Here is a 105865-nt window from a genome sequence, read left to right as displayed (position 1 = left end):
CCGAACCCGGAAGTTAAGCCTGTCAGCGCCGATGGTACTGCACCGGGGACGGTGTGGGAGAGTAGGACACCGCCGGACAATCTTTGTGGAGGGCCACCCCTATGGGGTGGCCCTTCCGCATTTCCGGAGGGGGTTTCCCCCGTGCCCCGCGCCGGCTCGTCGTGGGGGTGTCCCGGACGGCGCGTGTGCGGGTGCGGGTGTGTTGGTGGTGTGGGGGTGCCCCGGCTGTGGTTGGCCGGGGCTTTCGCATGTCCAGGGATCGTTTCAGGGGGTCATCACGGCGGGGGAGCGGGGGGTGTTCCTCGGGCGTGGCGTGGCGTGCCTGGCGCCCTGGCCTGCGTGGCCTGCCGGCCTGAGTGGGGTGCGGTTGGTGCTGTTCCCCAGGGGGTGCGACCGCGCGCTGCCAGCGGGCTGGGCCCGATACGGGTAGCCAGCCGGCCCAAAGGCCGAGGAAGGGTGCGGGGCAAGCAGGGGTGGGGGCGAGCAGGGGCGATGGGCCGCCCAGGGGTGGGCGCGAGCAGCGGCCCGGGAGGAGCGGAGCGGGCGGGAGGGAGGACCGCAGCGAAGGCCCAGCGGAGCGGGCTTCGCGAGGACCGGACCTTCCGACCGGCGCAGTGACGTCCCAACCCCACCTACCCCAACCCCACCGACGCCAACTTCACCGACACCCAACCCATCCGACCACCACGCCCCACCACCAGTCCTCCCGCCCCGAGCGCGGGACGTCCCAACCCAACCGACCCGACCCAACCGAACACCCCCACCACGAGAGGCCGCGCCCCGGGTGCAGCGACCTTCCACCAAACCATGATCGCGCCCTCACCGCGACGCCTTCACACTGACGCCGTGGCGCCACAACCCACGCCTGTCCCTCGCAGCGGGGCCCCAGCATGCGATCAACACGCTCTAAGGTGTGCGCCTGCACAGACCGAGGGGCGGCCTCTATCAAGACCCACAGGCGGTCCTCAACGGCGGCCGGCGAGGCGCTGAAACCGGTAGCCGAGTGCACGCTCGCGTTCGGCAAGCGGAGGCCGACCTTCCTACGCCCGTAAGCAACCTGTCCGGTATCCCGATCCAGGCGTCTGAGTGCCTTTCTGCCTTTCTACGCCCACAAGACGCCGTGAGCCGACGCGCCGTTTTCGTGCTCTGAAATTCAGGGGCGGGGGCCATCGACCGGGCCAGTGCACGCGCGAGAGAATCGGCGGGTGCTTCTGGAGAGATCACGGCTGTGGGTACGCCGCTCCCGGCCTGAGAACATGCGGGTGACTGTCGCCTGCCGCTCTCGACCGCAGCGACCGCACCGGGTCGGACGGCGCCCCGTATGGTCTGCTCGCCGAGAGCCTGCACCTGCCACCAGCCCGCCGCGTCGCCGGTGTCTCCCATCGGCCGCGAGCTCGGAGATGCGGCCCGGCTTCTCCGTTTCCGCCGGCCTCACAACCTTCTCCGGCATCTCCCTGCTGCCTTCGTGGAAGGTGAGCAGGATGCGGGTCTGCGTCGCTTCGAAAGCCGGAGGCTGGTCGAAATGGTGGTCGATATCGATCTCGCGGGAGGCGCTGCGAGGAAAGAGTTTCCCCTGGCCGTTCCCCCAATTGCGGCCACTGCCGTTCGCGGAGCGGCCTTCTGAGAGGGATGATCAAGCGCGTCCGCCGCTATCGAAAATACTTTCGAAATATGAATTCGGGGCGCCTCTGCCGATAATTCGATCTTCATTGCCGTCGCCTCGATTCGCGCCTCTCGATGGCGGCATACCTGGCCCTACCAGCAAGATCGTATTTCGGGAACCCGGCATCGGTGGCGTCCGTTGTGATCTACTGAAGGCGTGCCGTCGTTCGAGGTGACTGTGAGAAATGTTTGCGAAGGGTTCCATGGGGTAGACGGGTTCGCGAGTTACCCTGGAAGGGCTGACGGAATTGACGATGAAGACACACTTACCCGGCCTCCACATTATCCAGCCAACAACACTTAAACGGCCGGGCGTGTCGGCGGGGGTTCGCTGAATCGTCGATTACGGTCCCGTGTGTCGGGACGAGCCCGGAAAAGGACAAGCCGGAAAAGGACGAACCGATGGGGGCTGTGCGCAAGGTGGCGAGCTACCTTGGCCTGGGTGGGGCAGAGCAGTACGACGACGAGACCTACGCCGAGGACGAGTACGAGGACGACTGGATGCCGGCGGCCGAGCGTGCCGCCAAGCGCTGGCAGCCCAACGCCGACCCGGCCCGTATCGTCATGGTCCGCCCGCAGAAGTATGACGACGCCCTGACGATCGGCCGGCACTTCCGCGAGGGCCACACGGTGGTCATGGACGTGGCGAGCATGTCGACGGCGGAGGCCACGCGGATGGTGGACTTCGCCGCGGGCTTGGCCTACGGCTGTGAGGGACGTATCGAGCGGATCGCGGACAAGGTCTTTCTGATCACTCCGGCGACGGTGGAGGTCTCCACCGCCTGAACCGGCTGGTCCGACTTCGATCCTGTGCCCGCTGCCCACTCGGTCGGCGGGCACAGTCGTGCTCGGAGCCGGCAATTACGCATCCTGCCGGCAATTACGCAATCAGCCGGCTCTCACGTAACCAGCAGGACCCGGGCGCAAGCGTCGACGTCCTTCATGGCTCGCGGGCACGGCGCAAGGCGCTGAGCGTCCCACGCGGGCCACGTGCAAGGCGCTGAGCGTCCCACGCGGGCCACGTGCAAGGTGCCGAGCGTCCCACGCGGTCCGCAGGCATGGCGCAGGCGTTCCTATGCGGCCCGCGGGCCCCGGCGGAGGAGCGTGGACACCTCGGCCAGGTCCCGGGCGGCGTCAGAGGCGCGCTCCTCCGACTCCCTGGCGTACTCGTGCAGGGCCCAGACGGCCTTGTCTGCGAGATCGGAGAGCTTGCCCGCCCGTGTCTGGACGTAGCGCACGTCGGAGTGTTCCCGGACGCGGTGCCGCCACAGCAGATGCCCGCCCACGGCGGCGACCAACAGGCCGACGAGGGCGAGCGGCGGCGAGACCACGAACCCCGCGGCCAGGACGACGACGGCGAGGACCAGGAGGACGTATCCGGGCCAGGGCCGGGTGCGCTTCGGCACGCACTCGGTGACGAGCCGCTGCTCGGCGGCCGCCATCGACTCCTGCTCCGGGCCCTCGGGTCTGAGCGTGATCGGGTAACCGAGGATCGGCACGTCCAGGGTGTCGGGCGGCGGCTCGCGCACCACCTCGACGAGGGATTCCGCGGCCGCCCTGACCGCCGGCGCGGCCACGTGCAGGGCGAGCGCGGCCATGTGAGGATCGGCGTCGGGAGCCAGGTCCTGCAGCAGATGCCCGGTGAGCGAGCTCAGCGGCCCTTCCTGGCCGCCCTGGCCGGCCAGGGCTCGGAGCACGGCCAGCGGCTCGTCCTCGGCCCACACGGTGCCGCGTACGACCTTGGTGACCTCACCGGCCTGCCGGGTGGAGGTGATCTCGGTGCAGCGCTCGCGCAGACGGCGCAGGGTGACCGACGCCCGCAGCGACCGCTCGATCTCGGCGACCTTCGCCAGTTCCGGGAACGCCTCAAGAGAGGCGGGCACGGACGTCTCCGGCAGAGTGGGCACCAGGGTCTTCAACCACCGGTCGTCGGTGGCCGGCACGTTCACCGCGTCGAGCTTGCGCAATACGAAGATCTTGCCGACCGGTCCGTACGCCCCGCGGGCGGCGGCGAGCCACAGCGCCCGCTGGCCGGACGTCACCGGACGGTCCTCGGACAGGTCGCCGAAGGCGGTGCCCAGCCAGGAGGCGTGGATTCGGTCGCCGTGACCGCAGACGGCGAGGGCCAGGCACAGGAACAGGGCGGTGCGCCGCTCGTCCAACTGGTTGGCCAGGGCCAGCGGCTCCAGGGCGTCCTTGCCGGACCTGATGAGGACGAGGGCCTCGACGGCGGGCCCCAGCCAGTAGCCCGGCACGTCGGTGATCCCCGGCGGCAGGTCGGGCGCGGTGCCGTCGGCCGCCAGGCTGACGATCAGCGCCTCGGCGTAGCGGTGCAGCTCCGTGGCCTCGGCCAGGTTTCCAGGGTCCGGACTCGTGGTCAGGTCCATGCTCACGCGGAACGCTCCCCGAGGGGTCGGCTGGCACTCCCTTGACCGCGCCAGACTAGACGCTTGGTGCGACAGTCACGGGCGAGGCGCGCCGTGGACGCGCCTGACCCGCGGAAACCGAAAGCCCGGGCCGCCCTGGATCGGAGAGCGACGGTATGGGCGGCCCGCCGCGCTCGGACGGGGGAGCCGCCCCCGCCCTCGGAGACGCCGCCTCCGGCCTCAGGGACGCCGTCTCCCGTGTCCGCCGAAGCGGAATCCGGCACCTCGCTCACATTCGCTCGGGGACTTCGATGCCGAGCAGGTCGAGCCCGCGCAGCAGCACACGCAGGGTGAGCGCCGACAGAGTCAGACGCGACTGCCGTACGGACTCCTCCTCGGCCTTGAGGACCGGGCAGCTCTCGTAGAACGAGGTGAACGCCTGGGCCAGGTCGAACAGGTAGTTGCACAGCCGGTGGGGCTCGGACAGCTGGGCGACGGCGGCGACGACCGAGCCGAAACCGAGCAGCTGCAGCGCGAGCGCCCGCTCGGCCGGATGGCCCAGCGTGATCGGGCCGGTGACCGACTGCGGGTCGATCGCGCCGTTGCGGAAGATCGACCGGATGCGGGCGGTGGCGTACTGGAGGTACGGCCCGGTGTTGCCGGTCAGGGCGAGCATGCGGTCGAAGTCGAACACGTACTCGCTGTCGTGGCTGACCGACAGGTCCGCGTACTTCACGGCGCCCATGCCGACCTGGCGCGCGATCTGCCGGCGGGCCTCCGTGTCGTACCCGCGGTCGGCGATGACGGCCTCGGCCCGCACGACGGCCTCGTCCAGCAGCTCGGTGAGCTTGATCGAGGCGCCGCTGCGGGTCTTGAACATCTTGCCGTCGCTGCCGAGCACACTGCCGATCTGGACGTGCTCCGCCTTGACGTCGTCGTGCAGCCAGCCGGCCGTCCGCGCCGCGGCGAAGACCATCTGGAAGTGGAGCGACTGGGTGGCGCCCACGACGTACAGGATGCGGTCGGCCTTCAGGTCGCGCACCCGGTAGCGGATCGCGGCGAGGTCGGTCGTGGCGTAGCCGTACCCGCCGTCGCTCTTGCGGACGATGAGCGGCAGCGGCTGGTCGTCGCGGCCCTTGAAGCCGGGCGGGAACACGCACAGCGCGCCCTCGCTGATCTCGGCCACGCCCGTGCGCTCCAGCTCGTCGCATACGTCCGGGAGCATGGGGTTGTACATGCTCTCGCCCGCGATGTCCTCGTCGGTGAGCGTGACGCCCAGCGTCCGGTACACCTTCCGGAAGTAGCGGTTGCTGTACTCGATGAACTCGCGCCACAGGCGCAGGGTCTCCGGGTCGCCGCCCTGCAGCAGCGGCACCCGGCGGCGGGACCGCTGCTGGAACTCGGGGTCGTTGTCGAACTTGTGCCGCGCCGCCTGGTAGAAGGCGTTGCCGTCGCCGGCGGCCAGCATGCCGAGCGCCTCCTCCTCGCCGATGTCGAGGAGGTGCTCGATGAGCATGCCGAACTGCGTGCCCCAGTCGCCGAGGTGGTTCTGCCGGATCACCTGGTTGCCCAGGTGTTCGTGGGTGCGCGCGAGGGTGTCGCCGACGATCGTGGTGCGCAGGTGGCCGACGTGCATCTCCTTCGCGGCGTTCGGCGCCGAGTAGTCGACGATCACGGTCTGCGGGGCCGGCTGCGGCACGCCGATGCGCTCGTCGAGCAGCCGCTCCGCGGCCCGCTCGGCGATCCAGCCGTCGCGCAGCGTCAGGTTGAGGAACCCGGGCCCGCTGACCTCCACGCTCACGTCGGCCGTGTCGAGATGGCCGGCGATGGCCTGGGCGACCTCCCGCGGGGCACGTCGGAGCCGCTTGGCCAGGCTGAGCGCGACGTTCGCCTGGTAGTCGGCGAACTGGGAGGGCCTGATCAGCGGGTCTTCAGTGGCGTACTCCGGACCGAAGGCGGAACCCAGCGCCTGCTGGACCCGCTCGGTGAGCACGAGCTGCGGGTCGGTCATGCACCAAGCTTATCGGCGTGTGCCTTCTGCCCGCCGTTCCATATCCGGCGGTCACCAGCGGCGGTGCGACTTGTTGGTGGAGGCGATCCGCTCGCCGATCCTGGCGATGATGCCCTGGGCCGACAGGTGGGCCGCGAGCTCGCAGGCGGCGGCCACGCCGCGCGCCCGCGACGAGCCGTGGGCGATCACCACCGTGCCGTTGAGGCCGAGCAGCACGGCCCCGCCGTGCGCCTCAGGATCGAGCCGGCCGGCCAGCTCCCGGAGCCGGGCCCGCTGCAGCATCCCGCCGAGCCTGGCCACCCGGCTCTCCGCGATCGTCTCCCTGAGCTGCTCGAAGGCGTACCGTACGGTGCCCTCGACGGTCTTGAGTGCCACGTTGCCGGTGAACCCGTCGGTGACGACCACGTCGACCTTCCGGGTGAGCAGGTCGTGCCCCTCGATGTTGCCGGTGAAGTCGATGCCGGGCGTGGCGGCGAGCAGTTCGTGGGCCCGTTTGGCGAGCTTGTTGCCCTTCTCGACCTCGGCGCCGATCGTGAGCAGGCCGACACGGGGACGACGCATGCCGAGTGCCGTCTCGGCGTACGCCACGCCGAGGTGGGCGAACTGCACCAGCATCTCCGGCTTGGCGTCGGCCGTGGCGCCCGCGTCGAGCAGCACGGTCGGCTGGGGCAGGGTCGGCAGGCCGACCGCGATCGCGGGGCGTACGACTCCCTGCTGGGCCCGCAGCCGCAGCCGGCCGGTCGCGACGACGCCCGCCGTCGAGCCTGCGGACACCACCGCGCAGGCGTCGCCGCGCCGTACGAGATGACAGGCGATGGCGATGCTGGAACGGGGCCGTCTCAGGCTCGCCAGCGCGCCCTCGTCCATCGCCAGCGCCTCCTCGGCGCGCACGATGGGGATCTCGGTGACCGCGTCGTGCCGGGCGAGCTCCTGGTAGAGCACGCGGGGATGGCCGACGAGCACGACGGGAACGCCCCGCTCCCGCACGGCCTGTACGGCTCCCGCGACGATCTCCCCGGGCGCGTTGTCACCGCCCATGGCGTCGAGGGCCACGGGCAGCGCACGGCCGGTGGGCTGCATGGCCGCATCGTAGGCCGTCAGCGACGGGTCCCGCGGTAGACCACGATCTTGCCGAAGCGCGCGTTGCCGGTGACGCGGATCAGCGGGCCGTCGCCGTCGCCGTTTCCTCCGGTCACGGAGCGCTTCGAGAAGACCGCGCTGCCCTCGTCGACCACCCTGGCGTTGGCCGGCACAGTGACGATGAGCTTGCCGCAGAAGGAGTTCAGCTCCAGCGTCACCTCACGGCCGGGCAGGACCGCGTCGCTGAGATCCACGATCAGCGCGCCGAAGACCGAGCTGAGTTCGGTGTGCCGCCCGGCGACCCAGCGCCCGCGACGTATGATCTTGCTGAACACCGCGGAGACCCGGTGCCTCTCGGTGGAGAGCGCGGCCGGGGGGTGGGCCGCGTCGGGCAGGTCCCTGGTCAGGGGCGCGAGGTCGCCGATGGTCACGGCGCTGTAGGTGGCGTCGAGCCGGTCGGCGTGTTCGACGCTCGTCAGTCGGCCGGTGGCCAGCGCCTCGCCGAGGACGGCCGCGACCCGGTCGCGGTCGGCGTCCGAAGCGCGCTGTGCGGGATCGTCGCCCGCGTACGGTGTGAGGGAGGTCACCTCGCCAGCGTAGCTCTTATCGAGATATGTCGCGATACTGCGGGTTGGTGGGCGGCCCCGGCCCGGCCGAGTCGCGACGTCCGTCGGCGCGTCGCTAAAAGTGAGCGGAAAGATCTGCCGCCGGGCCTGGGCGCCGTGTTTACCGTCGCTTTCTCCGGAGGCGGGATTGGGGTGACCGCGAAGTGGTCGTCCGGTGCTCGATATACCGACTTTCCCGGCGGGGTGCCCGCCGGGCATCCCCTGGTCAGCAGGGCTTTCCGCCGTGATCGGCAGTGATAGAAATGCCGACGTCTTTGTCGGCGTGCTCGCCGACGCACGGGGGTTCTTGGGTTCGTCATTCCCACTCTCGTGAAAAGGAATATGAACCGGGGGCAAGTCAATGAAACGAGTGGTTAGGACAGCCGTCGTCGCCGTCACGATCGGCATCGCCGGCATGCTGGCCGCGCCCGCGCAGGCCGACGTGTGCGCGCAGAAGTGCACGGAGCACCGGGTCACGACGCTGGCGAGGCTTCTGGCCGATCTGCAGGGCACGGCCGTCGGCGGGGCGACGGCCGGCGTCGTCGCGCAGGCCGACGCGGCCGCCGAGGTGGCGGTGAACCTGACCGCTGACATCAGGGCCGACCTCGTCGCGGTCGCGCGGCTCAGCGGCACCGTGACAGCCGGCCTGTCCGCCGAGGCGAACGCGCAGATCAGCGCGGCCGCCGACATCGCGGCCGACATCGTCGCCGACGCCGCCGTCACCGTCGAGGCCAACGTCGTCGCCCGACTGGAGGCCCACCTGTCGGCCGCCCTGGTCGCGGTCGCGGACGTCAACGCGGCTCTCGTCGCCAAGGCGAACGTCGCCGCGGACGTCGTCGCCCAGGTCGGCAAGCCGGTCGTCGCCGTCTCCGGCCAGACCGCCGCCGCCGTGGACGCCTCGGCGTCGGCCGTCGCCACCGCGGGCGCCGCGGTCCGCGCCGGGCTCAACGTCACCGCCAGGCTCAACGCGCTGCTCAGCCTCAAGGGCGCCGTCGCGGCGACCGCCGGCAGTGCGGGCGGCCTGCTGGCGCTGGTGCCGTGCGACACTCCGGCGGACCGCGCCATGAGCAGCACCCAGACGACGGCCGCCGATGCCGCCGCCCAGGCCGACGCCAACGCCCACGCGGCCACCAGCACCGTCCGGAACACCACGGACGCACCGGCGCAGGGAGCCGCCGCGACGACGGGGGCCGCGGCCGAGCTCGCCACCTCCGCGTCGGCCACGGCCGACGCCGCGGCGTCGAGCGCGGTCTCGTTCGCCCCGGGCGCGGCGACCGGCCTCGCGCCGACCGGGCGCCAGGGCGGGTACGGCAGGTGAGCCACGCCTGAGGGCCTCCGTCGCCGTCGCGACGACCTGCCGAGCGGCCTCAGTTCACGTGTACGGCAGGACCATCGGAAAGACGTCGATGACGAAAACGGCCGGCGCCCCCGAGGGGAGCCGGCCGTCCGGCGTCGCACGAAGGTGCGCGCCGCAGAGCGTACGCGCCAGGGCGGCAGGCGCCCGGGCACATGCGGCAGGGCTCAGCCGACCCCTAGTTGGGCGAGGCCGGCGAGTCGAACCGGGTGCGCAGGTGGGTGCGCCTGGCGATCTGGGCCTGCAGGCGGGCCATCTGCCAGTGCAGCTCGATGAGCTGCTCGGCGATCAGCCCGACGGGAAGCTCCGAGGGATCTTCGGCGGCCAGATTGTCGATCGCCGTCGCCAGGTCGCTCATCCGCCCCTCCCCTATGTCGAATCTCCGTTCGAATCATAGTGGAACGAGCGGCCCTCCCGCATCAGGTTTCGTACACAGGTGCGATATAACCGCGGGCGAGGCTGTTGGCGGTGATGTTGAAGCCGACCACCGCCGGCGGCGTGTCGGTGTCCACGCCCAGGGACTCCACGCCCAGCGCGTGCACGGCGAACAGGTAGCGGTGGGGGTGGCCGGGGGGCGGCGCCGCCCCGCCGTACTCCTTCGTGCTGAAGTCGTTGCGCGCGTGCTTGGCGCCCTCCGGCAGCCCCTTGAAGTCGGGGCCGTTGCCCGCGCCGGCCGGCAGCTCGGTGACGGTGGCCGGGATGTCGTACAGCACCCAGTGCCAGAAGCCGCTGCCCGTGGGCGCGTCGGGGTCGAAGCAGGTGACGGCGTAGCTCTTGGTGCCCTCGGGGGCGCCCGACCAGCGCAGATGCGGGGAGACGTTCTGCCCGCCCATGCCCCAGTCGTTGAACACGTGGGCCTCGGGGAGCCGCTCGCCGTCGCGTACGTCGTCGCTCTCGACGGTCAGCGCGGGCACCTCGGGCAGATGGTCGTACGGGATCGGTGGCGGCGTCGGCACGGTCACCCCTCCGTTTCTCTCAGGCCTTGTTGTACGCCTCCAGGACCTCCTGGGGGTCGCCTTCCATTCTGATCTTCCCCTTGTGCAACCAGATCACCCGGTTGCACGTCTCCTCGATCACGTCGAGGTTGTGGGCGACCAGGAAGACCGTGCCGGCGGAGTCGCGCATCTGCTTGATGCGCTGCTGGCTCTTCTTCTTGAACTCGCGGTCGCCGGTCGCGAGGGCCTCGTCGATGAGCAGCACATCGTGCGTCTTGGCGGAGGAGATGGCGAAGCGCAGCCGGGCGCCCATGCCGGACGAGTACGTCGACATGGGGAACTGGACGAAGTCTCCGATGCCGGAGAAGTCCACGATCTCGTCGTACTTCTCGCGCACCTCGGCCGGGTTCATGCCCATGGCGTAGCAGCCGAGGATGATGTTGCGCTCGCCCGTCAGCTCCTTCATGAGGGCCGCGTTGACGCCGAGGAGCGACGGCTGGCCGTTGGTGTAGACGGCGCCCTTGTGCGGGGGCAGGAGGCCGGCGATCGCGCGCAGCAGCGTCGACTTGCCCGAGCCGTTGCGGCCGATGATGCCGATGGCGTCGCCGTGGTGGGCGACGAAGCTCACGCCCTTGACGGCGTGGACCTCCTTCATCTGCGGCCGTCCCTGCCGCCGCAGGATGCGCATCAGCGCGCTGGCCGCGTTGCCCTTCTCGGAGTCGCTGGCCGAGCCGTACACCTTGTAGACGATGTGGAGGTCGTCGACGATGACGGTCGGGCTTCCGGCCTCGGGATTCTGCGGGTTCTGCGTCTCTGGGGTTTGCGTCTCTGGGGTTTGGGGCGCCACCTGCGACAGCTCCTTGGTCAGCTCAGCCACGGCCGTACCTCTCCTCGGCTCGCCAGAAGTACCAGAAGCCGACGATCAGTGCGAACACTGCCCAGAATAGACAGGTGACCCACGCCCAGCGCTCGGGGAACCGCTGGTAGATCAGCAGGTCGCGCATGAACTCGATGTAGGCGGCGGCCGGGTTGAACTCCAGCGCCCACCTGAGGAAGTCCGGCAGATCCTTGGTGCGGTCGTCGATCGCGTAGAAGACGCCGGAGGCGTACAGCCAGGTGCGGGTGATGAACGGAAGCAACTGGTTCATGTCCCGCATGAACGCGCCGAGGCGGGCCATGAACATGCCGGTGCCGATGTTGAAGACGAGCTGCATGAGCAGCACGACGGGGATCAGCAGCCAGAGCCAGCTCACCGGCTCTCCGGTGACGAGCACCAGGAGGACGAGCACGGCCATGGAGTAGCCGAGCTGCTGGAGCTCCTGGATCGTGTACGCCAGCGGGAGGGCGGCCCGGGGGAAGTGGAGCGCCCGGATGAGGGACAGGTTCGACGAGATGGACTTCGCCCCGCTGATCACCGTGCGCTGGGTGAAGGTGAACACCATGACCCCGGTGATGAGGAACGCCGGGTAGTTGTCGATCTTCTTGCTCTGCCCGAGGATGACGCCGAACATCAGCCAGTACACCGCGGCGTTGAGCAGCGGGGTCAGCACCTGCCAGAGCTGCCCGAGCATCGACTCGGAATACTTGGAGACGTTGCGCGAGGTGGCGTACGTGAGGATGAAGTGCCGCCGGTCCCACAGTTGGCGCAGGTAGGCGGGCATGCTGGGGCGTGCGATGGCGCGTCGTAGTCCGTGACGCTCGGCGAGCGCGGCCAGCGACTCCGGGGCTCGGCCGCCACCCTGGGCCTCCGCGAGCGCGGATTCCGGCTGGCTCATGGCATGGACTCTATTGGATGGAGGTCGGTGGGACGGCTGTCGCACCGAACGTGGCTGCGACTGGTCAAAGGTAGCCCAGGACATCCTGATCCGGGGACCGGGGCACGGGTGTCGCCTCCATCCTCGGCCAAAGGACTGACCGTCTGTCGGTATATGTACTCTAAAGGGGAGTTTGATGCCGTACTGGGCATTTAAGGTTGGGCTCACAGGAATGTGTGTGACGCCCGACTGACGCACGTGTGACCGAACTGCAACGTGCCGGAGACTCCTCTGGTGCGTCCGGTGAGGGATGCTCCGGACGACTGGCAGGACGTCAGCTGGTTTGACGATGCCCGGCAAACCGGGTGCTAACCAGCGCGAACGCCCATCCTTAGAGGGAGGACCAATCCACTATGCGCGTGACTAAGGGCGCGAAGATCGCCACCGGCACCGCGCTGCTTGCGCTCGGCGTCGCCGCGTGCGGCGGGGGCGGCGGATCCAGTAGCGGTGGCGGGGACAACCCCCGGGCCGCCACGGGAACCGTCTACATCCGTGGTTGTGAGCCGCAGACCGGCTTCGTCCCCGGAAACATCAACGAGACCTGCGGTGGCACGATCAACGAGTTCGTGTACAGCCGGCTCGTCAAGTACAACTCGGACACGGCCGCTCCCGAGCTCGACCAGGCGGAGTCGATCGAGACCACCGACAACAAGGTGTGGACGATCAAGCTCAAGCCCGGTTTGAAGTGGACCGACGGCACGCCGGTCACCGCGAAGAACTACGTCGACGCCTGGAACTACACCGCCTACTCGCCGAACGCCCAGCTCGGCAGCTTCTGGTTCGGTGACATCGTGGGCTTCGACAAGGTCAACACCGCCGACCCCGACGGCCCCGACGGGCCGAAGGAGGCGCCCAAGCCGGAGACCGACAAGCTTGAGGGCCTGGAGGTCGTCGACGACCTCACCTTCAAGGTCACGCTGTCCGCGCCCGTCGCCGTGTTCCGCACCAAGCTCGGCTACACGACTTTCGCGGCGCTGCCCGAGGCCTTCTTCAAGGACCCGAAGGGCTTCGCGCAGAAGCCGGTCACCAACGGTCCCTTCAAGTTCGTGCAGTGGGACCACAACTCGCAGATCATCGTCGAGGCGAACCCCGACTACCCCGGGCCGGAGAAGCCCAAGGTCAAGAAGATCGTCTACAAGATGTACAAGGACGACAACGCGGCGTACGCGGACCTGGTCTCCAACAACCTCGACTTCACCGAGCTGATCCCGCCGTCGGCCCTCGCCGGCGACAAGTGGAAGACCGACCTCGGCGACCGCGCGATCGACGGCCAGCAGGGCGTCATCCAGACGGTCACCTTCCCGCTGTACGACAAGGAGTTCGGCGGCAACGCGGACTTCCGCAAGGCCGTGTCGTACGCGATCGACCGGAAGACGATCACCGACAAGATCTTCAACAAGGGCCGTGTGCCCATCAACGGCTGGGTCTCCCCGATCGTCGAGGGCTTCAAGGACGGGGCCTGCGGCGACCTGTGCACCTACAACCCCGCCAAGGCCAAGGAGTACCTCGCCAAGGCCAAGGCCGAGGGCTACACCCCGCCGGCCGAGTTCCCGATCTGGTCCAACGCCGACGGCACTCACAAGGAGTGGATCGAGGCCACGGTCAACAGCATCAACCAGGCCTTCGGTGCCGACGCCGGCGTGAAGTTCGTGCACAAGGACATGCCCACCTTCGCCGAGCTGCGTGACACCATCACCCAGCACAAGATCAAGGGCGCGTTCCGCACCGGCTGGCAGATGGACTACCCGCACATCGAGAACTTCCTCAACCCGCTGTACAAGACCGGCGCCTCCTCCAACGACGGTCTCTACAGCAACAAGGACCTCGACAAGAAGCTCCACGAGGCCGACACCGCCACCGACCCCGCGCAGGCCAACGCCCTCTACCAGGAGGCCGAGGCTATGCTGCAGCAGGACATGCCCGCGATTCCGCTGTGGTCGTACGGTCTGCAGGCCGGCACCTCCAAGTGGGTGACCGGCGTGAAGGTCACCCCCTTCGGCGTGCTCGACCCGCTGTCGATCGCGATCAAGGAAGCGTAGGGACAGCTCGTAGGTGAACCCCCCGAGGCCGGTACCCCACCGGGGCCGGCCTCGTGGGCTGTCCATTCGCGACTCCCCGTGTTGACCCACGGGGGGCGCATGTACGACCTTTAGCGTCAGATCGGAGGTGCGCATGGGCCGATACGCGATCCGGCGCCTGCTGCAACTCGTGCCTGTCGTGCTGGGCACGACCTTCATCATCAACTACATGGTCTGGCAGCTCCCGGGTGATCCGTTCGCCGGGAGATGCGGCCAGCGGCCCTGTCCGGACAGCTATGTCACGGCCATGCGCGAGCAGTTCGGCCTGGACCAGCCGCTGCTGCTGCAGTACTGGAACTTCCTGAAGAACCTGCTCACGGGCAACCTCGGCGTCAACTTCAACAACGTGTCGGTGGCGAGCGAGCTCGGCGACGCCTGGCCGATCACCATCAGGCTCGCGCTGATGGCGGTGCTGTTCGAGGCCGTCATCGGGATCGGCGCCGGCGTGCTGTCGGGCCTCAAGCGCGGCGGCTTCATCGACAACGTGGTGACGCTCTCCACGCTGTTCCTGCTGTCGCTGCCCATCTTCGTCACGGGCTACCTGCTGCAGTGGCTCCTCGGCGTGCAGCTCGGTGTCATCACCCCGACGGTGACGGACGAGGCGACGGTCCCCGAGCTGATCGTCCCGGCGCTCGTGCTGGCCAGCCTCAACATGGCGTTCACCGCCAGGCTGACGCGCACGAGCATCGTCGAGAACCTGCGGTCCGACTACGTGCGCACCGCCGTCGCCAAGGGACTGAGCAACCGCCGGGTGGTCGCGATCCACCTGCTGCGCAACTCGCTCATCCCGGTGCTGACGTTCCTCGGCACCGAGGTCGGCTCGCTGATGTCCGGCGCCATCATCACCGAGGGCATCTTCAACATCCACGGCATCGGCGGGCTGCTGTGGCGGGCGATCCTGGACCAGGACTACACGGTCGTGGTCCCGGTGGCCACGCTGCTCGTGCTCGTCTACCTGCTCGCCAACCTGCTCGTCGACCTCCTCTACGGCGTGCTCGACCCGAGGATCCGCTATGAGTGACCCGACCGCGACGCAAGATCTGATCAAGGGAGCGGACGATGCGAGCCCGGTCGCGGTACGGAACGGCCAGCGCGGCCTCTGGCGCGACACCTGGGACATCCTGAAGCGGCGCAAGATCTTCTGGGTCTCGCTCGTGATGCTGGTGGTGTTCCTCCTGATGGCGGCCTTCCCGTCGCTGTTCACGCACAAGGACCCGGAGTACGCCACGCTCGCCAAGAGCATGGAGCTGCCGAGCGCGGACGCCTGGTTCGGCTACGACCTGCAGGGGCGCGACGTCTACGCCCGCGCCGTGTACGGCGCGCGCACCTCGATCATCGTGGGTGTGCTGGCCACGCTGGCCACCGTGCTGCTCGGCGGCGTGACGGGCGTGCTCGCGGCCTACTTCGGGCGCTGGCTCGACGCGGTCATCTCCCGCGTCGGCGAGATGTTCCTCGGCCTGCCGTACGTGCTGGGCGCGATCATCATCCTCGGCACCGTCGCGCCGGCCCAGTCGAACCCCGGCAAGGCGACGATCATGGCGGTCGTCATCATCGTGCTCGCCCTGCTGGGCTGGCCGATCCTGATGCGCATCGCCCGCTCGGCCGTCATCCAGGCCAAGCACCAGGACTACGTGCAGGCCGCCAGGGCGCTCGGAGCCGGACCCCTCCGGATCATCTTCAAGCACCTCCTGCCGAACTCGCTGGCGCCGATCCTCGTGTACTCGACGATCACGATCGGCAGCTACATCGGCGCCGAGGCCACGCTGTCGCTGCTCGGCATCGGCCTGCGCTCGCCGGTCATCTCCTGGGGCATCGCGATCGCCGACCACGCCTCGTACATCAGGACCGCGCCGCACGCCATGTTCTTCCCGGCCGGGTTCCTGTCCCTGTGCGTGCTGACCTTCGTCATGCTCGGCGAAGCCGTACGCGACGCCCTCGACCCGAAGCTTCGATGAGGAGGCACAGCGAGTGACGGAAGTGCTTTCCGAGCAGATGGGCAGAGGCTCCCACAGCGGCGCCCTGCTGGAGGTGGACAACCTCCACGTCGAGTTCCGCACCCGGGCGGGCGTGGCCAAGGCCGTCAACGGCGTGACCTACAGCGTGGACGCGGGAGAGACGCTCGCCGTGCTGGGCGAGTCGGGCTCGGGCAAGAGCGTCACCGCCCAGACCATCATGGGCATCCTCGACATGCCCCCGGGGAAGATCACCGGGGGCGAGATCCGCTTCCGGGGCGTCGACCTGCTCAAGCTCCCGGAGGACCAGCGCAGGAGGATCCGCGGGGAGGGCATCTCCATGGTCTTCCAGGACGCGCTGTCCGCGCTGAACCCGGTCTTCCCGGTCGGCTGGCAGATCGCCGAGATGTTCCGCATGCACCGCGGCACGTCGCGGGCGGAGGCCAAGAAGAAGGCCATCGAGCTGATGGACCGGGTCAGGATCCCGGCCGCCAAGGACCGGGTCAACGACTTTCCGCACCAGTTCTCCGGCGGTATGCGACAGCGCATCATGATCGCCATGGCGATCGCGCTCGACCCGGAGATCCTGATCGCGGACGAGCCGACCACCGCGCTCGACGTGACCGTCCAGGCCCAGATCATGGGCCTGCTCGCGGAGCTGCAGCGCGACAGCAACATGGGCCTGATCCTGATCACCCACGACCTCGGCGTCGTCGCCGACGTCGCGGACAAGATCGCGGTCATGTACGGCGGACGCATCGTCGAGAACGCCCCGGTGCACGACCTGTACAAGAACCCGGCCCACCCCTACTCGAAGGGGTTGCTGGAGTCCATCCCCAGGGTGGACCAGAAGGGCCAGGAGCTCTACGCGATCAAGGGCCTGCCGCCCAACCTGCTGGAGATGCCGACGGGCTGCGCCTTCCACCCGCGGTGCCCGTACCGGCGGGACAACTGCGTGACCGACGTTCCCCCGCTGTACACGATCAGTGGCACCCGCGGCAGCGCCTGCCACTACTGGAGGGAGGTCATCGATGAAGCCGAACGCTGAGTCGATCCTCGAAGTCCGCGACCTGGTCAAGCACTTCCCGCTCACTCAGGGCATCGTCGTCAGGCGGCAGATCGGCGCGATCAAGGCCGTCGACGGGGTCTCCTTCGACCTGCACCGCGGTGAGACGCTCGGGATCGTCGGCGAGTCGGGCTGCGGCAAGTCCACCCTGGCCAAGCTGCTGATGGCGCTGGAGCGGCCCACGTCGGGCTCCGTGCGCGTCCGCGGCAGGGACATCGCCACGGCCAGGGGCGCCGAGCTCAAGCGGATGCGGCGCAACATCCAGATGGTCATGCAGGACCCCTACACCTCGCTGAACCCGCGGATGACCGTCGGCGACATCGTGGGGGAGCCGTTCGAGATCCACACGGACGTCGTGCCGAAGGGCGGCAGGCGGCGCCGGGTGCAGGAGCTTCTCGAGGTGGTCGGCCTCAACCCCGACCACATCAACCGCTACCCGCACCAGTTCTCCGGCGGCCAGCGCCAGCGCATCGGCATCGCCCGCGGTCTGGCGCTCCAGCCTGAGATCATCATCTGCGACGAGCCGGTCTCCGCGCTCGACGTGTCGATCCAGGCCCAGGTCATGAACCTGCTGGAGCGGCTGCAGAACGAGTTCGACCTCGCCTACATCTTCATCGCGCACGACCTGTCGGTGGTCCGCCACATCTCCGACCGGGTCGCGGTGATGTACCTCGGCAAGATCGTCGAGCTGGGCAGCGACGCCCAGATCTACGAGAGCCCGACGCACCCGTACACCCAGGCGCTGCTGTCGGCCGTGCCGGTGCCCGATCCCGAGGGCCGGGAGACCCGCCAGCGGATCATCCTGCAGGGCGACCCGCCCTCGCCGGCCAACCCGCCCTCGGGCTGCCACTTCCGCACGCGGTGCTGGAAGGCGCAGGACATCTGCGCAGAGCAGACGCCCGCGCTCGAGGCGCGTCCGGGCAGCGACCACCCCAGCGCCTGCCACTTCGCGGAGGCCCGCGACGTGGTGAACGCCCAGTAGACCGGCCGGGTCAGCGCCCGGGCGACAGCCGTACGTGCGCGCCAGGGGGCAGACCCAGGCGGTCGGCGGCGTCCCCGGCGTTGATCGCCATCGCGACCAGGCCGGCGGAGTCGGCGAACGCCACCAGATCGCCGGGCGGCACGGCGGTGAACGTCTCCCGGAACGGCACGGCGACCTGGCGGCGCCCGAGCCACACGGCGATGGTGTCGCCGAGCCGTACGCCGAGCTCGGCCAGGTCGGAGGCGGTGATCGACAACTGGACGTTGCCGTGCCTGTCCACCGACAGCACCTCGCCCTCGGCCGCGCCGTCCCGCAACCGGCAGGTCGGCGCGGGCAGGGTCACCAGGCGGTCCACCGGCATCGGCGGCCCCACGTCGGCGACCGCGCGTCCGGTGCACAGGTGGGCGGCCACCGGCGCGAACAGGTCCCGGCCCTGGAACGTCGGCGAGACGTTCGCCAGGAACAGGTCCTTGTTCGTTATCTCGTACGCGGCCTCGGCGCCCCCGGCGGCGCGGACCGCCCACGACAGGACGCCGTTGTCCGGGCCGAGGAACACCCGTCCCCCCGCCTCCACGGCGACCGGGCGCCGGTTTCCGCCCACGGCGGGATCGACCACCGCGAGGTGGACGCCGGCCGGTAGGTAGGGCAGGGCCTGCGCCAGGATGGCCGCACCGCGCCGTACGTCCCCGGCGGGGACGAGATGACCCACGTCGATGATCCGAGCCTGCGGAGCGATGCCCGCGATCACGCCGTGGCACGCGGCGACGAACCCGTCCTCCAGCCCGTAGTCGGTCAGAAGCGTGATTACAGAGCTCACACCACGTGACATTACGTCCGTCCTGCCCGGCCTGAACACCCCGGGTTCGTCTCCCGGGCTTGGCATTACCATGGGACAGGCCCGCGAGCCGATCGAGGAGGAGCCGATGGACACCGAACCGGCCGGCGGCGACGGGCTCGACCTCTCGGACCGCGACCGCGAGATGCTCGCGTTCGAGCGCCAGTGGTGGCGTTACGCGGGCGCCAAGGAGCAGGCGATCAGGGAGGCCTTCGGCATCTCGGCGACCCGGTACTACCAGTTACTCGGGGAGCTGATCGACCGGCCTGAGGCGCTGGAGCACGACCCCATGCTCGTCAAGCGGCTGCGCCGGATGAGGGCCGGCCGGCGGCGCGACCGCTCGGCCCGGCGCTTCGGACTGAACTCCTGACCCCCTCGCTTTCCCCATCGCATGCATGAGCCCCGTTCCTGGGGCATGAGGCCGTCGAGGCGTACGCACGTGACCCCCTTCGGAGTGAGGCCATGGCCATGACCCTGCCCGCGCACGCAGGACTCGACGCGATCGTCGCCGATCCGGCCGGCGCCGTGATCGGGCTCGACTACGACGGCACGCTCTCCCCGATCGTGCCCGACCCGGCCGCCGCCCGCGTGCATCCCGGCGTGCCCGGCGTGCTGGCCGCCCTCGCCCCGCTGGTGCGCGCCGTCGTGATCGTCACCGGCCGTCCGCCGCGTACGGCTCTCGCCCTCGGAGAGGTCGCCGGCGGGCCGTCCCTCGCCGACGTGCCCGGCCTGGTGATCCTCGGCCACTACGGACTGGAACGCTGGGAGGACGGCCGCCTGACGGCCCCGCCACCGCCGCCGGGGCTGGACCTCGTCCGCGCCCGGCTGCCCGAGCTCGCGGCAGGGCTGGAAGGCGCTGGGTTCGGCGGCGTGTGGATCGAGGACAAGGACCGGGCCGTCGCCGTGCACACCCGGCGGTGCGCCGACCCCGCGGGGGCGCTGGAGGCGCTGGGCGGGCCGGTCGCGGCGCTGGCCGAGGAGGCCGGGCTGGCGGTCGAGCCGGGCCGCATGGTGCTGGAGCTGCGGCCGGCCGGAATGGACAAGGGCAGGGCTCTGTCGGCCTTCCTCGCCGAGCGGGACGCCCGCTCGGTCATGTTCGTCGGCGACGACCTGGGGGATCTCGCCGCCTTCGACGCGGTCGAGTCGGCCGGGATCCCCGGCGTACGGGTGTGCAGCGGGTCCACGGAGGTGACCGCCCTGGCGGAGCGCGCCGACGTGGTGGTGGACGGGCCCGACGGCGTCGTGGCCTTCCTCGGCGACCTCGTGGCAACACTCGGCAAGCCGTCTGCAAGCGGCCGGGCGTAACGTTCCGGGCATGAGGAAGACGATCTCGGCCGCGGCGGCCGGCCTGGCCGTGCTCGCGGCGTCCCTGGCGGCTCCGGCTGCGGCGTTCGCGAACGACAGCGGGGCCACCAAGCCGCTGCACCTGCGCAAGGGCCTGACTCTCAGGATCCCGTCGTCCTGGAAGGTCGACGACAGCCGCAAGGACTGGCTGCGCGTCATCACCGGCTCGTGCCCGACCAAGGGCACGGACATGTACGGCTTCCGCGACTCGGGCTGCCACAGCTTCTGGGTCATGGGGCCCAAGGCCATCAAGATCGGCCATGAGCTGTTCCAGAAGTACACGCCGGACGGCCCGTTCTATCCGGCCACCGACGTCGGGCCCTGCCCGGTGAAGAAGAACCTCTGGATCCACCGGACCACGCTCGCCGAGAAGGGGCTGCGGCAGGTCGGGCCGGGACACAAGGCGTACTACCGCGACTGGGCGGGCACCTGCGGGACCATGAGCTCGGGCAAGGTCAAGGCCCGCTTCGACCAGCGCGAGTGGTATCTGCCGACGTCGAAGATCCTGGTGATCGACCAGTGGGGGACGCCGGGCCTGAGCACGATGCTCAAGAACGCCACGTGGAACTGACACGGCGTTTGGTGACAATTTGTCCATCGGGCCGCAAGTCGTCCGCAAGCGACCGCGCCTAGTGTGCCGGACATGTTCAGAAAGACGATCTCGGCCGCGGCGGCCGGCCTGGCCGTGCTGGCGGCGACCCTGACGGCTCCGGCTGCGGCGTTCGCGAGCGAAAGCGGCGGCACCAAGCAGGTCCGTCTGCGGAGCGGCCTGACCCTCACGATCCCCACGTCGTGGAAGGTGGCCAAGGACGACAAGGACTGGGTGCGGGTCATCACCGGCTCGTGCCCCACCTACGGCACCGAGGACTTCGGGTTCCGCGACTGGGGATGCCACAGCTTCTGGGTGCTGGGCCCGAAGGCGCTCAAGATCGGGCTCCGCACGTTCCAGGCGTACAAGTCGAAGTACGGCTTCGACCCCGCGACCGACGTCAGCATCTGTCCCAAGAGCTACAAGCTGTACAAGGGCGAGTGGAAGCTCGCGGACAAGGGGCTGCGGCAGGTCGGGCCCGGCCACAAGGCGGACTACCACAAGTGGGCGGCGACCTGCGTCGACAAGAAGTGGCGGGTGAAGCTGCACTACAACCAGCGCGAGTGGTATCTGCCCACGTCGAAGATCCTGGTCCTCGACCAGTGGGACCACCCGCAGCTGAGCGCGATCCTCAAGAACGCGACCTGGAACTGACCGGCCTTCCGAACGGTCTTCCGAGCGGCCTCCTGAGTGGCCCGGACATTCAGGAACGCGTCCTGGACGCGGCCGCTCCTCCCGCGGCCATCACGATCAGGGCGGGCGCGAGCAGGAACGCCGTGTGCGTCCCGAAGCCGTCGCCCAGCGCGCCGAGCACGAACGGCCCGCTGCCCGAGCCCACGCCCGCCCAGATCGAGGCCGTGCCCGACGCCTGGTCCGGCCGGCCTCCCGACACATCGATCATGCGCGTGAGGCCCATGGGGAACTGCACCGAGATGCCGAGCCCGCTGAGCGCGAGCCCGGCGTAGCAGACCGGTGCCGAGGTCCCGGTCCAGAACAGCGCCCAGCCCGCCAGGGTCACCCCGAGCGAACCCAGCAGCACCGACCCCGGCGCGAAGCGCAGGGCCAGCCGGGCGCCGCCGAACCGGCCCGCCGCCATACCGGCCAGCATCGCGGTCAGCCCGGTCGCCGCCACACCGGGCGACAGCCCGGTCCGCTGGGAGAGCAACTCGGCGGCCCACAGGTTGAAGGCGAACTCGAGGGCCACGCAGCACAGCAGGACCACCCCGGCGACGTGGAAGCGCCAGCCGTACGGCACCCTGCCGCCTGATCCTCCCGCCCCGGCCGCAGACGACGGCGGCGGCGGGGCGGGCACCGGCGGCACCCAGACCCGGCCCATGAGCAGGGCCAGCAGGAGGGTGGAGGCCACCGGCACGAACAGCGCGGGCCGCCAGCCGGCCGACGACTCGGCCACCACGCTGAAGGCGTAGGTGGTGGCGATTCCGGCGGTCACGGCGACCGCGTTGGCCTCGCTGATGACGGCCGCTCCCGCCGGGCCGTGGTGGTCGCTGAGCACCGCCATCATCACGTACAGCGCCGTCGAGCCGCAGCAGCCGGCGAGGGTGAAACCGGTCAGCGTGAACGGGAGCGCGTGCCCGAACGCGACGAGGAGCACCCCGGCGTTCATCCCGATCAAACCGGCCCAGATGACGACACGGCGCCCGAACCGCCTGGTCAGCGCGGGCAGGGCCAGCCCGCCTGCGATGCCGCCGAGTGCCATCCCGGTGCCGTGCAACCCGGCGACGGCCTGGGACACGCCGAGTTCGGCGCGCAGGAGGGGCAGGGCGGCCGACAGGCCGTAGAGGTAGGTGGCGAAGGTGGCGAGCTGGAGATAGATCAACCAGGTGGGGCTGTCCCTGGTGACCTTTATGTTGCGGTCCAAAACCAGGCAAGGGTAGCGCAGCAGATCATCGACAACGAGAGCGGGCCACCCGCCATGGCGCTCAGCACGTGCGCAGGCACCGGGTCAGCACCTGCGCAGGCACCTGGTCAGCACCTGCGCAGGCACCTGGTCAGCGCAGCGCGGCGAGCTGGTCCTCGAACCAGCGCTGGGGCGGCAGGGCGGTGGCGGCCTCCCGCAGCCGCAGGCCCCGCGTGAGCCGCTCCTGCTCCGGCAGCGTCAGCGCCGCGTACAGCGCCGCCGCCGTGCCGGACACGTCGTAGGGGTTGACGAGCAGGGAGTCGGCCCCCAGTTCGGCCGCCGCGCCCGCCTCGCGGGACAGCACCAGCGCGCACCGGGGCGACAGGATCGGGCCCTCCTTGGCCACCAGGTTCATGCCGTCCCTGATCGGATTGACGAGCAGGACGTCGGCCATCCGGTAGGCGGCCAGCGAGCGCGGGTAGTCGTCGTTCACGTTGAGGATCAGCGGGTCCCAGTCCTCGGTCGCGTACTCGTCCTCGATCTCCTTGGCGCAGCGCTGCACGGCCGCCGTGTACTCGCGGTACTCCGGCAGGTCGTGGCGGGAGGGGTAGGCGAACGCGAGGTGGACGACCCGGCCGTGCCATTCGGGATGGGCGGCCAGGAACTCCTGGTAGGCCCGCAGGCCGCGCACGATGTTCTTGGACAGCTCGGTGCGGTCGATGCGCACGATCAGCTTGCGGTCGCCCACGAGGTCCCTGATCACGGTCATGTGCGACTCGACGTCCTGTTCGGCCGCCCGGGCCAGCAGCGCCTCGCCGTTCACACCGAGCGGGTGGACGCCGATCCTGGTGGTCCGCCCGTCGTGCGTCACCGTACGGGCGGCATGGTCCACTTGGGCCCCGAGCAGCGTCTCGCAGCAGTCCATGAAGGCGCGGGCCCAGCGCGCGGTGAGGAATCCGGCGTGGTCGGCGCCGAGGATGCCGGTCAGCACCTCCGCCACGACGTCCTCGGGCAGCAGCGCGAAGTATTCGGGCGGCGCCCAGGGCGTGTGCGAGAAGTGGGCGATGCGCAGGTCGGGCCGCTCGACCCGGAGCATCGCCGGTGTCAGCGTCAGGTGGTAGTCCTGCACCATGACGCGCGCCCGGTGGGCCGCCTCCTCCGCCAGAGCCAGGGCGAAGGCCCCGTTGTACGTGCGGTACGACTCCCACTCGCGGCGGAACCGCGTGCCGAACTCGGGGGCGAAGGGCGTGTTGTAAAGCAGGTGGTTGACGAACCAGAGGGTCGAGTTGGCCACGGCGTTGTAGGCCCGGTGGAAGACCGCGGGCGGGATGTCCAGCATGCGGATCGGTCCCGTGTCGAAGGCCCGGTCGAGCCGCCCGCCGGGCGCCTGGCGCACCGCGCCCCGGTCGCCGTCCGACAGCGCCGCGCAGACCCACAGGACGTCGGTGTCCCTGACCACCTCGGACAGGCCGGAGACGAGCCCGCCCCCGCCCCTGCGCATGGTCAGGCCGCCGTCGTCCGACAGCGTGAAGGACACCGGGCCCCGGTTGGACGCGATCAGAACGGTGCTGCTCATCTTGGGGTTCCCTCGATCAGAGCGGGCGCGCATGCCGGAAGATTAATAAAAGCCGACCTCCGTCAATAGGATGTCAACCGATCGCGGAAGGGCTGGATACGGCATGGCACTGGACGACACGACCGAGGACCTGGCCCGATCGGCTGCCCAGGGGGACCATCGCGCGCTCGGTGAACTGCTGCGGCGCATCGAGCCCGACGTGCTGCGGCACTGTGAGCGGCTTCTACCGTATCGGCAGGACGCCGAGGAGGCCGCGCAGGACACGCTGCTCGCCGTGGCGCGCAACATCGCGAGGTTCGAGGGGCGGGCCAAGTTCAGCACCTGGCTGCACATCGTGACCGTGAACTGCGCCAGGACCACCTACCGCTCGCTCAAGCGGCGCTCGTCGGAGCAGGCGGAGGAGCTGCCCGAGCAGCGGCCCGATCCCCGGCGGGTGAGCGTCATCGCGGGGTCGCGGCTCGACCTGCTCGACGCGATGGAGGCGCTTGAGGCCGAGCGGCCCGACCTCGCCCAGGCGCTCGTGCTGCGCGACATCTGCCAGCTCGACTACGCGGAGGTCGCCGACCAGCTGAAGATCCCCCTCGGGACGGTCAAGTCCCGTATCCACCAGGCGCGCAAGTACGTGCAGAGTGCCCTCGGCGAGGCGTACGGCTGATACAGATCGTCTCGCGATGTGAGACGCGGGAACGGACACCGGGGACGCCGGGGTACAGTGCTAGGGACCTTTCTCGGAAGGTCCTACAACTGAACATGCTCATCCAGAGGGGTGGAGGGACCGGCCCTGCGAAGCCCCGGCAACCTCCCCGGTGTCGAACTCGTGCCCACGAGGCCCGGCCGGGACAGGTGCCAATTCCGGCTCGCGGCCAGGGTGGTCGCGAGCGAAGATGAGGGAAAGGCCTCGCTTCATGGCGCACACCAACACTGCCGCGAACACCGTCGAGTTCGGCCCCGCCACCGGTCTTTCGTGTCGCGAATGCGGCGCTCTTTACGACCTCGGCCCGATCTTCGCCTGTACGGAGTGTTTCGGCCCCCTTGAGGTGGCGTACGACTTCGGCGAGGTTCGCCGGGAGGACATCGAGTCCGGCCCGGCGAACATCTGGCGGTACCGCTCCCTGCTCCCGGTTCCCGCCGGCGTGGCGGCCAAGCCCAACCTCCAGCCCGGCTGGACCAAACTCGTGAAGGCCGACCGGCTGGCGGCCGAGCTGGGCCTTCGGTCGCTGCACGTCAAGGACGACTCCGGCAACCCGACCCACTCCTTCAAGGACCGGGTCGTCGCGATCGCGCTGGAGGCCGCGCGCAACTTCGGCTTCCACACCCTGTCGTGCTCCTCCACCGGCAACCTCGCCGGCGCGGTGGGCGCGGCCGCCGCCCGGGCCGGGCTGGACTCCTGCGTGTTCATCCCCGCCGACCTGGAGCCGGCCAAGGTCACGATGGCCGCCGTGTACGGCGGCCGCCTGGTCGCCATCGACGGCAACTACGACGAGGTCAACCGCTTCTGCTCCGAGCTCATCGGCGACGAACTGGGCGAGAAGTGGGGCTTCGTCAACGTCAACCTCCGGCCCTTCTACGCCGAGGGCTCCAAGACGCTGGCGTACGAGATCGCCGAGCAGCTCGGCTGGCGGCTGCCCGACCAGATCGTCATCCCGGTGGCCTCCGGCTCGCAGCTCACAAAGATCGACAAGGGCTTCCGTGAGCTGATCAAGCTGGGGCTGGTCGAGGAGCGGCCCTACCGGATCTTCGGAGCGCAGGCCGAGGGCTGCTCGCCGGTCTCCCAGGCGTTCAAGGCCGGGCAGGACGTCGTGCAGCCGGTGCGGCCCGACACCATCGCCAAGTCCCTCGCCATCGGCAACCCGGCCGACGGGCCGTATGTGCTCGACATCGCGCGGCGGACGGGCGGCGCGGTGGAGGACGTGAACGACCGGGAAGTGGTCGAGGCGATCCGTCTGCTGGCCAGGACCGAGGGCGTCTTCGCCGAGACCGCGGGCGGCGTCACGGTCGGTGTGCTGCGCAAGCTGGTGCGCGAGGGCCGCCTCGACCCCGACGCCGAGACCGTGGTGCTGAACACCGGCGACGGGCTCAAGACGCTCGACGCGGTGGCAGAGCACGCCCGTCCCGCCGCCGTCATCCGTCCCTCTCTCGACGCCTTCCGTGCGGCATTCGCCAACTGAAAGCGTTTCAAAAGGTCCATCGGCAGTAACGAAAGCGAGTGAACAATGAGCGTTTCCGTGCGGATTCCGACGATTCTCCGGACGTACACCAACGGCGCCGCGGAGGTGAGCGGGGAGGGGGGAACGCTCCGCGAGGTCCTGCAGAAGCTGGACGCGGACTACCCCGGCATCGGCGGGCGCATCCTGGACGAGACGGGTAAGATCCGGCGTTTTGTCAACGTCTACGTCGGGGAAGAGGATGTCCGATTCGCCGATGGTCTGGACACCGCCACGCCGGACGGGGTGCAGATTTCGGTCATCCCCGCCGTCGCCGGAGGCTGAGTCGCCGCGCCGGGGCCGAGCACCTGACATGCGCTTCTATCGATGAAGAAGTCATGCGAAGCCATGGCAAACGGTGTAGCTCTCAACTATTCAACAGCAAAGTGAATATTCTTCGATCCCGCTTTGAGCGAACGCCAAGTAGTAGTTTGCGGATTGACTCTGTTGTCCTACGCCTTGACACGGGTATGGTCGAGGACGATCGACAAAACCGGGGGCTTCTTGGGTGTGGTCCCCAGCCCAGCAAGAGGAGTCGGAAGTGGCGCAGGGCACCGTCAAATGGTTTAACGCGGACAAGGGCTACGGCTTCATCGCGGTAGACGGTGGTAAGGACGTGTTCGTCCATTACTCGGCAATCCTGATGGACGGCTACAAGGCCCTCGAGCAGGGTCAGCGGGTTGAGTTCGACATCACGCAGGGTCAGAAGGGCCCGCAGGCGGAGGCCGTACGGGCCGTCTGATCCCGTCATCGACCTTGGAAGGCCCGGCCGCGGATCCCGCGTGCCGGGCCTTCCGCTTGCCGTGTCGCCCGCTTCGCCATCGGGGTGCCCACACCCGCCGGGTCGTGCCGGAGGCGCGCCATGAACGCCGCCCTCGCCGTGCTTGGTCGCTGTGCTTCTTTGCCTCGCGTCGCTCGGCTGCTTCGGGCGCGTTCGGGCCGGAGGCGCGCCCCCTGGGCTCGCCTGGTGTCTCCCGCTTGCCATCGGCTCGCTGATCTGGACATAACGTCCAAGCTGGTCAGCGAGGCTTCCGCTTGCACTCGCAGGGGTAGAGTGCTAAATACTTGTTTGGCACTCTGAGGTCGAGAGTGACAACAACCGGGATCGGGGCGATGGGGCCCGCGCAGGGATAGCGGGTCCGCGCCGTCGCGGGCGTCGGCTCGGTCCGTTGAAGACACCCTGCTACTGGGAGGTCTAGCCTAATGGCAGCCAAGATGATCGCGTTTGACGAGGACGCCCGGCGCGGTCTCGAGCGCGGTATGAACCAGCTCGCCGACGCCGTGAAGGTGACCCTCGGCCCCAAGGGCCGCAACGTCGTGCTGGAGAAGAAGTGGGGCGCCCCCACGATCACCAACGACGGTGTCTCCATCGCCAAGGAGATCGAGCTCGAGGACCCGTGGGAGAAGATCGGCGCCGAGCTCGTCAAGGAAGTCGCGAAGAAGACCGACGACGTCGCCGGTGACGGCACCACGACGGCTACCGTGCTCGCCCAGGCGCTGGTCCGCGAGGGTCTGCGCAACGTGGCCGCCGGCGCCAACCCGATGGCGCTGAAGAAGGGCATCGAGGCCGCCGTCGAGCGCGTCAGCGAGGAGCTGTCGAAGCTCGCCAAGGACGTGGAGACCAAGGAGCAGATCGCCTCCACCGCCTCCATCTCCGCCGCCGACACCGAGATCGGCGCCCTCATCGCCGAGGCGATGGACAAGGTGGGCAAGGAAGGCGTCATCACCGTCGAGGAGAGCAACACCTTCGGCCTGGAGCTGGAGCTCACCGAGGGCATGCGCTTCGACAAGGGCTACGTGTCCGGCTACTTCGTGACCGACCCCGAGCGCATGGAGGCGGTCTTCGAGGACCCGTACATCCTGATCGTCAACTCCAAGGTCTCGGCGAACAAGGACCTGCTGCCGCTGCTCGACAAGGTCGTGCAGTCCGGCAAGCCGCTGGTCATCATCGCCGAGGACGTCGAGGGCGAGGCCCTGGCCACCCTGGTCGTCAACAAGATCCGCGGCCTGTTCAAGTCCGTGGCCGTCAAGGCTCCGGGCTTCGGCGACCGCCGCAAGGCCATGCTGGGCGACATCGCCATCCTCACCGGTGGCCAGGTCATCTCCGAGGAGGTCGGCCTCAAGCTCGAGAACGCCACCCTCGACCTGCTCGGCCGCGCCCGCAAGGTCGTCATCACCAAGGACGAGACCACGATCGTCGACGGCGCCGGTGACGCCGAGCAGATCGCCGGCCGGGTCAACGAGATCCGCGCCGAGATCGAGCGCACCGACTCCGACTACGACCGCGAGAAGCTCCAGGAGCGCCTCGCCAAGCTGGCCGGCGGCGTCGCCGTCATCAAGGCCGGCGCGGCCACCGAGGTCGAGCTCAAGGAGCGCAAGCACCGCATCGAGGACGCCGTCCGCAACGCGAAGGCCGCGGTCGAGGAGGGCATCGTCCCCGGCGGTGGCGTGGCCCTGCTGCAGGCCGGCGCCAACGCGTTCGACAAGCTCGAGGTCAACGGCGACGAGGCCACCGGTGCCGCGATCGTCCGCAAGGCCCTCGAGGAGCCGCTGAAGCAGATCGCCGTCAACGCCGGCCTCGAGGGCGGCGTCGTGGTGGAGAAGGTCCGCAACCTCCCGGCTGGTGAGGGCCTCAACGCCGCGACCGGCGAGTACGTCAACATGTTCGAGTCCGGCATCATCGACCCGGCCAAGGTCACCCGCTCGGCGCTGCAGAACGCGGCGTCCATCGCGGCGCTGTTCCTGACCACCGAGGCCGTCATCGCCGAGAAGCCCGAGAAGGAGAAGGCCCCCGCCATGCCCGGCGGCGGCGACATGGACTTCTGATCCATCTGCCTGCTTCGTCTCAACGGAAGGGCGGTTCCCCCTCGGGGGAGCCGCCCTTTCCCGTTGTGCGCCTCAGGTGAGGCGCCTGACCCAGCGGGCGCAGTCGGTCTGCATCGTGTAGCCCGCCGATGTCCAGGCGTGGTGCGCCAGGGCGTTGTCGTGCAGGACCATCGCGTCGGCACGGAACGCGCCGAACTTCCGGAACCGCTCCTCGGCGGCCTGGATCAGCAGCGATCCGATGCCCATGCGCCGGTGGGCGGGGTCCACGGCGAGCCGGTAGAGGTGGGCGCGCCAGCCGTCCCACCCGGCGATGAGCGTGCCGACCATGCGGCCGTCGATCTCGGCGATGAGCAGCGCCTCGGGATCGCGCTCGATCAGGGCCACGACCTTGCCGGAGTCGTCGTGCCTGTCGGTGTTCTCCGCGGCCTCCAGCCAGAACCGCAGCAGGGCCGGGACGTCGTCGAGCGCTCCGTGGCGGACGCGTACGCCGGGGGAGGTCATCGCAGCTCCTCGGGAAGGTCGCGGTTGTGCAGGACGGTCAGTGACGTTACCGCCCGGGTGAGGACCACGTAGAGGCGGGCGAGGCCGCGCTCCTCGGCCTCCGCGATCGCGGCCGGCTCGGCCACGATCACGTGGTCGTACTCCAGGCCCTTGGCGAGCGTCGCCGGCACCAGCAGCACCCGGTCGTCGCCCGTCGAGTCGGGGCCGAGCACCGTGTGCGGCACCGCGGCGGCCTCCAGGGCCGCGGAGAGCGCGGGAAGGCCGGGGTCCGCCGCGATGACCCCGATGGAGCCCTCCTGCGCGAGGGCCTGCCGTACGGCCTCGGGGAGGGCGGCGGCGACGTCGCTCTCTCGGCGTACGGACAGGGAGCCGGCGCCGGGACGCAGTGAGCGCGGCGGGGCGAGCTCCGGCGCGACGGAGGGCAGCAGCCGCGCGGCGAAGTCGAGGACCTCGCGGGGCACGCGGAAGCCCAGCGTGAGCTCGGTGACCTCGCCCGAGGGCTGGCCGAGGTGGTCGAGCACGGTCTTCCACGAACGCGCCGACCAGGGCGTGGTGCCCTGGGCGAGGTCGCCGAGCACGGTCGCCGAGCCGGTGCGGCAGCGGCGTCCGAGCGCGCGCAACTGCATCGCCGACAGGTCCTGCGCCTCGTCCACCACGAGGTGTCCCTGCGACGGCGTCCGCTCGATCAGGTCGCCGAGTTCGTCCAGCAGCGCCGCGTCGGCGGCCGTCCACTTGGCCGACCGGTGCGACTTGTACGGCTTGCGCCACACGATGAGCTGCTGCTCCTCCGGCGAGAGGTCCGACCGGGCCGCCTGGGCCAGGAACTCGGGGTCCGACAGCAACCGGAACAGCACCTGCTCGGGGGTGAGCTTCGGCCAGACGGCGTCCAGCACGGCCTTGACCGGCTTCGACCGGGCCACCGCGTCCTGCACCCGGTCGTCGGGCGACTCGCCGCGCCGTTCCATCTGCACGAGCACGGCGTGGGCGAGCCGCTGGGCCAGGGTGGCGCGGCCCGGGCCGTACCTCGTCGTGCCGCGCAGCGAGGCGACGATCTCGCGGACCTCGTGATCGGGCACCCGGTAGCGGTTGATGCCCTTGGTGAACAGCACCCCTTCGGCCGGCTTGGTGACGTGCAGCCACAGCGCGCGCTTGACGACCTCGGCCATGCGGGCGTCGCCCTTCACGGCCGCCGCCGCGGGGTCCTCGGGATGGGCGTGGTCGCCCAGGACGCCGGCCACCGTCGTCTGGTCGACCTTGACCTCGCCGAGCGCGGGCAGCACCGAGGAGATGTAGGAGAGGAAGGCCCGGTTGGGCCCGACGATCGTCACGCCCGAGCGCGACAGCTTCTCGCGGTGGGTGAACAGCAGGTAGGCCGCGCGGTGCAGGCCCACGGCCGTCTTGCCGGTGCCCGGCGCGCCCTGCACGCAGACGGTCACGCCGAGGTCGGCGCGGACGATCTCGTCCTGGTCGGGCTGGATGGTCGCCACGATGTCCCGCATCGGGCCGGTGCGGGGCCGCTCGATCTCCTCGGTCAGCAGCCTGCTCTGCCCGAGCGCCCTGCCGTCGAGAGGTTCGTCCTCGTACGCGGTGAGGTCGCCGCCCTGGTAGCCGAACCTGCGGCGCAGCGCCACCCCCATGGGGTCGGCGGGACTGGCCTGGTAGAAGGCGCGCGAGATCGGGGCGCGCCAGTCGATCACGAGGGGCCGGCTGCTCTCGTCGTGGACGTGCCTGCGGCCGACGTAGACCATGCTCGGCAGGTCGTCGTCGGCCGCGCGGTCCAACCGGCCGAAGAACAGCGGCGCGTCGGGGTGGTCGGCCAGTGCGGCCACTCGCTGGTCGAGCAGGCCCTGCAGAACCTGCTGGGACACCCAGTCGCCGGCGGCGTCCGCCGACAGCGACTGCGCGTGCTCGCGCATCGCTCGCAGTGCGGCGCGGGAGGCCGCGAGATGGGCGCGCTCGGCTTCGAGCACATTTCCGGGCATGCGGAAGCTCCTCCGGGCATGACGGGGACAGGACTGGTGGAAGCGGGAAGCACAAGAGCTTAGCGATGGGCACCGCGATGCCGAAACGGTATTTCTCTCGCGTGTCGCCGTTTCCCGGAGCGGGTATCTGAACCCGGGTGACGCGCACCGTGGTTCCTCCGGCGATCCCGGCGGCGGCGAGCCTGCTGCTCGCCACGCTATGGGGGTTCGCGGTCTTCGGCGACTGGAGCAGACAGGCCTTCTGCACGACGAGCCTGGGAGCGTCGCCGGACTGCGCGGACCGGATCGCCTCGGTGATCGCGCTGTCCGTGATGGTCGGGGTGGTCGCGGCGTGCGCCACCGGGGTCGCCTGGCTCGCCAGGCGCGAGTCCCTGTACGGCGTCGCGGTGGCGGTCTGGGTCATCGCGCTGGCGGTGCTGTTCGTCGGCGGCCTGGCCGCCCAGTGACCGCCTCCCGATGACCGGCACGTGAAGCTTTGCGGCGGCGACGATGGAGCGCTCCATCGTCAGGCCGCCGGGGAAACAGTATGCAGTGGGGTGATTTGTCCTGATGTGCCGCGTTATGTGAGCCGTGAGCGCTCACCGGCGGGCGAGGTAACAGGCAGCGAGAAACCAGGAGTAAGACGAAAAATGCGTATATTGCGTGATTCGTCTTGTCTGCTGGGTATTGCCGCCATCACGACTGCATCATGTGAGGGTAAGGCGCGAGGGGGTGATGTGGTGACAAGGCCCAAGGGCATCTCCTGGACCTAGGTCATGTCCACGCACGTTCACCGGGCTCGGGGAGCGGAGCGGGCTTCGCCGAGGACCGGAGCTTTCTTCCGGCGCGGTGACCGGCCCGGCCGACGTCGCGGACACCCCGCGCTGAGCGCCGGCCGTGTGGGTGGCCGGCCGCCCCTTACTCGGGAGCCTGGATCTTGCCGATGCCGAGCGTGGTGACGGCGGGCAGCAGGCCCGACTCGAACACGGCCCCGAGCAACGGCCGGTTGAGCTCGGCCAGCCGCTCGGCCCCCGCCTCGCCGAGCGCCCGCCACGGGCCTGCCGCCAGCTCGTCGGTCATGCGCTCGACCTGGTCGCGCAGCGCCCGCCCCGCCGGGGTGGCCGTCCCCTCGTCGTCGATCAGCCCGCGTGCGGCGAGCCGGTCGCGCGCGGCGGACCATTCCTCGTCGCCCCAGCCGCGCCCGGCGAAGTTCTCCGCCGGAGCCGCCCCGACCGCGGCGAAGGAGACCAGGGCCTCGCAGGCGTCCAGACCGGCGGCGTGCAGGGCCGTCAGGTGCCCGTCGCCGCGGTGCTCGCGCAGCACCGTGTACGCCTGCCACAGCGCGAGGTGCGGTTCCTCCGGCCAGGGGAGGTCGAGGTTGGCCGCGGCGAGCGGCCGGTGGGCGACGTCCACGCTCTCCGCCGCCCTGATCGCCAGCTCGGCCGCCTCCTTGAGACCTTCGTCGATCCGGTCGCCGAGGAGCCCTCGTAACGTCCGGTCCATCGCCCGCAGCCGCGCGTCGAGCACCTGTGCGGGCGTCGCGGTCTCCCAGGCGCCCGGCACATACTGCGCGATCATGCTCGGGCTGAAGCTGTAGTAGGTCGCGGCGACCAGCGCGGGTCCCGCCGCGCCCAGCGGCGCCGTGCGCCAGGCGAAGTAGCTCGGCCAGCGCGTCGTGACGTCGTAGCCGAGCGCGGCGGCCTCCTCGAATGCCTCCGGGCTGTAGTAGAGCGTGGCGTGGACCGGCTCGATCTGGTGCCACATGGTGCGGGCCAGGCGTACGGACATGCCTCAAACCTCACTGTCTAGGTAAGCTACGACAGTGACGATAGAGCCGTGGCGCATCACTGGTCAACCAGAGATAGACAGTTATGTCGGGAGTAGGGCGGAGCTCGCCGTCCTCCTGGTGAACGTCCTGGCCGTCGACGCGTCGCACGGGCGTCATGTCACACCGCCGCAAACGGGCGGCGAACGGCTGGCCGCGATCGAGGCCGGCCTCGCCGCCGCCGGTCGCCCTCCGAGCGCTCTCACGGCGGCCGACGCCGACCGGCTCGCGGAGGTCGCCGCCGAGCTTCACCCGCTGTACGGCGCGGGGGACCGCCTGCCCGAGGCCGCCGCGCGGCTCAACGACCTCCTGGCGCGGCACGGCGCCGTGCCCACCCTGCACGGCGACCCAGGAAAGCCGCTCCAGCTCGCCTTTCACCGGCCGGAGGCGACGCTCGTGGACGCCTGGGCCGCCGACATGGGCACCGCGCTGGCCATGGTCATCGGGGTCGGCCAGGGGGCGCGGCTCGGCGCGTGCCAGGCCGCGACGTGCTCCCTGGTCTTCTTCGACACCACGCGCAACGCCTCGCGCCGCTTCTGCGACCTGTCGTGCCAGAACCGGGCCAAGGCCAGCGCCTACCGCGCCCGGCGGCGTACGTGACCCGGGGAGGTCAGCGCGCCGGGTCCTCCTCGCCCACGTCGTCGGCGTCGATGATGTTGTAGGCGTACCCCTGCTCGGCCAGGAACCGCTGCCGGTGCGCGGCGAACTCCTGATCGACCGTGTCGCGGCTGACCACCGAGTAGAACCGCGCGCCGCCGCCGTCCGCCTTGGGGCGCAGCACCCGGCCGAGCCGCTGGGCCTCCTCCTGGCGCGAGCCGAACGTGCCGGAGACCTGGATCGCCACGGCCGCCTCGGGCAGGTCGATGGAGAAGTTGGCGACCTTCGAGACCACCAGCACCCGGATCTCCTTGTCGCGGAACGCCTGGAACAGGCGCTCGCGCTCCTTGACCTTGGTCTCGCCCTTGATGACCGGCGCGTTCAGGTGCTCGCCCAGCTCGTCGAGCTGGTCGATGTACTGCCCGATGACCAGCACCTGCTCGTCCGCGTGCCGCCGCACCAGCGCCTCGGTCACCCTCGTCTTGGCCGGCGTGGTCGAGCAGAACCGGTAGCGCTCGTCGCTCTCGGCCATGGCGTAGGCCAGCCGCTCGTCGTCGCCGAGCGTCACCCGCACCTCGACGCACTCGGCGGGGGCGATGTAGCCCTGGTTCTCCATCTCCTTCCAGGGCGCGTCGTAGCGCTTCGGCCCGATGAGCGAGAAGACGTCGCCCTCCCGGCCGTCCTCGCGCACGAGCGTGGCGGTGAGGCCGATGCGCCGGCGGGCCTGCAGGTCGGCGGTCATCCGGAAGATCGGCGCGGGCAGCAGGTGGACCTCGTCGTAGACGACGAGGCCCCAGTCGCGGGCGTCGAACAGCTCAAGGTGCCGGTAGGTGCCCTGCCGCCGGGTCGTCATGACCTGGTAGGTGGCGATCGTGACCGGGCGGATCTCCTTCTTGGTGCCGGTGTACTCGCCGATCTCGTCCTCGGTCAGCGAGGTGCGCTTGAGCAGCTCCTGCTTCCACTGGTGGGCCGAGACCGTGTTGGTGACCAGGATCAGCGTGGTCGCGCGGGCGTGCGCCATGGCCGCCGCGCCCACGATCGTCTTGCCCGCGCCGCACGGCAGCACCACGACGCCGGAGCCGCCGTGCCAGAACGCGTCGGCCGCCTCCTTCTGGTAAGGCCGCAGCGACCAGCCGTCCTCGCGCAGGTCGATGGGGTGGTGCTCGCCGTCGACGTATCCGGCCAGGTCCTCGGCCGGCCAGCCGAGCTTGAGCAGCGTCTGCTTGATGTTGCCGCGCTCCGAGGGGTGCACGGCCACGATGTCGGCGCCGTGGCGCTCCCCGACCAGCGGCTGGATCTTTTTGGAACGCAGCACCTCCTCCAGCACGGCGCGGTCGGTGCTGGTGAGCACCAGGCCGTGGATGGGGTGCTTCTCCAGCCGCAGCCTGCCGTACCGCGCCATGGTCTCGGCGACGTCCACGAGCAGCGCGTGCGGCACGGGATAGCGGCTGAAGCCGATCAGCGCGTCGACCACCTGCTCGGCGTCGTGCCCGGCGGCCCGGGCGTTCCACAGCGCGAGCGGGGTGATCCGGTAGGTGTGGACGTGCTCGGGCGCGCGTTCGAGTTCGGCGAACGGGGCGATGGCCTTGCGGCACTCGCCCGCCCTCGGGTGGTCGACCTCCAGCAGCAGCGTCTTGTCCGACTGGACGATCAGAGGCCCGTCACTCAATGCCTGCTCCCCCTCGTACGGCTACCGCATATCAAACACGAGGCCGGGCCGAATCAGTCCCAGTCGCGGGAATCAGTCGTCGAGGTAGCCGTTGACCCCGGCCCAGATGACCGCGCCGATCCCGATCACGAACAGGACGACGTTGATGCCGATGGCGATCCACGTCCACTTAAGCAGCCTGCGGGACTGGTCCGGCGCGATGTCCACCTTGCTCAGCGCGATCCCGGACAGGATCGCCCCGGCGATGCCGCCCAGGGAGATGTAGCAGCTCAAGGCCAGCACGAGGCTGATGACGAGGGCCACGATCGCGTGCGTGCGCGGGCCCTCCTGCCTCGGCGGGTAACCGCCGGGCGGGTAGTAGCCGTACTGCTGCTGATAGGGATTCGGTCCCGGCTGACCGTACTGGCCAGGCTGCCCGTACTGCCCCGGCTGGCCGTACTGGCCGTATTGCCCGTACTGCTGGTTGGGGTCGGGTCCCGGCGGCGGGCCGTACGGCCCGTACTGCTGCTGTCCGTAGGGGTTGGAGCCGGACGGCGGTCCATAGGGATTGGACGGGGTCTGCCAATCCTGGGGTCCCTGCCCCGGCTGCTCTGGAGTCGTCACCCTGAAATCCTTTACTACGGGAGACCTCAAGATTTACCACGGATATGTCATCGGCCGATCTCGGCGATGCCGGTGATGCGGTGCAAGGCGAAGCGGTGGACCGTCGCCCGGGTCTCGTCGTACGCGGTGAGGTAGCCGCCCTCCATCCGGGCCGGTTCGAGGATGCGGCTGGTGGCGTGTCCCTGCGAGTCGAGGTAGCCGATCCACACCCGCGACCCCTGCCGGATGGCCTCCTGCAGTGCGCTGATCGTGGCGGTCGCGGGGGAGCGGGGCACCTGGCCCTCCGGCGCCTCCACGGGCCGCCGCCGCGAGTCCCCCGCCCGCATCGCCCGCACGGCCGCGGCGAGCACCTCCGGGTCGGGCGTGGCGCTCGCGGTCACGCGGGCGGCGAGCTGTCCCTCGGTCCGCCGGGCGTCGGCCCGCGCGACGACCACGTCGCCCTCCAGCGACTCGGCCACCGGCGCGTACCCCATCGCCCGCAGCGAGTCGACCAGCGCGGCCCTGGACGTCTTGGAAGCCAGCACGGTCGGCGCGAGCCGCCGCAGCCGCAGCAGGTGGGCCCGCTTGTCCGCGAGCACCTCGTCGAGCAGGGCCGGGTCGTCGCACCGGATGTACGCCGACGCCGTGCCGACCCGGATACGGCCGTGACGGCGGGCGACATCGGTGACCAGATACCTCAGCGGCTGCGGGACCGGGGTGGCCGAGTGTCGTTCCAGTACGGCGAGCAGGTCGTCGGCGGAATGACCGGCGTCGAGCGCCCGGCGGACCGACTGCTCGGAGAAGCGGTACACCGTCGCCCCGCCCTTGCTCTCCACGTCCGCCGTCAGCGCGAGCCTGCGGCCGAGGTCGGTGGTCAGCGGGCCCGGCGCCACGGCCGTGAGGTCGGCCTGCAGCAGCACGTGGTCGACCGGCTCAGGCAGCAGCGGCGCCAGCAGGCCTGCCGCCGTGCCGTCGCCCCGGGCCACGGCTCGGCCGTGCGTGGCCGGCACGCCGAGCCCGGTCACGCCGATGTGCTCCGCCTCGCGCAGCGCGAAGCGTACGAGCCGGTCGCGCAGCGCGGGGCGGCGGCGGGGCTGCTCCCAGGCGAGCCGGGCCAGCACGGACTCGGGCGTCGGCGCGAGGCCGGGCGGGGCCGACTCCAGCACGGCGAGCGTGCGCGCCCGCGTCTGTGCGGCCCCCGGCCTGCGCAGGTCGGGGTGGAGGGCGTTCAGCGGCCGGTCGCGGTCGTCCCGTTCGCCGATCAGCCCGGGCGCGCGTTCCATCGCGGCCCACGCGTCGGCGAGCACGGCCCAGCGGTCCTCGGTGGCCTTGATCCGCCAGCCGTCGTAGCCGCCCGTGGGCAGCCATTCCCCCTCGCCCGCCGCGACCAGCCCGGCCGCGTGGGCGACCTCGACCACCAGCCCCGCCGCCCACTCCGGCAGGTCGAGGAGCTGGGCCGTCCGCCTGAGGTCCCGTACGGCGAGGCCGCCCGCGCGCAGCACGCCCGGCGGGTCCACGCTCCACACCTCGCACAGCTCCTCGACCGTGCGCACGAACGTGAACGCCTGCCCGGCGGCCGTGCGGTCGGCCAGGTGCTGGTCGCGTACGGGCCCCTCCAAAGCGGGCGGGCCGGGGGACAGGTCGCGGTGCACCCGGCCGTCGCGCAGCACGAGGGCGACCTCACGGGGGAGCGCGACGGTCTCCTCCCCGGTCGCGCCGAGCAGCCCGCGGGCCAGCAGTTGCTCGATGGGCGACTGGGCGCTCGCGGCGTCCACCTCCCGGCGGGCGTTCGGCAGCCGTCCGCTCGCCGGGCCCCAGACGAGCTCGTCCAGGGCCGCCCGCGCCTGGGGGGAGACCTCGCCGACGAGGCGCGCGACCGTCGCGGAGTCGGCCAGCAGCGCCGCGAGCCGCTCCCCGGCCGGTCGCCCCCCATCCGCTTGGCCGCCGCCCTCGTACGCCGGGTCGATGTCCCGCAGGAGCACGTCGAGCCGTTCCGGCGGGTGGTGGCGGAACACCTCGGCGACCGGCGGCCCCAGGGCGGCCGGGGGCTCGAGCGCGTCGGCCACGCCCGGCGCGGGCAGCAGCGCGTCGTCGGGCCCGTAGACGAGGGCGCGCGTGGTCAGCACGTCGAGCGCGGCGTCGAGGGCGGACCCGAGGGCCTCGTCGTCCCGATCAGCGGGAACGGCGCGGCGGAGCAGGGACAGCACCGTCTCACGATCGGCGGGGCCGGGCCGCAGGGCCAGCGTCTCCAGCACGGCGAGCGAGAACCGGTCGAGCCGGTCGAGCGCCCGGCCGATGGCCGAGGGGCTGCAGGCGCGCGCGGCCAGCCCGTCGATGTGCGCGGGGACGGGCGTCACGAGTTCGGGCCGCGCCGCCACGAGCGCCCGCAGCCGCTCGTCGGAACGGCCGCGCAGCCACTCGCTGAAGTCCGTGCCCGTCATTCTCTCCATGGTAGGGCGGGGCCTTCATCCGGCCGCCGGAGCGCCCGTACGGCAGGGGTTTCGCGCGTTCGCGCGGCGCCGCGACGGAAGATCCACACCAATCTGGTCATGGGACGCTTCAATCGCCTCTGGGTGGGTCCACGGGGCCTGTCTGTGGGCATAACCTACATCCATCACCTTCACGACAGTCTGAACGAGGTCACCCCTGTGCCGAGTGGCAAGGTCAAGTGGTACGACGCCGACAAGGGTTTCGGCTTCCTCACCCGCGACGACGGCGGTGAGGTCTTCGTGCATTCCTCCGCCCTGCCCAAGGGAGTCGAGGCGCTCAAGCCCGGGCAGAAGGTCGAGTTCGGTGTCGCCGAGAGCCGCCGCGGACAGCAGGCGCTCTCGGTGCGGGTGATCGACCAGCCGCCGACGCTGGCCAAGGCCACCAAGGGCAAGGCGAAGCGGAAGAAGCCCGACGAGATGGTCGTGATCGTCGAGGATCTGATCAAGCTGCTCGACGACATCTCGAACTCCTACCAGCGGGGCAAGCACCCGGACGCCGCGCACGCCAAGAAGATCGCAACCGTGCTGCGCGCCGTCGCGGACGACCTCGACGCCTGATCGCCTGGCGGATCCCGTACGTCCCCCGCCGCCCGGCCAGGTCCGGGCGGCGGGCCCGGGAGTTCAGGTGGCCGTGGCGGCGCGGGCGGCGAGCCTGCGGCGGCGGAGCATGACGAGGCGGCCGAAGGAGAGCGCGAGGGCGGCGGACATCACGCCGAACCCGGCGGGGCCGGCCACGAACAGCGACATCACCAGGCCCAGCAGGCCGCCGAGGACCCAGGCGATCTGGAGCAGCGTCTCGGCGACGCCGAACGCCGAGGAGCGCACCTCCTCGCCGATCTCGCGCTGCACGATGGCGTCGAACGCGAGCTTGCCGAGGCCCTGGGCGAACGCGCCCACGAGGGCCACGGCGGCGGCGGTCCACACGGTGAAGAAGAACGCCGCCGAGACGGTCGCGACCGTGGCCAGCGCGAGCGTGGCCATGACGGTCAGGTGTGGCGACCGGGAGCGGGACCAGGAGCCGGCGGCGGCCCCGGCCAGGCCGCCCGCGCCCGCGGCGGCGGCCAGCAGCGCCAGCGCGACCTTCGGGTCCACGCCGCGCAGGTGGCCGTCCTGGACGAGGAACAGCAGGAAGAACACGAGGAAGCCCGACTGCACCCGGATCGCGGCGTTGGCGCCCATGGCCTCGCCCACCACAGGGCCCAGGTTGAGCACGGTGCGCCATCGGGGGCGTGGCTCGGTCTCCTCCAGGTCGGGCGCGTCCACGTGCCGCGGCAGCCGTACGGCGAACACCCCGGACAGCAGGAACAGCGGCACGGCGCCGCGCAGCACCCAGTCGGCCCCGGCGGCGGCCGACAGGCCGGCGGCCACGCCGGCACCCACGCCGGCCGACACCAGCGCGAACAACGCGACCCTGGCGTTGGCCGTCACCAGCGGGATGTCGGCGGGCAGCACGCTCGGCATGATCGCCGCCCGGGACACGTTGTAGGCCTTCGACAGGACCAGCACGGCGAGCGCCGAAGGGAACAGCGTGACCGCGTCGGAGGTGTGGACGGCGCCGGCCATCCCCCAGCACAGCAGGCCCCGCGCGAGCAGGGTGCCGGCCATGATGTAGCGGCGGCCCGAGCGGAGCCGGTCGAGCACCGGCCCGACGAAGGGTGCCACCACCGCGAACGGCAGCATGGTGATCAGCAGGTAGGCCGCGACCTGACCGCGGGCCTGGCCGACCGGCAGCGCGAACAGCAGCGCCCCGGCGAGGGCCACGGTGACCAGCGCGTCCCCGGCGGAATGGGCGGCCGTCAGCTCGATGAGGTGGCCGAGGCCGGTGCGGCCCGCTCCCTGGGCGTGCGTGAGCCGGCGCGTCGCCCGCGCCGGTGCTCTCACAACACGCGTAACTTTCGCCCAAATCTTCACCATAGGCACCGAGGGTCCTTCCAAGATTTGCCCATCGAGCCGGTGCGGTCCGCTCGCGGCGTGGGTGAAAATGGAGTGTGAGTCGTACCCGAATCCGTAGCACTCCAGTCGACCAGGCCTGTGCGGCGGCGGTCGACCTCGCCCGCCGGGCCGCGGAGAACATCGCGCGCCCCGGGGAGGTGGGAGAGCACCTGGGCTTCGACAACGAGGGCGACCGGGTCGTCACCCATTACTTCGAGTGCCTCGACCGCGCCTACCGCGGCTGGCGCTGGGCGGTCACCGTCACCCGGGCCTCCCGCGCCCGCATTGTGACCGTGAGCGAGACCGTGCTGCTGCCCGGCTCGGGCGCGCTGCTCGCTCCCGCTTGGGTGCCGTGGAACGAGCGGCTGCGCCCGGGTGACCTCGGCGTGGGCGACCTGCTGCCGGCCGAGGCCGACGACGACCGGCTCGTGCCGGGGTTCGCCTCCGCCGACGAGGACATCGACAAGCAGGCGATCTTCGAGCTGGGCCTGGGACGCGCCCGCGTCCTGTCGGTGCTCGGCCGCGACCTCGCCGCGCGGCGCTGGGCCGCCGGTGAGGCAGGACCGCACACCCCGATCGCGCACGCCGCCCCCGCGCAATGCTCCACCTGCGGCTTCTACTGGCCGCTCGCCGGAGCGCTGGGCCTCGGCTTCGGCGTCTGCGCCAACGAGTACGCGCCGGACGACGGCCGCGTGGTGTCCGCCGACCACGGCTGCGGGGCGCACTCCGAGGCGACCACCGTGCCCTCGATGGTCATGGACCCGGCGCCCCCGATCCTGGACGACATGGGATACGACATCATCGAGTCGGGCTCCGTGGACGAGGCCGGCTCCGAACCCTTGGGTCACGCCTGATCATGTTCGATACCGCGCGCCTGCGTGACACCGTTCTCGCGGCCTGGACGGCCTCGCCTGCCCGCTTCCGTGAGGACGCCAACGCCGAGGAGGACTTCGCCCTCGGCGGCTACCGCGACCGGCTGGTCGTGGAGCTCGCCCAGAACGCCGCCGACGCCGCGCTACGGGCCGGCGTGCCGGGCCGCCTGCGGCTGACGCTCGCCGACGGCGTGCTGCTGGCCGCCAACGTCGGGGCGCCGCTCGACCAGAGCGGCGTGGAGGGCCTGTGCACCCTGCGTGTCTCGGGCAAGAAGGACGAGGTGGGAGCGGCCGGCCGGTTCGGCGTCGGCTTCGCCGCCGTGGTGTCGGTCACCGACACCCCCTCGGTCTCCTCTCGCGCCACAGGAGGAGTGCGCTGGTCCCGGGAGGAGACCGCCGCGCTGGTCGCCGCCCGGCCGGAGCTCGCCGCCGAGCTGCGGGGCCGAGAGGGGCACGTCCCGCTGCTGCGGCTGCCGTTCTCCGACGACTCCCTCGACGTACCCGAGGGTTATGACACTCTCGTCCGGCTTCCGCTGCGGGACCAGGCCGCCGAGCAGGCCGTACGGCGGATGCTGGAGGAGGCGGGGCCCGCGCTGCCGCTGTCGATGCCGGCGCTGGAGAGCGTCGAGATCGAGGTGGACGGGCGGACCCGCGCGATCTCGGCCGAGGGCTGGCACGTGGTCGCCGAGTCGGGCACGTTCGGCCCCGAGCAGGTGGCCGAGCTGTTCGCCGACCGGCCGACCGAGGAGCGGGCCCGGCCCTACTGGGAGGTCCGCTGGGCCGTCCCCGGCGACCGCCGCGCTGACGTCCCCAGGGTGGTGCACGCGCCGACGCCGAGCGACGAGCCGCTCGACCTGCCCGCCCTGCTGATCGCGTCGTTCCCGATGACCACCGACCGGCGGCACGTCGCCCCCGGGCCGCTCACCGACTTCCTGGTCGCCAGGGCCGCCGAGGCGTACGTACGGCTGCTGGGGGAGCTCCCGGCGACGCCGGACCTGCTCGACCTCGTGCCCGGCCTGATGGGCAAGGGCGCGCTCGACGCGGCGATCAGGCGGGAGATCGTCAAGGCGCTGCCGGACACGCCGCTGCTGCCGACGATCTCCGAGGGCGTGGTGCCAGGAAACCAGGCACGGGCGGTCGACGGGACGGCCGGGTTCCTGGCGAAGATCGCCGGCATCGTCCCCGGGCTGCTGCCGGCGGGCTGGGCCTCGCGGCATCCGGCCCTGACCACGCTCGGCGTACGCCGGGTCGACCTGGCCGACGTCGTGGACATGCTGTCCGGCGAGGCGGTGGAGGACAAGGACCCGGCGTGGTGGCGGTCGCTGTACGAGGTGCTGCCCGCCGACGACCTGGAGGCGATCGGCGCCGTCGCCGTGCCGCTGGCCGACGGCCGCCTGGTGCGCGGCCCGCGCGGCACGCTCGTGCTGTCGCAGGAGTCAGGCACTTTCGATCCCGCCCTACTCGCGCCGCTCGGGCTGCGGATCGTCCACCCGGACGCCGTCCACCCGCTGCTGCTGCGGCTGGGCGCGGCCGAGGCGACCCCGCGTACGGTGCTGGAGGACCCGCTCACCCACGCGGCCGTGTCCGAGTCGCTGAACAGCGCCGACCCCGAGCCGGTGGCCCAGGCCGTGCTGGCCCTGGTCGACGCGGCGGGCCTGACCGCGGGGGAGGCCCCGTGGCTGGCCGACCTGGCGCTGCGCGGCGCCGACGGCGAGCTGTACGCGGCGGGCGAGCTGCTGCTGGCCGAGGGCTCCCTGGCCGGGCTCATCGACCCCGAGGTGCCGTTCGGCGTCGCCGCCCCCGACCTGGTGGAGAAGTTCGGCCCGCACGTGCTGGCGGCGGCCGGGGTGCTCGACGGCTTCGCCGTGGTCAACGATTCCGACGTGCTGCTCGACCCCGCCGAGTGCGACCACGACCTCGACCTCGAGGACGAGTGGCTGGAGGCCGTGCTCGATCTGCTACCCGATCTCGACGTGCCGCCGGTGGTCAGGGAGTTCACCGCCGTACGCGACCTGGAGTACGTCGCCGACTGGCCGAGCGCGCTCGCGCTGCTGTCGCGGCCCCCGCTGCGCGCCGCTCTGCGGCCCATGCGGGTGCTCGCGGCGGGGGAGACCGTCGAGGTGCCGTCGTACACGGCCTGGTGGCTGTCGCGGCACCCGGTGCTCGGCGAGCGTAAGCCGACGGAGCTGCGGCTCCCGACGGGCGACCCGCTGCTGTTCGGCCTGTACGGCGAGGCGCCGGCGGGGATCGACGAGGACGCGCTGAAGATGATCGGCGTCCGGTCCACCCTCGCCGAACTGCTCGACTCGCGCGGCGGCCCGGAAGAGCTGCTCGACCTGCTGGCCGACTCGTCGCTGGAGGTCGACCGGGCCCAGCTGCGGTCCCTGTGGATCGCGCTGGCGGCCGTCGATCCCGCCCGGGTGAGCCCGCCGGAGGCCGTACGCGCCGTGCTGAAGGGCACGGTCACGGTCGCGGACGTCGAGGACGGCCCGGTCGTGGTGGAGGCGCCCGACCTGCTCGCCCTGGTCGAGGACCGGCCGCTCGTGCTCGCGCCGTTCGACCTCGCCGAGGCGCTGTCGGAGGTGCTCGACCTGTCGCTCGCCGGTGAGGTGGTCACCGGCGCGGTCACCTCGGCCGGCGCCGAGAAGCCCGTGCCGCCCGAGGTGCGCTCGCTGCTGCCCGGCGCTCCCGTGACGTACGTCGAGCACGACGAGCTGCTCGTGGACGGCAGGCCGGTGCCGTGGCGGTTCTTCGAGGGCGTGGTGCACGCGACCGGCGTCGACGGCCTGGCCAGGGGCCTCGCCTGGGCGGCCGGCCAGTGGGGCGACCGCCTCGCCGTGGCGGCGCTCCTGCGCGACCCCGCCCGGGTCCCCCTGCTGCTCGCCGAGGCCGACCTCGATCCCACGGCCTCGATCTAGGCGGGGTGCCCGGGGACGTCGAAGGAGGCTTGGCCGGGCGTGGTGAAGTACGCGGCGCTCTCCGCGTCGGCGGGGTAGTACGACTCGATCGCGACCTCGTCCAGGGTGATGTCCATCGGGGTGCCGAACGTGGTGGTGGTCGAGAACAGCCGCAGTTCCCGTCCGCCGAAGCGGAAGATCATCGGAACGGCGATCTCGGCCTCGATCGGGTGCCGCGCGTCCTCGCGGCCCGCACCGGGTGCCAGCAACTCCTCGTAGAGCGCGGTCAGCTCGGCACTGGGAGCGACGACGAGCTGACGCCCGATCCGGATACGGAGCAGCGCACGCACCTCGGCCAGGTTGACGATGTGCGGAGCGAGCCCGCGCGGGTCGAGCCCGAGCCGCACCATGTTGATCGGCGGCCGCAGCAGATCGGGCGCGACGTGTGCGAGGAACGGGTCGAGGGCGCTGTTGGTCATCACGATGTTCCACCGGCGGTCGACGACCAGCGCCGGGTACGGCTCGTGCGCCCGGAGGACCCTCCCGACCGCACTCCGGGCAGCCGACAGGGCGTCCCCGTCGAGCGGCCGCTCGGCGTAGCGGGGTGCGAAGCCGGCGGCGAGCAACAGCCGGTTGCGCTCGCGCAACGGCACGTCGAGCTGTTCGGCGAGCCGCAGGATCATGTCGGCGCTCGGGTGGGACTTGCCGGTTTCCACCAGGCTGACGTGGCGGGCCGAGACGTCGGCGGCGATCGCGAGATCCAGCTGGCTGAGTCGCCGGTGATGCCGCCACCGCCGCAACAGTTCCCCGACCGTGTGCATGGCCGCCGATGCTACTCCCGGGCGGGCCGTACGCCGATGAAATGCCACTTCATCGACAATCCACGCCAACGGCGGAAACACTGCTGGCCATGCCGACCAAGGACATGACCACAGACAACAGGAGCATCGTGCGACAGGCACTGGAGGCACTGATCGCGACCGGTGACGTCGACGCGCTCGCGTCGTCGCTGAGCGACGACTTCGTCCACCACCGGCCGGACGCGACCAGGACCAAGGCGGATTGGCTCGCCGCCGTCCGCGCCGCGCTCGTCCCGCTCGCCGGCATGCAGGTGGAGATCCGGCACGTGCTGGCCGACGGCGATCACGTCGTGATGCACTCGCGGCGCCGGCTGCCCGCTGCCGGGCCGGAGATCGCGGTCGTCGACATCTGGCGGCTCGACGACGGGCTGATCGCCGAGGCGTGGGAGATCATCGAGCCGGCGGCCGAGGCGACCGCCCACCTGACGTGGTGGGAGGGCCCCTCAGGGGCGGCGGGGCTCTGACTCGTCGGCTTCGGCGGCGGCGGGGACGGACTCGCGCAGCCGGGCGTCGCGGCGGCGGATGTACAGGACCCCGAACAGGCCGAGCCCGATCCCGGCGACGCAGACCCAGACCGGCCGCGGGTCGGCCGGTCTGACCACCAGCAGCACGACGGCCAGGGCGATCACCCACAGGGCCGTCCCGGCCAGGATCGTGAGGGTGTCCCTCGTCCTGAGAGGCATGGGGTCCGGCCGGCGCTCGCTCACGGCAGCCAGCTTAGAAGGTCGCGGCAGCGAGCCGGTATCTTCATGACAAACCAGTCACGAAAGGACAACGCTGCTCCCCTGGCTCTTTCCGCGGATGGTAAGGGCCTGCGACTCTGCGCGCGTGAATGCGAACCCCATGAACACCCCTAATTTTCTCGATCGATACTTCTCCATCTCAGCCCGTGGTTCCTCCGTCGGACAGGAGGTCCGCGGCGGCTTCGCCACCTTCTTCACGATGGCCTACATCGTGGTGCTCAACCCGCTCATCATCGGCACCGTCGCCGACAAGACGGGCCAGTTCCTCGGTGACGGGGAGAACCCCAACATCGCGCTGGTCGCCGCGGCCACCGCGTTCGCCGCCGGCATCCTCACGATCATCATGGGCGTCTTCGGCCGGGTGCCGTTCGCCCTGGCCACCGGCCTCGGACTGAACGCCTTCCTCGCCTTCGGCATCGCCAGCCAGATGTCGTGGGAGGACGCGATGGGCCTGGTGGTGCTCGAGGGCATCGTCATCGCGATCCTCGTGGTGACGGGCTTCCGGGTGGCGGTGTTCCACGCGATCCCTGCCCAGCTCAAGACCGCGATCAGCGTCGGCATCGGCCTGTTCATTGCGCTGATCGGGTTCGTCGACGCCGGGTTCGTCCGGCGCATGCCGGACGCGAGCGGCACCACGGTCCCGGTCAAGCTCGGCGCGCTGGGCAACGGCTCGCTGACCGGGTGGCCCACACTCGTCTTCGTCGTCGGCCTGCTCGTGACGGCCTTCCTCGTCGCCCGCAGGGTCAAGGGCGCCATCCTGCTCGGAATCGTCGGCACCACCGTGCTCGCCATGATCGTCGAGGCGGTCGGCAAGATCGGGCCGCAGACCCCCGACGGAAGCAACCCCAACGGGTGGTCGCTCAACGTGCCCGCGTGGCCGAAGAACTTCATCGAGCTGCCCGACCTGTCGCTGCTCGGCCAGTTCAGCCTGTTCGGCAGCTTCGCCAAGATCGGCGGCCTGGCGGCCGTGATGTTCGTCTTCACGCTCATGCTCGCCGACTTCTTCGACACGATGGGCACGATCGTCGGCGTGGGCCGCCAGGCGAACCTGGTCCAGGAGGACGGGACCGTCGAGCGCACCAAGGAGATCCTGCTCGTCGACTCGCTCGCGGCGGCGGCCGGCGGCGCGGCCAGCGTCTCGTCCAACACCACCTACATCGAGTCGGCGGCCGGTGTCGGCGAGGGCGCGCGTACCGGTCTGGCGAGCATCGTCACCGGCGTGCTGTTCCTGCTGGCCATGTTCTTCGCCCCGCTGACGGAGATCGTGCCGTTCGAGGCGGCGACCCCGGCCCTCGTGGTCGTCGGCTTCCTCATGATGACCCAGGTCAAGGAGATCGACTTCAGCGACTTCGAGACCGCGATCCCCGCGTTCCTGACCATCGTTCTCATGCCGTTCACGTACTCGATCACCGCCGGGATCGGCGCGGGCTTCGTGAGCTACATCGCCATCAAGGTGTTCCGCGGCAAGGCGCGCGATCTCCACCCCCTGATGTGGCTGGTGGGCGCGCTGTTCGTCGTGTACTTCGCGCTGGAGCCCCTCAAGAGCCTGCTCGGCCTGAGCTGATCCGCGCCGTACGGAGGCCGCCGTGGCAACGCCGCGGCGGCCTCTCGCGCGCCGGCCGTCGGTGACCCTCGGAGGGGCGCTCCCCCACAGGGGGGAGGCGTTTCCCTCATACACGGGAGTGCTGCCGGGCACGCCGTGTCTACGGTCGAGCCATGTTCGATTCCGCTCACCCACGGCGCTGGCCGGCGTACGCGCTGGCCGTGTTGTTCCTCGGCTACGCCGCGGGGAAGGCCGCCTTCGCCCTGCAGGACCGGCTCGGCTTCCCGGGTGGCCCGCCGGTGCCGGCCTCCGAGACCCAGGGGTACTTCATGGACGCGGCCACCGCGCAGTGGCTCGCGACCGCCTCCGGCCTGATGGGCGCGTGTGCCGCCCTCGCCACGGTCACGCCGCTCGGGCGCAAGGTGCCGCGGACGCTGATGCTGTTCGTGCTGGCCGTGATGCTGGCGGCCGTCGGAGGCGGCGCGGGCATCATGATCTTGGACGGGTTCGTCGGCATGGGCGTGGGCTGGAAGTGGTATCAAGGCGTGCTCGGCATCGTCGTGATCGGGCTGTTCGCAGAGATGTGCCGGTCCTACGCGAGGTCGACGAGACGTGTCGCCGGCTGACTGGACGCGGGTGGCGGCTACGGTTCGGCGATCTGCTGCGCCGTCTACGGATCGATGAAGCCGAGGGGACGGGCTGTCCTGAGCCGGTGTCTTCGCGGGTGTCCCGGGCGTGTCCCGGCGGCCCGGCGTACGTCACAGGGCCGTGGCGGCGGCGAACGTGCAGGCGGCGGCCGCGAACATGAGCGTGTGCAGGATCATGTGCTCCAGATTGGGCCGTGGACGGTCGCCCCGGCGGGGGAGCACGATGACGGTCTTCGCGTAGGTGCGCGCGTGCAGCGCGGCCCAGGTCTCGCCCGTGCCCGCCGTCGCCCACGGCACGGTCACCCCGGCCAGGTACGGCAGCCACCACAGGGCCAGGCCGCCGAGGACCGCGAGCAGTTCGACGGCCGCCCCGGCGTAGGCGAGGACGGGCAGTCCGGCCGCGGACGCCCAGACGAGCAGCAGGGCGGGGAGCGCCAGGATCGGCCCGTTCACGGCCACCTCGGTCAGCTTCTCCGACCTCTTCGCCTCCCGCACGTTGTTGAACGGGAAGAGGTCGGCGAGCGTGGTGAGGACGAAGTAGGCGTCGGCGGCGACGACCAGGAGCAGCGCGGCGAGAAACACGGTCGGAAGTCCTTCCTGAGCGGGGATCGGGGGATCACGCCCCGTGCCGCGCCTGGATTCCATCCAGGAACGTCGAGACGGCGATGTCGAACCAGGCGTCGTAATAGGCGGCGGGTGCGGCCGGCGGCTCCGGTGTCTCGCCGAACTCGGCCAGGGCGAGACCGGTCACCAGGACGTACAGCGCCTGAACCAGGTGCAGCGCCTCGTCGTCGGCGAGGCGCAGGCCTTCGTGCATAGCCGACAGGACGAGGGGAACGGCGTCCTCGAACACCTCCGGCGACGCGTTCCGCACGGCGACGACGGCCGCGGCCCCGGGGTGGGCCCGCAGGGCCTCGCGCAGGTCGCGCGCCATGCCGTGAAGCAGGTCGCGCCAGGGCCGGCCGGGAACGAACGACGCGACGACCTGACGCGCGACGCGGTCCGCGACCAACTGGAGCAGGGCCGCCTTGTTCGGCACGTGGTAGTAGAGCGACGCCGCCTTCACCTCAAGGTGCGCGGCCAGCGTGCGCATCGAGAGCGCGGCGAAGCCCTCCCGATCCAGGATGTCGAAGGCGGCGCGGACGATCGCCTCGGTGTCGATGCGTGAGGCCGGACTCATCGGGCTCCATTCTAACGTCGTTAGAATGGCAACCTAACACCGTTAGAATGCCCCGGCAAGTGCGGAAACCTGTCGGTGGGGCGGGCTAGGGTCGTGACGTGGCCGTGAGGGGACAGCGGACGGTGCCGGTGGAGCTGCTGCCGCGGCTGCGCCTGGCCAGGGACCGCATGGACCGCGACTATCAGAGCGAGCTCGATCTCGACCGGCTCGCGGCCGTCGCCGGGGTCTCCAAGTTCTACTTCGTCCGCTGCTTCGAGGCGGCGTACGGCGAGACGCCGATGCGCTACCTCACCCGGCGGCGGCTGGAGCGCGCCCAGGACCTGCTGCGTTTCGCCAACCTGACCGTGACCGAGGTCTGCATGACCGTGGGCTTCAGCAGCCTGGGCTCGTTCTCGGCCAAGTTCCGCCAGATGGTGGGGGAGAGCCCGAGCGAATACCGCGACCGGTGGGCGGCGCGCGGCGGCCCCCGCGTCCCCGGCTGCTACCTGTTCATGAACGGAGTGCTCCACCTCGGGGGCGCGCCGAAGCGGGACGACGATTGTGCAATTTTGGAGAAGCCCAGGTCAGAGGGGTCGCAGTAGCGTCTGCCGCATGATTCGGAACGTCTCCTTGATCACGCTCTACTGCAGCGACCAGGACGAGGCCCGCGACTTCTACGTGGACGTCCTCGGCTTCGTCTCCAACACCGATATCCAGATGGACGGGTTCCGCTGGGTCACCATCAACCACCCGGACCACCCGGAACTCGAGATCACGCTGATGAAGCCGGGACCGCCGCTCGACGACGAGGGCGCCGAGTTCTACCGCAGGCAGCTCGACAAGGGCCAGGCGGGCGGCCTGGGACTGCGCGTGGACGACTGCCGCAAGACCTGCCAGGAGCTCACGGCCAAGGGTGTGACGATCCTGCAGGAGCCCTCGGAGCGGCCGTACGGGGTGGAGGCGGTCATCCGCGACAACCAGGGCAACTGGCTCGTCCTGGTCGAGCCGAAGGAGTTCACGCCGGAGGACTTCGCCTGACGCGACGCACGTACGAGGCCCGGCCCCCACGCGGGGGCCGGGCCTTGATCGTTCATGGAATCGTCCATGGCCGGGATCGCGCCGGTACGGTGTGTCGCGATCCCGTGCAGAGCTGGACGATTTGGAGGAATGCGGACATGCGCCATATAGTTAGCAAAGGTAATGAGTCATGCTAACGAACACCCAGAACTTGCGCAGCGACGCCGCTCTCGCGTCCGCCTTGCGCGTGTCCCTCGCCCGGCTGACGCGACGGATGCGCAAGCAGGCCGCGCACCACTCACTGACGCCCACACAGCTCGCGACGCTCGTCGCCGTCGAGCGCCACACCGCAATGACCCCCGGCGAGCTCGCGGAGCACGAGAAGGTGCAGCCGCCCTCGATGACCCGCGTGATCGCCAAGCTGGAGGCCCGGGGTCTGCTGGAGCGCAAACCTCATCCGACCGATCGCCGGCAGGTGACGGTGAGCGTGACGCCGCAGGGGGCGGCGCTGCTCAAGGAGGAGCGCCGAACCAAGGAAGCCTGGCTGGCGCAGCGGCTCAAGGACCTGACGCCGGAGGAGAGGGCGACGCTCCGAGCGGCGGCGCCGATCCTGGAGAAGTTGTCCACGATGTAGGCGGCATGTTCCGCTCGCTGCGGAACTACAACTACCGCCTGTTCGCCTCCGGCGGCGTGATCTCCAACGTCGGCACCTGGATGCAGCGCACCGCCCAGGACTGGCTGGTCCTCGACCTCGCGCACGGCCGCGGCTCGGCGCTCGGCGTCACCGTGGCGCTGCAGTTCCTGCCGACGATGCTGTTCGGGATGTTCGGCGGGGTGATCGCGGACCGCTACCCCAAGCGCCGGATCCTCATGGCGGCCCAGACGCTCATGGGGCTGCTGGCGCTCACCATGGGCGTGCTGGTCCTCACGGGGACGGCCCAGGTCTGGCACGTGTACGCCATGGCGTTCACGCTCGGCCTGGTGTCCTGTGTCGAGGTGCCCACACGGCAGTCGTTCGTGGTCGAGATGGTGGGCCGGCGGGACCTGCCGAACGCCATCGCGCTGAACAGCTCGACCTTCAACCTCGCCCGGGTCGTCGGCCCGGCGGTGGCCGGCCTGCTGATCTCCTGGATGGGCACCGGCCCGATCTTCGTGCTGAACGCCGCGTCGTTCGCCGCCGTGATCACCGGGATCGCGCTCATGCGGGTGTCCGAGCTGCGCTCGCCGGAGCCCGTGCCGCGGGGCAAGGGCCAGTTGCGGGAGGGCCTGCGCTACGTCGGCGGCCGGCCCGACCTGCTGCTGCCGCTGCTGCTCGTGGCGTTCATGGCGATCTTCGCCCAGAGCTTCTCGACCAGCATCGCGCTGATGGCCAAGCAGGCGTTCGGCGCGGGCGCGTCCTCCTTCGGCGTGGCGTCCAGCGCGTTCGCCGTCGGGGCGTTCGGCGGGGCGCTGCTGGCCGCGCGCCGGGTCAAGCCGAGCCGCAGGTTCCTGATCGCCGGGGCGCTGTGCTTCGGGCTGTTCCAGGTCGTCGCCGGGCTCGCGCCCGCGTACGCGGCGTTCCTGCTGATGCTCGTCCCCGCGGGCATGGCGATGATCACCGTCAACACGACCGCGAACACGATGGTGCAGCTCGGCGCCTCGCCCGAGATGCGCGGCCGGGTCATGGGCATCTACGTTCTGGTCTTCACCGGGGGAGCGCCGATCGGGGCGCCGCTGGTGGGCTGGCTCGCCGAGCTGGCCGGTCCCCGGGTCTCGGTCGTGGCCGCCGGCGTGCTGAGCATGTGCGGCGTCTGCCTGGCGGTGCTGGTGACCCGGATGGTCGCGGCACGCGTGGCGGTCAGGGAAGAATCGGCACGTGAGCAGATTGTTCGTGGCGCTGCTGCCGCCGCCTGAGGCGCTGGCGGAGATCGCCACGGCGGTCGAGCCCGTACGTGCCGAGTGGACGGAGCTGCGCTGGGTCGATCCCGCGCTGTGGCACGTGACCGTGGCCTTCCTCGGCGAGGTGCCCGACGAGGTGCTGCCCGAGCTACGCGTACGGCTGGCCCGCGCGGCCGCCCGGTATTCCCCCGAGACGGTCTCGTTCGGCGGCGCCGGGGCCTTCCCCTCCGCCTCCCGCGGACGCATCTTCTGGATCGGCCTGGAGGCCGGACCGGCCCTGACGAGGCTCGCCGGGTCGGTGGCGGCCGGCGCCCGGCGGGCCGGGGCGGCAGAGACGGACCGCAAGCGGTTCCATCCCCACCTCACCCTGGCCCGCTCCAGGACCCGGTCACGCCACGGCGACGACCTGCGCCCCCTGGTCGGCGCCCTGAGCGCCTTCGGCGGGCGGCGCTGGGAGGTGTCGTCGGTGCACCTCGTACGCAGCAACATCGGGGCGAGCGTGCGGTACGAGCAGGTCGAGGCGTACCCATTGGCAGTCCGCGACTAGGCTCCATGGCGTGGATCGTCCTCGTCGCTGGCTGCTGCCCACGGTGCTCGCGCTGCTCGTGCTCATCGTGATCGTCGGGGCGTTGCTCAACAACGCCTGATCACCAGGCGTACTCCTCCGGGGCGGTCTTGAAGCCGGGGAAGATCTCGTCGAGCCGGGCGAGCGCCTTGTCGTCCAGTTCGATCTCCAGCGCCCGGATCGTGCCGTCGAGCTGCTCGACCGTGCGGGGGCCGATGATCGGCGCGGTGACCGCCCGCTGGTGCAGCAGCCATGCCAGGCCGACATTGGCCGGGTCCTCGCCGAGCTCGTCGCAGAACGCCTCGTACTGCTCGATCTTGTCGCGGTGCTTGTCGAGCTGGGCGACGATGTGGTCGGCCGCCGAGCGGCCCTTGTCGATCTTCCGCAGGATGCCGCCGAGCAGGCCGCCCGCCAGCGGGCTCCACGGGATCAGCCCGAGGCCGTAGTCCTCACAGGCCGGGATGACCTCCAGCTCGGGCGCGCGGACGATCAGGTTGTAGTGGGACTGCTCGCTGACCAGGCCGAGGGTGTTCCGGCGGCGGGCCGACTCCTGGGCCTTGGCGATGTGCCAGCCGGCGAAGTTCGACGAACCGACATACAGGATCTTGCCCTGCTGCTTGAGGATGTCCATCGCCTCCCAGAACTCATCGAACGGGGTGTCCCGGTCGATGTGGTGGGCCTGGTAGACGTCGATGTAGTCGGTCTGCATCCGGCGCAGCGAGGCCTCCGCCGCCCGCCGGATGTTCAGCGCGGAGAGCTTCTCCTCGTTAGGCCAGTCGCCCATCGAGCCGTACAGCTTGGTGGCGATGACCGTACGCTCACGACGGCCGTCGCCCTTGGCGAACCAGCGGCCGATGATGTTCTCGGTGATCCCCTCGCCCTTCACCCAGCCGTACACGTTGGCGGTGTCGAAGAAGTTGATCCCGAGCTCGTGGGCGCGATCCATGATCGCGAAGGAGTCCTCTTCCGTGGTCTGCGGACCGAAATTCATGGTCCCCAGGCAGAGCTTGCTGACCAGCAGGCCGGTGCGGCCAAGGTGTCCGTATTCCATGCCCTCCACCCTAGGTACCTGGAGTGGACTCCAGGCGAGCCCGGCACGCGTCAGATCTGGAAGTCCCAGGTGAGGCGGCCCTCGCTCAGGTCGTCCGCGAGGCCGCGCGCGAACTCCAGCTCCGTGGCGACCTGGGCCCGCTGATACTCGGACTCCACGAGGAAGAGGCGGGGCACGAAGCTCAGGCTGTCGGCCATCTCGGCGTCGAGCGCGGACAACCGTGCCTCCAGCGCCGCGATCCGCTGCCGCAGCGCCGCCAGCGCCTCCTCCGGCGTCAGCACGGGCAGAAAGGCGAGCGCGGCGGGGAACTCGGGGAACTCCCTGGCCGGGGTGGACAGCATGGTCCGCATCCACTGCTTGAGCGTCTCCCGGCCCGTCTCGGTGGCCTCGTAGACCGTCCGCTCCGGCCGGTTCTCCTCACGGGTGGTCTCGCGGACCGCCAGCAGCCCGTCGCGGAGCAGGCGCTCGATCGTCTGGTAGACGCTGTTGCGCTGCGCGACGTTGACCACGTCGTCCTGGTGCCGTTCCTTGATCAGCTGCTGCATCCGGTACGCGTGCATCGGCGACTCGCAGACCAGGGCGAGCACGGCCGTGGCCAGGGGAGAGCGCCGTGTCGACATGGCGCCCATCATAGGGGTCTTGCCGCTTAATAGTCATAATATGTATAGTCATTCCATGACCAAGAGAGCTCTGATCATCGGCGGCGGGATCGCGGGTCCCGTCACGGCCATGGCGCTGCAGCGCGCCGGAATCGACAGCGAGGTCTTCGAGGCCTACGACCGGGGCGCCGAGGGCGTCGGCGCCTTCCTCACGCTCGCGGTCAACGGGCTGGAGGCCCTCCGCCTGCTCGACCTGCACGACCTCGTCTGCGACCTCGGCATGGACACGCCGGTCATGGAGATGCACAACGCGCGCGGCAAGCTGCTGGCGACCACGAGCCAGCCGAGCCGTACGCTCCGGCGCGCCGACCTCTACCAGGCGCTGCGCGACGAGGCCGTACGGCGGGGCGTGCGGATCCACTACGGCAAGCGGCTCGCCGACGCCTCGGCCACCTCCGGTGGGGTGCGGGCGGTCTTCGCCGACGGCGGCGAGGCCGAGGGCGATCTGCTGGTGGGCGCCGACGGGCTGCGCTCGCGCACCCGTGCCCTCATCGACCCCGGCGCCCCCCGCGCCCGGTACGTCGGGCTGCTGAACACCGGCGGCTTCGCCGAGGAGGTACGGCCGCCGGGCAGGCCGGGGGTCTGCTACTTCATCTTCGGCAGGCGGTGCTTCTTCGGCTACATGATCCACCCGGAGGGGCGGGTGTGGTGGTTCGCCAACCCGCCGAGCCGCAGGGAGATGACCCCCGAGGAGCTCGCGTCGATCAGTCCCGAGCGGTGGCGGGCGAGGCTGATGGACCTGTTCGAGGGCGACGCGGGGCCGATGCGGGAGATCATCGCCGCGACCCCGCGTATCCTGCCGGCCTGGAGCACCTACGACTTCCCGACCGTGCCGAAGTGGTTCAACGAGCGCATGGTGCTTGTCGGAGACGCGGCCCATGCCACCTCGCCGTCATCCGGACAGGGCGCGTCGATGGCGATCGAGGACGCCGTCACGCTCGGGAAGTGCCTGCGCGACGTGCCGGACACCGCGGACGCGTTCGCCGCGTTCGAGCGGCTGCGGCGCGAGCGGGTCGAGCGCGTCGTCGCGCAGGGCAAGCGCAACGGTGACGGCAAGGCGCCGGGCGCCGGCGGGGCCCTCGTCCGCGACCTGATCCTTCCCGTGATCATGCGGCAGGTGGAGAAGCGGAACGCGCTGGCCTGGATGCACGACTACCGGATCAGCTGGGACGACCGCGTCGCGGCGTGATCGGCCGGCCCACTGCAGCGAGTGCGCGAACCGTCATCAGAATGGTCGAAGCGCCACTTTAGACACATCAACGGAATATTCTGACGTATTGGTATATATACCGAGTAAAAGAAGCAACATCCAAAACGCGAGACTCATTCATCGAGTTGTCCCGCTACGCTAGGGGCTGACTCTTTCTAGCTGTGCCCCTGGGAAGTCGGGTGGCTGGTCCTCGAGGCGGCATTCCGGCAGGTACAGATAGAAAGGGCAAGGCGGAAATGGATGCTTCACACACCGGTCACGAACCGGCGCGCGAGGACGACGAGGAGAGGTCTGGTCACCACCGGCCGTCTACTCGTGCCTCTCGAAGTAGCCGCCTTCGTCGCCGCCTTCGCTGGGCGCTGAAGCTTGCCGCGGTAGCCACCGTGGTCATCAAGCTCTGCATCGCCATCCGCGAAGGCTGGTCCGAGCTTTAGGAGAGCTCGGACCAGCCGGCGGCGCACCAGGCGGGGGTTCCGTGATCAGTGCCTAGCTGGGACCGGAGCCTCCGCCCTTTTCGGTTTCGTCGTCGGCTATTACATCGCGACGGCTGAACACCTGGCTCTATCTCTATATAGCTAGATGGTAACCGCGCATGCATCCTGATGTCCGTCTTACAAGCGCGACTCTCGACGTGCTCGAAGTCGTCGCCGCCGCCGACGGGAGTCCCGTCTACGGTTTCCAGATATCGACGCTCACGCGCCGGCCCACCGGGACCGTGTACCCCCTGCTCGGCAGGCTGGAGCGGATCGGCTGGCTGGAGGGGGCGTGGGAGTCGGACAACCATCGCGGCGGCGGCCCGCGCCGCAAGTACTACAAGGTCACCCGGCAAGGCCGAGAGCAGATCGCCGTGGCGCTGCGCAGGCGGGAGCGTGCGGTCCCCGTCAGGACCCTCCGCCCCGAGGCCGAGGATCAGGCCGACCGGGAGGCCGGGGCACCGGTCAGCGCGGAGCAGATCATCCGCGAGTTCGCGGAAGACCTTCGCAGGCTGCGCTCGAATGCCGGGACTCCGTCTTTGCGGCAGCTGTCGACTCGCACCTTCTACAGCCCCGCTTCGCTGAGCGAGGCGTTCTCCGGCCGGAGCATCCCTTCCGAGAAACTCCTCGAGGTGCTCGTACGCGCCTGCGGGGGAGACCCCCACGAGTGGGCGCTGCGCCGGTCCATGGCCGAGCAGAGCATCCGTTACGGCGTACGCATCCCCTTCCGTTTCGAGGACTTCTACGCGCTCGGGTCCCGGTGGGTCCGTGACGCCCTCCGCACCTACGAGCTGGGACCCGAGGACGTCGAGGACGTCACCCAGGAAACCCTCCTCGCCACGTACCGGCGCTGGAGCGCGGTCGGCGGAAACCTGCGGCCGTGGGTCACGTCCTACGCGCGTCGGGTCGCCGGGCTGCTCGACCGCACCGGCGGGGGCGGGGACACGGTGTCGCTGGACACGCTCGACGGCACGCAGGACGCGCTGTCCCCTGTCACGTCGAGTCACGCGGTGCAGGGCGACATCGCCGAAGAAGTGGCCGCCCGGTCCGCGGCCGGCCATCTGCTGCACAGCCTGGACCGGCGAACCGCCCAGATCCTTTACCTGACCGCCGAGGGTTTCCAGACCCACGAGATCGCGCGGTTGCTCGGACTGACCCCGTCCGCGGTGGAGGCACGGCGGCGACGGGCGCGCAACCACCGGCGCATGGGCCTGACTCCGGAGCATCGGCGGTATGTGCAGCACCTCACGCATCTGCGGGAACGGGCGGGAAACCCGTCACTGCGCAGGATCGCCAGGCGCATCGGATACAGCCACACCCAGATCGCCGCTGTCTTCTCCGGCGCCGCTCCTCCCCCCACTTGGGAGTTCACCGTACGGCTGGTCTCGAGTCTGGGTGGGGCGATCGAGACGGCACGCTGGATCTGGGAGATGGCCCGGCCCTCGGCAAGCCTGCTGAAATCGGACAGCTACGCCGAGATGGAGGCGCGGAGCGGTGACGCGTTCGCCCTCTGGAGGCTCACGGATCGGCTGGAACGCATGGGGAGGGCGGCCGAAGCGGTGGGCGTCTGGCGCACTGCCGCCGAGACCGGGAACACGTACGCGATGGCGGTCACGGCCGAATACCTGGAACGCATGGGGAACGTCGACGAGGCGGAGATCTGGCTGCAGCGAGCGGCCAGGGCGGGCGGGTACGAGGCCAAACGCGAATTGGCCCGCTTCCTCGAACGGGCGCGGCGGACCGAGGAGGCCATCGAGGTCTGGAGGCAAGCCGCCGCCCACGGCGAGCCCGAGGCCAAGCGGGAGCTCTTCGTCATCCTCGACCGCTTGGGACGGCAGGACGAGGCGCTTGACGTGTGGGAGCGGTCGGCCGAACCGGGCAGCACCTCGGCCACCAGGATGATGGGCGAGCGGCTCATGCACGTCGGCCGTCCGGACGAGGCGGAGGACTACCTGCGCAGAGCGGCGGAGGCGGGCGACCCCTCCGCACGGCGGCAGCTGGCCGTGCTCCTGCACGATGCGGGGCGGGTGGACGAGGCCATCGAGGTGTGGCAATGGCTGGCCGAGAACGGGTACGGCTACGCGGCGCAGGAACTGGCGACCCTGTTGGATCGCGCGGGGCGGGTGGACGAGGCCATCAAGGCGTGGCGCCAGGCCGCAGCCAGGGGTCACGGCTTCGCCTTGCAGGGACTGGCAACGCTGCTGGAGCGCGAGGGACGGGGGGACGAGGCTGTCGAGGTGTGGCGCCGGATCTCCGACGACGCGACCGGTGCGGAAGAGCGGGCCACCGCGTCCCGGGCGCTCGCGCGCCTGCTCGACAAGCCCTTGGCCAGTATGCGGGTCGAGACCGAGTTACGCGCGGCGGTCAACGCCGGGGACAGTCTCTCCCTGCTGGCGCTGGCCCGCCTGCTCGACCAGGAGGGCAGGGACAGGGAAGCGGAGACGCTGCTGCGCGACGCGGCGGTCGGCGGCGACTTTCTCGCGGCGGACGCGCTCGCCCATCGGCGTCTGCAGGCGAAGCAGGTCGACAGCCACGTCGGCTGGCCCCCGGCACCCGGCGTCGAGCAGAGCGGAGCCGCCACGCGACTGATGGACCGGCGCGAGCGCCTGATGAGCGCGGCCTACAACCTGTTCGCCAACCCCGGTTTCCACAGCACCACCACAGAGCGCCTGTGTGCGACGGCCCGGGTCGCGCGGCGGGACTTCCTCGAGTGCTTCTCCGGGCCAGACGAGTTGATGCGCGTGGTCTACAGCCGGTGCGTGGAGGATACGCACGCGGTCATGGCCGCGGCGATCGCCCGGGCCCCCGCCACGCCCGCGCACCGCGCGGAGGCGGCGGTCGCGGAATACGTGCGCTTCGTCACGGCCGACTCGCGACGCGCGCGCCTCATGCACATCCAGGCCGGTCGTGCCGGGGACTTCCTGGACGGCGCGCGGAAGAAGGCGGCCGTAGGGTTCGCGCGAATCCTCGAACAGGCCGTTCACGAGTTGCCCGAACCGGCGGGGCGGACGCCTCCGCTGCTCATGCTCGGACTCGGCGGTGCGATCGGGGAGCTCATCAGCGACTGGTTACAGGCGGACAGGCCCCCCACGGTGGACGTCGTGACCGCGGCCGCCGTGCATCTGGTCATCAGTTCGTTGGAGGTTGAGCCGCACAGGGATGACCTTAATTGACCGATCGTTCCTGATTGGTCTAGGGTCGAGGGCATGGCGAGGACCAAGGAGTTCGATCCCGACGTCGTGCTGGAGCGGGCCCTGGATCTGTTCTGGCGGCGCGGCTACGAGGCCACGTCGATGGCCGACCTGGTCGAGCACCTCGGCATCGGCCGCGCCAGCCTCTATGCCACCTTCGGCGGCAAGCACGACCTCTACGTGAAGGCGCTGGACCGCTACGCGCAGACGTGCGACCCGAACCCCGTCGAGCTGCTGTCGCAGCCCGGCCCCGCCCTGCCGGCCGTACGGACCCTGGTCGAGCGCTACACCGAGGACTCGATCCGCGACCACGACCGGCGGGGCTGCATGATCGTGAACGCGGCGACCGAACTCCTCCCGGACGACGAGCCGGTCGCCCGGCTCGTCGAGGCCAGCTGGACGGGCCTGGAGACGGCGCTGACCTCGGCTCTCATCCGCGCCCGCGCCCAAGGGGAGATCTCCGCCGAGTCGGACCCCCGGGCGCTGGCGCGCTTCGTGCTCGTCTTCCTGCAGGGGCTGCGGGTGATGGGGAAGGGGCACGGTGACCCGGCCCGTCTCCGCGATGCTGCCGCACAGGCCCTCGCGATGCTCCGCTGATCTCTCCATGGGAAGAGGAGTGCGCTTTTTCATGCCCTCATTCTTGACCGATCGATCCAAAAACATGATGGCGTTCGCCGTGCTCGGCGGGGCGCAGGCCACGCTCGTCGCGGCGATCACTCTTCTCACCGTGCCGCTGCCGGCCGTCCAGCGGGAGTTCGGCCTCGGTCAGGGGGACCTGGCGCTGCTGACCTCGGCGTACGGGCTGACCTTCGGGGGGCTGCTGCTCCTCGGAGGCAGGCTCGCCGACCGGTGGGGCGCCCGGGAGGTGTTCCTCGCCGGGATGGCCCTGCTCGCGCTGGCGTCGGCGGCGGGCGGGCTGGCTCCGGACCACGCCGTCCTGCTCGCCGCGCGCTTCGCGCAGGGAGTGGGCGCGGCGATGGCCGCCCCCGCGGCCGTTTCACTCGTGACGCGGCTCCGCCCGGACGTCCGGGAGCGCGAGCGCGCTCTGGCGGTGTGGGGCACCCTGTCGGTCACCGGGGCCGTCACCGGCAGCCTGCTGTCCGGCCTCGTCGCCGCCGCGGCCTCGTGGCGCTGGTCGTTCCTCCTGCCCGCCGCCGTCGGCGTCGCGGCCGTGGCCGCCGGGGTCCTCCTGCTGCCGTCCGCGCCTCGTACGGCGGCCCGCCTCGACGTGCCCGGCGCGCTGCTCGCCACGGCCGGGCTGGTCGCGTTCGCCTACGGCCTGCTGGAGGGCTCGACGGCCGTCGCCGCCACCGGCCTGCTGCTGACGGCCGGGTTCGTCGTCCTTCAGGCGAGGACGCCGCATCCGCTGCTGCCGCTCCGGCTGGTGACGCACCGCCGCAGGGGCGCCGCCCTGCTTGTCGTCTTCGTCACGGCGGCCGCCAGTGCGACGACCACGTTCCTGCTCAGTCTCTATATGCAGCAGGTGCGCGGGCTGTCGCCGATCTCCACCAGCCTGGCCTTCCTGCCCTTCCTCCTGGTCGTCGTGATGGGCCCGGTGAGCGGCCGCCTGCTGCGCCGCCTCGGCGTGCGGCGCGTGCTGGTCGCCGGGTTGCTGCTCGCGGCGGTGTCGATGCTGCTGCTCGGCCGTGTCGCGTCCGGGGGAAGCGTGCTCGCCGGGCTGCTGGTCTTCCCGGTCGCCTCGGGGCTGGCCTTCTCCGGCGCCACCGTGGCGGCCCTCGACGACGTACGCGCCGAGGACGCCGGGGCGGCCGGTGGTCTGGTCAACACCGCCATGGAGGCGGGGCCGACGGTGGGCCTCGCCGTGCTCGTGGCGCTCGCCGCCGCCCGCGCGGGCGACGTGCCCGCCGGCGGCGCCCGGGCCATGACCGAGGGCTACGGATTCGCCCTCACCGCCATGGCCCCGGCCTTCCTTCTCGCGGCGGCGACGGTCGCCGTCGCGTTCGCCCGGACAAAGGAGCGATAGATGAGGTTCGCGGACAAGGTCGTGCTGGTGACCGGGGCGGGTTCCGGCGTCGGCCGGGCGGTCGCCCACGGGTTCGCCCGGGAGGGCGCCACCGTGGTGGCGGCCGGACGGAGGCGGGAGCTGCTGGAGCAGACCGTCAAGGTGATCGAGGCCGAGGGAGGCCGAGCCGCCGCGCTCACGGTCGACGTGACCGACTCGGCCGCCGTGGCCGGGCTCGTCCAGGAGATCGTCACCCGGTTCGGCCGCCTCGACGTCGCGGTCAACAACGCCGGGATCTTCGCGGGAGGGGCCGTCGTGGACATGCGGGAGGAGGACTGGGCGCGTGTCCTCCAGGTCAACACGACGGGCGTCTTCCTCGCCCTGAAGCACGAGATCGCCGCGATGCGCGCCCAGGGATCCGGCGTGATCGTGAACATCGCCTCGAACATCGGGGCTCACATTCGGATGCCCGGGGTGGGCGCCTACGCCGCGTCCAAGGCCGCCGTGAGCGCCCTGACCCGCACGGCCGCGCTGGAGAACATCGGGGCGGGTGTGAGGATCAACGCGGTCAGCCCGGGTGCGCTGGACACGACCATGTCCCTGCGCCCCGGCGAGACCGAGGACGACCGGGCCGCCCGGGTGCGGGAAGCGCTGCCGATCGGCCGCGTCGGCGCCCTCGAGGAGATCACCGGCACCGTGCTCTGGCTCGCCTCGGACGACGCCGGCTTCGCGGTGGGGCTCGACCTGGTGCTCGACGGCGGCGCCTCAGCCTGACCCGTCTGCCGAGGTGGCGGTCGCGCGGGCGTAGCGGGCGGTGAGGGCGCGCAGGTGGTCAACCAGTTCCGGCGGGCCGGTGACCTCGAAGTCGAGGTCGAGCAGGCCGAGGTGGACGGCGAGCGAGTTCACGGTGTCGGCGCCGGTCGCGAGCACGCAGGTATGGCCGTCGACGTCCTCCACGACGCCGACGGCGGGGTTGATCCGCGCGGCGACCACCTCGGCGGGGGCGTGGACGAGCACCCGGGCGTGGTGCCGCCAGGCGGCCGACGACACGCCGCGGGCGACGTAGGCCGCGGCGCCGCCCTCCGGCGGGTCGCGGGGCGGGAAGCGCGGGCCGGTGGGAGTGCGCGGCGCGATCCGGTCCACCCGGAACGTGCGCCAGTCGTCGCGGTCGACGTCCCAGGCCACGAGGTACCACCGGCGGCCCCAGGACACGAGCCGATAGGGCTCGGCCACCCGGACGCCGGAGGAGCCGTCGTGGCCGCGGTAGTCGAACCGCAGCCGTTCGCGGTCGCGGCACGCCGCGGCCAGCACGCTGAGCACGGCGGGGTCGACCGCCGGACCCGGCCGATCGGGCGGCACCGGTTCGGTGTAGGCCTGCAGGGCGCCGACGCGGCGGCGCAGGCGTGACGGCAGCACCTGTTCGAGCTTGGCGGCGCCGCGCTCGGCCGCCTCCTCGACGCCCGCCACGCCGGCGGCGGCCCGCAGCCCGATCGCCACGGCCACCGCCTCCTCGTCGTCGAGGAGCAGGGGTGGCATCGCCGCCCCGGCGACCAGCCGGTAGCCGCCGTCCGTGCCGCGGGAGGACTCCACCGGATAGCCGAGATCGCGCAGCCGGTCGACGTCGCGGCGTACCGTCCGCTCGCTCACGCCGAGCCGTTCGGCCAGGATCACGCCGGGCCAGTCGCGTCTGGCCTGGAGCAACGACAGCAGGCGCAGCAGCCGCGCCGAGGTTTCCAGCATGTTCCCAGTCTGGCGGCACTTCAGGACAGAACCTGTCCTGAAGGGTCCGTAATGTCGGTGCCATGAGCGAGAACACGCAGATCAGGCCTTTCCGTGTCGACGTCCCGCAGGCCGACCTCGACGACCTGAAGGACCGGCTCGGCCGGACCCGCTGGCCCGACGAGATCCCGGACGCCGGGTGGGAGTACGGCATGCCTGTCGCGTACGTGAAGCGGCTGGCCGACTACTGGCGGGACGGGTACGACTGGCGTGCCCACGAGGCCGAGATCAACCGGTATCCGCAGTTCGTCACCGAGATCGACGGGCAGGACATCCACTTCCTGCACGTGCGGTCGCCGCACGAGGACGCCCTTCCGCTGATCCTCACCCACGGCTGGCCGGGCTCGATCGTGGAGTATCTCAAGGTCATCGAACCGCTGACGAACCCCGAGGACCCGGCGCAGGCGTTCCACCTGGTGATCCCGTCGCTGCCCGGCTTCGGCTTCTCCGGCCCGACGAGGGAGCGGGGCTGGAACCGGTTCCGTACGGCCCGGGCGTGGGCGGAGCTCATGCGCAGGCTCGGCTACGACCGGTACGGCGCGGTGGGCAACGACGGCGGCTCGTTCGTCTCGCCCGAGGTGGGCCGGGTGGACCCCGAGCACGTCGTCGGCGTCCACGTCACGCAGATCTACTCCTTCCCGTCGGGCGACCCGGCGGAGATGGCGAACCTCACCGACGAGGAGCGGAAGGGACTGGAGGTGCTGCAATGGTTCTACGAGAACAAGATGTCGTTCAACATGGTCCACTCGCAGCAGCCGCAGACGTTGTCGTACGGGATCTTCGACTCGCCGGCCGGGCTGCTGGGCTGGAACGCCCAGTTGTTCGGTGAGGACGTCGACGACGACTTCATCCTGACCAACACGATGCTCTACTGGGCGACCGGCACCGCCACGTCGGCCACGCGGTTCTACTACGAGGACGCCCACGCCGAGCATCCCAAGGAGCCGACGACGGTCCCGCTCGGCCTGGCGATGTTCGAGGGCGACTTCGTGTCGATGCGCACCTTCGCCGAGCGCGACCACAAGAACATCGTCCACTGGCGGTCCTATGACGCGGGCGGCCACTACGCCGCCCACCTGCGGCCGGACGTGCTCGCCGCCGACCTGCGCGACTTCTACGCGGCCCTGCGGTGACAGGCCGCCCGCAGACCCGCTCCTGACGGATTCCGGGACGACCAGGGCATGTCGCCCGCCGCACGCGGGGCGGGCATCGGGAATGATGACCGCATGGGGAGCGCAACGGGGCGAACGCGGACGAGCAGGATTCCGCGGGCCGTCCTGGCGCTCCTCGCGGTCGCGGGCGCGGCGCTTCCGGCGACTGCGACGGCGACTGCGACTGCGGCGGCGGCAACGGCGCGGGCGGACGACGGGGAGCGGCTGCTGTTCCGGATCCGGGACGAGCGCGTCAGCGAGTCGAGCGGCCTCGCCGTCTCGCCCACCCACAAGGGCATCGTCTACACGCACAACGACAGCGGCCACGGACCGCAGATCTACGCGATCGGCCCGGACGGCCGCACGCGGGCGACCTTCACGATCGGCAACGCCGAGGCCAGGGACTGGGAGGGCATCGCGGCCTCAACCGACCGCGCGACCGGACGCGGCGTGCTGTGGGTCGCCGACATCGGGGACAACATGGACGGCGCCTGGCCGGACGTGTCCGTCTACAAGGTCGTCGAGCCCAGGACGATGGAGGACGCGACGCTGCGGGCCGTGCGGTATCGCTTCCGCTACGCCGACGGCCCCCGCAACGCCGAGGGGGTGATGGTCGATCCCCGCACGGGCCGGCTGTACATCGTGAGCAAGGAGTTCTCCGGCGGCGTCTACGCCGCCCCCGCGAAGCTGCGCACCGACAAGGTGAACGTCCTGCGCCGGGTGGGGTCCGCGCCCCTCATGGCCACCGACGCGGCGTACGCCCCCGACGGGTCGAGCTTCGTCGTCCGCACGTACTTCTCGGCGTCCGTCTACCGCTCGCCGGGCAAACTGATCGCGCACGTCGCGATGCCGCCGCTCAACCAGGCCGAGTCGATCGCGTACACGCGGGACGGCACGGCCCTGCTCACCGGGAGCGAGGGGAAGGACAGCCCGGTCTACCGGGTGCCGCTGCCCGCCGCCGCCCGGCCTGCTCCTTCGCCCAGTCCGGCGCGGACCTCCGCCCGGCCGAGGGCGGTCAAGGCGACGAGCGGGGCGACCGCAGGCGGCGAGGTGTTCGGCGTGCCGATGCCGCTGTTATGGGTGACGGTCGCTCTCGGGGCGATCGGGATCATCGCGTTCATCGCCTACCGCGCGGGTCGTTGAAGGTTCTCCGGCGCCTCGGGGGGGCGGGCAGATGGAGGGCCGGGCCGCCGTTCCCGGCGACACCCGGCCCGGAGATCGCCGCGAGAGTCAGCCCCGCGCGTAGACGCGGTGGACGAACTCCGCGAGCTTGCTGTCGGGCAGTTCCTTGGCCAGGTCGGCCTCGGTGATCATCCCGACGATCCGGTGGTTGTCGATCACCGGCATGCGCTTGATCTGGTGCTCCTCCATCTTCGCCAGGGCTTCCTCGACGTTGGCCTTGGCGTCCACCCAGACCAGCCCGCGGGCCAGTTCGCTCGCCGTGGTCTGGTCGAGGTCCTTGCCTTCGGCCACGCACTTGATCACGATGTCGCGATCGGTGATGATGCCCTTGAGCCGGTCGTCGTCCCCGCAGATGGGAAGGGCGCCGACGTTCATGTCCCGCATCATCTCCGCGGCCCTGCGCAGGCTCTCGTGCTCGCCGACGCATTCCGCGCCCTCGTGCATGACCTGGCCGGCGGTCTTGTTCACTCCCTCTGTGGTCATGGCTAACCCCCGATTCCCCCTTTCAGGCTGTTGTGCCCCATTTGTCCGGAAATAAGAGCGTGGTCACAGGCGAGGTAGGAAGTGCTCGCCGCGTAGGGCTCGTTCCACGAGCGCGACCGACTCGGCCAGCCGTACGAGCCGGGGGCCCTCCTGCCGGTAGGCGTCCAGGACCGCCTCGATCGCGTGCGGGGGCAGGTGCTCCTTCAGGTCCACCGCCGCTCCCCGGTATCCCTCCCTGGCCGCCTGGATCGACGCCGCCACCTGCTGGCGGGCCATCCGGGCGAGCGCGAGCGGGTGACGGCGCAGCACGCCGTACGCACGGTAGTCCGGGGGCACCGCGTCGAGCAGCCACGACACGGCCGAGACCTCCCAGTCGGGGCTGCCAGGAGGGCGCACCTCCGGTGGCCAGCCGGGTGGCACGTACACGCCGCCATCGTACCGAACACAGGTTCGATCACCGTGGAGCGGCTCCGGCTGCGACAATGTCCGGCATGCTGTCGACAACCGCACGGACATGAGGATCGGGATCGTCGGCGCCGGGATCCTCGGTCTGGCCGTGGCCCGGCAGATGGCGCGGGCGGGCGCCGAGGTGACCGTGCTGGAGAAGGAGCCCCGGATCGCCGCCCACCAGACCGGGCACAACAGCGGGGTCGTGCACGCCGGGATCTACTACCAGCCCGGCTCGCTCAAGGCGACCCTCTGCCGGGAGGGCGCCGCCATGCTGCGCGAGTACTGCGCCGAGCACGGCCTGCCGTACGACGAGGCGGGCAAGCTCGTCGTGGCCTCCACTCGGGCCGAACTGCCCGGGCTGCGCCGCATCGCCGAGCGGGCCAGGGAGAACGGCGTGCCCGGCATCGCCGAGCTCGACGCGATCGGCCTGCGGGAGGTGGAACCGCACGCGGTCGGGGTCGCCGCCGTCCACTCGCCGCACACCGCGATCACCGACTTCTCCGCGGTCGCGCGCCGCCTCGCCGCCGACGTGGCCGAGGCCGGCGGGTCCGTACGGCTCTCGCGTCCCGTACGCGCGATCAGGCAGACCACCGACGGCGTGGCGGTGGCGGCCGGGCCGGAGAGGCTCACCTTCGACCGGCTGATCTCCTGCGCCGGCCTCGGCACCGACGGCGTGGCGGACCTGGCGAGAGCGGGCGGCGACGTGCGGATCGTCCCGTTCCGTGGTGAGTACTACCGGCTCGCCGGTCCGGCACGCGGCCTGGTGAAGGGGCTCATCTATCCCGTGCCCGACCCCCGCTACCCCTTCCTCGGCGTCCACCTGACCCGCAGGATCGACGGAGAGGTCCTGGTCGGGCCCAACGCCGTGCCTGCGCTCGCCCTGGAGGGCTACTCCTGGCGGTCGGCGTCGCTGCGCGACCTGCGGCGCATCGTCGCCTGGCCGGGCGCCCGGCGCATGGCGGCCGAGCACTGGCGCACCGGCCTGCGCGAGGTGTACGGCTCGCTGGTCAAGCGGGCCTTCGTGGCCGCCGCCCGGAGGTACGTGCCCGAGCTGGGCTCGGCCGACCTCGTACGCGCCGGAGGCGGCGTGCGGGCCCAGGCCGTGGCGCGGGACGGCAGGCTGCTCGACGACTTCGTCATCGACGTGCGCGGGCGGATCGTGCTGGTGCGAAACGCGCCCTCGCCTGCGGCGACGAGCAGCCTGGCGATCGCGCGGCACATCGCTTTAACGGTTCCCTTAACTTTCTAGGTCTAGAGTGCTCCCGCCATGGTCGCTGAATCTCCCGAAGCCCGGCTGCTGATCGTCGAGGACGAGCCGAACATCCTCGAACTGCTCGCGGCCAGCCTCCGGTATGCCGGATTCGAGGTCCACACCGCGTCCAACGGCGGCGAGGCGGTCGCCGCGGCTCAGCGGCACCGGCCGGACCTGATCGTGCTCGACGTCATGCTGCCCGACATGGACGGGTTCGACATCGTGCGTCGGCTGCGCGGCGGCGGAACCCACACCCCTGTGGTCTTCCTCACCGCGCGGGACGCCACCGAGGACAAGATCCGGGGCCTGACGCTCGGCGGCGACGACTACGTGACCAAGCCCTTCAGCCTCGAGGAGGTCATCGCCCGGATCCGGGCCGTGCTGCGCCGCACCGCCGGAGACCCGATGGTCACCCCGCCGCGGCTGACCTTCGCCGACATCGAACTGGACGAGGAGTCCCACGAGGTCTGGCGCGGCGGCCGGGCCGTGCCCCTGTCGCCGACGGAGTTCAAGCTGCTGCGTTACTTCATGTGCAACGCCGGCCGGGTGCTGTCCAAGGCCCAGATCCTCGACCATGTGTGGGACTACGACTTCCGCGGTGACGCCGGGATCGTCGAGTCGTACGTGTCGGTGCTGCGCCGCAAGCTCGACACCGCCCAATCCCGGCGCCACCCCCGGCTCATCCACACGCTGCGCGGCGTCGGCTACGTCATGCGGACACCACCAAGCGGCGCCTGAGCCGTGTCGGGGCGCACGCCGCTGCGGATCCGGCTCAGCGCGGCCATGCTCGCGCTGGTGGCGGTCGCCCTCGCGGTCATCGGCGTGGGCAGCGTCTCGGTGCTGAGCGACTACCTGGTCAGCCGGGTCGACCGAAAGGTCGCCTTGCTGGCGCACGAGGCCGAAAGACGGCTCGACCGGGGTCCGGCGGCGTTCGCACGGCTCAGGCTGCCGCCCGAGGGCCGGGTGGAGATCCGCGACGCCGCCGGCAGGACGCTGCTCGCGCAGGCGGGCATGGGTGCGGAGACTCTGCCGGGCCCCGGCGCCGTGACCTCCAGGAACCCCACAACGGTGTCGGCCGTGTCGGGTGACGGCCAGTGGCGGGCCCAGGTGGTGCCCGTGGAGGGCTTCGGCACGGTCGTCGTCGCGGTGGACATGGCCTCGGTCGGGCAGATCACCGGCCGGCTCGCCCTCATCGAGGCGCTGGTCGGCGGTGCCCTGATGGTCCTGCTCGCCGTCGTCGGCGTCGTGATCGTACGGCGCAGCCTGCGGCCCCTGGCGGAGATCGAGGCGACCGCCGAGGCCATCGCCCGGGGGAACCTCGGCAGCCGGATCCCCGACCGCGACCCGCGCACCGAGGTCGGGCGGCTCGCCCGCGCGCTCAACGGCATGCTCGCCCAGATCGAGACCGCGTTCCAGGCCCGGGCGGCCTCCGAGTCCGCGGCCAGGGAGTCGGAGGCGCGCATGCGCCGCTTCGTGGCCGACGCGTCGCACGAACTGCGTACGCCGCTCACCTCGATCAGGGGCTTCGCCGAGTTCCACCGGCAGGTGCCGGACGCCGACACCACGCGGCTGATGTCGCGCATCGAGAGCGAGGCCGCCCGCATGGGCCTGCTCGTGGACGACCTCCTGCTGCTCGCCCGGCTCGACCAGCAGCGCCCGCTGCGCACGCAGCCCGTGGATCTGCTGGCTCTGGCGGCCGACGCGGTTCACGACGCGAGGACCCTCTGCCCCGGCCGCGAGGTGTCGCTGGTGGTCGAGGGGGACGCTGCGCTGATCGTCTCGGGGGACGAGGTGCGGCTGAGGCAGGTCGTGGGCAACCTGATGAGCAACGCCACGACCCACACGCCCGAGGGAACGCCGATCACCGTACGCGTCGGCAGCCTGGACGGCACGGCGTTCATCGAGGTGGCCGACAAGGGGCCCGGCCTCACACCCGAGCAGGCCGGCCGGGTCTTCGAGCGCTTCTACCGCGCCGACCCCTCCCGTACGCGGCCGTCCGGCGGCAGCGGCCTCGGGCTCGCGATCGTGGAGTCCCTCGTACGGGCCCACGGCGGTGAGGTCGGCGTGGAGACGGCCCCCGGCGCCGGCGCCGCCTTCCGCGTCACGCTCCCCCTCGCCCCCGAAGCCCGCACCTGATCGCTGATGCCGTTGACTCACGCGTCCCCAAGGGCGGAGGTTGAGGGCGGGAGGTGTTCGTGGCGATTCCCAGGAAGGGCTCACGGCTCATCACGGTCGACGGCGTCGCCTACCGATGGCGGATCCGCCGCAAGCCCACGTATGACCAGGGGAACGGTTGGTCGCCGTTGACCTTCGCGGTCCAGCCGGCAGAAGGGCCGGGCCGGGTGCTTCTGGTGTCGCTTCCCTTCGTCCGCCCGGACGCCTGGTTGGGGGAGCGAACGATGGCCGTACGGCCGGCGCTCGTGGCGGCGGTCGTACGCATGGCACTCGGCCGCGGCTGGGGCCCCTGGCAGGCGGGCCCTGCCGTCGGCCTCGACGTCACCGAGGACGATCTCACAGAGATGCTGGGCGGACCGCCCGCCTACGAAGTTCCCTTCGCCCGCTGGTGACCTGCTCAAGGAAGATCGACATCAGTTCGCCGCTCTCGATCGAAGTCAGGAAGGGCGACCCCTGTCGTCGGCGTCGAGCGCCGCGACCGGGGCCCCGCATCGAGAAGGATCGTCACATCGCGCGATTCAACCCCTTGCGGAGCACCTCTTCATGGCGTTCCGCCAGATCGCCGACTCCCGACTTCAGCGCGCCGGTGAACGACAACCGTCGTCGTCGGCCCGCTTGCTCCGTGTCTGACCTGTCCGGATTCTCGTTGGTCTCGACCAATCGAGGTACGACCGCGCGCAGATCGCGGACCTGGTCGGTCCACAGCCGCTCCTCAAAATCGCGATCAGTGGTCATTCAGGCACTGTACGTTCTCACCGTCCACGAAGCACGTATGAGGGGTGGTATGGGCGAGCAGGAGAGCTGGCGGGAGCTCCGAGATCGCCGGATGGGCGAGCCCGGCGCGGTCGAAGCCTACGAGGCCGCACGTCTCGCCTATGAACTGGAAGAGACGAAGGAGACGGACCCGCGCGCCGGGTGACATGGCGGCCGTAACAGGCCCCGCCGACCGGGCGGTGTCCGGACGGCGGGGGAGCACGAGCCTGCTGGACGGCGTGTGGTCTGTCGGCGGGTCAGCGGGCGGCGGGGAAGCCTTCGTCGGGGAAGGCGGTGGAGGCGGCGGGCAGGACGACCTGGTCGCCTTCGGCAAGGCCGCCTGTGATCTCCACGTAGCTGTCGCCGCGTACGCCGACCTTGACCGTACGGCGCGACTCCGTCCCGCCGTCGGCCAGGGTGACCACGGCCGTGCCGTCACCCTGGGCGCGTACGGCCTGCGAGGGGACGTAGAGCGCGTCGGCCGCCTCGCCGGTCGTCACCCGTATGGTGGCGCTCTGGCCCAGCAACAGCCGGGCGGGGCGGCTGTTCATGACGATCGTCACGCCGTAACGGACCAGGCGGTTGCTGGTGGTCGCGGTCGGGTCGATGTGGGCGACCGTTCCGGGGTACTCCTGCCCCGGTTGCGTGGGCAGCGTCACGGTGGCCGCCTGACCGACCTTGAGGAAGCGGATGTCCGACTCGGTGAACATCGCCTGCACCTGCAGGTCGTCGAGGTCGCCGAGGGTGATGAAGGTCCCCGAGGCGTAGCGGGAGCCGGTGGTCCCCGCGACGGACAGGATCGTGCCGTCCGCCGGAGCCTTGATCCTCACGCCGGCGAGCGCCTCCTTGGCCTCGGCCAGTTCGGTCGTCGCCTGGCTGACCTGCGCCTCGGCCTGTGCCTCGGTGAGCCGGGCACCGCCCCCCTGGCCGCCCTGGCCGCCCTGTCCTGCCTGGCCGCCGCCGAAGCCCGCACGTCCCTGCGCGCCGCCCTGCCCTTGCCCGCTCTGTCCTTGCCCGCTCTGTCCCTGCGAGTTCCGTCCCTGCGAGCCCTGTCCCTGGCCGTCCTGTCCGGGTGCGCAGGCGGAGGAGGAACCGCCGGGTGAGGGGCTCGGCTTGACGGACGGCTGCGGCGACGGCGCCGTGGGCAGGATCGAGACGCTCACCTCCGGGTTCGGCGCGGTCGCGCCGTCCGTGGGGGCCGGGTGGTGCGGCCTGGACGGTTTCGGGTGCGGATGCGGGCGTGGCGTGACCGTGGGCGCCGGACCGGGCTCGGGCTTGGAGCCTCCGTGGTCACCACCCCGGTACGCCACGAGGCTGATGCTCGCCGCGCTCGCGCCCTTGTTCGCCCCGGCGGCGGCGGGCCGGCTCGAAGGCCGGGCGGTCACGGAAGGCCGTGACGAGGGCTGCGATGAGGGGCGCGTGGACTCCTGCCCGGAAGGCCGAGGGGAGGGGGCCGGACACGAGACCGGGCCACCGCTGCCGGTGCCGGTGCCGCCCGCGTTCCCCGCTCCGGCTCCGCCACCGGTGCCACCCGCGTTTCCCGACCCCGCTCCAGCGCCCGTTCCGCCGCCGGGGGTCCTGGACCCGCCCGCGCCTCCCGAGCCGGTCGCGCCGGTGGACGCCCCAGCTCCGGAGCCGCCGGTGGACGCCCCGGCCCCGGAACCACCCGCACTCGGCGCGGCGGCTCCGCTCGTGGTGGCGGTGCCGTTCTCGACGTCGTCGAGGGTCTCCTGGGCGGCGGCGAGGGCGGCCTTGGCGGCCTCGTAGTTCTCCCTGGCGATGGTGTCGTCGATCCGGGCGAGGACCTTGCCGCGGCGGACCTTCTGGCCCACCCTGACGTAGACCTTCTCGACCGTGCCCTCAGCTCCGAACGCGAGATCGCGCACGCCGGTGTCGATCGTGTTGCCGGCGGCCGAGACGTACGACGCGACCGTGCCCCGCTTGACCGAGGCGAGCGTTATCCGGTCGGCCACGGAGGTGTCGCCGCCAGTGGCGGAGACCACGGCGACGCTCGCGATGACGATCCCCGCCAGCGCGAGCCCTCCGACGCTGAGTGGAGTGCTCGATCTCATGGCGGACATCCTGCTGACGCCACGTGACCGGTGGCTTGGCCGTACCTGAGAGTTGTCTGTGGATGCGCGTCCTGATGCGGACTGTCAGCAAATCCTCAGCATCGGCCTAGGTTGCCCGAAGCGGGGTTTGCCATGGTTCGACGTCGTGAAGCTGTCGACGAAGCGCAGGACGCTGATCATCAACGGTGTCCTGGTGGTACTGCTGCTCGGCGGGATCGCGGCGGCCTGGGCGTCTGTGGGAGGCGACTCCTCCGGAGACGGCACCGCGCCGCTGACGACCCGGGTGACCCGCGGGACCGTGCTCGCCTCGGTATCGGCCTCCGGTTCCGTCGAGAGCGCCAGGACGCGCGCCCTCGATTTCGCTGCGAACGGCACCGTCGAGTCCGTCCTGGTCGAGAGCGGCGACAAGGTCAAGAAGGGACAGGTGCTCGCGCGCATCGACGACACGGCCGCCCGGGAGAGCCTGGAGGCGGCCCAGGCGAGCCTGGACGCCGCCGAGGAGGCCGACACCTCGACCGCCTCGGGCTACTCGCAGTACATAAGTGCGAGGAACGCCTACCGGTCGGCCAAGCGGGCGCTGGCCGGCACGGTGATCAAGGCGCCCTTCGCCGGGGTCGTCACGGCGGTCAACGGCGCCGTGGGCGGCTCCTCGGGCGCGTCCGGCGGATCCGGCGGTTCCGGCGGGTCCTCCCAGGGCGGCCAGGCGCAGTCGCAGAGCGGGTCCGCGGGGTCGAGCGGCACCGGCGGGTCCAGCGGCTTCATCGAGATCGCGGACCCCGCCCACCTGCGGATCGTGGGGAACTTCACCGAGGCCGACGTCAGCAGGATCAAGGTCGGCCAGGCGGCGACCGTGTCCTTCGACGCACTCACCGGGGTCACCGCCGCCGGCAAGGTGACGGTGGTCGACCCGCAGCCGCAGACGAACAACAACGTCGTCCAGTACGCCGTGACGATCTCGCTGACGGACGTGCCGTCCACCGTACGGCTCGGCCAGACGGCCACGGTCCAGGTGACCGTGGGCAAGGCCGACGACGTGCTCACGGTGGCGTCCTCGGCGGTCACCACGGCGGGCGGCCAGACCACGGTGACGGTGCTGGAGAACGGCGGGCAGGTCGTGAAGCGGGTGGAGGTCGGCCTGAAGGGCGACACCACCACCGAGATCAAGTCGGGACTCCAGGAGGGCGACCAGGTGGTGCGGCCCCAGGTATCGACGACCGGCGGAGGCGGCGGCATCCAGTTCCCCGGCGGCGGAGGCGGGTTCGGCCGCGGCTTCGGCGGCGGTGGCGGCGGAGGCAACCGATGAGGGCCGGCCCGCCGCCGGTGCTCGGCCCCCCTGCGATCGACCCTCCTGTGCTCGATCTCGGCCACGTCACCAAGGTGTACGGCGAGGGCGAGACCACGGTGCGCGCGCTGCGCGGCGTGTCGCTCAGGGTGGAGCGCGGCGACTACGTGGCGATCATGGGCGCCTCCGGCTCCGGCAAGTCCACCCTGATGAACATCATCGGCTGCCTCGACGTCCCGTCCGGGGGGACCTACCGCCTCGACGGCACCGACGTCGGCGGGCTCGACGAACGGCGGCTCGCGGTCGTCCGCAACCGCAAGCTCGGCTTCGTCTTCCAGTCCTTCAACCTCATCCCCAGGATGAGCGCGCTCGCCAACGTCGAGCTTCCCCTGGCGTACGGCGGGGTCAAGGCCGCGGAGCGGCGCCGCAGGGCGCTGGCCGCGCTCGACCGGGTCGGGCTCGCCGACCGCGTCCACCACCAGCCCAACGAGCTGTCCGGCGGCCAGCAGCAGCGGGTGGCGGTGGCCCGCGCGCTCGTCACCGCGCCGACCCTGCTGCTGGCCGACGAGCCCACGGGCGCTCTCGACAGCAAGTCCAGCGAGGACGTCATGAACATCTTCGACCGCCTCAGCGCGAGCGGCCGGACCCTGGTCGTCATCACGCACGAGGAGGAGGTCGCCGCGCACGCCAAACGGGTCGTCCGCCTCATGGACGGCCAGATCGTGGAGGACGTGCGCACCACGCCGGTCGGCGGGCTGCCCCCGCGGCTCGCGGAGGTGGCCTCGTGAACGCCGCGGAGGTCCTGCGTTTCGCCCTGCGCGGCCTGGCCGCCAACAAGATGCGCAGCGCGCTCACCATGCTCGGCATCCTGATCGGCGTCGCCGCGGTGATCCTGCTGGTCGCGATCGGCGAGGGATCCTCCCAGCAGATCCAGCAGAACATCCAGCGGCTCGGCGCCAACTCGCTGACCGTCACGCCGTCCACCTCGGGCGGCGGGGGCGGCCCCGGCGGCGGCTTCGCCCGTGGTTTCGGCGGTGGGGGAGGCGGTGGCCAGGCCGGGCGGCAGAACAGCGGGCCGCGCACCCAGGCCAAGGACCTGACCGTCGACGACGCGCGGGCGCTGGCCGACCCGGCCAGCGCCCCCTCGGTCAAGAGCGTCTCGCCGGTCGTGACGGCCCAGTCCCAGACCGCGACGTACGAAGGGGCGAGTCACTCGATCAGCCAGCTCGTGGGCACCTACCCGAGCTACTTCGAGGCGTCCAACAAGCCGGTGGTCAAGGGCGCCTACTTCTACAACGACGACGTGCTCGCCGCGCGCAAGGTCGTGGTGATCGGGCAGACTGTGGCCGAGAACCTGTTCGGCACGGTCGATCCCCTCGGCAAGCAGATCACCGTGTCGGGCGTGCCGTTCACCGTCGTGGGGGTGCTCAAGGAGGCCGGCTCGTCCGGGTTCCAGGACGCCGACGACGTGGCGATCGCCCCGCTGCCCGCCGTGCAGCAGAGCCTGACCGGTTTCGGGCCGCTGGGGCAGATCCTCGTCCAGGCCAAGAGCGCCGAGGCGGTGGACGCCGCGCAGACCGAGGTCACCGAGGTGCTCAACCAGCGGCACGGCATCACCGACTCGGCGAGCGCCGACTATCGCATCCTCAACCAGGCGACCCTGCAGGAGACGGTCAGCGCGGCGACCGGGACGTTCACGGTCCTGCTCGGCGCGGTGGCCGCGATCAGCCTGCTCGTCGGCGGCATCGGCATCACCAACATCATGCTCGTCACGGTCACCGAGCGGACCAGGGAGATCGGCATCCGCAAGGCGATCGGCGCGCCCAAGGGCGCGATCCTCGGCCAGTTCCTCGCCGAGGCGACGATGCTCAGCCTCGTCGGCGGCCTGCTGGGCGTGCTGATCGCCGTGATCGGCGCCCAGTTCACGATCGCGGGCGTGCGGCCGGTGATCGTCCCCACGTCGATCGCGCTGGCGCTCGGCGTCTCGGTCGCGATCGGCCTGTTCTTCGGCAGCTACCCCGCCAACCGCGCCGCCGGGCTGCGGCCGATCGAAGCCCTCCGCTTCGAATGACGGCCGGACCCATCGAGGCGGACCCCATCGAAGGGAGATGGATGTGAGCAGGCACGACACCGAGGAGCTTCTGGAGACCTCGCCGTTCGACGACGACCTCCAGGAGGTGCTGGCGGCGCGTCCCGCTCGGGCGGGCGGGTCGAAGCTGACGCTCGCCCTGGCCGGAGGCGTCCTGCTCGTGGCCGGGCTGCTCCTCGGCATCCAGGTGCAGAAGCTCCTGGGCGGCTCCGCGCCGGGCCGGTTCCCGTCCCGCGCGGCGGGTGCCGGTGCGTACGCCGGTCAGGCCCCGGGGGGTGGCGGACCGGGTGGCGGGTACGCCCGAGGCGCGGGCGGGGGCGGCGGCTTCGCGGGCGCGGGCGGCGGTGCGGCAAGAGGAGGAGGAGCGGGCGCGGGGGCAGGAGCAGGGCCCGGCGGCATGACCTTCGGCACGGTCAAGCTGGTCGACGGCGACAAGATCTACGTCCAGACCGTGAACGGCGGCGTGGTCACGGTGACGACCTCGGGCGACACCAAGGTGCAGGTCACCCGGTCGGGGAAGGTCTCCGACCTCAAGCCGGGCAGCTTCGTCACCGTCGCCGGGACCGCCGACGCCCAGGGCCAGGTGGCGGCGACATCCGTCACCGAGGGCTCGGCCATGGGCCGGAGGGCGGGATCGTGATCAGGGAAGGCCGTCTGCTGGTCGTCGACGACGAGCCCGACATCAGGGAGTTGCTGTCGGCGAGCCTTCGGTATGCCGGGTTCGAGGTGATCACCGCGTCCTCCGGCCGCGAGGCGGTCCAGATCGCCGGCAAGATGCGTCCCGATCTGATCGTGCTCGACGTCATGCTGCCGGATCTGGACGGCTTCGCCGTCTCCAACCGGCTCCATGCCTCCGGGCGGCGGGTCCCTGTGCTGTTCCTCACCGCCAGGGACGCGAACGAGGACAAGATCGCCGGGCTCGGCCGGGGCGACGACTACGTCACCAAGCCGTTCAGCCTCGAGGAGGTGCTCGCGCGCATCCGGGCCGTGCTGCGGCGCACGCGCGGCGGCGACGCCGTCCCCGCCCGGCTGCACGTCGCCGACCTGGAGCTCGACGAGGACTCCCGCCAGGTCTGGCGGGACGGCGTCCCCGTACGGCTGTCGCCCACCGAGTTCAAGCTGCTGCACTACTTCATGGTCAACCAGGGCCGGGTGGTGTCGAAGGCGCAGATCCTCGACCACGTCTGGCACTACGACTTCGGCGGCGACCACAACGTGGTCGAGTCGTACGTCTCCTATCTCCGGCGCAAGATCGACACCGCGGAGCCGAAGCTGATCCACACGCTCCGCGGCGTGGGCTATGTCCTCCGTGCGCCGCGTCGGTGACCTGCTCCACGCCGGCGGGCCGGCCCGCGACGCCGGTGCGAAGGCCGGTGAGCCCACCCGCACCCGCCGGTGGCCCCGGCTGTCGCGCGCGCTCGGTGCGCTGCGCCTGCTGAGCATCCGCGAGCTGCGGCGGCGGGCCGCGAGGACCCCGCTCTGGCTGCGGCTCGTGGCGGGGACGCTGCTGCTCGTGGCGCTCGCGATCGCGCTGACCGGCGGCTTCGCCGTACAGCTCCTGCGGGGCTATTTGGTGGACCGGGTCGACGGGCAACTGACGGCCGTCGGCCGGCGCCCGGCGGAACCGCCGCCTCCGTTCCAGGCCTCGGGCAACGTGTCCCGGCCGCCGCGGCAGTTCGGCTCGTTCTACATCGTCCTGCTCGACCGGAACGGCGGCGTCGTCCGCACCGTCCAGGAGCCGCCGAACGCCGATCCGCTGCCCGCGTTGCCCAGGCCCAGGCAGGACCGCAGGCAGTGGCTGTTCACGGTCGAGGGCCCCTCGGGAGCGCTGTGGCGGGCGATCGCCGTACGCGAGGAGGACGGCACCCGCTTCCGCGTCGCGGCCATCAGCCTCGCCGACATCGACGGCACGGTCTCCCGGCTGGTGGTGATCGTCCTGGGGGTCGGCCTCGCGGTGCTCGTCGCGCTCGGGATCGCCTGCTACTGGCTCGTACGGCGCAGCCTGCGCCCGCTGGGGGAGATCGAACGGACGGCGGAGGCGATCGCGGCCGGAGACCTGTCGCGGCGCGTCCCGCTCCGGCACCGGCGCACGGAGATGGGCCGTCTCGGCCGGTCAATCAACGGCATGCTCACGCAGATCGAGACGGCGTTCCGGGAACGGGAGGCGTCGCAGGAGCGGATGCGCCGGTTCATGGCCGACGCCTCCCACGAGCTGCGCACCCCGCTCACCTCGATCCGCGGCTTCGCCGAGCTGTACCGCCAGCAGAGTTCGCAGGACCCCGTCCTGCTGCTGCGCCGCATCGAGGACCAGGCCGTGCGGATGGGCCTGCTGGTGGACGACCTGCTGCTGCTCGCCCGGCTGGACCAGCAGCGCCCCCTCGAACGCCGCCCGGTCGACGTGCTCAGCCTCGCGGCCGGGGCGGTGCTCGACGCGCAGACCCTCGCGCCCGACCGGGAGATCGACCTGCTGCGGCTGGACGACTCGGACGAGCCGGTGCGGGTGCTCGGCGACGAGGCGCGGCTGCGCCAGGTCGTCGGCAACCTCGTCAGCAACGCCCTGCGGCACACCCCCGCGGGCACCGCATTCCGCGTCGGCGTGGGGATCGTGTCCGGATCGCAGGCCCTGATCGAGGTGGCCGACGACGGGCCCGGCCTGGCCCCCGGCGACGCCGAGCGCGTCTTCGAGAGGTTCTACCGCGCCGATCCCTCGCGCAGCCGGTCGGACTCCGGCGGCACGGGGCTCGGACTGTCCATCGCCGCCGCCCTCGTCCAGGCCCACGGCGGCACCATCACGGCCGACAGCGAGCCCGGCCGCGGCGCGGTGTTCCGCGTCCGACTCCCCGCGTGCCCTCCTCGACAAGAGGCCCCTCGACAAGATGCTCCTCGACAAGAGGCTCCCGACGAAAGGTTAGGGTGATCCCCCTTGCGATACCTGTCCATCGCGGTCGCCGCGGCGGCCCTGGCGGTCACGGTGACCGGCTGCGGCGGCGGCGACGACACCGCCGCCACGACCACCACGCAGGCCGCCGCCGGCGGTGGTTCGAGCGCCGACACCCGGGCCGCGTTCACCGAATGCCTGCGCAAGAACGGCGTCACGCTGCCGACCGGGCGTCCGTCCGGGATGCCCGGCGGCAGGCCCACGGGTAGACCGACCGCCAGACCGAGTGGAGGCTTCGGCGGGTTCCGGTCGATGGACCCCGCCATGAGCAAGGCGTTCGAGGCGTGCCGCGCCCTGATGCCGCAAGGTGGCCGGGGCGGGTTCGGCGGCCGGCGCGGCGCCGATCCGCAGGCCATGCAGGCGTTCCGCACCTGCATGAAGGACAACGGCGCCGAGCTGCCCGCGGACGGGCGTGTGCGCGATCTCGCCACGACGGACCCCAAGGTGGCCAAGGCGTACGACAAGTGCAAGGTGTTGCTGCCCGCGCCCACTCCCACCGCCTGACAGACCGGGGCGGCGGATTCGGCGGCCTTCCACAGGGAAGGTCGGAAAGTATGGCGGGGAACGACAGGCTGCGGGCCGCCCTGGAGAGCCTGCGGCGTCACCTCGATCAGGACCTGTTCCCCCTGGAGATCGGGGACGCCGCGGCGGACCGGCGCGTCCTGAGGGAGCTGCTCGGGCAGCTCGACGACTACCTGCTGCCCCGCCTGTCGGCCATCGACGCGCCGCTGCTCGCCGTGGTCGGCGGTTCCACCGGGGCGGGCAAGTCCACCCTGGTCAACTCGCTGGCCGGCATGCTCGTGACCGAGCCCGGGGTGCTGCGGCCCACCACGCTCGCGCCGACTCTGGTGTGCAACCCCGTCGACGCCGCCTGGTTCACCTCCACGACGGTCCTGCCCGGGCTCGCGAGGGTGACGGGCGGGCCGGCCGGCGGGGGGCGCGGCGAGCCCGGCACCCTGCGGATCGCCCCCGTGGACGCCCTGCCCCCCGGGCTGGCGCTGCTCGACGCCCCCGACATCGACTCGGTCGTCACGGCCAACCGCGAGCTGGCCGCGCAGCTGCTCGCCGCGGCCGACCTGTGGCTGTTCGTCACGACCGCCGCGCGGTACGCCGACGAGGTGCCGTGGAGCTTCCTGCGCCTGGCCCGGGAGCGGAGCACGGCACTCGCGGTGATCCTCCAGCGGGTCCCGGCCGAGGCACGCGAACCCGTGGCCGCCGACCTGACCCGGCTCCTGCGGGAGAACGGCCTGGGCGGCACACCGCTGTTCGCCGTCCCCGAACTGGAACTGCCGTCGGAGCGCGCCCGGCTGCCCGGCCACGTCGTGCAGCCGATCGCGACCTGGCTCGCCGACCTGTCCGTGAACGCCAAGGCGCGGGCCCAGGTCGTACGGCGGACCCTGTCCGGCGCCCTGGACAGCCTCGGCACCCGGGTGCCCGACCTGGCCGACCGGGTGGAGCGCCAGCGGGCGGGGATCGCCGAGCTGCGCGACATCGCGGGCAGGGCGTACGACGTGGCGATGTCGGCGTTCGACGAGGGGATGCGCGACGGCAGGCTGCTGCGCGGCGAGGTGCTGGCCCGCTGGCAGGACTTCGTCGGCACCGGCGACCTCATGCGGGCCCTGGAGTCCCGCATCGGCTGGCTGCGCGACCGCCTCGCCGCCGCCTTCCGCGGCCGCCCGGCGCCCGACAGGGAGCTGCGGGTCGCGCTGGAGAGCGGGGTGGAGTCGCTGATCCGCGCCACCGCCGACGCCGCCGCGGAGCGGGCCGTCGAGGCGTGGCTGGCCCTGCCCGCCGGGCGCGACCTGCTGGAGAAGTCCGGCGTCGCCGTCTCCGGGCGGCTCGGCCGCGCGTCCGCCGATCTGCCCGCCCGGGCCGGCGTGGCCGTACGCGACTGGCAGGGTCACGTGCTCGACCTCGTCCGCTCCGAGGGCGCCGACCGGCGCACGCTCGCCCGGGCGGCGTCGTTCGGCGTGAACAGCCTCGGCGTGCTGATCATGCTGGCGGTGTTCTCCACGACCGGCGGGATCACCGGCATCGAGCTGGGCATCGCCGGCGGCACCGGCGTGCTCAGCCAGAAGCTGCTCGAAGCCGTCTTCGGCGACCAGGCCGTACGCACCCTGACCCAGGAGGCGCGTGAGGACCTGCGGCGGCGCGTCCGCGCGCTGCTCGACGAGGAACGCACCCGCTTCACCTCTCTGGTGGAGGGGCTGGGCCCGGCTCCGGAGACGGCGACCCGGCTGCGGGAGGCCGCCAAGGCCGTACAGGAGAGGGGCGTCCTTTGAAGCTCCCGCGCAGGAAGGCGGAGGTGTCGCTGGACGACCGCCTGGAGGCGCTCGCGGAGGCCGCCGACCTGGCGGAGGGCCGGCTCGGTCAGGAGGCCGTGGACCACTCCCGCGGTGTGGTCGCCCGGGCCGGCGCGCGGCGCGGCCTGTCGCTGGAGCACACCGCGGTCGCCCTCGCCGGGGCGACCGGGAGCGGCAAGTCGTCGCTGTTCAACGCCCTGTCCGGGACCGAGCTGGCGACCGTGGGGGTGACCCGGCCGACGACCGCCAAGGCGCAGGCGGCCCTGTGGGGCCCGGACGGCTCGGGAGCGCTGCTCGACTGGCTCGACGTCCCGTTGCGGCACAAGGTCGAGGGCGACGCGTCCGGGCTGATCCTGCTGGACCTGCCCGACCACGACTCCATCGAGCTGTCCCACCGCAGGGAGGTCGACCGCCTGGTCGCCGCTGTCGACCTGCTGGTCTGGGTGCTCGACCCGCAGAAGTACGCCGACGCGGCCGTGCACGAGCGCTACCTGGGCCCGCTCGCCCGGCACCGGGACGTCATGGTCGTCGTGCTCAACCAGGTGGACCGGCTGCCGGAGCGGTCCGTCAAGCGCTGCCTCGACGACCTGCGCGGCCTGCTCGCGGCCGACGGGCTCGAAGGGGTTCCGGTGCTCGGCGTCTCCGCCCGCACCGGCGAGGGCGTCCCCGAACTGCGGGCGCTGCTCGACCGTCAGGTCTCCCTCCGCCGCGCCTGGTCGTCCCGGCTCGCCGCCGACGTGGCCTCGGCCGCCTCCGCGCTCTGGGCGGACGCCCCGCCCGCGCCGGGACAGGCCGCGGTGCCGGAGGTCGCCGTGAACAGGACTCTGACGCGGGCGCTGGCACAGGCGGCGGGGGTGCCTGCCGCGGTCGAGGCGGTCGCGAAGTCGCACCGGCACCGCTCGATCGCCGCGACGGGCTGGCCGGTGACGCGCTGGCTGCGCAGGCTGCGGCCCGATCCGCTGCGCCGTCTCCACCTGGCCAAGGGCGCCCGTTCCTCGCTGCCCGCGGCCACCGTCGTGGAGGTCTCGGCCGTGGACACCGCCCTGCGCGACGTCGGTGCCGCCGCCTCGGCCTCGGTGCCCGAGCCGTGGGCGACGGCCGTACGGCACGCGGCGCGGTCGCGGTCGGAGGAGCTGAAGGACGCCCTGGACCGCACGGTCGCCGCGGCGACCTCGGGCCGCGTCTCCAGCGCCCCTCGGTGGTGGCGCGTGGCGGGAACCGCGCAGTGGCTGACCGTCGCCGCGATGGCCGCGGGCGCGATCTGGCTGCTCGTGCGCTTCGCGCTGGACTACCTCATGCTGCCCGGACTTCCCACCCCCACGGTCGGCCGGGCGCCGTGGCCGACCGTGCTCCTGCTGGGCGGCGCGCTGGCCGGGGTGCTGATCGCCGCACTGTGCCGGGTGTTCGCCTGGGCCGGAGGGCGGCGCAGGGCCCGCAGAGCCGCCAAGGCGTTGCGCGCCGGCATCGAACAGGTCGCCGGAGAGCTGATCATCGCCCCGACACGCGACGAGCTGTCGCGTTACACCCGTTTCGCCGACCGCGTGGCCGTCGCCGCGTCCTGACCCGGCATCGGGCGGCAGGCGCCTGACAGGGGTTTGGCAGAGCCGCCTGTCACGGTCGGGACATGCATGAGAACACGGACGTACTGATCGTCGGAGCCGGTCCGACCGGGCTCACCCTCGCCGTGGACCTGGCCCGCCGGGGCGTCGCCTTCCGCATCGTCGACGCGGCGCCCGAGCCCGCGGCCGGCTCCAAGGGCAAGGGCCTGCAACCGCGCACGCAGGAGGTCTTCGACGACCTCGGGGTAATCGGCCGGATCCTGGCGGCGGCGACGCGCTACCCGCCGTTGCGGGTCAGGATGGGCGCCGTGCCGATCTGGCAGGCCCGCATGCACAGGCCCGCCGCGGCCACGGACGCGGTGCCGTACCCGACGGTGCTGATGCACCCGCAGTGGCGCACCGAGGCGGCGCTGCGCGAGCGCCTGGCCGGGCTGGGCGGGAAGGTGGAGCAGAGCAGCGCGCTGACCGGCTTCGAGCAGGACACCGACGGGGTGACCGCCAGGCTCGGCACGGGAGAGAGCCTGCGGGCGCGTTACCTGGTCGCGGCGGACGGAGGCAGGAGCCCGGTGCGCAAGGCCCTCGGCATCGGCTTCACCGGCGAGACCCGCGAGGAGGAGCGGATGGCCCTCGGCGACGTACGGGTCGAGGGGCTCGATCGGGACCACATCCACGTCTGGGTGCGGCCGGGCAGGGGGATGGTGGCGCTCTACCCGATGGCCGGCACCGACACCTTCCAGATGCTCGCCTCGCTGAAGCCGGGGGTCACGCCGGAGCAGACGTTGTCCGGATATCAGCGGATCTTCGCCGAGAGGTCCATGCTGCGCCGGGTGCGCCTGACCGAGCTGCTGTGGTCCTCCCTCTATCGGGTGAACATCCGCCTCGCCGACCGCTACCGGTCCGGCCGGGTCTTCCTGGCCGGGGACGCCGTCCACGTGCACCCGCCGACGGGCGGGCAGGGGCTCAACACCGGCGTCCAGGACGCCTACAACCTGGGCTGGAAGCTCGCCCGGGTGCTCGCGGGGGCGCCGGAGGCGCTGCTGGACACCTACGAGGAGGAGCGCAGGCCCGTCGCCGCCCGGGTGCTCGGCCTCAGCACGGATCTCGCCGACAAGAAGTCCTACAAACGCGGACAGGAGACCTACCAGCTCTCGCTGAGCTACCGGGGCGGCTCGCTCGCCCGGCGCGGCGGCGACCGGGTGCCGGATGGCCCGCTCCCGCTGGCGGACGGGACGCGGGCCCGCATGTTCGACCTGCTGCGGGGCCCGCACTTCACCCTGCTGTCCCCCGGCCCCGCTCCGCGCGTCCCCGGCGGTCCCGAGGTGCGCGCGTACGCGCCGGCCGGGCCGTACGGCGGCGAGCGGCACACCCTCGTCCGGCCGGACGGATACGTGGGGATCTCCACGTCCTCGGCCGACGAGCTCGCCGCCTACCTGGCCATGGTCTGACGCCGGGCTACGGCCGCTCGTCCGGGCGCACGGCGTGGGCCGGGCCGGGGTTGGGGACGCCGTTCGCGCCGAGGCCGGGGCGGCCGGCCTCGATCTGGCGCGGTCCCAGCTCGCTGTCCTCGGCCGCCGCCTTGGCCTCGGCGGCGGCGCGCTCGGCCTCCGCGACGGCCTCGCTGCCCGCCGTCCTCCGCTCGTGCTCCCTGCCGTCCGTCACGGTGGCCCGGCTCGCGGGCAGCGACTCGGTGAACGCCTTCGACAGCGTGTTGAGCGCCGAGGTGACCTCGCTCGGGATCACCCACATCGTGTTGCCCTGGCCCTGGGCGAGCTGGGGCAGCACCTGGAGGTACTGGTAGGCGAGCAGCTTGGGGTCGGGGTCGTTGCGGTGCACGGCCTGGAACACCTCGTCGATCGCCTGCGACTGCCCCTGGGCCTTGAGGATCTGCGAGGTGCGCTCGCCCTCGGCGCGCAGGATCGCGCTCTGCTTCTCACCCTCGGCCGTGAGGATCTGCGACTGCCGCTGGCCCTCGGCCGTGAGGATCGCCGCGCGCTTGTCCCGCTCGGCGCGCATCTGCTTCTCCATCGCGTCCTTGATGGTCTTCGGCGGGTCGATCGCCTTGATCTCGACCCGGTTGACCCGGATGCCCCACTTGCCGGTGGCCTCGTCCAGCACGCCGCGCAGCTGACTGTTGATCATGTCACGCGAGGTGAGCGTCTTCTCCAGGTCCATGCCGCCGACCACGTTGCGCAGCGTCGTCACCGTGAGCTGCTCGACGCCCTGGATGAAGTTGGCGATCTCGTACTCCGCCGCCCGGGGATCGGTGACCTGGAAATACAGCACCGTGTCGATGTCCACGACGAGGTTGTCCTCGGTGATGACCGGCTGCGGCTTGAACGACACCACCTGCTCGCGCAGGTCCAGCAGCGGGCGGACCCGGTCGATGAAGGGGATGACGAAGTTCAGGCCGGGGCCCAGTGTGCGGTAGTACCTGCCCAGGCGCTCGACGTTGCCGGCTCTGGCCTGGGGCACGATCCGGACCGCCCGCAGCACCGTCAGGATCGCGACGAACGCGATGACGATTCCGGCGATCACTGCTGCGTCCATTGCTCACTCCCGGGGGTACACGAGGGCGGTGGCGCCCTCGATCTCTATGACGTCGACCGTGGCACCCGGCGGGATCACGAGCGTCTCGTCGTAGGCACGGGCCGACCACTCCTCGCCGCCGATCCGCACCCGGCCGTCCCTGCCGGTGACCTCCCTGGTCACGTACGCGGACTTGCCGACGAGCGCGGACACCCCGAAGCGCCTCGGTGGCGGCTGCTTGATGTGCCGGAGCGCGATCGGGCGCACTCCGGCGAGGCCGGCGGTGGAGGCGATGACGAACACGGCGAGCTGGATCGCGGGCGGCAGCCCGACGGCCGCGACGACGGTCGTGAGCAGGGCCGCGACCGACAGCAGGCCCAATGCCGCGGTCAGCGTGAAGATCTCCGCGGCACCCAGCACCGCCGCCAGGATGAGCCATACGATCCAGGGGTCCATTGCCCGCCTCCATAGCAATGAACGAACACCGCTCGGTTCGGGTTCCTCCTCCTCAAACCTAACGCGTACGGTCGCGGTCTCCCAGAGAGCCCGGTATCACGCCGGGTTTCACACAGGGTTTCATGCAGGGTTTCATGCGGGGGACGCGGTGACGCGGAACTCGTTGCCCTCCGGGTCGGCCATCAGGATGTGGTCGTCGAACGCCTCCAGGATCGTGCCGCCGGCGCGCACGAGCCGGGCGGCCTCCGCCCTGATCCGCTCCCACCGGTCGGCGGCCGTGCCGTCCCCCGGCACGCGGACGTCGATGTGGAGCCGGTTTTCCGCCGTCTTCCGCTCGGGGACCCTGAGGATGGAGAGCCGGGGGCCGACCCCCTCGGGGTCGCAGAGGCAGGCGCCGTCGTCCTCGGTGCCGCCGGCCGGCAGGTCGAACCGCGCGAACGACTCCTCACTGGTCGCGTACCGGGCTGCCGGGATCTCGTCGACGTAGCCGAGCGCCGTCTTCCAGAACTCGGCGAGGAGCCGCGCGTTGTCGCAGTAAAGGGTCAAATCGATTGCTACTGCCATGACTCGACCGTAATGCAGGACGCTGACTTGGACGCGGCCACCTCTGTCAAGAGACGGCGGAAGGGGTCTCGGCCGCGTCGTGCCGGAGGGCGCTGCCGGCGAGCCATCGGGGCCAGGAGAGCTGCCAGTAGCCCCAGCCGTTGTTCCACTCCAGGTGGCGTGTGGTGCCCGTGACGACGACGGGATCGCCGCGCAGCGCGTGGTCGTAGAACCACCGCGCCTGGTCGGGGCGGACGTTCACGCAGCCGTGGCTGACGTTGGCCCGGCCCTGCGCCCACACGTTGTCCAGTGCGTGGACGTACTCGCCGCTGTTGGAGATCCGCACGGCGTAGTCGATGAGCTTGTCGTAGTAGCCGGGGTCGCCCTTGCGGCGGCCCGGCGAGACCATGCGGACGGGGTTGCCCTTGTCCATCGTCAGGTGGATCCCGCTCGTGGTCGTGTACTCCCTGGTGGTCGCCATGCCGGCGCTGATCGGCAGGCGCTGGGCCACCCTGCCGTCCTGCCGCACCACCATCTGATGGGTGCGGGTGTCGACCGTGCTGACCATGGCCCGCCCCACGGTGAAGGCCACGCTCCGGTCGGCGGAGCCGTACGTGCCGGGGGCGGCGCGGACGCCGGCGAGATGGGCGGTGACGCGCACTTCGCCGCCGGCCGGCCACCACTTCCGGGGCCGGTAGACGACCTGGGTGGAGCTCGCCCAGTGCCAGGCGCCCTCGGCCGGGCCCCGGACCACCAGCGCCCGCTCGACGGCCGCGCGCTCCTCGACCGGTCTGGTGAACGTCACGATGATCGGCATGCCGATCCCGACGGTCTCCCCGTCGTACGGGACGATCGAGGCGACGGCGACCTCACGGCGCGGGGTGAGCGTGCGGAACCGGCCCGCGACCTGGGCGGTGACATTCTGGGGTCCGGTCGCGACGGCGTTGACGACATACTGCGTGCCGGGGCGCAGCGTCCGCGACGACCGCCACACGGTGCGGGCCGGGTCGAAGGCGCCGGGCACCGGGTCGCGCCCCGCGAACGCCAGCACGCTGGTCAGCGTGCCGCCCTCCGCCCTGACGACCAGCCCGGCATCCGGCGGGACCGCCACGGCGCCGGAGGCCGGGCTGATCGTGATGCGCGGCGCGGGCGGCACGCGTACGGCGCAGCCCGCGACAAGCGCGGGACAGGCCACGAGCAGCGCCGCGAGCAGGGCGCGGGCGGCGGGAGGCAGGGTGCGTGGCTTCACGGGCACCCAAGATAGCGAGGGGTGACGACAGGAACACGCTAAGTCGCCGGAAGGATCCTCCCCGAGACCTCGCCGAGGCTGATCCCGTGCGAGGTCCACGCCGTGATCGTGACGGTGTCGCCGTCCTCCAGGAAGGTCCGGGTCTCGCCGGGCAGTTTGACCGGCTCGGCGCCGTTCCAGGTCAGCTCGATGAGCGAGCCCGGCTGCCCGGGGGACGAGACCGTGCCGCTCGCGAACAGATCGCCCGTGCGGAGGCGGGCGCCGTTGACGGTCATGTGGGCGAGCATCTGGTCGGGCGTCCAGTACATGTCGCGGAACGACGGCGTCGAGATCGTCTCGCCGTTCAGGTCGACGTGCAGCGTGAGGTCGAGCCCCCAGGGCGCCTGCCTGGCGAGGTACGGCAGGGGCTCCGGATCCTGCGACCGGCCCTCGACCCTGGCCTCCTCCAGGGCGTCGAGCGGCGTGATCCACGCGGACATCGAGGTGGCGAACGACTTGCCCAGGAACGGCCCGAGCGGGACGTACTCCCATGCCTGGATGTCGCGGGCGCTCCAGTCGTTGACGAGCGTCACCCCGAAGACGTGGTCCTCGAACGCGCCCGCGCGCTCGCCCAGCCGCGTCGGCACCCCGACGACGAAGCCGACCTCCGCCTCGATGTCGAGCTTCTGTGAGGGGCCGAACGACGGCCGCTGCCCGCACGGCCGCCTGATCGGCGTCCCCGAGACGACGACGGTGCCCGCCCGCCCGTGGTAGCCGACGGGCAGGTGCCGCCAGTTCTGCTTCAGCGGCTCGTCGTCCGGCCGGAACATCCGCCCGAGGTTCGACGCGTGCTCGAGCGAGGCGTAGAAGTCCACGTAGTCGGCCACCTCGACCGGCAGGTGCAGGGTCACCTCCGCCAGCGGGATCAGGTGGTCGCCCGTGGCCGCCGCCTCGCGTGCCCGCGCCCGCGTCTCCTGCCAGGCCGCACGGCCCAGGGCCAGCAGCGGGTTGAGGCTGGGCGCGGAGTAGACGTCCCCGCCGAGGGCGGCCGCCAGGTCGAGGACCTGGTCCCCGACCCGGACGCCGACCCTGCGGGGCTCGCCGGGCCGGGAGAACACGCCGTACGGCAGGTTGTCGAGCCCGAAGCTCATCTCGCCCACGTCCACGCGTAGTCGGTGTCCTCGCAGGCGAGGGCGGCCTGGCCGAGGTCGAGCGGGCGGAACGTGTCGATCATGACGGCCATCTCGGTCGTCTCGGTGTGCCCCTGGCGCACGGCCTCGACGGCGGCCTCCACCGCGCCCGGCTGCGGGCCGTGCGTGAAGCCGGCCGGGTGCAGCGAGATCGAGCCGACGTCGATGCCCGACCCCTTCCTGGCCGTGTAGTCGCCGCCCACGTAGAACATGAACTCGTCGGAGTCCACGTTGTGGTGGTTGTACGGGATCGGCACGGCCTCCGGGTGGAAGTCCAGCGGCCGGGGGCAGAACGAGCAGACGACGAAGCCCGGCCCCTCGAAGGTCTGGTGGACCGGCGGCGGCGCGTGGGTGCGCTTCACGATCGGCTCGAAGTCCTGGATGTTGAACGCGTACGGGTAGAGGCAGCCGTCCCAGCCCACCACGTCGAAGGGATGGTGGGCGTAGGTCAGCCTGGTCAGCCCGCCCCGCGTCCTGACCAGGACCGGGACCTCCTCGCCGTCCACGAGCAGCGGCTCGGCCGGCGCGCGGAGGTCGCGCTCGCAGTACGGCGCGTGCTCCAGGAACTGGCCGAACTGGGACAGATAGCGCTTCGGCGGCCTGATGTGCCCGGCCGCCTCGATCACCAGCGCGGTCACCGGGCCCTCGGGCACCCACCGGTGGATCGTCCCGGTCGGGATGACGACGTAGTCGCCCTCGGCCACGTCGAGCGTGCCGTACGCCGACTCGAACCGGGCCCTGCCGCGCGCGATGTAGACGCACTCGTCGCCCATCGAGTCGCGGTACAGCTCGCTGGGCGTCCGCGTCGCGGCGTACGAGATGCGGACGTCGGAGTTGCCCGCGAGCAGCATCCGCCCGGAGATCAGGTCGCCGTCGGGCGTCAGGTCCTGGGTACGGAAATGGCGTGGGGACAGCGGCAGGTTGGGCGTGAGGCCGGGCGCGCCCCCGTCCACGGCCTCGGCCTTGACGATGGCGGTCGGCGCGTGACGGTGGTAGAGCAGCGAGGAGTCGGAGGAGAAGCCCTCCTCTCCCATGAGCTCCTCCTTGTACAGCCCGCCGTCGGGCGCGCGGAACTGCACGTGGCGCTTGCGTGGCACCTCACCGACCACGCGGTAGTACGGCATGACGCCTCCTCTGCTCGTCCTTTGGATTTCTTGTCCGTTAATCGGACGTCAGTGTCCTATATATGTACGACGATTCGCCATGCCGCCGGGAATGTCAAGCTGTCGGCCACGAGCTCGCCGAGCACCTCGCCCGGGCCGGGCGCCCGGTGCTGCGGGCGAGCCTCGACGACTTCAAGCGGCCGTGGCGCGACCGGCACCTGTACGACCGGGAGTCGGGCGAGGGGTACTACCGGAACGCGTACGACTACGACGCGGCGATCGCCCTGCTGCTCGAACCGGCCGGGCCGGACGGTTCGGGGAAGGTCGCGCTGTGCTCCATCGACCCGCTGACCCAGGTGGACCACTCGTCGGTGCTTGCGACCGCCGCGCCCGGCGCGAGGCCGATCCCGTGGGGCGGGCCGACGTGATCGTGGACAACACCGACTTCGCGGAGCCCCGGCTGCTGAAGTGGTGACCGTCAGCGCGGGGGCTCGGACAGGGCGGACGTGAGGCGGCAGGCGGCCTCCAGGACCAGCGGGCCCACCTTGTCCGCGTCGAGGTCGGCGAAGCTGACCACGCCGACGGACGCCTCCAGCCACGGCAGGCCCGGAATCGGCGCGGCGATGCCCTGCGCGCCCTCCTGGAGGTGTCCGCTGCTCACGTGCAGCGGCGGCTCGGTGCGGCCCTCGCGCAGCGCGAGCAGCGCCAGCCCGGCCGCGCCGCGCGTCAGCGGATGGCGCGAGCCCTCACGGTAGGCGACGTGGAAGTCGGTCCACGACGGCTCGACCACCGCGACCGCGAGGCCCTCGTCGCCTTCGGCCACGGTCAGGTGCGCGGTCGCCCCGGCCTGCTCGGCGAGCGCGCGCAGCGCCGGCAGCGCCGCCGCCCGCAGCAGGGGGTGCACGGCCTGGGCCAGCACGAGCACCCCGAAGCCCAGATGCACGCGGCCGTGCGCGTCCCGCCGGGCGAAACCCTCGGCCTGCAGGGTCGTCAGGAGGCGGTAGACGATCGGCCGGCTCAGGCCCAGCTCCTGGGCGAGCTCGGTCGGCGTGCGGCCCCTGTTCGCGTCGGCGAGCAGTCGCAACAGCCGTAAGCCCCGTTCGAGCGTTTGCGCCGATTCGGCCGCCATCATGCTCTGATTATGGCCGCACCGGTGCGCCTGTAGGCGAAACCTCCATTCGACGTAGCCTACGTCGGATGTAGGTTCGGCCCGCGATCAAGGAGTGGTGGATGAAGTCGGCGATCGTCGTGGGGGCGGGGATCTGGGGGGCGTCGCTGGCGTTGCGGCTGGCCGACGAGGGCTGGCGGGTGACGCTCGTCGAGCAGTACGCGCCGGGTCACGTGCGTCAGGCCAGCGCCGGGGAGACCCGCCTGCTGCGCTGCGCGCACGGCTCGGACGACTGGTATCCCCGGCTGGCCTGGCAGGCCCGCGACGCCTGGCGCCGGCTGGAACAGCGGACTGGCGAGGAGCTGTACGTCGAGTCGGGGCTGATGTGGTTCGCCCGCGACCCGGACGGCTGGGAGACGCGCAGCGCCCGGGTGCTCGAGCGGCTGGACATCCCCTGCGAGCTGCTCGACCCGGCCGAGGCGGCGCGGCGGTTTCCCGGCCTGCGGGGCGACGACCTCGCCTTCGTGCTGTGGGAGCCGAACGCCGGAGTGCTGCGGGCCCGGCGGGCGACGCAGGTGACCGCGCGCCTGGCCGGCGCGGCCGGCGTCCGGCAGGTCCGCGCCCGGGCCGTGCCGTACGGTCGCGGGGCCGGGGTCGTGGCGGACGGCGAGGTGCTGACGGCGGACCGCGTGGTGTGGGCGTGCGGCGCGTGGCTGCCGCGGCTGTTCCCGCACGAGGCGGGACACGTCGAGGTGACGCGGCAGGACACCTTCCACTTCGGGGTGCCCAGGGACTGGACCACGCCGCCGCTGCCCGCGTTCTGCGACTACGACCTGTCGGCGTACGGGCACGGCGACCTGGACGGCATGGGGATGAAGGTCACCGGCGACGCCGAGGGCGAGCCGTACGACCCGGAGAGCGGCGGCAGGCGGGTGCTGCGGCACACCGAGGAACAGGCGCGCGCCTACCTGGCCAGGCGGTTCCCCTCGCTGGTGGGCGCGCCGGTGGTGTTCAGCCAGGTCTGCCAGTACGCGCTGACCAGGGACGCCGAGTGGATCATCGCCGAGGTCGAGGACGGCGTCTGGCTGCTGGGCGGCGAGTCCGGGCACGGCTTCAAGCACGCCCCGGCCCTGGCCGGACACGTGGCGGAGATCCTCGACGGCGCGCGGGAGCCGGAGGCGCGGTTCGGCCTGCACGAGCGGCCGGCGGCCCGGGGCCTGCGCACCAGCGGCGGCACCATCCCGTAGGGAGGGCTAGCCGGGCGGGTCCTGGCGGGCCTGGCGGGCGCGCAGGACGATCTCCAGCTCGAACCGGACGTCGGGGTCGGCGAGCGCGTCGCCGTACAGCTGCTCGATCTGGCGCAGGCGATACCGCACGGTCTGCGGGTGAACGTGGAGCGCCGCGGCGACCTCGGCGACGCCCCGGCCGTGACGCAGCCAGGCGAGCAGGGTCTCGGCCAGGCGGTCCTGCTGGCTCTGGCGCAGGTGGGCGAGGGGCGCGAGGCGCACCTCCGCCAGGGCGGACACCAGGTCCTCGTCCTTGAAGACGACCAGCGTGGCCATGTGGTCGGCGCAGCGCAGCAGTCCCCGCCGGGGCAGGACGCCGCGGGTGCCGAGGTCGAGGGCCTCCCTGGCCCAGCCGAGCGAGTTCGCGGCGGCGGCGAGCGGCACGGCGGGGCCGATCGCCGCCCGCCAGCCGCGCAGGGCGTTCTCCAGCGCCTGCACCCGCCCGGGGCCGCCGGGGTCCGGCACCACGAGACACGGGACGTTGCGGTCGAGCCCGGTCAGCACGTCCGGCGGCAGCACCGGCAGGGGAGAACCGCCGTCGCGTTCCTCCAGGGCCACCCCGGCGACCGTACGTGGAAGCCGCCAGCCGGCCGCCCTGGCCATGTCGGCGACGGCCTCCGGCGAGGCCGCGGGCCGGGTGAGCAGCAGGTCGAGCAGCCGCCGGCGACGGCGCTCCATCTCGCCTGCCGCGTGCGCCCGCGCCTCGGCGAAGCCTTCCGCGGCCGCGTCGGCGAGCTGGTCGAGGTAGACGAAGATGGCCTCGCCCAGGTCGTACAGCGTCCGCGGGTCGAGGCCGAGCTGCTCGGACTGCTCGGTGAGCCGCCGCCACGCCACCCGCGCGCCCAGCCGCATCGCGGTCTGGAAGGGCTCGAGGTCGCGCCCCTCGGCGGCCTCGCCCCTGCCGATCGTCCGGAAGACCTCGGGGTCCCACGGCGCCCGCGGGTTCTCGATGCGTTCCAGGAACCCCTGCAGCGCCTGGTTGACCGACAGCCGCAGGACCTTGATGTAGATCTCGTCCTCCGGGCGGGCGTATTCGGGCACCCGCCGCTGGATCTCCGTGATCATCCGGTCCGCGACGTCGCCGATGCGGGGACGCAGCAGCCTCGCGACGCCCGCCGGCACCGCGCCCCAGAACTCGTCGTCGCCTTTCAGCGTTCGCTCAACGCCCGCTCAACGCCCGCTGAACGCCGCTCAGCGCTGCTCGGCGCTGCTCAGCCAGGCGCCGAACTCCTCCAGATCGATCAGGCCGTCGCGGTCGGCGTCGACCCTGTCGATCGCGCCCTGCGCCCCCTGCGGTGTGAGCGGCCGGCCGAGCACCTCCATCAGGCGTACGAGCTCCTCGGCGGAGATCCGCCCGTCCCCGTCAGTGTCGATAAGTTGAAAAGTCGCCGCATATTCGCTCATGCCGTCCTCCTCCGGGATCGCGATCAGCACCCTAGCTGAAAGCACGCGCTGCCCCCAGGGATCGCGGCCAAGCGGCAGGGCCCGGTTTTTGTCGGTGGCGTGTGCCACCATGCCGTCTCATGACGAGCAGCCTGACGGGAAAGGTCGCACTGGTCGCCGGAGCGACCCGGGGCGCGGGACGCGGCATCGCGATCCAGCTGGGCGCGGCGGGGGCGACGGTCTACGTGACCGGCCGCAGCACCCGCGAGCGGCGCTCGGAGATGAACCGGCCGGAGACGATCGAGGAGACGGCCGAGCTGGTGACCGCCGCCGGCGGGCGGGGGATCGCCGTGCCGGTCGACCACCTCGACCGCGAGCAGGTGCGGGCCCTAGTGGAGCGGATCGACGCCGAGCAGGGCGCGCTCGACGTGCTGGTCAACGACATCTGGGGCGGCGAGCTGCTGTTCAGCTGGAACGACCGGCTCTGGGAGCACTCGCTCGACGACGGCCTGCGCATCCTGCGGCTGGCGATCGACACGCACATCATCACCAGCCATTACGCGCTGCCGCTGCTGATCCGCAAGCCGGGTGGTCTGGTGGTCGAGGTCACCGACGGCACGGCGGAGTACAACGCGGCCAACTATCGCGTCTCGTTCTTCTACGACCTCGCGAAGACGTCCGTGAATCGCATGGCGTTCGCCCAGGCCAAGGAGCTGGCGCCGCACGGCGCGACCGCGGTGTCGCTCACCCCGGGCTGGCTGCGTTCTGAGCTCATGCTGGAGCACTTCGGGGTGACGGAGGCCAACTGGCGCGACGCGCTGGCCAGAGTGCCGCATTTCGCCATCTCCGAGACCCCGGCCTTCGTCGGACGCGCGGTGGCGGCCCTGGCCGCCGACCCGGAGGTGAGCCGCTGGAACGGGCAGTCGCTGTCCAGCGGACAACTGGCCCAGGTGTACGGCTTCACCGACGTGGACGGCAGCCGCCCCGACTGCTGGCGATATCTCGTGGAGGTCCAGGACCCCGGCCGCCCCGCCGACGTCACCGGCTACCGATGACAGAGCCGGTCCGGGGCGAACGGGTGCCGAGGGTGGCCGTGACCAGGGTCCAGTCGATGTGAGCCTCGGCCGCGTTGCCGCCCGCCGTCCCCGCCACCCAGTGCGCGACCTGCGGTGTCTCCCTGCTGTCCGGGACCACCCAGGTCGCGCCCGTGTCCGCGCCGTCGCGGTGCAGGCGGGCCACTCCGGCGCTGTCCACGGTCACCTTCCAGGTGGCGGGTCTCCCGGCCTCGGGGAGCGTGAAGACCCTCTCCCAGGTGCCGGATCCCTTCGTCATCGTCCACACGCCGCCCCGCTGCACCGTCAGCATGAGCCGCCGGGCGCCGTTGGCGACCTTCGTCCCGAGGCTGACCCCTCGTCCGGTCCGCGGGTCCAGGGCGCTGTCGTCGATCACCCGGCCCCGGAACTCCACGGTGAAGTCGCACGCCCTGGTCACGTCGAGGGGCAGCACGGCCGAAACGACCCCGCTCGTGGCGCTGCGCAGGCGCAGGCCGCCGTCTGTGAGAGTCGCCCCCCGGTCGAGTGCCCATCCCGTCCAGGAGCCGCCCGCCACGTGGTCGGTCACCTCGACCAGCTCCAGCACGGCCTCCCCGTCGGCGCCGACCGACATGCCCGGCGAGCCGTCCGCCGCCGGGACCGTCCACCGCGCTCCGGGCGGGCCGGCCGGGGGGACGGCCTGCGCGGTCGCGGTGCCCGCCGCGTCGACGATCACCCGCCACCGTTCTCCCACCCCGGGGACGGGCACCCATCCGTCCGCCGTCAGGGCGTGCGGGCCGTCGGGCCGTACGGCCATCCTGAGGAGGCGCGTGCCCGTGTTCACCTCGATCGCCAGGCCGTCGCCGGAGCTCGGGAAGCGGGTCACCCTGCCGTGGAAGGTCAGGACGAAGCCCTCAGGCGGTCCGTACGGGCGGCTGATCCGCCCGGAGGTCAGGCGGAGACCGCGGGCGTCATCAGGGGAGGAGCCCCCGGGGGCCGGGCCGCTTTCGCCGAATGATCCGAGGACTTCGGCGCCGCCGCTCACGGTCCACCCGCCCCAGCCGGGGGCGATCCCGGTGAAGACTTCGGCCAGGTCGAGGCGGGCGAGCTTGATCTCGATCTGATTGTGCTCCCAGACGACGAAGAACCGGCCCGGCTCGTACTCGTCGGCCGACGCGTAGACGTCCCAGCCGCGGGCCGCGCCCTGGGTGAGCCGCCTGCCGTCGGCGAAGAGCCGCCCCGGGCCCCAGGGCGTACCCGGACGTCTGACCTTGTAGTGGAGGACCTCGCGATACTGGTCGGGCTTCGCGGACGCCGGGCCGGTGAACGGCCCGGCCAGGGTGTTGTAGACGGTCAGGTAGCGATCGAGGGAGTCCTTCGTGAAGAAGGTCTTGACGTAGTAGTTCGGCAGCTCGGGGTCCACGGCGAAGGCGGACCAGGTCAGCCCGCCGTCGGTGCTGGTCGCGGTCGCGGCGTACGCGGCGTGGGTGCGGTAGTGGGCGTCCTTTTCCGCCGCGGTGCCGCCGCGCAGCGTACGCGCGACCATGAGCAGGGTGCGCGGGTCGTCCTGTGACACGACGACCTGCGGCTCCTCGACGGACAGGCCGGGCGGATTGTCCGCCAGAGCGCCCGGCGTCCAGGTGACCAGGTCGGCCGAGCGCAGCACGCCCGCCCTGGTGGTGCCACCCGCCGCCTGCCAGTACGGCACCAGCCAGACGCCCTCATACCTGAGGGGTTTGCCGGCCACGACGACCCCGCGGGAGTTGGGCGGGACGGCGACGGAGACGGGGTGATCGGCCCAGGTGCGGCCGCCGTCGGTGCTCCTCCTGGCGACCATCGTCACCGGGAAGCCGTCGACGTTCCCCTCGGCGTCGCGGTCGGCCGCGATCGTGATCCGGCCGAGCAGCGCCAGCAGCGCGTCGCCGTCCTTGAGGAACACCACGTAGTGGTAGCGATGGGTGGGGGTGGCCGCCGCGAGCGTGCCGGTGGTCCAGGTGCGGCCGCCGTTCTCGGACCGGGCATACATGATCGCGCCCTGGTCGGTGGGGGAGGGGTCCACCGGGTCGGCGGCCCCGGCCCGCCAGGCGACCACGAGGCGGCGGGCGTCGGGGGCGGCGACGTCGGGGACCCGGTTGCCCTCGTGGGCGAGTTCGCGCACAGAGCCGGTGCCGCCGTACACGGTGACGGGGTCGCGGACGGCGGCGCCGACCACGTCGATGTCCGGCCATAGCCGGTCAGAGGGGATCACCCGTACCAGGGAACACGGTGGGCGGCCGCGTGACGGCGGCTGTCACGAACAGTTCGGAACACGTGCATCGGGCCGTAAGCGCGCGTCCCCCGGGGCCCGCATAGGGGGCACCGGGGGACACCGGGGGACACCGGGGGACGCACGCCTGCCGGGCGGGCCGACCGCGCCGATAGCAGGCCCGGCCCGATCGAGGTCAGGCGGCCGCGCAGGCGGGCGTGGGGGCGGGGTTGGCGGCGTTCCAGGAGGCGATGAAGCCGAAGGTGGTGCTCGCGCCGGCGCCGAGGGAGCCGTTCCAGCTCTCGTTCTTCACGGTCACGCTCGCCCCGCTCTGCGTGGCCTTGCCGCCCCACGCCTGGGTCACCTGCTGTCCGCTGGCGAAGGTCCAGGTCACGGTCCAGCCGCTGATGGGAGCGGTGCCCGTGTTCTTGACCGTGACCTCGCCCTGGAAGCCGCCGCCCCACTGGTTGGTGATCGTGTAGGTCGCGCCGCAGCCGGAGGGGCCGGACGAGGGCGAGGGGGAGGGGGACGGCGACGGAGAAGGCCAGCGGGTCGGCGAGGGGCTGGGGCTGGGGCTGCGACTCGGGCTGGGGCTGTGACTCGGGCTTGGGCTGGGGGACGGCTGCGCGCCGCCGAGCAGGGCCGACAGAGCGGGATACCACTTGTCCGCCATCTTCTGGTTGCCGCTGTCGCTGGGATGCACGCCGTCGTAGGTGTCCGTGCTCGTGCTGAAGCCGGTCCACTGGTCGACGACCACGATCGGGGAGGCCGCCGTGGTCTTCGAGGCGGCCCAGCCCGGGATCGCGCTGTTCAGGGCGACGGCCCGCTGGGCGCACTCGGGGCAGGTGCTCGGGTTCATCGGGATGATCTGGGCGACCAGGATCTTCATGTTCGGGTTGCTCGCCCGCATCTGGTCCACAAGCTTGCTGTAGGCCGCGAGGATCGTGTCGGTCGGCTTGTTGCTCCACACGTCGTTGGTGCCGAAGTGCATCATCACGATGTCGGGACGGGTCGCCGAGAGCCAGGCCGGGAGTTGGTTCTGGTCGGCGACGTTCGTGACGAGGAAGCCGCCGTGGCCCTCGTTGTCGCCGTCGTACGGCACCCCGCACCCCTGCGCGGGCAGCGTCCCCACCATGTCGATGTCGGTGAAGCCGCCGTTCTGCAGCTTGTTCCACAGCAGGGCCCGCCAGCAGCCGGGCGATCCGGTGATCGAGTCGCCCAGGGGCATGATCCGCACCGCGGCCGCCTCGGCGGGCCGGGCGACGAGCAGCCCGAGCACCACGAGCAGGGCCGCCATCACCGCGCTTCTCTTCGACATCGCGTCTCTCCCTCGTGCCGTCCGGCGCGATGGTAGAGAGCGGTCCGCCGCCAGACCCAGGGACGAGGCACGGAAAAAGCCCTGACCAGCGGGGATGTATGTACGTTTCACCCGATGACGCGCGGCGCGGGCGGGCGCCGCTTCCGGCTCGCACGGTCTCCGCCGGCGCAGGAGCCCCTGCCGTCCGCCGCCAGGGGACGGTGCCGTGTTCCGCCGCCGGGCACGAGCGAATATGCTGCTCGGGATTAACTTTCCGCACGTCACCGAGAGGATTCGGTCCCCATGTACAAGGAGTTCCTCGGCGAGGTCGTGGTGTGGCTGATCCCCATCGTCATCCTCGTGGGCATCGCGCTGCTGGTGACCAGCCACTCCTGACGACGCGTCGTGAGGGGCCGGGCCGTGGAGGCCCGGCCCTTTTGCTTTCGCTCCCCACGGTGCGGCCACGGTGCGGCCACGGTGCGGCAAGTCAGCCCTCGCCAGGAACCTAAACGCCACCCACGTCTCAACTGGTGACTAATGCCTACAAAAGTATCACTAGGCCGGAATATTGATCATTTCGACCGGATCATGTGATACTCCGCCAGTGATGTTCGGTGTGGTCGCTGGACGAGGCCCAGGCGAGGGGCGTCCGGCCACACGCGTACCGCGAGAGGGAGACGGCCGTGACCTCCGAGGCGATCGACATCCACCGGGTCGCGAGGCGTTCCGCCCTGCCGTTGCGCCGGACCCTTCGTCCTTTGCTGCGGGATCCCGTCAACGCGCTCGCCGGCTTCGCCCGGCAGGCGCGCGGTGAGGTCGTCCGGTTCAATCTCGGGCCGTTCCGTCCCTACCTGGTGAGCCATCCGGACCACGTCCAGCACGTCCTGCGCCATGACTGGGAGAACCATCCGCGCGAGGGGATGTTGTGGAAGCCGGTGGAACGGCTCGCCGGCAGGAGCATCATCAGCGACGGCCCTGACTGGGAGTCCGCCCGGCGGATCATGCAGCCCCTCTTCACCACCAGATACGTCGCGAGCCTGACCCGGGACATGGCCGAGACGATCAACGAGGGCCTCACGGCGTGGGAGCCGTACGCGCGGGCGGGGCGGTGGATCGACATCTACGAGGAGATGAGCCGCCTCGTGAGCAAGACCGTCATCCGCGTCCTGTTCGGCAGCAAGATCTCGCTCTCGGACGCTGAGCGGCTCGGCCCGGCGTACGGGATCGCGGCGACCTCGTTCGCCTCCCGGCTGCTGCTGCCGTTCGCGCCGGACTGGATCCCGTTGCCGGGAGACCGAGCCTTCATGCGAGCGGTGAAGACGATCGACGAGGTCGTGATGCCGCTGGTCAGGCAGGCCCGCAGGGAGCCGGGGGACGGCAACGACATCATCTCGGCGCTCGCCCGCGCCCGCCGCGACGAGGAGGACGCGACGGCGGAACGGCGGATCAGGGACGATCTCGTCAGCATCTACGGCGCGTCGGTGGAGACGACGGCGGTGGCGCTGACCTGGCTGTGGCCGACCCTCCACGACCATCCCGAGGTCGCCGCCCGGATGTACGAGGAAGTGGAGACCGTGGTCGGACGCGGGCCGGTGGACGCGGAGTGCCTGCCCCGGCTCACGTACATGAAGACGGTGTTCAGCGAACTGCTGCGGCTGTACCCGCCGGGCTGGATCCTGCCCCGGATGGCGGCGAAACCGAGCCGGCTCGGTGATGTGCCGATCGAGGCCGGTTCCACGCTGTTGATCAGCCCTTTCGCTACCCATCGTCTCGAGGGGTTCTGGGACCGTCCCGAGGAGTTCGACCCGGAGCGGTTCGCCGAGGAGGGCGGCCAGGAACGCCGGCACCGGTACGCCTACTTCCCGTTCGGCGGGGGTCCGCACGTCTGCATCGGCCAGCACCTCTTCTACGCGGAGGCGCCGCTGATGGTGGCCGGCCTCCTTGCCCGCTTCCGCCCGCAGGTGCGCGCTCCCCGCCCGCTCACGCCGTTCCCGGCGGCGTCGCTGCGGCCCAAGGAGCTGGTCGAGGTGCGCCTGGTCCCCCTCGCCGGGGGCGCCACGGCATGAGCATGGCACGAAGCCGCGACGCCGCGCACCTGGCGGCGGCGGCCGCAAGTGGCAGGACCAGTGCTCTCGCCGCGCGCTGCCAGCGAGACCTGCAGGAATGCGTGCAGGCATTCCCCGAGCTGTTCTCGGCCGGGCCGTTCGACGCGACGCTGTTCGCCACGGTCTCCCTCGCCAACGCGTTCGGCTCTCCGTGGGCCGCCGCGGAGCAGCTCAGGATCGCCAACCGCACGTCCTTGTGGATCTTCGCGGTCGACTGGCTGATCGACCATGAGGCCGCCTCGCATGAAGAGATCGACGAGATCGTGCGGGGCTGCCTCGCGGTGGCGGACGGCCGCGGGGCCGTCCCGGACACGTCGCTCACCCGGTTCCTCGCCGTCATCCGCGACGACCTCGCCGCGTCCCCGCTGTTCCCGGGCCTCCACGCGGTCTGGCGCGCCGAGCTCGAACGCATGCTCGGCGCCATGGCGCGCGAGTGGGAGTGGAAGCAGGACGGCGAGCCCGCGCTGCCGACGTTCGAGGAGTATCTCGGCAACGCCGACAACTTCGGCTCCACCCTGGTCAACGTCGGGCACTGGATCCACTCCGGCGATCCGCTCCTCGTTCCCCACCTGGACGAACTGCTCCGGGCGAGCGGCGCCGTCCAGCGCGTGCTGCGCCTGCTCAACGACCTCGCGACGTACGAACGCGACGTCGGCTGGGGGGACCTGAACGCCCTCATGCTCGGCGTGTCCCGGGACGAGGTGGTCGCGCGCGTCGCGGCCCTCACCGGCGAATGCCACGCCGTGCTCGAGCCGCTGCGGGCAACCCGTCCTGACGAGTCGGCGTACCTCGAACGGCAGATCGGTTACAGCACGGGCTTCTACGGGCTCGCGGACTACTGGGGCGGACTTTGAGCGTGAACGACCTTGCCCCGCAGGCGGCCATCGACGTCACTGGTGCGGCTCAGGACCTGGTGCTCGGGCTGATGTCGATGCCCTGGGGACAGGTCTCGCCGTCCGTCTACGAGACCGGCCGTCTGGTGACGTTGGCACCCTGGCTCACCGGGCACGGCGAGCGCGTGCGCTGGCTGATCGACACTCAGCGGAGCGACGGCGGCTGGGGAGCCCCGGACGGCTACGGGCTCGTGCCCAGCCTCAGCGCGACCGAGGCCCTCCTGTCGGTGCTGCGCCGGGGCGACGACGCCGGCGTGGACGTGGAGACGTTGCGGGAGGCTGCGGCGCGCGGGCTGCGGCGGCTGTCGCGCTGCCTCAGCGGCGCGCGGATGTCGCTGCCCGACATGCCGGCCATCGAACTGATCGTCCCGTCCCTGGTCACGCTGATCAACGAGCACACCGAGGAGAACGGGGTGAGCGACGCTCTGGCGCTGCCCGCGGGGATGAGCGCCGCACCGCTGAAGGCGGTCCGCGCCTGGCTGGCATCCGAGGCGGAGATCCCACAGAAGCTCCTGCACGCGCTGGAGATCGCCGGTGACGCGGCCAACGGTGCGGCCGTGGTCCACGTGACCGAGATCGGCACGGTCGGCGCCTCGCCGGCTGCGAGCGCGGCGTGGCTGGGAGACAGGGGGCCGAGCGAGCCCGGGCATCCCGTCCGCTGGCACCTTGAGGCCATCGTGCGCAGGCACGGCGGCCCGGTGCCGGTGGGGCTGCCGATCACCGTGTTCGAGCGCGGCTGGGTGCTGAGCTGGCTCGCCCGGGCGGGCATTCCCTTCGACGTGCCGCCCGAGATGCTGGCCGACCTTCGCGCGGCGATCGGCCCCGAGGGCACGCCCGCCGGCGCGGGCCTGCCACCCGACGCCGACACCACCTCGGTCGCGCTGTACGCGCTGGCGCTGCTCGGTGTGCCGTACGAGCCGGACAGCCTGTGGGCCTTCGAGACGCCGACGCACTTTTGCACCTGGCAGGGCGAGGAGGGCTCCTCGGTCAGCGTGAACGCTCACGTGCTTGACACCTTCGGCCAGTACGTCGCGGTACGGCCGGCCGAGGCGGCGCGGTACGCGCCGGCGATCGGCAAACTGTCGGCCTGGTTGCGTGAGCGGCAGCGGGAGGACGGAAGCTGGGACGACCGCTGGCATGCCTCGCCCTACTACGCGACCGTGTCATGCTCTCTCGCGCTGCACGAGTTCGGCGGCCCTGAAGCGGTGCCGGCAGTGCGTGCCGCGGTCGAATGGGTGCTGGACACCCAGCGCGAGGACGGGTCATGGGGCCGGTGGACAGGTACGGCGGAGGAGACGGCCTACGCCCTGCAGCTCCTGATGTTCGCCGGAAGCGGGGAACGCGTACGGGACGCGGCGGCGCGCGGGTACGCCTACCTGCTTCGGGTCGCGGACGTCGCCGAAGGGCCGCCGCTGTGGCACGACAAGGACCTCTACCGGCCGCTGGCGGTCGTCCGTGCGGCCGTCCTCGCCGCGATCCATCTCGCACAGTCCCGATCACTTGGTGTGAGGCCCATCAGTCAAGTATGATCTCGGCACGGGAAATCCGTCGAATTCGGAAAAGTGGACATTTTCGCCACTATATTCCCGACTTGAGGGCTTTTCGTCGCCTTTGCTAAGGTGGCCGAGATATAGCGCGGGTGTGGGGTGAGCAGCGCTTGCGACCCATGACGTCGTGCGAGTGTTAATCGTCGCGAAAACCTCGCGTATCGCCGATTTCGCAAGGTGGTCTCATGCGCTTCCGTAATTCCAGGGTGCGGACCAAGGTGACGGCATTGCTGGTGTCCCTTGCCGCGCTGTGGGCGTTCGCCGCGTGGGTGACGCTACGGGAGGGTCTGAATCTCGTCTGGGTCGCGGTCTACGACAAGGGAGTGGCTCAGCCCAGCGAAACGCTCCTGGTCGAGTTGCAGCAGGAGAGGCGGTTGACGGCCGTCGTCCTGGCTCAGTCCTCGTCCGCCGACCGCGCCGCCCTGACGGCCCAGCGCGTGCGCACCGACGCCGCGGCCGCCGACTTCCGCCGCCTCTCCAAAGGCGGTGACGTGCAGTTCGCCGCGGACGAGGTGCTTCAGCGGCGCATCGACGAGATGATCCGCCAGCTGGACGGTCTGCGCAAGAACCGCGGTCTCGTCGACGGCGGGCAGATGGACCGCGTCAAGTCGTTCGACGGCTACACCGCTGTCATCGACTCCGTCTATCGCACGTACGACGCCCTGGCCACCCTGGACGACGAGGGTGTCGCCGAGGACACGCGAGCGCTCATCGAGCTGAGCCAGGCGCGGGAACTGCTCTCGGAGGAGGACGCCCTGCTTGCCGGCGCTCTGTCGTCGGGACGGCTGACGGTGTCGGAGCGCGCCCGCTTCTCCCAGATCGTCGGTGCGCAGCGCTTCCACCGCAGCGAGGCCGTGCAGGCGCTGCCCGACGCCGACCGTGCCGTCTTCGACCGCCTGGAGCGGAGCCAGACCTTCGCCCGCCTGCGGACGCTCGAAGAGACCGTCATGGAGAGCACCCGGCCCGGGGGTCTGCCACCGATCGGCGCGGAGCAGTGGAGATCGGCGACCGAACCGGCCCTGGCCCAGTTGCAGAAGACGGTCCTGGATGCCGGTGACCGTCTGGTCGAACGGACCGTCCCGGTCGCCGTCGCGGTCGTCGCCCGCCTCCTGCTGGCCGGCGTGCTCGGCCTCGTGGCGGTCATCGCGTCGATCGTCCTGTCGGTCACCACGGCCCGGGCCCTGGTGCGTCAGCTGGAGAAGCTGCGCGAGGCCGCGCTCGAACTGGCCAACGAGCGGCTGCCAGGAGTGGTCGCCCGCCTCGCCCAGGGCGAGAAGGTCGACGTCAAGGCCGAGGCGCCGCCGCTCGACTTCGGACCCGACGTCATCGGCCAGGTGGGCGCGGCGTTCAACACCGTGCAGGAGACCGCCATCCGCACCGCCGTCGAGGAGGCCCAGCTCCGGCAGAGCATCCGCGACATCCTGCTCAGCCTCGCCCGGCGTACGCAGTCGCTGGTGCACCGCCAGCTCACGCTGCTCGACGTGATGGAGCGGCGCGAGTCGGACCCGGCGGAGCTGAAGGACCTGTTCCGCATCGACCACCTCGCCACCCGCATGCGGCGCAACGCCGAGAACCTCATCGTCCTGTCCGGGGCGTCTCCCGCCCGCGCCTGGCGGCGCTCGGTGCCGATGGTCGACGTCGTACGCGGCGCGCTGGCCGAGGTCGAGGACTACACCCGCGTCACCGTGATGCCGATGGGGGAGACCGCGCTCATCGGACGCGCGGTGGGCGACGTCATCCACCTGCTCGCCGAGCTGATCGAGAACGCGGTGTCGTTCTCCCCGCCGTACACGATGGTGCAGGTGGGCGGCCAGGCGGTGGCCAGCGGCTACGCGATCGAGATCGAGGACCGCGGCCTCGGGATGAGTGCCGGGGACCTGGAGGCGACCAACCAGCGGATCGCCGACCCGCCCGAGTTCAACCTGTCGAGCACTGCCCGGCTCGGCCTGTACGTCGTCAGCCGCCTGGCCGAGCGGCACGGGATCAGGGTGTCACTCAAGGCGTCGCCGTACGGCGGGACGACCGCGGTCGTGCTGCTGCCGCGCGACCTGGTCATCGAGGGCGGGGAGGACCTGCCCGGGGAGGAGACCGCTTCCGGTCTCCCGCGGCGGGAGCCCGGCTCCCGGAGGATCGCGCTGGTCGGCGCTCCCGAACCAGTTCAGGAGGTGGTTCCCGTGCCGAGGGCTCCCGAGCCGCCCAGGCCCGTGCAGAGCGTCCCACCGCCCGGCGGCGCGGATCCGGACAGGCCCGAGCCCTCGGCCGGGTTCACCCCGTCAGGCCTGCCCTTCCGGGTGCCGCAGGCCAACCTCGCCCCCGCGCTCGCCGAGGAGTCGAGGAACGCGAACGAGGCGGAGGACCAGGAGGACCGCTCGCCGGACGACATCCGCAAGATCATGGGCTCGTTCCAGTCGGGGACGAGGCGCGGCAGATCCGAGGCCGCGAAGCTGCTGAGTGACGAGGAGGACAACCTGTGACGCAGAAGACCGGGGCCTCCGCGGACCTCGCGTGGCTGCTCGACGACCTCGTCGCGCGGGTCCGCGAGGTCGAGCACGGCATCGTGCTGTCCACCGACGGCCTGCTGCTGGCCGGCTCGCAGGGACTTCGCGTGGAGGACGCCGAGCACCTGTCCGCCGTCGCCTCCGGCCTGCAGAGCCTGGCGCGCGGAGTCGGCGAGCGCTTCCAGGGCGGGTCCGTACGGCAGACCATCGTGGAGATGAAGTCGGCCTACCTGCTCGTGACCGTGGCGGGCCAGGGCGCCTGCCTGGCCGTGCTCTGCTCGGGAGACGCCGACGTCGGCCTGGTGGCGTACGAGATGGCCATGCTCGTCGTGCGCGTCGGGCAGTACCTCACCTCGCCCGCCCGGACCGCGATCGACCGGGCCGCGCTGGACCGGGCCACCGGGAGCGAGGTCCGCCGGTGAACGCCGAGTGGAGCCCGGACGAGGAGCGCTTACTCGACGCGCCGACCATCCGGCCATACGTGATCGCACGCGGCCGTACGGAGGCGCAGGACCGCTTCGACCTCATCTCGCTCGC

Annotated in this window: 100 protein-coding genes, 1 rRNA gene and 1 riboswitch (1 of these 102 running past the window's edge); of the genes, 61 read left to right on the top strand and 40 right to left on the bottom strand. The window is 71.4% G+C overall.

The window, feature by feature from the left end:
- Positions 1 to 78: ribosomal RNA gene (gene rrf / locus QSK36_RS36905) — 5S ribosomal RNA — on the top strand; the annotation flags it as partial.
- Between the two features lie 1986 nt (positions 79 to 2064).
- A complete protein-coding gene (locus QSK36_RS36900; protein ID WP_139578677.1) occupies positions 2065 to 2448 on the top strand; it encodes a cell division protein SepF in 384 nt (127 codons plus the stop codon).
- A 287-nt stretch (positions 2449 to 2735) separates the two neighbouring features.
- Here QSK36_RS36900 and QSK36_RS36895 read toward each other — a convergent pair whose 3' ends face one another.
- The 4 genes from QSK36_RS36895 to QSK36_RS36880 form a co-directional block, all read right to left on the bottom strand.
- Positions 2736 to 4049: a hypothetical protein gene (locus QSK36_RS36895; RefSeq protein ID WP_183543186.1), complete on the bottom strand. Its 1314-nt coding sequence runs from the start codon at positions 4047 to 4049 to the stop codon at positions 2736 to 2738.
- A gap of 268 nt (positions 4050 to 4317) precedes the next feature.
- On the bottom strand, positions 4318 to 6039 hold the full coding sequence (argS, locus tag QSK36_RS36890) for an arginine--tRNA ligase (RefSeq protein ID WP_285785584.1): 1722 nt from the start codon (positions 6037 to 6039) through the stop codon (positions 4318 to 4320).
- A gap of 51 nt (positions 6040 to 6090) precedes the next feature.
- The gene (plsX, locus tag QSK36_RS36885) at positions 6091 to 7119 is read right to left on the bottom strand and encodes a phosphate acyltransferase PlsX (protein ID WP_183543065.1); all 1029 of its coding nucleotides are present in this window, start codon (positions 7117 to 7119) and stop codon (positions 6091 to 6093) included.
- Between the two features lie 17 nt (positions 7120 to 7136).
- Positions 7137 to 7706 carry a DUF1707 SHOCT-like domain-containing protein gene (locus QSK36_RS36880; protein WP_285785583.1) on the bottom strand — a complete coding sequence of 190 codons (570 nt, stop codon included), beginning with the start codon at positions 7704 to 7706 and terminating at the stop codon, positions 7137 to 7139.
- A 388-nt stretch (positions 7707 to 8094) separates the two neighbouring features.
- On the opposite strand from QSK36_RS36880, the gene QSK36_RS36875 reads away from it, so the two are divergent.
- Positions 8095 to 9042 (top strand): hypothetical protein, encoded by a 948-nt coding sequence (locus QSK36_RS36875; RefSeq protein WP_285785582.1) that lies wholly within the window; start codon positions 8095 to 8097, stop codon positions 9040 to 9042.
- Positions 9043 to 9256: 214 nt separating this feature from the next.
- Here the strand turns inward: QSK36_RS36875 and QSK36_RS36870 are convergent, their stop codons facing one another.
- From QSK36_RS36870 to QSK36_RS36855, 4 genes are all read right to left on the bottom strand, one after another.
- The gene (locus tag QSK36_RS36870; RefSeq protein WP_139578681.1) at positions 9257 to 9436 is read right to left on the bottom strand and encodes a hypothetical protein; all 180 of its coding nucleotides are present in this window, start codon (positions 9434 to 9436) and stop codon (positions 9257 to 9259) included.
- A 61-nt stretch (positions 9437 to 9497) separates the two neighbouring features.
- The gene (locus QSK36_RS36865) at positions 9498 to 10034 is read right to left on the bottom strand and encodes a YbhB/YbcL family Raf kinase inhibitor-like protein (protein ID WP_183543061.1); all 537 of its coding nucleotides are present in this window, start codon (positions 10032 to 10034) and stop codon (positions 9498 to 9500) included.
- A gap of 19 nt (positions 10035 to 10053) precedes the next feature.
- Positions 10054 to 10890 (bottom strand): ABC transporter ATP-binding protein, encoded by an 837-nt coding sequence (locus QSK36_RS36860; protein ID WP_502883413.1) that lies wholly within the window; start codon positions 10888 to 10890, stop codon positions 10054 to 10056.
- Positions 10883 to 11788, bottom strand: coding sequence for an ABC transporter permease (locus tag QSK36_RS36855; RefSeq protein ID WP_139578683.1), 906 nt, complete (start codon positions 11786 to 11788; stop codon positions 10883 to 10885). Before QSK36_RS36855 ends, QSK36_RS36860 begins: the two co-directional genes overlap by 8 nt.
- Positions 11789 to 12180: 392 nt before the next feature.
- Between QSK36_RS36855 and QSK36_RS36850 the strand changes: the two genes are divergently transcribed.
- From QSK36_RS36850 to QSK36_RS36830, 5 genes are all read left to right on the top strand, one after another.
- The gene (locus QSK36_RS36850) at positions 12181 to 13866 is read left to right on the top strand and encodes a peptide ABC transporter substrate-binding protein (RefSeq protein WP_182903370.1); all 1686 of its coding nucleotides are present in this window, start codon (positions 12181 to 12183) and stop codon (positions 13864 to 13866) included.
- Positions 13867 to 13999: 133 nt separating this feature from the next.
- The gene (locus QSK36_RS36845; RefSeq protein WP_183543057.1) at positions 14000 to 14926 is read left to right on the top strand and encodes an ABC transporter permease; all 927 of its coding nucleotides are present in this window, start codon (positions 14000 to 14002) and stop codon (positions 14924 to 14926) included.
- A complete protein-coding gene (locus QSK36_RS36840; RefSeq protein WP_285785581.1) occupies positions 14919 to 15860 on the top strand; it encodes an ABC transporter permease in 942 nt (313 codons plus the stop codon). The genes QSK36_RS36845 and QSK36_RS36840 overlap by 8 nt, the downstream gene beginning before the upstream one ends.
- A 13-nt stretch (positions 15861 to 15873) precedes the next feature.
- Positions 15874 to 16905, top strand: a complete 1032-nt coding sequence (locus QSK36_RS36835; RefSeq protein WP_285785580.1) for an ABC transporter ATP-binding protein — start codon at positions 15874 to 15876, stop codon at positions 16903 to 16905.
- Positions 16889 to 17905: an ABC transporter ATP-binding protein gene (locus QSK36_RS36830; RefSeq protein ID WP_183543053.1), complete on the top strand. Its 1017-nt coding sequence runs from the start codon at positions 16889 to 16891 to the stop codon at positions 17903 to 17905. Before QSK36_RS36835 ends, QSK36_RS36830 begins: the two co-directional genes overlap by 17 nt.
- 10 nt (positions 17906 to 17915) lie before the next feature.
- On the opposite strand, the gene QSK36_RS36825 is transcribed toward QSK36_RS36830, so the two are convergent.
- Positions 17916 to 18722 carry an SAM hydrolase/SAM-dependent halogenase family protein gene (locus QSK36_RS36825; protein WP_240809306.1) on the bottom strand — a complete coding sequence of 269 codons (807 nt, stop codon included), beginning with the start codon at positions 18720 to 18722 and terminating at the stop codon, positions 17916 to 17918.
- A 106-nt stretch (positions 18723 to 18828) separates the two neighbouring features.
- On the opposite strand from QSK36_RS36825, the gene QSK36_RS36820 reads away from it, so the two are divergent.
- From QSK36_RS36820 to QSK36_RS36805, 4 genes are all read left to right on the top strand, one after another.
- Positions 18829 to 19110, top strand: a complete 282-nt coding sequence (locus QSK36_RS36820) for a DUF3263 domain-containing protein (protein ID WP_079319307.1) — start codon at positions 18829 to 18831, stop codon at positions 19108 to 19110.
- Between the two features lie 98 nt (positions 19111 to 19208).
- Positions 19209 to 20045, top strand: a complete 837-nt coding sequence (otsB, locus tag QSK36_RS36815; RefSeq protein WP_285785588.1) for a trehalose-phosphatase — start codon at positions 19209 to 19211, stop codon at positions 20043 to 20045.
- A 10-nt stretch (positions 20046 to 20055) separates the two neighbouring features.
- Positions 20056 to 20655, top strand: coding sequence for a hypothetical protein (locus tag QSK36_RS36810; RefSeq protein ID WP_183543051.1), 600 nt, complete (start codon positions 20056 to 20058; stop codon positions 20653 to 20655).
- Positions 20656 to 20727: 72 nt separating this feature from the next.
- Positions 20728 to 21327: a hypothetical protein gene (locus QSK36_RS36805; protein WP_285785579.1), complete on the top strand. Its 600-nt coding sequence runs from the start codon at positions 20728 to 20730 to the stop codon at positions 21325 to 21327.
- A 49-nt stretch (positions 21328 to 21376) separates the two neighbouring features.
- On the opposite strand, the gene QSK36_RS36800 is transcribed toward QSK36_RS36805, so the two are convergent.
- On the bottom strand, positions 21377 to 22552 hold the full coding sequence (locus tag QSK36_RS36800; protein WP_285785578.1) for an MFS transporter: 1176 nt from the start codon (positions 22550 to 22552) through the stop codon (positions 21377 to 21379).
- 130 nt (positions 22553 to 22682) lie between these two features.
- On the bottom strand, positions 22683 to 24107 hold the full coding sequence (locus QSK36_RS36795; RefSeq protein ID WP_285785577.1) for an alpha,alpha-trehalose-phosphate synthase (UDP-forming): 1425 nt from the start codon (positions 24105 to 24107) through the stop codon (positions 22683 to 22685).
- Positions 24108 to 24210: 103 nt separating this feature from the next.
- On the opposite strand from QSK36_RS36795, the gene QSK36_RS36790 reads away from it, so the two are divergent.
- The 5 genes from QSK36_RS36790 to groL all read left to right on the top strand — a co-directional run bounded on the left by QSK36_RS36790 (position 24211) and on the right by groL (position 29137).
- On the top strand, positions 24211 to 24762 hold the full coding sequence (locus QSK36_RS36790) for an RNA polymerase sigma factor (RefSeq protein WP_079319296.1): 552 nt from the start codon (positions 24211 to 24213) through the stop codon (positions 24760 to 24762).
- Between the two features lie 96 nt (positions 24763 to 24858).
- Positions 24859 to 24998: riboswitch (SAM riboswitch) on the top strand.
- A 14-nt stretch (positions 24999 to 25012) separates the two neighbouring features.
- On the top strand, positions 25013 to 26275 hold the full coding sequence (thrC, locus tag QSK36_RS36785; RefSeq protein ID WP_183543037.1) for a threonine synthase: 1263 nt from the start codon (positions 25013 to 25015) through the stop codon (positions 26273 to 26275).
- 45 nt (positions 26276 to 26320) lie between these two features.
- On the top strand, positions 26321 to 26596 hold the full coding sequence (locus QSK36_RS36780) for a MoaD/ThiS family protein (protein ID WP_030509193.1): 276 nt from the start codon (positions 26321 to 26323) through the stop codon (positions 26594 to 26596).
- Between the two features lie 256 nt (positions 26597 to 26852).
- Positions 26853 to 27053: a cold-shock protein gene (locus QSK36_RS36775; protein WP_079319298.1), complete on the top strand. Its 201-nt coding sequence runs from the start codon at positions 26853 to 26855 to the stop codon at positions 27051 to 27053.
- 461 nt (positions 27054 to 27514) lie between these two features.
- Positions 27515 to 29137, top strand: a complete 1623-nt coding sequence (groL, locus tag QSK36_RS36770; protein WP_183543035.1) for a chaperonin GroEL — start codon at positions 27515 to 27517, stop codon at positions 29135 to 29137.
- A 72-nt stretch (positions 29138 to 29209) separates the two neighbouring features.
- Here the strand turns inward: groL and QSK36_RS36765 are convergent, their stop codons facing one another.
- Both QSK36_RS36765 and QSK36_RS36760 read right to left on the bottom strand, forming a co-directional pair.
- Positions 29210 to 29638, bottom strand: a complete 429-nt coding sequence (locus tag QSK36_RS36765; RefSeq protein ID WP_183543033.1) for a GNAT family N-acetyltransferase — start codon at positions 29636 to 29638, stop codon at positions 29210 to 29212.
- A complete protein-coding gene (locus tag QSK36_RS36760) occupies positions 29635 to 31620 on the bottom strand; it encodes a HelD family protein (protein WP_285785576.1) in 1986 nt (661 codons plus the stop codon). The genes QSK36_RS36765 and QSK36_RS36760 overlap by 4 nt, the downstream gene beginning before the upstream one ends.
- A 137-nt stretch (positions 31621 to 31757) precedes the next feature.
- Between QSK36_RS36760 and QSK36_RS36755 the strand changes: the two genes are divergently transcribed.
- Positions 31758 to 32066, top strand: a complete 309-nt coding sequence (locus QSK36_RS36755; RefSeq protein WP_285785575.1) for a hypothetical protein — start codon at positions 31758 to 31760, stop codon at positions 32064 to 32066.
- Between the two features lie 451 nt (positions 32067 to 32517).
- Here the strand turns inward: QSK36_RS36755 and QSK36_RS36750 are convergent, their stop codons facing one another.
- The gene (locus QSK36_RS36750; RefSeq protein WP_285785574.1) at positions 32518 to 33387 is read right to left on the bottom strand and encodes an SCO6745 family protein; all 870 of its coding nucleotides are present in this window, start codon (positions 33385 to 33387) and stop codon (positions 32518 to 32520) included.
- Between the two features lie 118 nt (positions 33388 to 33505).
- Between QSK36_RS36750 and QSK36_RS36745 the strand changes: the two genes are divergently transcribed.
- Positions 33506 to 34024, top strand: coding sequence for a CGNR zinc finger domain-containing protein (locus QSK36_RS36745; protein WP_285785573.1), 519 nt, complete (start codon positions 33506 to 33508; stop codon positions 34022 to 34024).
- Positions 34025 to 34034: 10 nt separating this feature from the next.
- Here the strand turns inward: QSK36_RS36745 and QSK36_RS36740 are convergent, their stop codons facing one another.
- The 3 genes from QSK36_RS36740 to QSK36_RS36730 form a co-directional block, all read right to left on the bottom strand.
- On the bottom strand, positions 34035 to 35690 hold the full coding sequence (locus QSK36_RS36740) for a DNA repair helicase XPB (protein ID WP_183543026.1): 1656 nt from the start codon (positions 35688 to 35690) through the stop codon (positions 34035 to 34037).
- A 72-nt stretch (positions 35691 to 35762) separates the two neighbouring features.
- Positions 35763 to 36293 (bottom strand): hypothetical protein, encoded by a 531-nt coding sequence (locus tag QSK36_RS36735; RefSeq protein ID WP_285785572.1) that lies wholly within the window; start codon positions 36291 to 36293, stop codon positions 35763 to 35765.
- A 47-nt stretch (positions 36294 to 36340) separates the two neighbouring features.
- Entirely contained in the window at positions 36341 to 38713 is a 2373-nt protein-coding gene (locus tag QSK36_RS36730) for a helicase-associated domain-containing protein (protein ID WP_285785571.1), read from the bottom strand.
- A 207-nt stretch (positions 38714 to 38920) separates the two neighbouring features.
- On the opposite strand from QSK36_RS36730, the gene QSK36_RS36725 reads away from it, so the two are divergent.
- Positions 38921 to 39319, top strand: a complete 399-nt coding sequence (locus QSK36_RS36725; RefSeq protein WP_139578704.1) for a cold-shock protein — start codon at positions 38921 to 38923, stop codon at positions 39317 to 39319.
- A 63-nt stretch (positions 39320 to 39382) separates the two neighbouring features.
- Here QSK36_RS36725 and QSK36_RS36720 read toward each other — a convergent pair whose 3' ends face one another.
- Positions 39383 to 40642 carry an MFS transporter gene (locus QSK36_RS36720; protein ID WP_285785570.1) on the bottom strand — a complete coding sequence of 420 codons (1260 nt, stop codon included), beginning with the start codon at positions 40640 to 40642 and terminating at the stop codon, positions 39383 to 39385.
- Positions 40643 to 40749: 107 nt separating this feature from the next.
- Here QSK36_RS36720 and QSK36_RS36715 point away from each other — a divergent pair, with 107 nt between their 5' ends.
- Both QSK36_RS36715 and QSK36_RS36710 read left to right on the top strand, forming a co-directional pair.
- The gene (locus QSK36_RS36715; protein ID WP_183543020.1) at positions 40750 to 41547 is read left to right on the top strand and encodes a DUF3027 domain-containing protein; all 798 of its coding nucleotides are present in this window, start codon (positions 40750 to 40752) and stop codon (positions 41545 to 41547) included.
- Positions 41548 to 41549: 2 nt separating this feature from the next.
- Positions 41550 to 44483 (top strand): sacsin N-terminal ATP-binding-like domain-containing protein, encoded by a 2934-nt coding sequence (locus QSK36_RS36710; RefSeq protein WP_285785569.1) that lies wholly within the window; start codon positions 41550 to 41552, stop codon positions 44481 to 44483.
- Here QSK36_RS36710 and QSK36_RS36705 read toward each other — a convergent pair.
- Entirely contained in the window at positions 44480 to 45283 is an 804-nt protein-coding gene (locus QSK36_RS36705) for a helix-turn-helix transcriptional regulator (RefSeq protein WP_183543016.1), read from the bottom strand. The genes QSK36_RS36710 and QSK36_RS36705 overlap by 4 nt on opposite strands.
- An 89-nt stretch (positions 45284 to 45372) precedes the next feature.
- Between QSK36_RS36705 and QSK36_RS36700 the strand changes: the two genes are divergently transcribed.
- Positions 45373 to 45786, top strand: coding sequence for a nuclear transport factor 2 family protein (locus QSK36_RS36700; protein WP_225898748.1), 414 nt, complete (start codon positions 45373 to 45375; stop codon positions 45784 to 45786).
- Here the strand turns inward: QSK36_RS36700 and QSK36_RS36695 are convergent.
- Positions 45766 to 46029, bottom strand: coding sequence for a DUF2530 domain-containing protein (locus QSK36_RS36695; RefSeq protein WP_183543014.1), 264 nt, complete (start codon positions 46027 to 46029; stop codon positions 45766 to 45768). The two genes, QSK36_RS36700 and QSK36_RS36695, sit on opposite strands and share 21 nt — an antisense overlap.
- Before the next feature lie 136 nt (positions 46030 to 46165).
- On the opposite strand from QSK36_RS36695, the gene QSK36_RS36690 reads away from it, so the two are divergent.
- Together QSK36_RS36690 and QSK36_RS36685 are read left to right on the top strand one after the other, a co-directional pair.
- Complete coding sequence (locus QSK36_RS36690; RefSeq protein WP_285785568.1) at positions 46166 to 47629, top strand: NCS2 family permease; 1464 nt, start codon at positions 46166 to 46168, stop codon at positions 47627 to 47629.
- 152 nt (positions 47630 to 47781) lie between these two features.
- Entirely contained in the window at positions 47782 to 48234 is a 453-nt protein-coding gene (locus tag QSK36_RS36685; RefSeq protein WP_285785567.1) for a hypothetical protein, read from the top strand.
- Positions 48235 to 48366: 132 nt separating this feature from the next.
- Here QSK36_RS36685 and QSK36_RS36680 read toward each other — a convergent pair whose 3' ends face one another.
- Together QSK36_RS36680 and QSK36_RS36675 are read right to left on the bottom strand one after the other, a co-directional pair.
- Positions 48367 to 48837 (bottom strand): hypothetical protein, encoded by a 471-nt coding sequence (locus tag QSK36_RS36680; protein WP_183543008.1) that lies wholly within the window; start codon positions 48835 to 48837, stop codon positions 48367 to 48369.
- A 34-nt stretch (positions 48838 to 48871) separates the two neighbouring features.
- Entirely contained in the window at positions 48872 to 49435 is a 564-nt protein-coding gene (locus QSK36_RS36675; protein WP_285785566.1) for a TetR/AcrR family transcriptional regulator, read from the bottom strand.
- Between the two features lie 98 nt (positions 49436 to 49533).
- On the opposite strand from QSK36_RS36675, the gene QSK36_RS36670 reads away from it, so the two are divergent.
- The 5 genes from QSK36_RS36670 (at position 49534) to thpR (ending at position 52856) form a co-directional block, all read left to right on the top strand.
- Positions 49534 to 50016: a helix-turn-helix transcriptional regulator gene (locus tag QSK36_RS36670; RefSeq protein ID WP_285785565.1), complete on the top strand. Its 483-nt coding sequence runs from the start codon at positions 49534 to 49536 to the stop codon at positions 50014 to 50016.
- A 10-nt stretch (positions 50017 to 50026) separates the two neighbouring features.
- Entirely contained in the window at positions 50027 to 50452 is a 426-nt protein-coding gene (locus QSK36_RS36665; protein WP_285785564.1) for a VOC family protein, read from the top strand.
- Positions 50453 to 50621: 169 nt separating this feature from the next.
- Positions 50622 to 51065, top strand: a complete 444-nt coding sequence (locus QSK36_RS36660) for a MarR family winged helix-turn-helix transcriptional regulator (RefSeq protein ID WP_285785563.1) — start codon at positions 50622 to 50624, stop codon at positions 51063 to 51065.
- Between the two features lie 5 nt (positions 51066 to 51070).
- Positions 51071 to 52324, top strand: a complete 1254-nt coding sequence (locus QSK36_RS36655; protein WP_139578713.1) for an MFS transporter — start codon at positions 51071 to 51073, stop codon at positions 52322 to 52324.
- Positions 52287 to 52856 carry an RNA 2',3'-cyclic phosphodiesterase gene (gene thpR / locus QSK36_RS36650; RefSeq protein WP_183543000.1) on the top strand — a complete coding sequence of 190 codons (570 nt, stop codon included), beginning with the start codon at positions 52287 to 52289 and terminating at the stop codon, positions 52854 to 52856. Before QSK36_RS36655 ends, thpR begins: the two co-directional genes overlap by 38 nt.
- Positions 52857 to 52956: 100 nt before the next feature.
- Here the strand turns inward: thpR and QSK36_RS36645 are convergent, their stop codons facing one another.
- Complete coding sequence (locus tag QSK36_RS36645) at positions 52957 to 53925, bottom strand: aldo/keto reductase (RefSeq protein ID WP_183542998.1); 969 nt, start codon at positions 53923 to 53925, stop codon at positions 52957 to 52959.
- Between the two features lie 50 nt (positions 53926 to 53975).
- Positions 53976 to 54545: a PadR family transcriptional regulator gene (locus QSK36_RS36640; RefSeq protein WP_240809312.1), complete on the bottom strand. Its 570-nt coding sequence runs from the start codon at positions 54543 to 54545 to the stop codon at positions 53976 to 53978.
- A gap of 55 nt (positions 54546 to 54600) precedes the next feature.
- Here QSK36_RS36640 and QSK36_RS36635 point away from each other — a divergent pair, with 55 nt between their 5' ends.
- The 5 genes from QSK36_RS36635 (at position 54601) to QSK36_RS36615 (ending at position 62195) form a co-directional block, all read left to right on the top strand.
- On the top strand, positions 54601 to 55773 hold the full coding sequence (locus tag QSK36_RS36635) for an FAD-dependent oxidoreductase (protein ID WP_285785562.1): 1173 nt from the start codon (positions 54601 to 54603) through the stop codon (positions 55771 to 55773).
- Between the two features lie 652 nt (positions 55774 to 56425).
- A complete protein-coding gene (locus QSK36_RS36630) occupies positions 56426 to 59440 on the top strand; it encodes a helix-turn-helix domain-containing protein (protein ID WP_285785561.1) in 3015 nt (1004 codons plus the stop codon).
- Positions 59441 to 59473: 33 nt separating this feature from the next.
- Positions 59474 to 60055: a TetR/AcrR family transcriptional regulator gene (locus QSK36_RS36625; protein WP_285785560.1), complete on the top strand. Its 582-nt coding sequence runs from the start codon at positions 59474 to 59476 to the stop codon at positions 60053 to 60055.
- A 31-nt stretch (positions 60056 to 60086) separates the two neighbouring features.
- On the top strand, positions 60087 to 61442 hold the full coding sequence (locus tag QSK36_RS36620; protein ID WP_285785559.1) for an MFS transporter: 1356 nt from the start codon (positions 60087 to 60089) through the stop codon (positions 61440 to 61442).
- Complete coding sequence (locus tag QSK36_RS36615) at positions 61443 to 62195, top strand: SDR family NAD(P)-dependent oxidoreductase (protein ID WP_285785558.1); 753 nt, start codon at positions 61443 to 61445, stop codon at positions 62193 to 62195.
- On the opposite strand, the gene QSK36_RS36610 is transcribed toward QSK36_RS36615, so the two are convergent.
- Positions 62187 to 63161 (bottom strand): helix-turn-helix transcriptional regulator, encoded by a 975-nt coding sequence (locus QSK36_RS36610; protein WP_285785557.1) that lies wholly within the window; start codon positions 63159 to 63161, stop codon positions 62187 to 62189. The genes QSK36_RS36615 and QSK36_RS36610 overlap by 9 nt on opposite strands.
- Before the next feature lie 62 nt (positions 63162 to 63223).
- On the opposite strand from QSK36_RS36610, the gene QSK36_RS36605 reads away from it, so the two are divergent.
- On the top strand, positions 63224 to 64333 hold the full coding sequence (locus QSK36_RS36605) for an epoxide hydrolase family protein (RefSeq protein WP_285785556.1): 1110 nt from the start codon (positions 63224 to 63226) through the stop codon (positions 64331 to 64333).
- A gap of 93 nt (positions 64334 to 64426) precedes the next feature.
- Positions 64427 to 65494, top strand: a complete 1068-nt coding sequence (locus QSK36_RS36600; RefSeq protein ID WP_285785555.1) for a hypothetical protein — start codon at positions 64427 to 64429, stop codon at positions 65492 to 65494.
- A gap of 87 nt (positions 65495 to 65581) precedes the next feature.
- Here QSK36_RS36600 and QSK36_RS36595 read toward each other — a convergent pair whose 3' ends face one another.
- A complete protein-coding gene (locus QSK36_RS36595) occupies positions 65582 to 66016 on the bottom strand; it encodes a CBS domain-containing protein (RefSeq protein ID WP_183542981.1) in 435 nt (144 codons plus the stop codon).
- A 63-nt stretch (positions 66017 to 66079) separates the two neighbouring features.
- Positions 66080 to 66442, bottom strand: a complete 363-nt coding sequence (locus QSK36_RS36590; protein WP_139578732.1) for a hypothetical protein — start codon at positions 66440 to 66442, stop codon at positions 66080 to 66082.
- 88 nt (positions 66443 to 66530) lie between these two features.
- Here QSK36_RS36590 and lhgD point away from each other — a divergent pair, with 88 nt between their 5' ends.
- From lhgD to QSK36_RS36570, 4 genes are read left to right on the top strand one after another with little or no spacing between them, the layout of a single operon-like run.
- Positions 66531 to 67715 carry an L-2-hydroxyglutarate dehydrogenase gene (gene lhgD, locus QSK36_RS36585; protein ID WP_183542979.1) on the top strand — a complete coding sequence of 395 codons (1185 nt, stop codon included), beginning with the start codon at positions 66531 to 66533 and terminating at the stop codon, positions 67713 to 67715.
- Between the two features lie 18 nt (positions 67716 to 67733).
- Positions 67734 to 68456 (top strand): response regulator transcription factor, encoded by a 723-nt coding sequence (locus QSK36_RS36580; protein WP_183542977.1) that lies wholly within the window; start codon positions 67734 to 67736, stop codon positions 68454 to 68456.
- A gap of 3 nt (positions 68457 to 68459) precedes the next feature.
- Positions 68460 to 69854, top strand: coding sequence for a sensor histidine kinase (locus QSK36_RS36575; protein ID WP_285785554.1), 1395 nt, complete (start codon positions 68460 to 68462; stop codon positions 69852 to 69854).
- 59 nt (positions 69855 to 69913) lie between these two features.
- Entirely contained in the window at positions 69914 to 70285 is a 372-nt protein-coding gene (locus tag QSK36_RS36570; protein WP_285785553.1) for a hypothetical protein, read from the top strand.
- A gap of 112 nt (positions 70286 to 70397) precedes the next feature.
- Here the strand turns inward: QSK36_RS36570 and QSK36_RS36565 are convergent, their stop codons facing one another.
- Complete coding sequence (locus tag QSK36_RS36565; protein WP_285785552.1) at positions 70398 to 70628, bottom strand: hypothetical protein; 231 nt, start codon at positions 70626 to 70628, stop codon at positions 70398 to 70400.
- A gap of 49 nt (positions 70629 to 70677) precedes the next feature.
- Between QSK36_RS36565 and QSK36_RS36560 the strand changes: the two genes are divergently transcribed.
- Positions 70678 to 70812, top strand: coding sequence for a hypothetical protein (locus QSK36_RS36560; RefSeq protein WP_285785551.1), 135 nt, complete (start codon positions 70678 to 70680; stop codon positions 70810 to 70812).
- Between the two features lie 91 nt (positions 70813 to 70903).
- Here the strand turns inward: QSK36_RS36560 and QSK36_RS36555 are convergent, their stop codons facing one another.
- A complete protein-coding gene (locus QSK36_RS36555; RefSeq protein ID WP_285785550.1) occupies positions 70904 to 72718 on the bottom strand; it encodes an efflux RND transporter periplasmic adaptor subunit in 1815 nt (604 codons plus the stop codon).
- A 145-nt stretch (positions 72719 to 72863) separates the two neighbouring features.
- On the opposite strand from QSK36_RS36555, the gene QSK36_RS36550 reads away from it, so the two are divergent.
- The 10 genes from QSK36_RS36550 to QSK36_RS36505 all read left to right on the top strand — a co-directional run bounded on the left by QSK36_RS36550 (position 72864) and on the right by QSK36_RS36505 (position 84334).
- Positions 72864 to 74021: an efflux RND transporter periplasmic adaptor subunit gene (locus QSK36_RS36550; RefSeq protein ID WP_285785549.1), complete on the top strand. Its 1158-nt coding sequence runs from the start codon at positions 72864 to 72866 to the stop codon at positions 74019 to 74021.
- The gene (locus tag QSK36_RS36545; protein ID WP_285785548.1) at positions 74018 to 74788 is read left to right on the top strand and encodes an ABC transporter ATP-binding protein; all 771 of its coding nucleotides are present in this window, start codon (positions 74018 to 74020) and stop codon (positions 74786 to 74788) included. The genes QSK36_RS36550 and QSK36_RS36545 overlap by 4 nt, the downstream gene beginning before the upstream one ends.
- A complete protein-coding gene (locus tag QSK36_RS36540; RefSeq protein ID WP_285785547.1) occupies positions 74785 to 76071 on the top strand; it encodes an ABC transporter permease in 1287 nt (428 codons plus the stop codon). Before QSK36_RS36545 ends, QSK36_RS36540 begins: the two co-directional genes overlap by 4 nt.
- A gap of 43 nt (positions 76072 to 76114) precedes the next feature.
- Positions 76115 to 76729: a hypothetical protein gene (locus QSK36_RS36535; RefSeq protein ID WP_285785546.1), complete on the top strand. Its 615-nt coding sequence runs from the start codon at positions 76115 to 76117 to the stop codon at positions 76727 to 76729.
- Positions 76729 to 77415 carry a response regulator transcription factor gene (locus QSK36_RS36530; RefSeq protein ID WP_502883414.1) on the top strand — a complete coding sequence of 229 codons (687 nt, stop codon included), beginning with the start codon at positions 76729 to 76731 and terminating at the stop codon, positions 77413 to 77415. Before QSK36_RS36535 ends, QSK36_RS36530 begins: the two co-directional genes overlap by 1 nt.
- Entirely contained in the window at positions 77390 to 79006 is a 1617-nt protein-coding gene (locus QSK36_RS36525; RefSeq protein ID WP_285785545.1) for a sensor histidine kinase, read from the top strand. The genes QSK36_RS36530 and QSK36_RS36525 overlap by 26 nt, the downstream gene beginning before the upstream one ends.
- 6 nt (positions 79007 to 79012) lie before the next feature.
- The gene (locus tag QSK36_RS36520; RefSeq protein WP_285785544.1) at positions 79013 to 79531 is read left to right on the top strand and encodes a hypothetical protein; all 519 of its coding nucleotides are present in this window, start codon (positions 79013 to 79015) and stop codon (positions 79529 to 79531) included.
- Positions 79532 to 79581: 50 nt separating this feature from the next.
- On the top strand, positions 79582 to 81309 hold the full coding sequence (locus QSK36_RS36515) for a GTPase family protein (RefSeq protein WP_183542962.1): 1728 nt from the start codon (positions 79582 to 79584) through the stop codon (positions 81307 to 81309).
- A complete protein-coding gene (locus tag QSK36_RS36510) occupies positions 81306 to 82892 on the top strand; it encodes a YfjP family GTPase (protein WP_183542960.1) in 1587 nt (528 codons plus the stop codon). Before QSK36_RS36515 ends, QSK36_RS36510 begins: the two co-directional genes overlap by 4 nt.
- Before the next feature lie 62 nt (positions 82893 to 82954).
- Positions 82955 to 84334 carry an FAD-dependent monooxygenase gene (locus tag QSK36_RS36505; RefSeq protein WP_285785543.1) on the top strand — a complete coding sequence of 460 codons (1380 nt, stop codon included), beginning with the start codon at positions 82955 to 82957 and terminating at the stop codon, positions 84332 to 84334.
- Positions 84335 to 84341: 7 nt separating this feature from the next.
- Here the strand turns inward: QSK36_RS36505 and QSK36_RS36500 are convergent, their stop codons facing one another.
- The 6 genes from QSK36_RS36500 to QSK36_RS36475 all read right to left on the bottom strand — a co-directional run bounded on the left by QSK36_RS36500 (position 84342) and on the right by QSK36_RS36475 (position 89956).
- Positions 84342 to 85436: an SPFH domain-containing protein gene (locus QSK36_RS36500; RefSeq protein WP_285785542.1), complete on the bottom strand. Its 1095-nt coding sequence runs from the start codon at positions 85434 to 85436 to the stop codon at positions 84342 to 84344.
- Positions 85437 to 85439: 3 nt separating this feature from the next.
- The gene (locus tag QSK36_RS36495) at positions 85440 to 85871 is read right to left on the bottom strand and encodes an NfeD family protein (RefSeq protein WP_183542950.1); all 432 of its coding nucleotides are present in this window, start codon (positions 85869 to 85871) and stop codon (positions 85440 to 85442) included.
- A gap of 132 nt (positions 85872 to 86003) precedes the next feature.
- A complete protein-coding gene (locus tag QSK36_RS36490) occupies positions 86004 to 86435 on the bottom strand; it encodes a VOC family protein (RefSeq protein WP_285785541.1) in 432 nt (143 codons plus the stop codon).
- A 46-nt stretch (positions 86436 to 86481) separates the two neighbouring features.
- Positions 86482 to 87663, bottom strand: a complete 1182-nt coding sequence (locus QSK36_RS36485) for a L,D-transpeptidase (protein ID WP_285785540.1) — start codon at positions 87661 to 87663, stop codon at positions 86482 to 86484.
- Between the two features lie 38 nt (positions 87664 to 87701).
- Positions 87702 to 88793 carry a fumarylacetoacetase gene (gene fahA, locus QSK36_RS36480; protein ID WP_285785586.1) on the bottom strand — a complete coding sequence of 364 codons (1092 nt, stop codon included), beginning with the start codon at positions 88791 to 88793 and terminating at the stop codon, positions 87702 to 87704.
- Entirely contained in the window at positions 88790 to 89956 is a 1167-nt protein-coding gene (locus QSK36_RS36475) for a homogentisate 1,2-dioxygenase (protein ID WP_285785539.1), read from the bottom strand. The genes fahA and QSK36_RS36475 overlap by 4 nt, the downstream gene beginning before the upstream one ends.
- A 62-nt stretch (positions 89957 to 90018) precedes the next feature.
- On the opposite strand from QSK36_RS36475, the gene QSK36_RS36470 reads away from it, so the two are divergent.
- A complete protein-coding gene (locus tag QSK36_RS36470) occupies positions 90019 to 90363 on the top strand; it encodes a nucleoside/nucleotide kinase family protein (RefSeq protein ID WP_285785538.1) in 345 nt (114 codons plus the stop codon).
- A 50-nt stretch (positions 90364 to 90413) separates the two neighbouring features.
- Here the strand turns inward: QSK36_RS36470 and QSK36_RS36465 are convergent, their stop codons facing one another.
- On the bottom strand, positions 90414 to 91067 hold the full coding sequence (locus QSK36_RS36465; RefSeq protein ID WP_225898744.1) for a helix-turn-helix domain-containing protein: 654 nt from the start codon (positions 91065 to 91067) through the stop codon (positions 90414 to 90416).
- 98 nt (positions 91068 to 91165) lie between these two features.
- Between QSK36_RS36465 and QSK36_RS36460 the strand changes: the two genes are divergently transcribed.
- Entirely contained in the window at positions 91166 to 92290 is a 1125-nt protein-coding gene (locus QSK36_RS36460; protein ID WP_285785537.1) for an NAD(P)/FAD-dependent oxidoreductase, read from the top strand.
- Positions 92291 to 92296: 6 nt separating this feature from the next.
- Here the strand turns inward: QSK36_RS36460 and QSK36_RS36455 are convergent, their stop codons facing one another.
- Together QSK36_RS36455 and QSK36_RS36450 are read right to left on the bottom strand one after the other, a co-directional pair.
- Positions 92297 to 93451 carry a PucR family transcriptional regulator gene (locus QSK36_RS36455; protein WP_285785536.1) on the bottom strand — a complete coding sequence of 385 codons (1155 nt, stop codon included), beginning with the start codon at positions 93449 to 93451 and terminating at the stop codon, positions 92297 to 92299.
- Positions 93452 to 93520: 69 nt separating this feature from the next.
- A complete protein-coding gene (locus QSK36_RS36450; RefSeq protein ID WP_352241539.1) occupies positions 93521 to 93844 on the bottom strand; it encodes an EF-hand domain-containing protein in 324 nt (107 codons plus the stop codon).
- A gap of 8 nt (positions 93845 to 93852) precedes the next feature.
- On the opposite strand from QSK36_RS36450, the gene QSK36_RS36445 reads away from it, so the two are divergent.
- Entirely contained in the window at positions 93853 to 94767 is a 915-nt protein-coding gene (locus QSK36_RS36445) for an SDR family oxidoreductase (protein WP_183542944.1), read from the top strand.
- Here the strand turns inward: QSK36_RS36445 and QSK36_RS36440 are convergent.
- Positions 94751 to 96991 carry a sialidase family protein gene (locus tag QSK36_RS36440; RefSeq protein WP_285785535.1) on the bottom strand — a complete coding sequence of 747 codons (2241 nt, stop codon included), beginning with the start codon at positions 96989 to 96991 and terminating at the stop codon, positions 94751 to 94753. The genes QSK36_RS36445 and QSK36_RS36440 overlap by 17 nt on opposite strands.
- Positions 96992 to 97184: 193 nt before the next feature.
- The gene (locus QSK36_RS36435) at positions 97185 to 98306 is read right to left on the bottom strand and encodes a cellulose binding domain-containing protein (protein ID WP_183542941.1); all 1122 of its coding nucleotides are present in this window, start codon (positions 98304 to 98306) and stop codon (positions 97185 to 97187) included.
- Between the two features lie 662 nt (positions 98307 to 98968).
- Between QSK36_RS36435 and QSK36_RS36430 the strand changes: the two genes are divergently transcribed.
- The 6 genes from QSK36_RS36430 to QSK36_RS36405 all read left to right on the top strand — a co-directional run.
- Positions 98969 to 100351 (top strand): cytochrome P450, encoded by a 1383-nt coding sequence (locus QSK36_RS36430; RefSeq protein WP_285785534.1) that lies wholly within the window; start codon positions 98969 to 98971, stop codon positions 100349 to 100351.
- Complete coding sequence (locus tag QSK36_RS36425) at positions 100348 to 101244, top strand: terpene synthase family protein (protein ID WP_285785533.1); 897 nt, start codon at positions 100348 to 100350, stop codon at positions 101242 to 101244. Before QSK36_RS36430 ends, QSK36_RS36425 begins: the two co-directional genes overlap by 4 nt.
- A 2-nt stretch (positions 101245 to 101246) precedes the next feature.
- Complete coding sequence (locus QSK36_RS36420; RefSeq protein ID WP_285785532.1) at positions 101247 to 102812, top strand: prenyltransferase/squalene oxidase repeat-containing protein; 1566 nt, start codon at positions 101247 to 101249, stop codon at positions 102810 to 102812.
- 203 nt (positions 102813 to 103015) lie between these two features.
- Positions 103016 to 105304 (top strand): nitrate- and nitrite sensing domain-containing protein, encoded by a 2289-nt coding sequence (locus tag QSK36_RS36415; RefSeq protein WP_285785531.1) that lies wholly within the window; start codon positions 103016 to 103018, stop codon positions 105302 to 105304.
- Positions 105301 to 105750, top strand: coding sequence for a roadblock/LC7 domain-containing protein (locus QSK36_RS36410; RefSeq protein WP_183542925.1), 450 nt, complete (start codon positions 105301 to 105303; stop codon positions 105748 to 105750). Before QSK36_RS36415 ends, QSK36_RS36410 begins: the two co-directional genes overlap by 4 nt.
- Positions 105747 to 105865 carry the 5' portion of a DUF742 domain-containing protein gene (locus tag QSK36_RS36405; RefSeq protein WP_182903428.1) on the top strand. The gene runs 256 nt beyond the window's last position, so only the first 119 of its 375 coding nucleotides appear in the window; the start codon lies at positions 105747 to 105749; its stop codon lies off the right edge, out of view. Before QSK36_RS36410 ends, QSK36_RS36405 begins: the two co-directional genes overlap by 4 nt.

The sequence above is a fragment of the Microbispora sp. NBRC 16548 genome (assembly GCF_030268985.1).
Lineage (GTDB): Bacteria > Actinomycetota > Actinomycetes > Streptosporangiales > Streptosporangiaceae > Microbispora > Microbispora catharanthi.
The sequence above is the reverse complement of the archived record's forward strand: the minus strand, read 5'-3'. Positions and strand labels throughout refer to the sequence as shown.

Excerpts from the sequence above, each read along its gene's own strand:
- QSK36_RS36900 (WP_139578677.1), top strand. The coding sequence starts at position 2,065 with ATGGGGGCTGTGCGCAAGGTGGCGAGCTACCTTGGCCTGGGTGGGGCA.
- QSK36_RS36895 (WP_183543186.1), bottom strand. The coding sequence starts at position 4,049 with ATGGACCTGACCACGAGTCCGGACCCTGGAAACCTGGCCGAGGCCACG.
- argS (WP_285785584.1), bottom strand. The coding sequence starts at position 6,039 with ATGACCGACCCGCAGCTCGTGCTCACCGAGCGGGTCCAGCAGGCGCTG.
- plsX (WP_183543065.1), bottom strand. The coding sequence starts at position 7,119 with ATGCAGCCCACCGGCCGTGCGCTGCCCGTGGCCCTCGACGCCATGGGC.
- QSK36_RS36870 (WP_139578681.1), bottom strand. The coding sequence starts at position 9,436 with ATGAGCGACCTGGCGACGGCGATCGACAATCTGGCCGCCGAAGATCCC.
- QSK36_RS36855 (WP_139578683.1), bottom strand. The coding sequence starts at position 11,788 with ATGAGCCAGCCGGAATCCGCGCTCGCGGAGGCCCAGGGTGGCGGCCGA.
- QSK36_RS36850 (WP_182903370.1), top strand. The coding sequence starts at position 12,181 with ATGCGCGTGACTAAGGGCGCGAAGATCGCCACCGGCACCGCGCTGCTT.
- QSK36_RS36845 (WP_183543057.1), top strand. The coding sequence starts at position 14,000 with ATGGGCCGATACGCGATCCGGCGCCTGCTGCAACTCGTGCCTGTCGTG.
- QSK36_RS36840 (WP_285785581.1), top strand. The coding sequence starts at position 14,919 with ATGAGTGACCCGACCGCGACGCAAGATCTGATCAAGGGAGCGGACGAT.
- QSK36_RS36830 (WP_183543053.1), top strand. The coding sequence starts at position 16,889 with ATGAAGCCGAACGCTGAGTCGATCCTCGAAGTCCGCGACCTGGTCAAG.
- QSK36_RS36820 (WP_079319307.1), top strand. The coding sequence starts at position 18,829 with ATGGACACCGAACCGGCCGGCGGCGACGGGCTCGACCTCTCGGACCGC.
- otsB (WP_285785588.1), top strand. The coding sequence starts at position 19,209 with ATGACCCTGCCCGCGCACGCAGGACTCGACGCGATCGTCGCCGATCCG.
- QSK36_RS36810 (WP_183543051.1), top strand. The coding sequence starts at position 20,056 with ATGAGGAAGACGATCTCGGCCGCGGCGGCCGGCCTGGCCGTGCTCGCG.
- QSK36_RS36805 (WP_285785579.1), top strand. The coding sequence starts at position 20,728 with ATGTTCAGAAAGACGATCTCGGCCGCGGCGGCCGGCCTGGCCGTGCTG.
- QSK36_RS36795 (WP_285785577.1), bottom strand. The coding sequence starts at position 24,107 with ATGAGCAGCACCGTTCTGATCGCGTCCAACCGGGGCCCGGTGTCCTTC.
- QSK36_RS36790 (WP_079319296.1), top strand. The coding sequence starts at position 24,211 with ATGGCACTGGACGACACGACCGAGGACCTGGCCCGATCGGCTGCCCAG.
- thrC (WP_183543037.1), top strand. The coding sequence starts at position 25,013 with ATGGCGCACACCAACACTGCCGCGAACACCGTCGAGTTCGGCCCCGCC.
- QSK36_RS36780 (WP_030509193.1), top strand. The coding sequence starts at position 26,321 with ATGAGCGTTTCCGTGCGGATTCCGACGATTCTCCGGACGTACACCAAC.
- groL (WP_183543035.1), top strand. The coding sequence starts at position 27,515 with ATGGCAGCCAAGATGATCGCGTTTGACGAGGACGCCCGGCGCGGTCTC.
- QSK36_RS36765 (WP_183543033.1), bottom strand. The coding sequence starts at position 29,638 with ATGACCTCCCCCGGCGTACGCGTCCGCCACGGAGCGCTCGACGACGTC.
- QSK36_RS36760 (WP_285785576.1), bottom strand. The coding sequence starts at position 31,620 with ATGCCCGGAAATGTGCTCGAAGCCGAGCGCGCCCATCTCGCGGCCTCC.
- QSK36_RS36750 (WP_285785574.1), bottom strand. The coding sequence starts at position 33,387 with ATGTCCGTACGCCTGGCCCGCACCATGTGGCACCAGATCGAGCCGGTC.
- QSK36_RS36730 (WP_285785571.1), bottom strand. The coding sequence starts at position 38,713 with ATGACGGGCACGGACTTCAGCGAGTGGCTGCGCGGCCGTTCCGACGAG.
- QSK36_RS36710 (WP_285785569.1), top strand. The coding sequence starts at position 41,550 with ATGTTCGATACCGCGCGCCTGCGTGACACCGTTCTCGCGGCCTGGACG.
- QSK36_RS36705 (WP_183543016.1), bottom strand. The coding sequence starts at position 45,283 with ATGCACACGGTCGGGGAACTGTTGCGGCGGTGGCGGCATCACCGGCGA.
- QSK36_RS36700 (WP_225898748.1), top strand. The coding sequence starts at position 45,373 with ATGCCGACCAAGGACATGACCACAGACAACAGGAGCATCGTGCGACAG.
- QSK36_RS36690 (WP_285785568.1), top strand. The coding sequence starts at position 46,166 with ATGAACACCCCTAATTTTCTCGATCGATACTTCTCCATCTCAGCCCGT.
- QSK36_RS36685 (WP_285785567.1), top strand. The coding sequence starts at position 47,782 with ATGTTCGATTCCGCTCACCCACGGCGCTGGCCGGCGTACGCGCTGGCC.
- QSK36_RS36675 (WP_285785566.1), bottom strand. The coding sequence starts at position 49,435 with ATGAGTCCGGCCTCACGCATCGACACCGAGGCGATCGTCCGCGCCGCC.
- QSK36_RS36665 (WP_285785564.1), top strand. The coding sequence starts at position 50,027 with ATGATTCGGAACGTCTCCTTGATCACGCTCTACTGCAGCGACCAGGAC.
- QSK36_RS36660 (WP_285785563.1), top strand. The coding sequence starts at position 50,622 with ATGCTAACGAACACCCAGAACTTGCGCAGCGACGCCGCTCTCGCGTCC.
- QSK36_RS36655 (WP_139578713.1), top strand. The coding sequence starts at position 51,071 with ATGTTCCGCTCGCTGCGGAACTACAACTACCGCCTGTTCGCCTCCGGC.
- QSK36_RS36645 (WP_183542998.1), bottom strand. The coding sequence starts at position 53,925 with ATGGAATACGGACACCTTGGCCGCACCGGCCTGCTGGTCAGCAAGCTC.
- QSK36_RS36640 (WP_240809312.1), bottom strand. The coding sequence starts at position 54,545 with ATGTCGACACGGCGCTCTCCCCTGGCCACGGCCGTGCTCGCCCTGGTC.
- QSK36_RS36635 (WP_285785562.1), top strand. The coding sequence starts at position 54,601 with ATGACCAAGAGAGCTCTGATCATCGGCGGCGGGATCGCGGGTCCCGTC.
- QSK36_RS36625 (WP_285785560.1), top strand. The coding sequence starts at position 59,474 with ATGGCGAGGACCAAGGAGTTCGATCCCGACGTCGTGCTGGAGCGGGCC.
- QSK36_RS36620 (WP_285785559.1), top strand. The coding sequence starts at position 60,087 with ATGCCCTCATTCTTGACCGATCGATCCAAAAACATGATGGCGTTCGCC.
- QSK36_RS36615 (WP_285785558.1), top strand. The coding sequence starts at position 61,443 with ATGAGGTTCGCGGACAAGGTCGTGCTGGTGACCGGGGCGGGTTCCGGC.
- QSK36_RS36610 (WP_285785557.1), bottom strand. The coding sequence starts at position 63,161 with ATGCTGGAAACCTCGGCGCGGCTGCTGCGCCTGCTGTCGTTGCTCCAG.
- QSK36_RS36605 (WP_285785556.1), top strand. The coding sequence starts at position 63,224 with ATGAGCGAGAACACGCAGATCAGGCCTTTCCGTGTCGACGTCCCGCAG.
- QSK36_RS36600 (WP_285785555.1), top strand. The coding sequence starts at position 64,427 with ATGGGGAGCGCAACGGGGCGAACGCGGACGAGCAGGATTCCGCGGGCC.
- QSK36_RS36595 (WP_183542981.1), bottom strand. The coding sequence starts at position 66,016 with ATGACCACAGAGGGAGTGAACAAGACCGCCGGCCAGGTCATGCACGAG.
- lhgD (WP_183542979.1), top strand. The coding sequence starts at position 66,531 with ATGAGGATCGGGATCGTCGGCGCCGGGATCCTCGGTCTGGCCGTGGCC.
- QSK36_RS36580 (WP_183542977.1), top strand. The coding sequence starts at position 67,734 with ATGGTCGCTGAATCTCCCGAAGCCCGGCTGCTGATCGTCGAGGACGAG.
- QSK36_RS36565 (WP_285785552.1), bottom strand. The coding sequence starts at position 70,628 with ATGACCACTGATCGCGATTTTGAGGAGCGGCTGTGGACCGACCAGGTC.
- QSK36_RS36560 (WP_285785551.1), top strand. The coding sequence starts at position 70,678 with ATGGGCGAGCAGGAGAGCTGGCGGGAGCTCCGAGATCGCCGGATGGGC.
- QSK36_RS36555 (WP_285785550.1), bottom strand. The coding sequence starts at position 72,718 with ATGAGATCGAGCACTCCACTCAGCGTCGGAGGGCTCGCGCTGGCGGGG.
- QSK36_RS36545 (WP_285785548.1), top strand. The coding sequence starts at position 74,018 with ATGAGGGCCGGCCCGCCGCCGGTGCTCGGCCCCCCTGCGATCGACCCT.
- QSK36_RS36525 (WP_285785545.1), top strand. The coding sequence starts at position 77,390 with ATGTCCTCCGTGCGCCGCGTCGGTGACCTGCTCCACGCCGGCGGGCCG.
- QSK36_RS36515 (WP_183542962.1), top strand. The coding sequence starts at position 79,582 with ATGGCGGGGAACGACAGGCTGCGGGCCGCCCTGGAGAGCCTGCGGCGT.
- QSK36_RS36505 (WP_285785543.1), top strand. The coding sequence starts at position 82,955 with ATGCATGAGAACACGGACGTACTGATCGTCGGAGCCGGTCCGACCGGG.
- QSK36_RS36500 (WP_285785542.1), bottom strand. The coding sequence starts at position 85,436 with ATGGACGCAGCAGTGATCGCCGGAATCGTCATCGCGTTCGTCGCGATC.
- QSK36_RS36495 (WP_183542950.1), bottom strand. The coding sequence starts at position 85,871 with ATGGACCCCTGGATCGTATGGCTCATCCTGGCGGCGGTGCTGGGTGCC.
- QSK36_RS36490 (WP_285785541.1), bottom strand. The coding sequence starts at position 86,435 with ATGGCAGTAGCAATCGATTTGACCCTTTACTGCGACAACGCGCGGCTC.
- fahA (WP_285785586.1), bottom strand. The coding sequence starts at position 88,793 with ATGAGCTTCGGGCTCGACAACCTGCCGTACGGCGTGTTCTCCCGGCCC.
- QSK36_RS36475 (WP_285785539.1), bottom strand. The coding sequence starts at position 89,956 with ATGCCGTACTACCGCGTGGTCGGTGAGGTGCCACGCAAGCGCCACGTG.
- QSK36_RS36470 (WP_285785538.1), top strand. The coding sequence starts at position 90,019 with ATGTACGACGATTCGCCATGCCGCCGGGAATGTCAAGCTGTCGGCCAC.
- QSK36_RS36465 (WP_225898744.1), bottom strand. The coding sequence starts at position 91,067 with ATGATGGCGGCCGAATCGGCGCAAACGCTCGAACGGGGCTTACGGCTG.
- QSK36_RS36460 (WP_285785537.1), top strand. The coding sequence starts at position 91,166 with ATGAAGTCGGCGATCGTCGTGGGGGCGGGGATCTGGGGGGCGTCGCTG.
- QSK36_RS36450 (WP_352241539.1), bottom strand. The coding sequence starts at position 93,844 with ATGGTGGCACACGCCACCGACAAAAACCGGGCCCTGCCGCTTGGCCGC.
- QSK36_RS36445 (WP_183542944.1), top strand. The coding sequence starts at position 93,853 with ATGACGAGCAGCCTGACGGGAAAGGTCGCACTGGTCGCCGGAGCGACC.
- QSK36_RS36435 (WP_183542941.1), bottom strand. The coding sequence starts at position 98,306 with ATGTCGAAGAGAAGCGCGGTGATGGCGGCCCTGCTCGTGGTGCTCGGG.
- QSK36_RS36425 (WP_285785533.1), top strand. The coding sequence starts at position 100,348 with ATGAGCATGGCACGAAGCCGCGACGCCGCGCACCTGGCGGCGGCGGCC.
- QSK36_RS36415 (WP_285785531.1), top strand. The coding sequence starts at position 103,016 with ATGCGCTTCCGTAATTCCAGGGTGCGGACCAAGGTGACGGCATTGCTG.